Origin of the sequence: Stenotrophomonas sp. FR024 (assembly GCF_047500745.2) — a bacterium.
GTDB lineage: Bacteria > Pseudomonadota > Gammaproteobacteria > Xanthomonadales > Xanthomonadaceae > Stenotrophomonas > Stenotrophomonas maltophilia_A.
In genome coordinates this window covers 45,049-153,623 of sequence record NZ_JAXAXM020000002.1, presented here as the reverse complement: position 1 = coordinate 153,623, position 108,575 = coordinate 45,049, and the positions used below count along the sequence as shown (strand labels likewise).

Below are 108,575 nucleotides of genomic sequence, written 5' to 3'. Positions count from 1 at the left end.
CGGCCGAACGCGCAGCGTTCCAGAAGAAATAGATGATTCCGCCGGCAATCAGCAACAGCAGCAGGGTGGGCATGGCGTCAGCCGTCAGAGGTCGATTCCGCAAAGATGGCGGCGAACGAGCGCTGGATCAAGCGCTGGATTCACCGCCGCGGCTGCGGTTCGCCGGATACCGGTTGCGCGGGCACGATGACCGGTTGCGGTGTCGGGGCGGGCTGCATCGGCGTCGCAGTGGGCGAGGGCATCACCAGCGGTGATGTGGCGGTCAACTGCAGCAGCGCCGCCCAGTCCTGCCGGTTGAAGCTGCATTCGTCCTCGCGGCCCGGCGTGCAGCTGGGGTCGATGCCGGTGCTGTTGCGTTCGCGCGCGGGCGGCAGCTTGATCAGTCCGGTGCGGTCCAGAGGCAGCAACCGCATCGCCACGGTGTTCATCACGTTGCCGCCGACCAGGTACAGGGTCTGGTCGCCGCCAAGATTGGCCGCTACCACCACTTCGCAATGTGATTTCCAGTGGCCCACCGAGCCATTGCCCAGTGCCTGCACCAGCCCGCTGTAGCTGAGCGTGGTGCTGCGGTCGCGCAGGAAGCACAGCAGGTCGCCCGGTGCGGGCTTTGCGGTCGCGGGATCGACCAACCGGTACGGCACGCCCGAGGGGCCGGCCTGGTACGCGGCACGGATGTAGTCGATGTGGCGTGGCGAGGTGTTGAAGCCGGGAACGCCGGACTGCACCATCACCCAGGAAATGAACGCGGCCGACCAAGGGTTGTCGACCAGGAAGGCGCGGCAGTCGCTGTCGGTGTAGCGCGTGCCCAGCGGTGCCAGGCAGCTGCTGGCGCCGGCGATGCTGCCCATTGCGTTGAGCGTGCCGCTGTTGCGCCAGTAGCCGGCCACGCGCTGCCAGGCGATCAGGCCGTTGTCGGCCAAGTGATCGCTTTCGGCCTCGGTGACACTGAGGCTGGCGGCGCGGCCATCGCGATCAATGAAGGGCCGGAACCACAGCCGGTGCTCGTTGCAGGCGGTATTGCGGATGGCCACCGCCAACGGGCTCAGGCCGAAGCGGGGCGGCACATCGCAGGCTTCGGCGGCCGCTGCGGACAAGGGGGCTGCGGCCAGCAGCAGGCAGGCAGGCAAGAGCATCCGGCGCATGCGCGGCTCCTGTGGGGGATGACCGCAGCGTCGCAGCGCTGTCGTGAACGCCGGGTGTGAGAACCGGGTCAGGCCTCAGCCCGGCGGCGGGCCCAGCTTCAGCGACAGATCAATCGCCTGCACGTGCTTGGTCAGGCCGCCAATGGAAATGCAGTCCACGCCGTCCTCGGCGATCGAACGCAGGCCACCCAGTCCGACGCTGCCGGAGACTTCCAGCGGGATGCGGCCCGCCGTGATGCGCACCGCCTCGCGGCGCAGGTCGGGGCTGAAGTCATCCAGCAGGATGCGTTCGCAACCAGCCTCCAGCGCCTGGCGCAGCTGCGCAAGATCCTCGACCTCGACCACCAGCGGCAACCCAGGCCATTGCCGGCGTGCGGCAGCCACGGCTGCGGCCAGTGAACCGGCAGCGCGGATGTGGTTTTCCTTCAGCATCACCGTGTCGTACAGGCCGAAACGATGGTTCTCTCCACCGCCGCAGCGCACCGCGTACTTCTGTGCCAGGCGCAGGCCGGGCAGGGTCTTGCGGGTGTCGAGGATGCGCGTGCCGGTGCCGGCCACGGCCGCCACGTAGCGCGCGGTGGTCGTGGCGGTGCCGGACAGCGTCTGCAGGAAGTTCAGCGAAGTGCGCTCGGCGCTCACCAGGCTGCGGCTGCGCCCGTGCAGCAGCGCCAGTACGGTGCCGGCGGTGACCGTGTCGCCCTCGGAGACATGCCATTCGATGCGCACGTCCGGATCGAGTGCGCGGTGGGTGGCGTCGAACCAGGGGCGGCCGGCGATCACCCCGTCCTGCTTGCACAGCAGGTAGGCGCTGTCGGCCTGGTCGGGCAGCAGGGCGGCGGTGACGTCGCCGCTGCCCAGGTCCTCGGCCAGCGCACGCGCGACATCGGCGGCGACAACGGCCGCATCCGGCGTCGGCAGCGCGCTCATGCGGCCGGGAAGTCGGCGATCTGGGCGGTCGGGATGGCTTCCTCGGCCAGCAGCACCGGGATGCCGTCGTCAACGCGGAACACCTGCTTGCGGTCGCGGGTGACCAGCGCTTCGCGCAGCGGCTGCGCCAGCGGGTTGCCATCGGCCTTGTTCACCGCGCCGGCGGAAATGGCCTTGTTGAGGGCTTCCAGGCCCTTGCCATCCAGCAGGGACAGGGGCTGGCGGGTGTCCGGTGACACCAGCAGGTCGAGCAGCTTGCGATCCATGGTTCTTCGTCTTGCGTGGAAGATGGCTAGAATACGTCTTTAAGGCAGGTGACGGCCAATGACCCCCAACCCGATCGCGCCGCTTGTCGGCATCGTCATGGGTTCCCGTTCCGACTGGGAAACCATGCAGCACGCCGCCCAGAAGCTTGAAGCTCTGGGTGTTCCGTTCGAAGTGAAGGTAGTGTCCGCGCATCGGACGCCGGATGTGTTGTTCAGTTACGCCGAGCAGGCGGGCCCGCGTGGCCTGCGCGCGATCATCGCCGGTGCCGGCGGGGCCGCGCACCTGCCGGGCATGATCGCCGCCAAGACCGCCGTTCCCGTGCTGGGCGTGCCGGTGCAGTCCAAGGCCCTCAACGGCATGGATTCGCTGCTGTCGATCGTGCAGATGCCAGCCGGCATCCCGGTCGCCACCTTCGCCATCGGCAATGCCGGCGCCTCCAACGCCGCGCTGTTCGCCGCCGCAATGCTGGCCAGTGACCAGCCGGCGATCGGCCAGGCGCTCGACGCGTTCCGCGCACGCCAGACCGAAGACGTGATGGCCCACGACGATCCGCGCCAATGAGCCTGACCGTAGGCATCCTGGGTGGCGGCCAGCTCGCCCGCATGATGGTACTGGCCGGTGCGCCGCTGGGATTGCGCTTCGAACTGTACGACCCCGCAGCCGACGCCTGCAGCGGCCCGCTGGCGCCGCTCACCGTCGGTGCCTTCGATGACCGCCAGGCGCTGGCGGATTTCGCGGCCAAGGTCGACGTGGTCACGTTCGATTTCGAGAACGTGCCGGCCGACAGCGCGCAGTTCCTGGCCGACCGCGTGCCGGTCTACCCGCCGCCGGCCGCACTGGCCGTGGCCCAGGACCGGTTGAGCGAGAAGACCCTGTTCCAGCAGCTGGGCATTCCGCTGCCGGCCTTCGCTGACATCCGCAGCCGTGACGAGTTGGCCGCGAAGGCTGCCGAGTTCGGTCTGCCGTGCATCCTCAAGACCCGCCGCCTCGGTTACGACGGCAAGGGGCAGTTCCGCCTGCGCAGCGAGGCCGACATCGATGCCGCATGGGATGCGCTGGGTGCGCAGGTCGAGCGTACTGGTCTGATCCTGGAAGGCTTCGTGGCCTTCCAGCGGGAGGTCAGCGTGGTTGCCGTGCGTGGCCGCGATGGCAGCTTCGAGGCCTGGCCGGTCACCGGCAACTGGCACGTCGACGGCGTGCTGTCGGCCAGCGTGGCGCCGGCCGTGTTGTCGGCCGCCGAGCACGAGGCAGCGATCGGCTATGCCCGTCGCGTCGCCGAGCACCTGCAGTATGTCGGCGTGTTCGCGCTGGAGCTGTTCTGCCGCGATGGCGAGCTGTTGGCCAACGAGATGGCGCCGCGCGTGCACAACTCCGGCCACTGGACCATCGAAGGCAGCGAGACCTCGCAGTTCGAGAATCACCTGCGCGCTGTGCTGGGCCTGCCGCTGGGCAGCACCCGCATGCTCGGCCATGCCTGCATGCTGAACTGGCTGGGCGCGATGCCGGACCCGGCGCCGGTGCTGGCCCAGGCCAGCGGCCACTGGCACGACTACGGCAAGGAGCCGCGTGAGGGCCGCAAGGTCGGTCATGCCACGCTGCGCGATGATGCTGCTGATGCACTGGCCGATGCACTGGACCAGGTGGGTCTGGAGCTGGGTCGCCAGGCCCAGGTGGCGCCGGCGGTACACGCGCTGCGCAACCGCTGAACCCGGTAGCGCCGGCCGCTGGCCGGCAATGCAACGATGTGGCGCGCCGGTGCAGGCATCGGCGCAACATTCCCGGTGGTAGCGTGGAGCTCCTTTCACAGGAGTCACGACCATGCTCGACTGGAATGCCTACCGCAAGGAACTGAAGGGCCGCATCGGCGAGATCGGCAAGCTCTCGCCGGATACGGTCAAGGGCTATGCCACCCTGGCCAATGCCGGCGCGCAGACCAACCACCTGGATGCCAAGACCCGCGAGCTGATCGCGCTGGCCGTGGCAGTGACCACCCGCTGCGACGGCTGCATCACCGTGCATGTGGATGCAGCGCTGAAGCACGGCGCCAGCCGCGAGGAAATCGCCGAGGCGCTGGGCGTGGCAGTGTCGCTCAATGCAGGCGCCGCGCTGGTGTACTCGGCACGGGTGATGGACGCGGTGGCCGCGCACGAGAGCGCGTGAAGCTCCGTACTGTTTCCCGGTAGTGTCGGCCGCTGGCCGGCAGATCGGGTATGTTCGTGCGCGTATGGGGATGCCGGCCAGCGGCCGGCACTACCCCGTGGCGGAGCCGCTGCCTCAGCGCAGCTGGCTTTCGGCGAATTCCCAGTTGACCATCTGCCAGAACGCGTCCAGATAGCGCGCGCGATCATTCTGGTAGTCGGTGTAGTAAGCGTGCTCCCAGACGTCGCAGCACAGGAGCGGGGTGCTTTCGCCGGTCAATGGCGTGCCGGCGTTGCGGGTGGCCTGCAGGCCCAGCTGCCCGCCCGGATGCTGCACCAGCCACACCCAGCCCGAGCCGAACAGGCCCAGTGCGGTGCGGTTGAATTCCTCGCGCAGGCGCTGCACGTCGCCGAACTGGCGCTTGACCAGCTCGCCCAGCCGCCCCTGCGGCTCACCGCCGCCGCGCGGGCGCAGGCACTGCCAGTAGAAGCCATGGTTCCAGGCCTGTGCGGCGGCATCGAACAGCGTGCCCTGGGCGTGGCGGACGATCTCTTCCAGTGACGCTTCCTCCCACTCGGTGCCGAGGATGCCGGCGTTGACGGCATCCACGTAGGCGCGATGGTGGCGGCCGTGATGCAGTTCCACGGTCTGTGCGGACAGATGCGGCTGCAGGGAGCCGGAAAGGTAGGGCAGGGCAGGCAATTCGACAGGCATGGACAGGTTCGTGGCCAGGGGGCGGCGGCAGCCGGTTCCATCCGCTTACAATTGCGGCTACCGTGGGCAGTCTAGCCGACCATCACGGTCGGTTTGTCCGGCGAAGCAAGGAGTGTGGTTGTGGCGGTAATGCAGCAAATCCAGGCCGAGGTCGATCGTTACCCGCTCGTGCTGTTCATGAAGGGCACCCCGCAATACCCGATGTGCGGCTTCTCCAGCCGCGCCATACAGGCATTGATGGCGGCCGGCGCGGTCACCCTGCGCACCGTCAACGTGCTGGAAGAGCCCGAGATCCGCGCCAACCTGCCGCGCTTTTCCAACCTGCCGACCTTCCCGCAGCTGTTCATCAACGGTGAGTTGATCGGTGGCTGCGACATCGTGCTGGAGCTGTTCGAAGCCGGCGAGCTCAAGCGCATCGTCGAAGAGGCGACCCAGGGATGAGTGCCTGGCCATCGACGTCACCGACCGACGGGGCGCTCGATGGCCGCCCGTTGCAGGATCGTGTGGTGCTGGTTGCAGGCGCCGGCGGTGGCTTGGGCAGTGCGGCGGCCGTTGCGGCCGCAGCGGCCGGTGCCACCGTGGTCCTGTTGGGCCGCAAGCCGCGCCGCCTGGACCGTGTCTATGCCCAGGTCCAGGCGGTCGGCCCGGAACCCCTGCTGTACCCGCTGGACCTGGAAGGCGCCGGCCCCGATGACTATGCCGAGCTGGCCCAGGCCCTGCAGCGCGAGCTGGGGCGGCTGGACGGCCTGCTGGTCTGTGCCGCCCACTTCCCGGGCCTGACCCCGTTCGAGCTGGCCGACCCGGCCAGTTTCGCCCGCGCGGTGCACGTTACCCTGACCGCGCCGGCCTGGCTGGCCCAGGCCTGCCTGCCACTGCTGCGGCAGCGCGAAGATGCGGCGCTGGTGTTTGCGGTCGATGCCCCTGACCGGGTCGGGCAGGCTTACTGGGGCGGTTACGGTGTGGCCCAGCATGGCCTGCGTGGCCTGATCGCCAGCCTGCACGACGAACTCGGCCGCAGCCCGGTACGGGTCAGTGGCCTGTACCCCGGCCCACTGCGCACAGCCCTGCGGGCCCGGGCGTATTCCGTCGACCAGGACCCGGCCGCCCAAGGCCCGGAGGCCGCCGCCGCTGCGGCCGTGACCCTGTTGTCCGGTGCTGGCGCCACCTGGCGCGGCCGGATTCTCGATGCCAGCGGGGCGTCCCCGGCCGAGTGAGCGCCGGGGAAAGGCGGAGTGAAGAACCCGTCACGATTGCGTTGCGATCGGGTGCCGTTTGTCGCACAACCGTCACATTGATGGCGTAGCGTGTTAATCTAGTGTTAACCGTTGTGGCTTCCTTCAGCCAAGCGGTAGGGAACCCCAGATAAATGTCCGACCAGCCACCCGCAGGGCTGTTTGGATGCGCTTTTTTTTCCGCCATCGCCAACTCGCATCGAGGCTACCGAAAAATGACCCACCCACTCCGGATGTCCAAGCTCACCCTTGGTCTCGTGGCTGCGCTCGCCGCCGCTCCCGCCTTCGCCCAGAGCACCTCTGCCGGTGTCGGCGGCCAGGTGATGTCCTCTGCAGGCCAGCCTGTCGCTGGCGCTGAAGTCACCATCACCCACACCGAGTCGGGCACCGTTTCGCGTGCCACCACCGACGCGTCGGGTCGTTACAACGCGCGCGGCCTGCGCGTGGGTGGCCCGTACACCATCACCATCACCAAGTCCGGTGAAGGCACCAAGACCGAAGAAGGTGTCTACCTGAACCTGAACCAGGTCAACACGGTCAACGCCAGTCTCGGCGGCGACCTGGCCGCCACCAACCTGGACGCCGTGAACGTTGTCGCCACCGCCGGCGGCCTGGACCTGTTCAGCGCCACCAAGATGGGCAGCGGCACCAACGTGACGCGCGAAACGATGGACGCGCTGCCGTCGGCCAACCGCAACATCCAGGACTACATCCGCCTGGATCCGCGTATCTCGCAGGTCAGCAAGGCTGACGGCGCGATCTCGGCCGGTGGCCAGAACACCCGTTACAACGCCATCCGCATCGACGGCATCAGCGCCTCCGATCCGTTCGGCCTGGGCTCCAACAACCTGCCGACCGAGCGTCAGCCGGTGTCGATGGACGCCATCCAGGAAATCAACATCGACCTGGCCAACTACGACACCACCATCGCTGGTGGTACCGGTGCGGTGATCAACGCCGTGACCAAGTCGGGTACCAATGAATTCCACGGCACCGTGTACGGTTCGTACCGCGACAAGGACATGGTCCGTTCGCGCCTGGAAGGTGACAAGCAGGACTTTAACGGCTTCAAGGACGAGAAGACCTACGGCATGACCTTCGGCGGCCCGATCGTCAAGGACAAGCTGTTCTTCTTCACCAACTACGAAAAGTACGAGCGTAGCGGTGGCGGCGTCAGCCTTGGCGAAAGCCCCTACAACAAGGCTGGCGGCATCAGCGATGCTGATATCGCCCGCGTCCAGAAGCGCATGTCCGATCTTGGCTATCAGGTCGGCGGCGTCGGTGCGCTGAACAACAAGACCGAGATCGAAGAGTACGCGGTCAAGCTGGACTGGAACATCAACGAGAACCACCGTGCGGCCTTGCGCTACAACAAGATGAAGCAGGACGTGGTGCGTTTCCCGAAGGTCAGCAACAGCGAAATTTCGCTGAGTGACTTCTGGTACACCCAGCCGACCGAGTATGAGACCTGGATGGGTGAACTGTTCAGTGACTGGTCCGAGAACTTCTCGACCGAGTTCAAGGTCTCGCACAAGGACTACTCGTCCAACCGCGTTGCCGCTTCGCACCTGCCGCAGATCCGCGTCCGCTTCGACAACAACAATTCGCTGTACCTGGGTACCGAGCAGAACACCCACACCAACCTGGTCGAGTCGAAGGAACTGAGCGCCTTCGGTGCCGGTACCTGGTATGTCGGTGACCACACCGTCAAGTTCGGCTTTGACTACACCGACAACGACCTGATGAACTTCTACGGTCGCAACCTGTACGGCGCGTATGAGTTCGCCAACCTGGCTGCGTTTGAAGCCGGCACCCCGTCCGCGTACCAGGTGCGCGTGCCGCGTGCTGGTGGCAGCCTGGATGACATTCCGGCGAAGTTCCACCTGAAGAACACGGGTCTGTTCATCCAGGATACCTGGGCGATCAACTACAACCTGAGCCTGATGTTCGGTGTCCGCGTTGACATGCCGGACTTCAGCACCCAGCGCCTGTACAACCCGCGCATCGAGCAGCTGTACGGCTTCAACAACACCAAGCTGGTCGACAAGAAGCTGTTCCAGCCGCGCGTCGGCTTCAACTACACCTTCGATAGCGACCGCCCGACCCAGCTGCGCGGTGGCGTGGGCCTGTTCGGCGGTGCTGCCCCGAACGTGTGGCTGGCGGGTGCCTACCAGAACACCGGCCTGAACTACGCCGAGTACAACCTGACCCGCAATCCGGGTGGTTTCAGCTTCGATGCTGACAATCCGTTCATCCCGGACCCGTCGCTTGCTTCGGCACGTCAGAACGTCGACCTGATCGCTCCCGGTACCCGCCTGCCGTCGGTCTGGAAGGCCAATCTGGCCTTCGATCACGAACTGCCGTGGTACGGCATCGTGGCGTCGGCCGAGCTGCTGGTCACCAAGGTCAAGGATGGTCTGTACTTCGATCGTCTGGACGTCATGACCCCGAATGCCAACCGCTCGGTTGGTCAGGACGGTCGTGCGCTGTACTGGAACGACTACGGTATGAACGGTGCCAATGCTGGCTCGAACGGCATGCAGGCTGGCCAGAAGAACGGTCGTGCCTGCTCGGCCACCGATCAGACCTGCCCGAGTGACCGTGTCAACCGTCCGAGCGATATCGGCGACGTGATCCTGCTGCGCAACACCGACAAGGGTCGTGGTTCCCAGGCTACGTTCTCGCTGGCCAAGCCGCTGACCGAGAACTGGGGCTGGTCGCTGGGTTATACCTACACTCAGGCGAAGGAAGTGAGCCCGCTGTCCAGCTCGCAGAACACCTCGAACTGGAACAATACGCTGAGCCTGAACGCCAACGACAACGTTGCGTACAACTCGCGCTATGCGATCAAGGACCGCATCACCGGTACCCTGGAGTGGAAGCACAACTTCTTCGGTGACAATGCCACCCGCGTCGGCCTGTTCTATGAAGGCCGTTCGGGTCGTCCGTACAGCTACGTGTTCTATAACGACGTGAACGGCGACGGCGCAGGCACCAACGATCTGTTCTACGTGCCGAAGGGCCCGGGTGACGTGATCTTCACCGGCGGCGCCGACATGGAGAAGAAGTTCTTCGAATGGCTGGCGCAGAATCCGGAGCTTGATGCCTACCGTGGCAGCGTGGTCCCGGCCAACGCGCACCGCGCCAAGTGGGTCAACAGCTTCGATGTCCGCATCAGCCAGGAGTTCCCGGGCTTTGCGAAGACCCACAAGGGCGAGATCGCGCTGGACATCATGAATGTCGGCAATCTGCTCAACAAGAAGTGGGGTCTGATCGACGATTACGGCTTCTACGCCACCCGTCGCGTTGCCAACTACTCGGGTATCGACCCGGCTACCGGCAAGTACCTGTACAACTTCACCGGCCGTACCGACAACTCGTCGATCCAGGAAAACAACAACGACAAGGGCAACACCGCCGTGTCGCGCTGGTCGATGCAGCTGACCGTGAAGTACAAGTTCTGATCCGTCAGAGCCTGAAGCAGTAAGTGAAAACGGCCGGGGAAACCCGGCCGTTTTCCGTTCATGCGAAAGTCCTTGCAGGTCACCTGGCATCGGCGTAGCATCCGGAAATGTGCGCGGTGCCAACGCCGCCGATGCGGTCCCGGAAAGGCGAACGCGGGAAGCACACATCCAACGGTCGGGCTTCCCGGCCGTTTTGCTTTTTAAGGGGGCGGCAGTACAGTCGGAAACCTTGAAGGAAGCGAAAAATTGGACATGACCACGAACGAAAAATCAGCCCGTGCATTGCCGGTGCAGGACGCGCGGATCTACCCGCGCGGTGGGCTGGATGTGCTGTCGCGGGCCGAAGTGGCCCGCCTGCGCGATGCATCTGCGGGCGGCATGCACGAGCTGCTGCGCCGATGCGCGCTGGCCGTGCTGACCAGCGGCAGTGCCTCTGACGATCCGCGCGCGGCGCGCGATCTGTATCCCGATTTCGACATCCAGGTGGCGCAGCAGGATCGCGGCGTGCGCATCGATCTGGTCAATGCGCCGGCAATGGCCTTTGTCGACGGCGAGATCATCCGCGGTGTCGCCGAACTGCTGTTCGCCGTGGTGCGTGACCTGGCCTACATGGCCATCGAGATGGGCCCGGCCTACGCGGCCGAGCTGGAGTCGTCCGAGGGCATCACCAACGCGGTGTTCGGCCTGCTGCGCAATGCGCGCATCCTCAACCCGGGCGACCCGAACCTGGTCGTGTGCTGGGGTGGCCATTCGATCTCGCGCGACGAATACCTGTATACCAAGCAGGTGGGCTACGAGCTGGGCCTGCGCGGCCTGGACATCTGCACCGGCTGCGGTCCAGGCGCGATGAAGGGCCCGATGAAGGGCGCCACCATTGCCCACGCCAAGCAGCGCCGTACCGTGACGCGTTACATCGGCCTGACCGAGCCGGGCATCATCGCCGCCGAGTCGCCGAACCCGATCGTCAACCACCTGGTGATCATGCCGGACATCGAGAAGCGCCTTGAGGCCTTCGTCCGCATTGGCCACGGCATCATCGTGTTCGCCGGTGGCGTCGGCACTGCCGAGGAAATCCTGTACCTGCTCGGCATCCTGCTGCGCGAGGAAAACAAGGACCTGCCGTTCCCGCTGATCCTGACCGGCCCGACGGTGGCGGCGCCGTACTTCGAGCAGATCGACCGCTTCATCCGCCTGACCCTGGGCGATGCGGCCGCCGAGCGCTACGAGATCGTCATCGGCGACCCGGTGGCGGTGGCAAAGAAGATGGCCAACGGCATCAAGCGCGTGCGTGAGCACCGCCTGGCACAGAAGGACTCGTTCTTCTTCAACTGGTCGATCGAGATTCCGTGGGAGTACCAGCAGCCGTTCGTGCCGACCCACGAGGCAATGGCCGCGCTGGACCTGCACCACGGACGTGCCCCGCACGCCTTGGCGGCCGACCTGCGCCGCGCGTTCTCGGGCATCGTCGCCGGCAACGTGAAGGAAGACGGCATGCGTCGCATCGAACAGTTCGGACCGTTCCAGATCCATGGCGACCCGGACATGATGCAGGCGCTGGACGCGTTGCTGCGCGCTTTCGTCGAGCAGCGCCGGATGAAGATCTCCGGCGAATACCAGCCCTGCTACCAAGTGCTGGCCTGAGCCCGGGCCGGTGCGATGGGGATCGCGCCGGCCGGTGTGGGAAGGTGCGGGTCGTCAAGGCTTTGACGCCCGTCGCCCCGGAATGACCGTTCATCCTGCCGCCGCTTGCCGGTGGCAGGGCGATGGCCCATGGTGGCCATCAACACGCTGGGGAGCGTCCAATGTCTTTGCGCCGGCAAAACGGCTTCACGCTGGTTGAGTTGATGGTCACGGTTGCCGTGCTGGCGATCCTGAGCACCATCGCCTATCCCAGCTTCCAGAGCACGATCCGCTCAAATCGTGTGGCCACGACGACCAACGAACTGATCGCGTCGCTGGCACTTGCCCGTTCCGAGGCAATAAAGAACACGCATGGTGGGGCTGTATGCGCATCCACAGCGGGCAAAGAATGTGATGGCAGCAGCTGGACCGACGGCTGGATGGTCTGGGAGGATCGCAACGGTAACGGGTCGCTTGATTCCGGTGAGAACGTGCTGCGCTACAGCGAAGGTCGCCCGACCATGAAGTCCGCAACTGAAACGTTGACCATCGGCTTCGATGGACGTGGCCGCAATCGCGCCAACGCGGAAGTGGATGTGACACTTCGCCCTGAGAAGTGTGGCGACCAGCCCCTGCAGCGGACGCTACGCATATCGCCTACGGGACAGGTCCGGCTGTTGAAGGAGAGTTGCTCATGAGAAGGATCGGCTTCCAGCCTCACCGTACCGCGCAGGGGGGCTTTACCCTGATCGAGGTCATGATCGCGATCCTGGTGATGGGTATCGGCCTGCTGGGCTTCGCGCTGCTGCAGACGATGAATGTACGGTTCGTGCAGAGCGCGAACTACCGCACCCAGGCCACCAACCTGGGGTACGAGCTGCTTGATCAGATCCGGGCCAACCGGATCAACGCGCTCAGCTATGCCGGTACCTATGCTGCTACCACTGGCAAGGGGGACTGCGCGCCGTCCATTGGCAAGGATATCGGCAAGGATGACTTCACCCGCGACTGGCGCTGTCGCCTGGGCCGCGCACTGGGTGACTCGGCATCCGGAACGGTAACCGTCAATGACGGTCGGGTACGGGTGTCGGTCAGTTGGGGCGATGAGCGTTGGAATCCCGATTCGAAGGCTGACACCACCTTTGCTGCCGAGAGCCTGCTGTGATGACCAGAATGCGCTCCCGCCAAACGATGAGTGGCCTGTCGTTGATCGAGTTGATGATCGCCCTGACCATCGGCCTGATCATCATGCTGGGCGTGGTCCAGGTGTTCGCCGCTTCACGCACGGCCTACCAGCTGTCTGAAGGGCTGGCGCGGGTCCAGGAGAACAGCCGTTTCGCGATGGATTCCCTGCAACGCGAACTGCGCATGGCCGGACACTTCGGCTGCGTGAATGATCAGGCGCATGATCCGCAGGGCACCTTGGCAACCACCTTCGCTGGGGGAGGCCACCCCGCGCTGGACTTCGCGCGGTCGATCCAGGGCTACGAAGCAACGGATACCAAGCCGGGCGACACAGTGACGTTGGCGGCAACGCCGTCAACGGGGGGCAACAAGTACTCCCCGGCGTTGCCGAGTGAGTTCGCCGCGGCCATCAAGAACCGGGTCGACGGCAGCGATATCGTCGCTCTGCGCTATCTGGTGCCGACCGGTGTGCCGGTCACGGCGGTAGCCGGAACGGTTGCCCAGCCGGTTTTCAGTTTTGATCCCAAACGTCTTGCCGTGCTTGATAGCGGAGTTACCGAACCGGGGCTGTTCGGTGTGGCTGACTGCATTTCCGCCACGGTCTTCCAGGCTCGTGCGATCGATGCAAAGGCCGGCACCGTGACGGTGGGCACTGCACCCAACAACGACGTGGCCATCGCCCGCAACTACGAGCCCGGCCAGGCGGTGCTGTATCGCGCCGAGACGTCGATCCTGTACGTGGGCTACGACGCTACGACCAAGCAATCGTCGTTGTATCGCCTTCGTTTCACCGCCAAGCCCGGTGCTGCCCTGGTGGCGGGACCGGCAGAGGCGCTGGTCGAAGGCGTGGAGAACATGCAATTGCTGTATGGCCAGGATCACGGTCTGAGCACGGTGTCGCCCACCGGCTACATTGATCGCCAGGGTACCGCGACCGATGTTCAGGCCTCCATCGTGCCGGCCTCGCGTGGCTGGCAACGTGTGGGCACGGTGCAGCTGGGGCTGGTGGTATCCAGTCCAGATCCGGCCGCATCTGTCCAGGCCAGTTCGAGTGCGCCGCTGACCGCGCTCGGCGTGACCTATACCGCGCCCTCTGACGGCCGCATGCGCGCCGCCTACCAGAGCACGATCGCTCTGCGCAATCGCCTGTATGGCAACTGAGGCCACCATGCGTACCCATCCCGCCCGCCGCCGCTCTCTGCATTCACCGCGTTCCCAGCGGGGCGCGGTGCTGTATGTCGTGCTGATCATGCTTGTACTGATGGCCCTGCTGGGTATCGCCGGCATGCAGGTCACGAGCATGCAGGAACGGATGGCCGCCAACTATCTGCGCAGCAACGTTGCCTTCCAGAACGCTGAGGCCGACGCCCGGCAGACCGAGAAATCCATCGAGAAGGCACTGGCTGACGGGGGCATCTTCAAGGCCAACCAGGAGGAATGCAGTCCCTCCTACGATCCGCAGACGTGGGCCGATGGTCTCAGTGAAACCAAGTCCACCTACACGCGTCGCATCGACAAGTGCTTTGCGGCGTCCAGCCGGCGCACCGGCGGCCGACAGAACGAAGAAACCGGGAACATCTACCAGGTCACGGCGCTTGCCAGTGACGATCCCTCCAATGCGTCCGCCAGTGCGGTCATCGACACGATCTTCATCCCATGAACAGCGAGCGCCGTTTCCTTCGACTTCGTTCCTCCACCTGGCTGCGGGCCGGTGTGGGTGTTGTTGCGCTTGCGGGCCTTGCCGCGTTGATCATTCCACTGCAGGCCGCGCTTGGTGACTACGACATCGCGCAGGAGCCGCTGTACAGCAAGCAGAGCCAGCCGCCATTGATGATGATGGTGATGTCGCGCGACGAGCAGCTGTTCAACAAGGCCTACAGCGACTACAGCGACCTGGATGGGGACGGGGTGCTGGATATCACCTACCAAGACAAGTTCGATTACTCAGGCTACTTCGACTACAACCTCTGTTACTCGTACAACAGTGGTGTCTTCAAGGCCAATGCAGAGGCAAAGGGCGCCAACAAGCACAGTTGCAGCGGCGCGTGGTCGGGCAACTTCCTCAACTGGGTGACGATGAGTCGTCTGGATGTGATGCGCTACGTTCTGTACGGCGGTCAACGCTTCACCGATACGAAGGAAAAGACGGTGTTGGAGCGGGCACCGATCCCCAGCGATCTGCATGCGTGGGTCAAGGTCTACAGTGGGTCGAATCTTCGCGAGTTCGCCAACCTTCCTGGAAGCGGGACAGCTTTCAGCTTCTGCAGCGTAACGCGTTCGGACAAGGGGGCGCCCTTGATGCGTGTGGCAGAAGGTTCATTTACCGAATGGGCTTCGACTGCCAGCAATCAGTGCGATACCGGACGAGCCAGCAACGCCGATGGCTACGCCGACATTCCCCGCTCGACCTCGGTCCCAGACTACACGGTACGTGTCGAGGTGTGTGATGCCAACTCCACAGTGCGCGAGAGTTTCTGCCGCAAATACAACGATGGCATCACCGACCGCTTCAAGCCGGCTGGGCTGCTGCAGACCTACGGTGAGAGCGGGCGACTGCGCTTTGGACTCGTGACGGGAACCTACGCCAATCCGCGGGATGGTGGTGTCCTGCGGCGGAACATCGGCAAGATCGCGGGCAACGGTACGAAATTCTGCGGCACGGGTGATGAAATCGACCTGTCTACGGGGCAGTTCTGCTACCTGAACCTGACGGGAAGTGCCAAGGCCGACGACGAGGGGGTGATCAACGCGATTTCCAGCTTCCGTTTGGACAACTGGAACTGGTCCAACAATTGGAATGACTGCAACACCTACGGCATCCTCAATCGTCAGGACCAGAAGGGAAATGGCAACCTGGCCGACCCGGGAACCGGTGGCCAGAAGTGCAGCGCCTGGGGCAACCCGTTGGCGGAAATGTATGCTGAAGCACTGCGCTACATCACGGCGGGCTCCAAGATCTACAGCGACAGCGGAGATCTCAGCGGCCTGCCGACCAATATCGGCTGGAAGGATCCCTATCGCTTGCCCGCAGATGGAGGCAACTCCTATTGTGCGACCTGCAACATTCTGGTGCTGTCTTCGGGTCTGCCGTCCTTCGACAGTGATAACGTCGGTTCCGTGACCGGCCTCGCGTCTGCGGAGTCCGCGACCGATGCAGTCGGCACGGCCGAAGGAATCGCCGGCAAGAGCTACATGATCGGTCGCGTGGGTGATACACCGCGCGGTGCTTCGCTTGATACCCACAGTGATATCTGCCAGGGGCAGACAATCGGCAGCCTCAGCAAGGCGCGCGGTATCTGCCCGGACATTCCCTCCATGGAAGGCAGCTTCCTGATGGCGGGGCTGGCCAAAGCGGCCGCGGTGACCGATCTGCGCCCCAACGTGCAGAACAAGCCAGGTACGTACAAGGTCACTGCCACCACCTACGCCGTTGCCATGGCCGAGAATCTCCCGCAGTTCGAGATCGCGGTGGGCAACAGCAAGATCGGATTGGCTCCGCTCTGCCAGGCCAACAACACCGGTGGCGCAACGGCAGCGAGCGCTGGCTGGCGCAGCTGCTTCCTGGGCTCGGTCGGCATTGGCACCAAGCAGGCCAACGACACCGGCGGAAAGCTGGTCTATGGCCGTCCTTACCGTACAGATGCGAAGTCCGGCAGCTTCTCGCTGGTGTGGGAAGACTCCCTGTGGGGCAATGACCATGACAACGACGTCGTTGCCATGCTGAGCTACTGCGTGGGTGCGGCGTGCAACGACACCGGGGATTTCAACGACATCTGCTGGCGTGCTGATGCGAAAGTGAGCAACAGTGCTGCCGGCAATACACGACTGTGCAACTACACAACCGTGGTAAAGAATAGAGTGGAGAGCTGGATCGGTACGACCCTGGCTGGCAAGGTTGAAGAGGATGAGGTACTCGTCCGCATTGAGAACCTGTCGGCCTACGCGGGCAACGCAATGTTGACCGGCTACACGATCACAGGCTCGAATGCCTCCAGCACAGTGCAGCGTCTGGCGCTGCGCCCGGGCAACAGCAATGGCTCTGTGCTGACCAGCACAAATAACTTCCGCGATGATTGGCAAAAGCCGGTAGTCATCAAGTACAAAGCCTCTACCACTGCCGCTGGCCAGCTTGAAAGCCCGCTCTGGTATGCCGCCAAGTACGGTGTCCCGGCCGGTAAGAAGTGGGACAGCAAGAAGCCAGGCGTGCCGGATAACTACTTCCTGGCACGCAATCCGACCAAACTGAAGGAGGCGTTGGAGGCGATCTTCAACAGTGCAGCGGAAGGTGATGCGCCGGTCGGTGGCAGCGGCAGTGGCGCGCGTATTTCGACCAACTCGTTCACCGTATCGTCCCACTACAGCGTGCCCTCGGGCACTGTGGACTGGACCGGTGATGTCATTGCCACCCAGGTCGACGGCCAGGGTGCGGATGGTGCCGTGCTGTGGAAGGCGTCCAGCAGCATCGGCAGTGCCACGCGCCGCATCTACATGGCGACGTCCCCCACCAGGACTGCGTCCGATGGCACGGTGACCCCGGTCAATGCGACCGAGTTCCTGGCCACCAATCTGCCGGGCATCGATGAGCGGGCGAAGCTGTCTGCGTTGGGATTCAGCGACTCGATTCCTGCCTGGTTCGGCAAGATGACCTCGACCAATCTGGTCAACTATCTGCGGGGGGCAGCGGTGAGTGGCCTGCGTTCGCGCACGTCGCCGCTGGGTGACATCGTCAATTCCACCACCGAGATCGTCTCCAAAACGGATGACTTCGGCTATGCAAGCTGGGCGAGGCAGTCGACAGTCAAGTGGAAGGCGACGCTGGGCACGTCTTATGACAGCTTCCTGAAAGCGAAGCGTGCGACATCAGGGCCGCCGACGATGATCTATGTTGGCGCCAATGACGGCATGGTGCATGGTTTCAACGGTTCGAATGGGGCGTCCGGCGGCACGGAAGAGCTGGCCTTCATTCCCTCAGCTGCGATGCAGCACATCGCTGAGCTGGCCAATCCCAAGTATGGGCATCGCTACTATGTGGATGGCCCACTAACGTCGTCCGACGTCTACTACGGGGATGCCTGGAACACGGTGCTGGTGGGCACTACGGGTGGTGGTGGGTCCAGCAAGGCGCCCAATGCGGCGAGCGTAGGCAATGGCTCTGTGTTCGCGCTGAATGTCAGCGATCCGACCGCGTTCGGTGCATCGAGTGTGTTGTGGGAAGTCTCGGGCAAGACGGAGTCGGATCTTGGGTTCGTGCTGGGCAAGCCGGCTGTGGTGGCGGTGAAGGGCGCCGATGCCAATGCTGCGCCGCGTTTCGTCGCGATCTTCGGCAATGGCGTCAACTCCACCAGCGGCAAGGCAGCGCTGTTCGTGGTCGATATCCAGACCGGCAAGGTGCTCAAGCGGCTTTCGCCGGTAGGTGCCAAGTACGCGGCACGCAACGGCCTGATCAACATCGCCACGGTGGCGTTGAAGAACAATGACGGCATCACCGACACTGTGTATGGCGGTGACATGCAGGGCAATATCTGGAAGTTTGATCTTTCCAGCACCGATCCGGCCGATTGGAACATCGCCCTGTCTGGAACTCCGCTGTTCACCGCAACGCGCAACAACAGCCCGCAGCCGATCATGAGCGGCATCGAGATCAGCACGGGCCCAGGCGGTGGCATCAGTCTATTCTTCGGTACCGGTCAGTATTTCGCCGCCGATGACAATGCGGTCAGCAGCACTTCGCCAGTGCAGTCGCTGTATGGCATATGGGACAACCTCGCCAGTGCGGTTGGCACGCGCGACAACCTGGTACAGCAGGTGATCACTACTGGTACATCGGCCAGCGGCTATCAATTGCGTGATGTCACCCGCAATGCGGTGAACTACGGTTCGGCCCGCGGTTGGTACGTGGACCTGCAGGCCGGATCGGCAGTCGAGGGCGAGCGCTTCGTCGGCAACCCCCGTGTGCAGAACGGCATCGTGTTCTTCACGTCCTATGTGCCGGGTACCGCCATCTGCGGCAGCGGCGGTGGCGTGAACTGGCTGTACGGTCTCAACCTGCTGACCGGTGGTGGCCAGATGTCCGGCCTGAGCCCAACGATCGGCGGAGAAGCGCTGTGCACCGGCAACTGCGGTGGTGTCGCCCTGACCAAGAAGGGTGACCTCAGCCAAGGGCCGCCAGTGAAGGACACCAACATCTTTGTGCCCAAGCTTACGCCCTGCAAACCAGGCGACACGGGATGCACGGTCGACAAGATGCTGCAGGCCAGCCAGTGTACGTTCGTGCTGCGTGCGGCCGGCGCCGATCCGCTTTACATGCCTCGGCCCTGTGGACGACAGTCGTGGCGGCAGATCCGTTGATGAATCCGATATCGAGGTTGCCCATGCATGTGTACAGCAGGCGTCGAACCGCCACCGGCTTCACCCTGATCGAGCTGATGATCACCGTGGCCGTGGTTGCCATTCTTGCTGCCATCGCGTTGCCTTCGTACCAGGCCTATGTGCGCAAGGCCAATCGTGCCCAGGCCAAGGCCGATCTGGTCGAGCTGGCGCAGATGCTGGAGCGGCGGCATACCGTGGAGAACACCTATGCGGGCATGACGCTGCCGTTCTCCCAATCGCCACGAGACGGTACCGCCAGATACACGCTTTCCTATGTGGGAACTCCGAACGGCACCTCCTTTACCCTCCAGGCTGCACCGACCGAGATCCAGAAGAAGGACGACTGCGGCACACTGAGCCTGGACCAGGCCGGACGAAAGACGCCGAATGCCAGCAAGGGGCCGGGATGCTGGTAAAGCGCAGGGCTTTGGGCAGCATCGCAGAAAAGGCTTGCACTCCCCTGCAAACGCTGGCTAAAATGCGCACCCCGCCCGAATAGCTCAGCCGGTTAGAGCACTTGACTGTTAATCAGGGGGTCGTTGGTTCGAGTCCAACTTCGGGCGCCAGATTCGAGAAAGCCGCGAGAAATCGCGGCTTTTTTCGTTTCCACGATGGCATTGCTGGTTTCAGCAGGGGGTGGACCTGCGCGGGCGCTGGCTCCTGACCCGTCCGGGGACGCTGATGATGACGCGGCTGTGCTCCTGTCCATCCACGCATAACACGATGGACTGGTTGGTACCGGCATTGCGGCCGTCGGGCCGGAACCGCACGTCGGGCCGATGATCGCTGGTGCGCAGGTCGACATGACGCTGGCGTGTCCTGTGCACGCGCAGTTCCCTTGCGGTGGCGGTCGCGCTGTTGGCCGGTTCGACCTGCACCCGCCAGCCCTGGCTCCATGCCTGGTCACACATCATGCCGTCCGACGATCCGCAGACCGTCACGCGGCGGCGTTCGGTGATGGCGGCGCTGCGCGCCATCGACAGGCTGGCGACCAGTTCGGCGCGCAGCGCTTCCGCCTGGAAGTGCCGCAGCGTGCGTTGCCAAGGGCCCCAGGCCAACGCCAGCAGGACCGACAGCACCATGACGGCGACCAGCAGCTCGATCAGATGGAGCCCGCGGTGGAGCCGGGCAGGGCGAAGACGATGAGGCATGCCTCCAGCCTCGACGTACGCCGGGGCATTCACCATCAGGCACCGCCGCGCTCACCTGCCCGGAAACCCCTCAGCGGGCCGTCACTCCATGCCCCGTATACTCACTACTCCCGGGAACTGGCACCATCATGAGCGACCGTTTTGAACTCGTCTCGCCGTATTCGCCGGCGGGCGACCAGCCTGATGCCATCGCGAAGCTGACCAGCAACTTCGAAGCGGGCATCGCCAAGCAGACGCTGCTGGGCGTGACCGGCTCGGGCAAGACCTACACCATCGCCAACGTCATCCAAAACGTGCAGAAGCCGACGCTGATCATGGCGCCGAACAAGACGCTGGCGGCGCAGCTGTATGGTGAGTTCAAGGCGTTCTTCCCGCACAACGCGGTGGAGTACTTCGTCAGCTACTACGACTACTACCAGCCGGAAGCCTACGTGCCATCTTCGGACACCTTCATCGAGAAGGACAGTTCGATCAACGAGCACATCGAGCAGATGCGGCTGGCGGCGACCAAGACCCTGCTGTCGCGCCCGGACGCGATCGTGGTGGCGACAGTGTCGGCGATCTACGGCCTGGGCGCGCCGGAAGACTACCTGTCGCTGCGCCTGATCCTGTCCAAGGGCGAGCGCATCGACCAGCGCGACCTGATCAACCACCTCACCCAGCTGCAGTACACGCGCAACGAGTACGAGCTGCAGCGCGGTACGTTCCGCGTGCGTGGTGAAGTCATCGACGTGTTCCCGGCCGAGTCGGACAGCGAGGCGCTGCGCCTGGAGCTGTTTGATGGCGAGGTCGAGAAGATCACGTTGTTCGATCCGCTCACCGGCGAGACGCTGCGCAACATGCAGCGCTTCACGGTCTACCCGAAGACCCATTACGCCACCACGCGCGAGCGTGTGCTGGCGGCGATCGAGACGATCAAGGTCGAGCTGAAGGAGCGCCTGGAGCAGCTGTACGCGCAGAACAAGCTGGTGGAGGCGCAGCGCCTGGCGCAGCGCACCCAGTTCGATCTGGAAATGATGGCCGAGGTCGGCTACTGCAACGGCATCGAGAACTACTCCCGGCACCTGACCGGCAAGAACGCCGGCGAACCGCCACCGACGTTGTTCGACTACCTGCCAGCCGACGCGCTGCTGGTGATCGACGAATCGCACGTGACCATTCCGCAGATCGGTGCCATGTTCAAGGGCGACCGTTCGCGCAAGGAGACGCTGGTCGAGTTCGGGTTCCGGCTGCCCTCGGCGCTGGACAACCGGCCGCTGCGCTTCGAGGAGTGGGAAGAGCGCTGCCCGCGCAGCATCTATGTGTCGGCCACGCCAGGCCCCTATGAGTACCGCGAGGCCGGTGACGAGATCACTGAACTGGTCGTACGCCCCACCGGGCTGATCGACCCGGTGGTGGAGATCCGCCCGGTGGGCACCCAGGTTGACGACCTGATGAGCGAGGCCAACGCGCGCATCAAGGCCGGTGACCGTGTGCTGGTCACGACGCTGACCAAGCGCATGGCCGAAAATCTCACCGAATACCTGACCGAGCACGGCATCCGCGTGCGCTACCTGCACTCGGACGTGGACACGGTCGAGCGCGTGGAGATCATCCGCGACCTGCGCCTGGGCAAGTTCGATGTGCTGGTGGGCATCAACCTGCTGCGCGAGGGCCTGGACATGCCCGAGGTGTCTCTGGTGGCGATCCTGGATGCCGACAAGGAGGGCTTCCTGCGCTCGACCGGCTCGCTGATCCAGACCATCGGCCGTGCCGCCCGCAACGTGCGTGGCAAGGCGATCCTGTATGCGGACAAGATCACCCGTTCGATGCAGGCGGCGATCGACGAGACCGACCGCCGTCGCGCCAAGCAGGTCGAGTACAACGAGCAGCACGGCATCGTGCCGCGCTCGGTGGCGCGTCCGATCACCGACGTGCTGGAAGGCGCGCGCTCCGATGCGGCCGAGAAGGAAGCAAAGAAGGGCAAGGGCAAGGGCAGGCCCGGCGTTGCCGAGGAGGGGAGTGACTATCGATCCCTCAGCCCGGCCCAGCTGGCGTCCCGTCTCAAGGCGCTGGAGCAGCAGATGTACCAGCACGCCAAGAACCTGGAATTCGAGGATGCCGCCCGCGTGCGTGACCAGATCCGGCAGCTGAAGGAAGCGAGTCTGGGCTGAACGTGGCAGTGCAGCATCTTCTTCACAAAAGTGTTGCGCTTCACGGCCGGCATCCGTAATATACGCGGCCTGCACCGACGCAATCGCGGACGTTCAGAAGCAAAATCGGGCGGTTAGCTCAGCGGTAGAGCACTACCTTGACATGGTAGGGGTCACAGGTTCGAACCCTGTACCGCCCACCACGAAGTCCCTGGAAGGGGGCTGTCGTGAACTGCAAAGCCCGGCCCTGGCGCCGGGTTTTTACGTAGCAAGGCCAGCTTTCGGGCGGCAAGAACAAGATGGGCGGTTAGCTCAGCGGTAGAGCACTACCTTGACATGGTAGGGGTCACAGGTTCGAACCCTGTACCGCCCACCACCTGGCTCCCGGCATTGCCGGTGCAGCGGTGGATCACGACGGAAGCCGGCCTTGTGCCGGCTTTTCTCGTTTCAGGCATCGATCACGGTTCCACATGGTCAGCGTTGCACGACCAGGTCTTCGACGCTGATCATCCGCTGCAGCTTCCAGTGACCGTCCACGCGCTCCCAGACCTGGGCGACGCGAACCGTCGCACCACGCGTGGGCTGGGCAACGCCGGGTTCGTGTTGCAGGGGCTGCTTGGCCAGCCTCAGGACCCGGTCCTGGCGCAGCCGGTAAAGCAGCAGGGAGGGCGAACCGCAATCCTGTCGTACGACGTCCGGCTGCTGGGTTTCGGCACGCAGGATCTGGCTGCGAAGGGCCTCTTCAGTGGGCCCGTTGCCAGCGCCGAACAGGCTGGAGAGCAGCAGCATCAGGGCAAGCATCGGCATGGCACGGTGCTCCAGCGGGAAAGTGCACGCAGGCTGGCATGACATGTGGGGTGCTGCAGCCGGCCTGCGACGAAGGCCGGAATTGAACCGCCAAAGACGGCCGGGGGGCGATGAATCCGGGCCGTGCAGGCGTAGACTCCGGTCTACCGCGCAATCGCGCCGTCACTGCAAGGAGCTGCCGCATGAGTGATCACGTTCCGGTTTCCCGGCCCAATCCCATCATCGAACTGCTGTTCGGCGGCAACATGCTGGAGGGTACCTTCAAGGCGGTGATCTGGGTGGCCCTGCTGGCGGCAGTGCTGGCGTGGACCACGTTCCGCTGAGTCTTCCCGCTGCCTGCGGCAGCGGCGGCGTCGCAGGCCTGCGCTCAGGCGCTGAAGGCCTGGCGCAGGCTGCGCAGCGTGGCCTGGCGATGTTCCTTTGCGGTCGCTTCGCCCATCTCCAGTTCCTGCAGGCGCAATCCCACCAGCGTCATCGACAACGCGTAGCCGCGTGCCGCATCGGCAGCACGCGAAAGGCCCAGTGCGCGGCGCGTCAGCGCGTTCACGTGTTCCAGGTCGGGCAGCAGCCCCAGGTAGACGCGCTCGGCGCTGTCCAGGTCGGGGGCACGCAGGATCGCGTGCGCTTCAGCAGCAGGGGAGACGGAGGCCATGGGGGGTCCTTGTCCGTTGCGGGCGCTCGATCAGAACGAGCGCATCAGGGAAACGAAGGCCGACGTCTGCGTACCGCGACGGGCCATCGGGCTGTCCTTTACTGCATCGCCGAACCACTGGTTGGCGACGACGCCGGTCGCGCGCCACTTCGTGCCCAAGGGCGTGCTGACTGCGATCTGCAGGCTCGGTGATGTCGCGCTGCCCGGGTTGTAGGCGGCAAGTCCCGAGCGCAGCGCTTCTTCGTCGGTGATGCCATAGTAGTAGTCGAGCAGGCGCGCACTGGAGTGCACCACGCCGACCTTGGGCACCCAGGTGAAGCGACCGGCCTGGATCGGATAGCTGTAGTGCAGGCGCGACTCCATGCCACCTCCGTGCCCGGTGACCTCGCGCATCACGCTGGCCTCGACGATGCCCCAGTCGGCGCTGTACTCACCGTTGATGCCGGCCATGGCCGACATCTGCCGGCTGTGCAGGCGACGTAGTTGAGGATCGTTCACGTCGTCGGTCTTGAAGCGCAGCGTGTAGGGCGTGACTGCCGCCGACAGGCGCAGGCCCTCGCGCTTGTACAGGTACATGCCCAGCGAGCCCGGGCTGGCGAAGAAGCGCTCGCCCTGCCAGGCAATGGACGGTACGACCAGCGGCTTGACGTCGTAGTGGGCGTACGCCCCCGAGGTCGCGCCGGCACTGATACCGGTCTGCACGCCCGGGTTCCGGTCGGCGGCGTGGGTGATCAACGGCAGGCCGATGGCAGCGGAGAACAGCAACGGGCGCAGCAGGGTCGGGGACAGCGACGGCATCGATCAACCACTTTGCGGGGGATGGCTGTGCATGGTGCGGGCACAACATTGTCAGAACATTGCGCCTTCGCAACTGGCACACGAAGACGCCCAAACCTGGCGCCAGGCACTATGATCGGCACCGTTTCCGGTAGCCGAGCCCCTGATGCGCATTCTCCTGGTCGAAGACGATCCCGATCTGTCCCGAGCCCTGCAGTCGGGCCTGGAGCGGCAGGGCGTGGTCGCCGACGTGGTCGGCAGCCTGGCCGAAGCCGCGGTTGCGCTGCGCGAGCCGGTGCATCAGCTGATGCTGCTGGACCGTCAGCTGCCCGATGGCGATGGCGTGGCTTTCGTCGCCACCGCACGCGCGCTGCGCCCGAACCTGGCGGTGATCATGCTGACGGCCAAGGGCAGGTTGTCGGACAAGGTCGAGGGCCTGGATGTCGGTGCCGACGACTACCTGGTGAAGCCGGTGGCGATCGAGGAGCTGATGGCGCGGATCCGTGCTGTCTCGCGGCGGCCCTCTGCCATGGTGACACCGAGCCTGCATCTGGGCCGGCTGGAATTCGACTTCGAATCGCTGCAGGCACAGGTGGAGGGCCAACCGCTGGCGCTGCCGCGGCGCCAGGTGCTGGTACTGCAGGCACTGGCGATGCGCCAGGGGCGCACGGTCACCCGCACGGCACTGGAGGCCGCGGTGTACGGCTTCGACGATGAGATCCAGTCCAATGCGCTCGATGCGCACATTTCCAAGCTGCGCAAGGCGCTGCAGCAGGCCGGGGCGGGCGTTGAAATCCATGTGATCCGGGGCGTCGGCTACCTGCTGGCGGAGGCCTGAGATGGCGCGTCCGACACGTCCGATCCGTTCCATCACGCTGGGGTTGGCCTGGCGGTTGTTCCTGGCGCAGGCCTTCACCGTGCTGTTCGCCGTTGTTGCGCTGATCCTGACCTGGGGCGACAAGGACACCTGGGGCATGGACATGTTCATGGCCGAAGCCGTGGCCAAGGCCGTGCACAGTGAAGGCGGGCGGTTGGTGCTGGACCAGGCGCGTTGGAACAAGCTCGACGCCGAGGCCGGGGGCAACCTCTGGTTCGCGGCGGTCGACGACAAGGGTGTCTGGCTGGAACGCGGCACGATTCCGGCGATCCACGCCCCGCTGCTCGCGCGCCTGCCGACGCTGGGTGCCACCGAACTCGGCTCGCTGGTGCCGCCGTACCTGGACGTGGCGCGGGTCATGATCCGCAAGGAGGACGGGCGGCGCATCACGGTGATGGTGGGTGGGGCGCCGAAGGGCGGGTTGCTGGACGGTGCGCTGATGGTGCTGCGCCTGATCGGGCTGTGGTTTTTCCTGCCGCTGATCGTGATCACGCTGCTGGTCATGCCGACCGTGATCCACCGCGCGATGCGCGGCGTGCGCCGCTCCGCACAACAGGCCAAGGAGCTGGATATCGGCCAGCCGGGGGCGCGTCTGGATGCGCAGCTGGTGTCGACCGAGGTCGCACCGCTGGTGGAAGCCTTCAACGACGCGATCGACAAGGTGCAGCAGGGGTATGCCGCGCGTGACAAGTTCCTTGCCGATGCCGCGCACGAACTGCGGGTGCCGATTGCAGTGGTGCAGGCGCGCCTGTCGCAGTTGCCGCAGGGCGAGCTGAAGTCGCAGCTGCTGACCGACGTGGCGCGGCTCGGTAACGTTGCCGAGCACCTGCTTGACCTGCAGCGACTTGATCGTAATGTCGGCGCACTGCAGCGGCTGGATCTGGCGTTGCTGGTGCGCGAAGCGGCCGCCGATCTGGCGCCGCTGGTGGTGGGGGCCGGTTACGGCTTCGAAGTGGATGCGCCCGAGATGCCAGTGTGGATCCATGGCGACAGCCTGGCGCTGGGGCGGGTGATCGCCAATCTGGTGCACAACGCCATCGTCCACGGTGGCGGACGCGGCACTATCTGCGTGCGCCTGGATGCACGTGGCCTGCTGGAGGTCAGCGACCAGGGCGCCGGTATTCCGGTGGGCGACCGTGAAGCGATCTTCGAGCCGTTCCATCGTCTGCGCGCAGCGGGTAGCGGCAGTGGCCTGGGCCTGCATCTGGTGAAGGAAATCGTGCAGCATCACGGCGGTTCGGTCAGTGTCGGCGAGGCGTCCGGCGGCGGTGCCAGCTTCCGGGTCAACTTCCATCGCGGTAGCGTCCGGCGCTGACAGCCACGCGGGGAAATCCCCGATAGGCAACCTGCCACGTCCCTCGGCAGGCTGCTGGAATGGTCCCCGAACGTTCCGCTCCGGCACTGTTTGGCCCCGGCTGCGCCGCCGGCCTGGTGCTGGGCGCGCTGGTCTGCGTGCAGATGCCGGCGCTGCTGCCGTTGTCGCTGAGTGCGCCGATGGCCGTTGCCGGCGTCGCGGGCTGGCTGCTGCGCTGGCGCGGCCGCGCGTGGGCTGCAGTCCTGCTCGGCCTGGCATGGGCAACAGTGCACGGGCAGTGGGCCCTGCACGGCCAGCTTCCACCCGGTGCGCCGCCGCAGGATGTGCAGGTGCGGGGGCGGGTGGCCGATCTTCCACAGAGAGGGGCCGGCTACACACGTTTCGTACTGCACGTGGATGAGACCGATGCGCTGCCAGTGCTGCGTGGCAAGCGCCTGCAGGTCACCTGGAACGACCCGTGGCGCGGATCGCCAGCGCATCAGGCGGAGGGCGGGCGCCACGCGGTTCGTGCGGGATCACATTGGCAGTTGTCGTTGCGCGTGCGCGCGCCACGCTCGCGGATCAATCCTGGCGGCTTCGACGGCGAACGCCATGCATTGCTGCGCGGTATTTCCGGCAATGGCACGGTGCGCGACCCCGGCGCTGCGCGTGAGCGCGCGCCTGCGCAGGGCCTGCCGGCCTGGCGCGAGCGCAGCAGTGACGCCATCGCAACGCAGGTGGCACATCCTGCCGCGCGGTTCGTGCAGGCCCTGGCACTGGGCGACACGCGCGGCCTGTCCGATGCCGACTGGGAGCACCTGCGCGCGCTGGGCCTGACCCATCTGGTCGCCATCTCCGGTTTCCACGTGGGCGTGGTGGCTGGCTTTGGCGTACTGCTGTGCCGCGTGTCGTGGTGGCTGTGCCCGGTGCTGGGACGGTTCTGGCCTCGGCCGCAGGCGGCGGCATGGGGCGCGGCGCTGGCCGCAGCCGTCTATGCCGTGGCCGCCGGCGGCGCGCTTCCAACAGTGCGTGCGGCGCTGATGATCGGGCTGGTGGCACTGGCCCGTGCCGGGCGTCGCCCGGTGGGTGCGGGGCAGGGACTGGCCCTGGCCGCGATGGTGATGCTGCTGCCGGCGCCGCTGTCGGTGCTGTCGGCCGGCTTCTGGCTCAGTTTCGGGGGCGTGCTGTGGCTGCTGTGGTGCCTGCCACGAACCGGGCCGGACGGCGTCGGTGGGGGCCTGCGCGGCTTTCTGGCCGCCCAGGGCGTGGCCAGCCTCGGCCTGTTGCCGCTGTGCGTGGCCCTGTTCGGCGGCACCGCGCGCTTGGGGCCGCTGGTCAATCTGCCGATCATTCCGTGGTGGACCCTGCTGGTGGTGCCGTTGTCGCTGCTGGGTACCGGCCTGCACGCGTTGCATGATGGCGCCGGGCGCTGGGCATGGCGCGCCGCCGCCTGGCTGTTCGAGCTCAGCTGGCAGGCCCTGCAGCCGTTGGCGCTGCACCCGCAGGCGATGTGGTGGTTGGCTGAGGCGCCGCGCTGGGCGGTGCCGGCGGCAGTGGCGGGGGTGTTCTGGTGGCTGCTGCCACGCGGCGCTGGCGGTACCTTGGCAGGCCTGCTGCTGTGCCTGCCGCTTCTGTGGCCCGCCCGGCATGCACCGGCTGAAGGCGAACTGGAGCTGCTGGTGCACGACGTAGGGCAGGGCACCGCGGTGCTGGTGCGTACGGCGCGGCACGCGCTCTGGTACGACGTGGGGCCGCCGACAGGCGGCGACGGCAACGAACGCATTCTGGTCCCGGCCCTGCGCGCGCTCGGACAGGGGCCGCCCCAGCAGGCGATGCTCAGCCATGACCATCTTGATCACACCGGCAGCCTGCCGAGCCTGCGAAGGCAGCTGCCCGGGCTGCAGCTGCTGGCGCCACCGGGCAGTACCATCGCCGGCGCTGCGCCCTGCCAGCAAGGGATGCAGTGGCAGTGGGACGGAGTTGATTTCCAGGTCCTGCACCCGGCACCGGGCAGCCGCCAGGCCGAGAACGAGGACAGCTGCGTGCTGCGCGTCGCCAGCCGTCACGGCGTGGTCCTGCTGCCTGGCGATATCGGCCGCCCGGCCGAGCAGGCGCTGCTGAAGGCATACCCGGCAGCGCTGAAGGCGGATGTGGTGCTGGTGCCGCACCATGGCAGCGGTGGCAGTTCCAGCGCGCCGTGGGTCGAGGCCGTGGCGCCACGGCTGGCGGTGGTCTCGGCCGGGCACCGCAACCGCTTCGGGCACCCCCGCCAGGACGTGGTCCAGCGCTGGCAGGCGCAAGGGGCCGAGGTGCTGGCCACGGCCGATTCCGGGGCGATCCGCATATGGCTTGGCGCACAAGGGCTGCAGCTGCGTGAACAGCGCATCCACGCATCCCGGTGGTGGGATGCCGCTGGGCGGGCGCGGTCGGCTGCTATCCTATCGCCGATCGAACAAGCGGCCGTTGGGCCGGAGGGTTGAAACGTGTGGGAACTGGTCAAGGCCGGTGGCTGGCCGATGGTGCCGCTGCTGCTGTTGGGCGTACTGGCTTTGGCGATCATCCTGGAGCGTTTCTGGTCCCTGCGACGTACTGAAGTGCTGCCGCCCGGCCTCGGCCAGGAAGTGCGCAACTGGGCGGCACGCGGCAAGCTCGACCCGGCCCACCTGCAGACCCTGCGGGCGAACTCGCCGCTGGGCGCGCTGCTGGCCGCCGCGCTGGAAGCACGCAACCGCCCGCGCGACCAGATCCGCGAGCGCATCGAAGACACCGGCCGCCACCTGGTGCACCGCATGGAGCGTTTCCTCAACGCGCTGGGCACCATCGCATCGGCCGGGCCGCTGCTGGGCCTGCTGGGCACGGTGATCGGCATGATCCAGATGTTCCTGGGCATCCTCGACCATGGCGTGGGTGATGTGAACCAGCTGGCCGGTGGTATCGGCAAGGCGCTGGTGTGCACCGCCACCGGCATGATCGTCGCCATTCCAGCACTGATGTTCCACCGCTACTTCAAGGGCCGCATCCACGGTTATGTGGTAGAGATGGAGCAGGAAGCCAGCGCGCTGCTGGATACGCTGGATGGCCGCCCCGGCGTGATGAACCCTGCCGTTGCCACGCGCCCGGCCGGCGCGGCCACGGCGAAGGCCTGATCGATGCGTATCGGCAACGACCGATCCCAGGATGAGCCGCATATCGACCTGGTGCCACTGATCGACGTCATCCTGGTGCTGATCATCTTCTTCGTGGTCACCACCACCTTCGATGCGCGCTCGACACTCCAGGTGGAGCTGCCTACGGCCAGCCAGCAGCCCAGCAATGAGCCGCCGCGCTCGTTGAGCGTGCTGATCAACGCCGAGGGCCGCTACTTCATCAATGACCAGGAAGTGCTGCGCAGCGACGTCGAGTCGGTCAAGCAGACCATCGCGGCCGTTGCCGGCAGCGACCGTACCCAGCCGGTGCTGTTGCGTGCCGATGCCCGCACGCCCTATCAGGCCGTGGTGACCGCGCAGGATGCGCTGGGTCAGCTCGGTTTCCGCCGTATTGCCATTGCAACAGCACCCGAGGTGCGTCCATGAGTTCCAAACACGCGCCGGTGTGGCCGATCTACAAACGTCTGCTGGGATACACCCGTGCCTACTGGGGCATGATGGTCGCCGCCGTCATCGCCATGGCGGTGGAGTCGGTAGCCGGCTACCACTTCACCAAGCTGATGGAGCCGCTGGTCAACCGTGGCTTCGTCAATCCCGAACCGAAAATGGCGGTGATCCTGCCGCTGACCATCCTTGGCCTGTTCCTGATGCGCAGCGCCGCCACCTGGGTGAGCGACTACGCGCTGGCCAAGACCGGTCGCAGCGTGGTGCGCGACTTGCGTGAACAGGTGCTGGCCAAGTACCTGCACCTGCCGTCCTCGCATTTCGATACCGAATCGACGCCGGTGATGGTCAGTCGCCTCAACTTCGATACCGAGCAGGTCACCCAGGCCAGCGCCGATGCGCTCAAGACCGTGGTTGCCGACACCCTGACCATCATCGCCATGCTGGCGGTGATGCTGCAGATGAGCGTCAAGGTGACCGTGGCCATGCTGGTGGTGGTGCCGATGATCGGCGTGATCGTGTCTTACGTGGGCAAGCGCTACCGGCGCATCAGCCGCGGTATCCAGGACGGCATGGGCACGATGGCGCAGACCGCCGAGCAGTCACTGGCGGCCCAGCAGGAAGTGAAGGTGCACGGCACCCAGCAGCATGAGATGTCGCGCTACTCGCGCCTGGCCAACCGCATGCTGGCGCTGAACATGAAGGTGGAAATCACCCGTGCCGGTGCCTCCAGCGTGGTCCAGTTCCTGGCCGCGCTGGCGCTGGCGGTGATCGTCTGGGTGTCGACCCGCGAAGCACTGGCAGGGCGCCTCAATGCCGGCCAGTTCATGGGCCTGATGATCTCGATGACGGCGATCATCCCGTCGCTGCGCCGCCTGACCAGCGTGCAGTCCTCGATCTCCCGCGGTGTGTCCGCCGCCGAGCGCCTGTTCGACATCCTCGACATGCCGGTCGAGCGCGACGAAGGCCGCAACACGGTGCAGCGCGTGCGTGGCGAACTGGCCTTCGAGCACGTCATGCTGCGTTACCGCGAAGACAGTGGCATCGCCCTGGACGACATCAGCTTCGTGGCCAAGCCGGGTACGGTCACCGCCATCGTTGGTCGATCCGGCAGCGGCAAGACCAGCCTGATCCGGCTCGTGCCGCGCTTCTACGAACCCAGCGGCGGGCGCATCACCCTCGACGGGGTGGCACTGGACGACTATCCGCTGGCCGACCTGCGTCGCCAGGTGGCGATGGTCGGGCAGAAGGTCATGTTGTTCGACGACACCATCGGCGCCAACATCGCCTATGGCATGGACGCGACGGATGAACAGATCCGAGCGGCAGCTGAAGCCGCGAATGCCTGGGAGTTCATCGCACGCATGCCGCAGCAGCTGCAGACCCCGGTGGGCGAGAACGGCGCGCTGCTGTCCGGTGGCCAGCGCCAGCGCCTGGCGATCGCCCGTGCGATCCTGCGCGACGCGCCGATCCTGATCCTCGATGAAGCCACCGCAGCGCTGGACAACGAATCGGAGCGCCTGGTGCAGGACGCGCTGCAGCGATTGATGCCCGAGCGCACCACGCTGGTCATCGCGCATCGCCTGTCGACCATCGAGCATGCAGACCAGGTGCTGGTGATGGACCACGGTCGCATCGTCGAGCGCGGTACCCACAAAGAGCTGCTCACCATGGGTGGCCTGTACCAGCATCTGCACAGCATGCAGTTCCGCGAAAGGCAGGACTGATGGCCGGCAAGGGTACCCAGACCCCGCCGTACTGGTACGACGGCACCCCGGTTCCGTGGGCGATGCGCCTGCTGGCGCCGCTGTATGCCGGCGTCACCGCGCTGCGCCGGCGCGCCTATCGGCGTGGCTGGCGCAAGCGCTACACGCTGCCGGTGCCGGTCATCGTGGTTGGCAACATCACCGCCGGTGGAACTGGCAAGACGCCGCTGACCATCGCGCTGGTGGAGCGCCTGCGTGCCGCCGGTTGGAAGCCGGGCGTGGCCAGTCGTGGCTACGGCCGCGAAGATGCCGACAAGCCGCTGTGGGTCAAGGCCGATACGCCGACCGCCAAGGGCGGTGACGAGCCGGTGCTGATTGCCTGGAAGACCGGCGTGCCGGTGCGCGTGGACAGTGATCGTGTTGCAGCCGGCAAGGCGCTGATCGAGGCCGGCTGCGATGTGATCGTCTGCGACGACGGCCTGCAGCACTACCGGCTGGCACGCGACATCGAGATCGAGGTGGTCGATGCGCAGCGCCGCTACGGTAATGGCCGGATGATTCCGGCCGGGCCGCTGCGTGAGCCGGTCAGCCGCGCCAGCGAGTGCGATTTCCGCGTGGTCAACCTCGGCCAGGCCGATGAGGAGACTGCAGCACAGGCCTGCGGCTTCGGCCAGTGGCCGATGGCCCTGCACATCGACAGCGCACAACCGCTGGCCGGTGGCCGTGCCCGTCCGCTGTCGTATTTCAAGGGCCAGCGCGTGCACGCCGTGGCTGGCATCGCCCACCCGCAGCGCTTCTTCGACATGCTGCGCGCGCGTGGCATCGGCGTCGTGCCGCACGCCTTCGCTGACCATCAGGCCTATCAGCCGCAGGACCTGTCCTTTGGCAGCCAGCTGCCGGTGCTGATGACCGAGAAGGACGCGGTGAAATGCCGCGCGTTCGGCAATGACTGGCACTACGCGGTCCCGCTGCGCGCCGAGCTGCCTGCCGCATTCTGGGTGGCGCTGACCGACCGCCTGGACAAGCTGCGACCGAACTGAGTGGCGCGGCGGCGCTTGCATTCATGCGCCGCCGGCCGCATTCCCGTTGTAACGAGCCTGCCGAGTACCGCCCCATGACCGAATTCGTCGTCGCCATCCCGGCCCGCTATGCCGCCTCGCGGCTGCCGGGCAAGCCGCTGCGCCCGCTGGGCGGTGAGCCGCTGGTGCTGCACGTGGCGCGTCGCGCGCTGCAGGCCGGTGCCGGCGAGGTCTGGGTCGCTACCGACGATCAACGCATTGCCGACGCACTGTCCGGCCTGGCCGAAGTGAAGGTGGCGATGACCGCCACCTCGCATGCCTCCGGTACCGACCGCCTGGCCGAGTGCGCGCGCATCGCCGGCTGGGCCGATGACACTGTCGTGGTCAACCTGCAGGGCGACGAGCCGTTCGCGCCGGCGGCGGGTATCCGCGCGGTGGCCCAGGCACTGGTTGAAGGCAATGCGCCGATGTCGACCCTCGCCACGACCGTCGAAGACGCGCATACCCTGTTCGACCCGAACGTGGTGAAGCTGGTGCGCAACGTGCGCAACGAGGCGATGTACTTCAGCCGCGCCCCGATCGCCTGGCACCGCGATGGCTTTGCCCGCAGCCGTGACACGCTGCCGGCCGGTCACAACTGGCTGCGCCACATCGGCATCTACGGCTATCGCGCCGGTTTCCTGCAGCAGTTCGCGGCGATGCCGCCGGGCCAGCTGGAGCAGATCGAATCGCTGGAACAGCTGCGCGTGCTGGAAGCGGGTTTCCCGATCAGCGTGGCGATCTCGCCCGAACCGTTCCCGCCGGGCATCGACACGCCCGAGGACCTGGAACGCGCCGAAGCATTGCTGCAGACGCTGGCTGCCCGATGAAGCTGCTGGTCGTCTGCCTCGGCAACATCTGCCGTTCGCCGATGGCCGAAGGAGCGCTGCGCGCGCGCCTGGACGCCTCGCCGCTGGCTGGTCGGGTGCAGGTCGATTCGGCCGGCACCGGCGACTGGCATGTGGGCGAGCCACCGGACCGGCGAGCGATCGGCTGCGCGGCCGGGCATGGCGTGGACATCGGCGGCCTGCGCGCGCGCCAGCTGCAGGTCGCGGATTTCGACCGCTTCGACTGGATCCTGTGCGCCGATGAGGCCAACCTGCGCGATGCGGGTCGGCTGGCCACACCCGCCCAGCGCGAACGCCTGGCGCTGTACCTGCCGTGGTCCGGCGGGCAGGGCAGGGGTGCGATCCCGGACCCGTACACCGGCGGAAGTGAGCATTTCGAACAGGTCTGGACATTGGTCGACGATGCTGCAAAACGTGCCGTGGCACGACTGTTGCATGACGCCGACTCCGGCATAATCGGGCCATGAACGTCCAGCCCGTCCCGGACCTGCCCGAGTTCGCCACCTGGCTCAACGCCACCCCCTGCACCCTGACCGAACTGCGCGGTCGGCCGGTGGCGCTGTTGTTTGTCAACGCCGCCTCCGCCTGGAGCGCGCAACGCCTGGCCGAGTTCGGCCAATGGCTGTCGCGCCACCCCGGCAAGCTGCAGCCGCTGGTGCTGCAGGTGCCGCGCTTCGATTTCGAACGCGAGGCCGGCGCCGCATTGAAGCTGCTGCGTCGCCAGGGCCTGACGATGCCGGTGCTGCTTGATGCCGACTGGGATGGCTGGCGCCGCTTCGGCATCACCGCCTGGCCGACCCTGGTGCTGCTGGATGCGCAGGGCCGCGAACAGCAACGGCTGGTCGGGCAGGGTGCACCCGGTGAGCTGGAGCGTGCCTTGAACGCGCTGTGCGAAGGCGCACCGTCGGCGCCGCCGCGTGGCGGCAGCGAACTGCACCCGGAACCCCGCCAGGCGCTGCGCTTCCCGCTGGGCCTGGCGGTCAGCACCGAACGGCTCTACATCGCCGACAGCGGCCATCACCGCATCCTCGAATGCAGCCATGGTGGCCGCATCCTTCGCCAGTTCGGGCTGGGCACCGCCGATTTCATGGACGGCAACCTCGCCGAAGCCGCGTTCCACCGCCCGCAGGCGCTGGTGCTGGAGCGCGATTCGCTGTACGTCGCCGACACCGGCAACCACGCGGTGCGTCGTATCAACCTGCTGACCGGGATCGTCGATACCCTGTGCGGCAACGGCCGTCCCGGTGCACCGATGGAAGGCCCGGTCGCGCAGGCGCGGCAGGTTGCGCTGGACCATCCGGTCGGCCTGGCCATTGCCGACAACCAGCTGCACATCGCCATGGCTGGCGACAACCGCATCTGGAGCTACCACCTGGGCCAGCGCAGCCTGCAATGGCGCGCGGGCAGTGGTTCCATCGACGAGCGTGATGGTAGCGGGCATCTGGCTGCCTTTGCCCAGCCGACTGCGCTGGCCGTGGTGCAGCAGGTGCTGTACGTGGCCGATGCGCTGGGTTCCTCGATCCGCGCGCTGCAGTTGCGCGGCGATCTGGTGCAGACCTTGGTCGGGCAGGGGCCGTGGCGCTTCGGCTGCGAAGACGGTCCGCGTTCGGACGCCAGCCTGCAGTTCCCACAGGCCATCGCGCTGAGTCCGGATGCGCCGCTGTTGTGGATTGCCGATACCGGCAACGGCCGCCTGCGCACGCTGCGCCTGGGCGGTGGCGAACTGACCACCCAGCCGTTGCCACGACGCCTGCATGGCCCGGCGGGGTTGGCGGTAGGCGCCGGTGCGGTGTGGATCGCCGAGACCGACGCCCATGCCGTGCTGCGATTCGACCCGGACAGCGGCGTGCTCAGCGAAGTCCCGATCAGCGAATGACAGACGTTCCCGCCCCGGCCTTCGACGGCAAGGCCTTCGCGGCCCAGCTCAGTACCGCCCCTGGCGTGTACCGCATGTACGCCGCCGACGACACGTTGCTGTACGTGGGCAAGGCGCGCGCGCTGCGCAACCGTGTCGGCAGCTATTTCAACGGCAGCCCGAAGAACGCGCGGATCATGTCGATGATCTCGCAGATCGCGCGCATGGACGTGACCGTGACGCGCTCGGAAGCCGAGGCGCTGCTGCTGGAAAACCAGCTGATCAAATCACTGTCGCCGCGTTACAACGTCTCGTTGCGCGACGACAAGACCTATCCGCACGTGCTGCTGACCCGAGAGGACTGGCCGCGCATCGCGCTGCATCGCGGTCCGCGCGCCATTCCCGGCCGCTACTTCGGGCCGTATCCCGGCGTTACCGCCGTGCGCGAAACGCTGAACCTGATGCACAAGCTGTTCAAGCTGCGCAGCTGCGAGGACAGCGTGTTCCGCAACCGCTCGCGGCCGTGCCTGCAGTACCAGATCGGTCGCTGCAGCGCGCCCTGCGTGGAGCTGGTGCCGGCGCCGGACTACGCCGAATCGGTGCGTCGCGCCGCACTGTTCCTGGAAGGCAAGAGCGACGAGCTGACCCGCGAACTGGGCGAGCAGATGCAGGCCGCCAGCGAGGCACTGGAGTTCGAGCAGGCCGCGCGCCTGCGCGACCTGATCTCCTCGCTGCGCAGCATGCAGACCCGCCAGTACGTGGATGGCCGTGCCGCCGATCTGGACGTGCTGGCGGTGGCCATGCAGGGTTCGCAGGCCTGCGTGCTGCTGTTGGCTTTCCGCGATGGCCGCAACCTCGGTACCCGCCCGTTCTTCCCACGCACCAACGGTGAAGATAGCCCGGAGGAAGTGCTGGCCGCGTTCGTCTCGCAGTACTACATCGAATTCGAGCCGCCGCGCGAGATCCTGCTGGATCGCGAGATTCCCGATGCCGACCTGCTGGTGGCCGCGCTGTCGGCCTCGGCCGAGCGCAAGGTGCAGCTGAAGTGGAACGTGCGCGGCGAACGCGCCGGCTATGTGGAACTGGCCAGCCGCAACGCGCAGCTGACCCTGGCGACCGAACTCAACAGCCGCAACGCGCAGCACGCGCGCAGCGACGCGCTGCGCGACATGCTGGGCCTGGCCGAGCCGGTCAAGCGTGTTGAATGTTTCGATATCAGCCATACCATGGGTGAGGCCACCGTGGCCTCATGCGTGGTGTTCGACGCCGCCGGTCCGGTGCGCGCGCAGTACCGCCGCTTCAATATCAGCGGCATCGAGCCGGGCGACGACTACGCCGCCATGCGCCAGGCCATCGACCGCCGCTTCCGCCGTGCAGTGGAAGAGCAGGGCGTGCTGCCGGACGTGCTGCTGATCGACGGCGGCGCCGGCCAGTTGGCCCAGGCCCAGGCCGCGCTGGCCGACCTGGGCGTGGAAGGCGTGTTGCTGGTGGGCGTGGCCAAGGGCGTGGAACGCCGCGCCGGCCACGAAGCGCTGGTGATGCCCGATGGCCGCGAGCTGCGCCCGGGCGCGGCCAATCCGGCGCTGCAGTTCATCCAGCAGGTGCGCGATGAGGCGCACCGCTTCGCCATCACCGGCCACCGCGGCCGCCGCCAGAAGGCGCGGATGACCAGCAAGCTGGAGGACATCCCTGGTATCGGGCCGCGCCGCCGCGCCAGCCTGCTCAAGCATTTCGGCGGCCTGGTCGGCCTGAAAGCCGCTGGTGAAGCGGAAATCGCCAGGGTGGAAGGTATCAATGACGCCCTCGCGGCACGTATCTACGCTAACCTGCACGGGTTGGCCACGCCTGATCCGGCCGAGTAGAGAGAGAAGCACGCAAGCATGAAGTTGACCCTGCCCACCTGGCTGACCTTGTTGCGGATCGTGATGATCCCGGTGCTGGTGCTGGTGTTCTACCTGCCCTACACCTGGACCAACTTCGCTTCGGCGGCGATCTTCGGCCTGGCCGCGATCACCGACTGGCTCGATGGCTGGATCGCACGCCGTTACCAGCTGGAATCGGCCTTCGGCGCCTTCCTCGACCCGGTCGCGGACAAGCTGATGGTGGCGGTGGCGCTGTTCCTGATCGTGCAGGGTCACCCGACGCCGTGGATGGCGTTCTGGGCGGCGGTGATCGTTGGTCGTGAAATTGCGGTATCGGCGCTGCGCGAATGGATGGCCGAACTCGGCCAGCGCGCCAAGGTGCGCGTGGCGATGATCGGCAAGGTCAAGACCACCGCGCAGATGGTCGCGCTGCTCTGCCTGCTGTATTCGGTGGCACCGAACGTGCCGGTGGAAGACATCTGGATGGGCTGGCCGGTGTTCCATATCGGCGACTGGACCCTGGCGATCGCCGCGGTGCTGACCCTGTGGTCGGGCCTGCAGTACCTGCACGCCGCCTGGCCGAGCCTGCGCGATGACGAGCGCGCTGCGCGCGAGCGTGCACGGCAGAAGAAGCTGGGCAACTGAGCCCCGGGGTCGGATCCCTTTCCGCAGGAAAGGGCTCTGACCCCATCGATGCGCCTATCCACGCATGGCGTGGATCTACTCGACGCGCTGGACGGATCTACGGTGATGCCCCATACACGCATGGCGTGGATCTACTGGAAATGCCGCATCCACGGATGATGCGGATCCATCGGTTTGCGGGGATGCCATAGTAGATCCACGCCATGCGTGGATACGCAATGCAAGGTGCCTCGCAGACCCTGAAAAAGCGCTTGACGCCATCCTTGGAATAGGTAAAATTTCGCCTCCCAAGCGGGAATAGCTCAGTTGGTAGAGCGCAACCTTGCCAAGGTTGAGGTCGCGAGTTCGAGTCTCGTTTCCCGCTCCAGATTCAAGAAAAACGCTCCCGAAAGGGGGCGTTTTTCGTTTGCGTCCAACGCGCTTCATTGCCACTTCACCGTCGCCCCATCGCCCCACCACATGAAGGTTGGATGCTGCATCCTTCGTTCCAAGGGTGACGCCGCGATGCCTCATCAATCCTCCGCCTACGACCACGACGTGGTCATCGTCGGCGCCAGTTTCGCGGGTACCGCCTGCGCGTTGGCTGCCGCCCAGTATGGCTTGCGCGTCTGCGTGCTCGAACGCAAGGCCGACCCCGGCGAACGCCTGCACACCACCGGCATCGTGGTGAAGGAAGCGATGGAGCAGACCTGGCTGGGGCGCATGCCCGAATGCCTGGTGCAACGCGTTGCCAATGTGCGGCTGTATGCGCCGAACCTGCGCAGCGTGTTGTTGGCCGCGCCGGGCTATTACTTCCTCACCACCGATACGCCGAACCTGATGCGCTGGCTGGCCAGCGAGCTGCGCGCGAATGGTGTCGACCTTCGCCTGCAGCAGTCCTTCACCGGCGCCCATCGCAGTGGTGACGGCTGGCAGGTGGAAGGGGCAGGGCGGTGCGCCTACCTGGTCGGTGCCGATGGTGCACGCTCACGCGTTGCCCAGCGCACCGGGCTCGGCAAGGTGCCTGACAACCTCTACGGCGTGGAACGTGAGTTCGCCGGCCTCCAGTTGCCGCAGGGCGACGCACTCCATTGCTTCGTCAGCAAGCGCTTTGCACCGGGTTACATCGGGTGGGTCGCACAGAACCCGACCGGGCTGCAGGTCGGCTTGGCGCTGCGCCATGACCCGAACCAGGTGCGGCCGCCTGATATCGATGGCTTTCTTGAGCACGTGCGCGATGTGGTCGGCATTCCGCCTTCGGCGCGTCCCTCGGCCACCCGCGCAGGGCTGGTGCCCTGCGGCCGGCCGGATGGGCCGTTCACCGGCCAACGCGTGATCCTGACCGGCGACGCGGCGGGCATCGTCTCACCACTGTCCGCCGGAGGCATCCATTCCTCGTGGCGGCATGGCTGGGCGGTCGGCGAGGCGATTGCCCGCCATCTGCGTGGGCAAGGGCGGGAAGCGGAACGGGTGGCGCGGCAGGTGGCGCCGGCATTCCATGGCAAGCGCCTGCTGCGCTGGGCGATGGATCATCTGCAGGCCGACTGGCCGCTCAACGCACTGCTGCATACGGCGGCCACGCGGCGCATCGCTGAGCAGGTCTACTTCCACCGCCGTGGCCTACGCACGTGATGCGCAATTCGATGGCCATCTAATTCCATGATTCTGTATTTATTTACGTGAATGCACATATAAGCCGCAAAATTAGGGAATTAAATTCATTGAACAGGAGTGGTGTCGATTCTATAATTTGGGTGCCAACTGGCATGGGAAGAGGGTGGTGAGCGCTATGTTGGATTTGGGCTTCAGCAAGCCCGGCGAGGTCGTCAAGCGACTCTGCGAGCGCTTGCGCACAGAGCGCATGGCGTTGGGCATGACACAGTCGGATCTGGCCGGGCGTGCCGGCATTGGGACCAACACCGTGTCCAATCTGGAGGCCGGGCGCAATGTTGGCTTCGAGGCGGTGGTCCGCGTGGCGATGGTCCTTGGTCGGATCAACGAACTCGAAGCCCTGTTCCAGCCAAAGCTGGACAGCATCGAAGACATTCGGCGCTACGAAGAGGCCGCGAATCGCCTGCGGACGAAGAGGAAGCCCCGCAATGCCTGAGCAAGTGAATGTCTTCTACGAGGGGTGGGGAGAGCGATGGCTCTGGGGAACGCTGGTCTCCACCACCGCCCTGACCGGCCGCCCGCTGATCGCCTTCGAGTACAGCAACGAGGCCAGGCAAAGGGGGCTGGAGCTGTCTTCGTACAAGCTGCCGCTGGCCGGCCCTCCGTTGCGGCGGGATTTTCCGGACCATCAACTGCAACTGCCCGGGCCCGTGTATGACGCCTTGCCAGACGGCTGGGGCATGCTGCTGATGGACCGCATGTTCAGACGCCGAAGGATCAGTACAGCACGCATCGGCCCGCTCCAGCGTTTGGCCTGCATCGGTGGCAACGCGATGGGGGCCATGACGTTTGAACCTGTGGCGCCCGAGGGTGAGGCGCCGCAGGTCCACATCCCGCTGGAGCAGCTTGCCGCCGAAGTGCAGGAGGTGCTCCGGGGAGAAGGTGGCGAATTTCTGCAGACCTTGCTGCTGGTGGGCGGCTCACCCCAAGGTGCAAGGCCCAAGGCACTTGTCTATCGCGATCCGCAGTTCGGTGGGTTCACCACGGCCGCCGAGCCAGGGTTCGAAGCCTGGCTGGTCAAGTTCCCGGCCAGAGAAGAGCATGCCGAGGCGTGCGCCATCGAAATGGTCTACGCCGAGTGCTTGCGCAGGTGCGGCATCGAGACCCCGGACACGCAGTACTTCAGCCTGCCCAATGGGCTGGCCGCGTTCGCCAGCAAGCGCTTTGATCGCCACGATGGGTTGCGTGTACCCATGCAGAGTCTTGCCGCATTCACGGGCGCCAACTACCAGACGGCGGGGTCCTTGGACTATGTCAACTTCCTGCGCGCGACCCAGCTGTGTACCAATGACGTGCGGCAAATGGCCGTGGCCTTCGAGCGTGCGGTCTTCAACGTCGCCTTCAACAACCGGGACGATCATCCGAAGAATTTTGCCTACATCATGTCGCCGGATGGGCAATGGCGCCTGGCCCCGGCCTACGACGTGACCTTCTGCGAGGGACCCAACGGATATCACCAGATGGACGTCATGGGGGAGGCACTGGCGATTTCCCGTGCTGACATGCTTCGGCTTGCCGAGGAAGCAGAAGTGCAGCAGGGTGACGCCAGTCTGGCGATTGACAGCATCTGCGAGGTGGCCAGCCAATTCACCGAAATCGCCAACGGCATGTATTCAAGCGTTATTGCTCAAGACACCTTGAGCATGATCCAAGGGCGTATCAACGAGAACGTGGCTCTGCTGCGGCAAGTCCGGCCTGGCCTGCGGACCTGAGGCCCGGGCGCAGGGGCCTGAACGCCCCCCTTCACTTCACCTGAAAATTCCTGTTGACGCCGTGCAGCAATATCGACACAATAGCGCTCCTTCGACGCAGGTCGAACGGAATCTGCGGGAATAGCTCAGTTGGTAGAGCGCAACCTTGCCAAGGTTGAGGTCGCGAGTTCGAGTCTCGTTTCCCGCTCCAGATTCAAGAAGAACGCTCCCGCAAGGGGGCGTTTTTCGTTTGTCACACCGGTTGCACCACCGCCGCGCTAGCGTGCCTTGCCGGGCAGGGCGCTGCACCAGGTCCGGGCATCCTGCCGGTGGAAACCGGGGCAGCGGTTGTCCTGCGGGATGTAGACGTAGGGAGCGTCATCTTCGTAGGTGAAGTGGTAGTAGTAGGTCCGGTCCTTCCCGTACAACCAGTAGTTCGACGAGCCCTGGTTGATGGCATACGGCTCGAACGTGAAGATCGAGGATTCGGCGGGAATGAAGTTGCTGCGCTCCATCAGTAGCAGCGTGGCGTTCGAGACCAGTGGGGTGGTCAGGACGAGCACGATCACGCCGACAGTTGCTGTCGTGATCGAGCCAATCAGCAGCCAGCGGCGGGGGCGTTTCACGGTCGGGCAGCATCGAAGCAAGACAATGCCGCAATGTGCAATACGCTGTGAAAGTCGTCCAGTGTTCCGTGCCGGGAACGCATTGAAAGCGTAGTGAAAGACTGGGTCGGCGTTGCCTGAACCGCACGCGTGCTGTGACCTTTTTCGGACGATTTCTCCATGTTCGCTCCACAATCGCACGGTAGCCTTCATGCTCCTTCTACACGTTGGCGGGCTGGTGGTCAGGCGTATCACTTCAGTGGCAGTGCCCAAGGCCGGGCACCGACTCTCCCTGCATGCAGTGCTGCGCCCTGGAGCGTTGTTGGCAAGCCTGGCCCTGGCCGGTTGCATGTCGGTGCCTGTTCCGGACCTGCCTGACCGCACGCCCAGCACCTGGACCCAGGTGCCGCAGGGCCAGGGCGTGGCAGTGGATGCCAGACAGTGGTGGAAAGTGCTGTCCGACCCGGCACTGGATGGCCTGGTCGACCAGGCCATCGCCGGCAACCTGGACCTGCAGCAGGCTACGCTGCGCCTGCAGGCCGTTCGGATCGTCGCCGGCACTTCCGACTCGCGTTTCCTGCCGGAAATCTCGGCCAGCGCCAAGCAGGTGCAGGACGCCGCCGCCGTCGATACCTACTTCCATGCCGGCATCGAAGCGATCTGGGACCTGGGCCTGTTCGGTGCCGCCGAGAGCGCGCAGTTGAGCGCGCAGGCTTCGGCCGGCAATGCCGAGGCGCTGCGCAATGCCGCGCAGGTGGCGGTGATTGCCGACGTGGTGCGCAGCTATCTGGACCTGACCGTTGCACAGGCCCAGCAGGACCTGCTGGCCCGCCAGCAATCGGTGGATGACCGCGGCGAGCACCTGGCCCTGGTCCGCCAGCGCCTGCGCCTGGATGAGCCCGGCGAACTTGATCGCCTGCGTGCACGCCAGGCCGCCACCCACGCCGCCATCGCACAAGCCCGGGAAAACGCCGACAACGCCGCCCGTGCGCTGGCATTGTTGCTGGGCCGTGATGGCCCGGATCCGGCTTGGCGCGCCTATCGCTCGCCGCCGAAGCTGGGCACGTTCTCCCTGCAGCAGGTACCGGCCGATCTGCTGCGCCACCGCCCGCAGATTCTGCTGGCCGAATCTGAAGTGATGCAGGCCGCGGCGAGCAAGGGCTCCGCACGTGCCGCGATGTATCCGCGGGTCAGTCTTGGTGGCTCGATCCTGTACGCCTACAACCTCACCCAGAACGCCCGCTCCAACTCCGATTCCAGTCCGTCGATCGGCCCGTACGTCGATATCCCGCTGTGGGATTGGGGTCAGCGTCGTGCACGCTTCAATGCCGATGAAAAGCAGCTGGATGCTGCACTGCTCGGTTACCGCAAGGCGGTACTGGAAGGCGTGAGCGAAGTGGAGGGCGCGCTGGGCAGCCTGGCGCGCCAGGACAGCAGCATCCAGTCGCTGCGTGCGGCCAATGATGCCGCCGGCCAGCAGGTCGAGCGCCAAGCGCGGCAGGTGCAGCTGGGCCTGTCCAGCGAGTTCGATGGACTGGATACGCAGCGTGCCGCGCTCGCCTCGCAGGCTGATCTGATCGGTGCGCAGGGCGCACGCGTGCTCGCGTTTGCTTCGCTGTACCGCGCGCTTGGCGGTGCACCGCTGCCGGCTGAGGGTGAGGGCGAACAGCAATGATCGCGCTGGCCCGCAAGACTCTGGCCTATGAGTGGCGCCGGTTTCTGCCGGTAGTGCTGGCGATGTGCTTCGCTGGCGTGCTGCTGATCGTGCAGGCGGCGCTGGTGCTGGGTATCTTCGGTACCGCCGCGATCTACGTGAAGGCATCGTCGGCTGATATCTGGGCCGGTTTCCCCGGCACCCAGAGCGTGAACTACGGCCATGCAATCAGTGCGGATGTGGAAAGCCACCTGCGCATGGATCCGGATGTCACCCGCGTCGAACCCTACGAGTGGGTCGATGGCGAATGGCGCTCCAGCGCGCAGGGTACCGGTAACGTGTCTGTGTATCTGTCCGGCATCTCCACCCAAGGCGACGCGATGATGTTCGCGCGCATCCTGCCCGCCGACCTGCGCGCGCAGCTGCGCGAACCCGGTGCGGTGATCGTCGATAGCGCCGATCTGGATACGCTGGGCGTGGACCTGCAGAACAACCGTGCGTGGATCAATGGCAAGGCGGTGCGCGTGGTCGCGGCACAACCGGGCCTGCGTGGCCTCGGTGGCGTCAACGTGCTGGCCTCGCTGGATACCGCGCGCGCCATCGCGGGTACCGATCCGCACGAGGGCAGTACCTATTTCGTGGCGGGCCTGCGTTCGCCGGACCTGGCCGACCGTGTGCGCGACCGCCTGGCCACGTCGATGGGGCAGGCCACGCCGGTCGAGTTCTGGACGGCACCGGAGTTCGCCAGCCGCTCGCAGCAATACTGGCTGTTCGATACCGGTGCCGGCATCGCAGTGTTGTTCATGGCCGTCATCGTCTGCTTCGTCGGCGCGGTGATCACCAACCAGTCGTTTGCTTCGGTGGTGGCCGGTTCGGTACGCGAGTACGCCACGCTCAATGCACTCGGTGCCGGTCGCTATGCGCTGGCGCGGGTGGTGTTCGAGCAGGCACTGTTGATCGGCGGCGTGGGCATGTTGCTGGCGGCGGCGTTCAGTACCGTCGTGCTGTTGATCGCACAGACCCAGCGCGTGCCGGTGCAGCTGACACCGATGGTGATCATCGGTTGCGTGGCGCTGGTCGCGGTGATGGCCATGCTGTCGAGCATCATGGCGGTACGCAGTGTCGTCCGCTCCGATCCATCGTTGCTGCTGCGTTGAGGACCGGCCGATGACTTCCGAACGCGCCGTCGCCCCGACCCTGCAGGCCGACGCACTGGAAAAGGGTTTCATGTCCGGCGACGTGCAGGTGCCGGTGCTGCGTGGCCTGTCACTGGACATCTATCCCGGTGAACTGACCCTGGTATCGGGCCCATCCGGTTGCGGCAAGAGCACGCTGCTGTCGTTGCTGTCTGGGTTGTCTGCGCCCGATGGCGGCCGCGTGCACGCGCTCGGGCAGGATGTGGGCCACATGACGCGCAGCGAAGTGGAGCGCTTCCGCCTGCACCATGTCGGCTTCGTGTTCCAAGGCTTCAATCTGTTCCCCGCACTGACCGCACTGGAACAGGTGCAGCTGCCGCTGGGCTATCGCGGCATGAGCAATCGCGAAAGCGAACCGCTGGCCCGCAAGGCATTGGACGAGGTGGGCCTCAGCCACCGCAGCCACATGCGACCGGCGCAGCTGTCCGGTGGTGAGAAGCAGCGCGTGGCCGTTGCGCGCGCCTTCGCCAAGTCGCCGACGCTGATCTTCGCCGACGAACCCACCAGCGCGCTGGACGCCGAGAACGGCCAGCGCGTGATCGACATCCTGCATCGCTACGCACGTGCGCATGGCGCCACCGTGCTGTGCGTGAGCCACGATCCGCGCCTGATCCGGCATGCCGATCGGGTGATCGCCATGGAAGACGGCATGGTCCGTGATGACCGCCGCCAGAACGAAACTGTAGAGTCCGCCCCATGACCAAGACGTTGCACCTGCTTCCCTTCAGCCTGGTACTGTCCGCGGCGCTGCTGCTCGGCGCCTGTTCCAAGGACGCGCCTGCCCAAGCACCTGCAGGTAGAGCCGGCACTGCCACCGCCGGCAAGGTCGCGGTGGCGCGCGGCATCATCGACGTCGAGGGTGGCCTGATCGCGCTGGCGCCGCCAGTGGATGGCTCGATCACCGCCGCGTCGGTGAAGGAGGGTGCCACGGTGAAGAAGGGACAGTTGCTGCTGTCGCTGGATGGCGCCCTGCTGCAGCAGGAAGTGGCGATGGCCACCGCCGATCTGGCCCTGGCCAACGACCGCCTGAAGGGCAGCCAGGCGCAGTTGCGCGAACTGGAGCGCAACGCCACCCGGCTGTCCACCGGCGCCAGCGAAGGCGTGTCGTCCAACCAGCAGGCCGATGCGGCCAAGCAGCAGCTGGCCGGCGTACGGGCCGATGTCGATGTGGCCGGTGCGCAGGTCGACATGGCCCAGCACAAGCTGGAGCACGCCAGACTGAAACTGCAGCAGATGTCGCTGAGCGCGCCGGAAGCCGGCACCGTGGTCGGCCAGGTGCCGGGCCTCGGCGCCTTCGTGCAGGCTGGCAAGCCGGCGATCTCGCTGCTGCCGGCACGCCCGCTGCAGGTGCGTGCAGAACTGAGCGCCGCCTATGCCGATGCTGTGCAGGTGGGCATGAAGGCCACCGTCGTGCCGGACAGCGATGGCGCCGAGAACACCGGCTCACTGCCACTCGCGCGCGTGGTGCGCATCAGTCCGGTGTTCGCGCAGGCGCGCTTGCCCGAAGACGCGGGGCGCGGCGTGGCCAAGGTGGTGGAGTGTGTGCTGGAGTTCGACGGCGAGGCCAAGGCGCGCTTCGGCCAGCATGTGCGGGTGGAGTTCCGGAAGTAGGGCGCGGGCCTCAGTTCCCGAGCCAACGTCGCAGGCTAGGCCAAAGTGAGGCCGGCACAACCACGAGCAGTGCCAGCAGCAAGATGGTGCTCATGCCGAGCAGCCAGTTCGAGTGGACGTCGCGCACGGGGGATTGATGCATGGCAGCCAAGCCCCATAGGACGTTCCACCCCAGCCATGGAATGAGGCTGATCAGGATCCGCAGCCACAGGCGGCGGAACCGCCATGGCTGCACAGCCAGGCCCAGCGCTGTCATTTCCACGAGGACGATCAGCGCGAACGTGATCACCGAGCCGATGGGATAGGGCAGTGTCCCGGACTCGGTGTGACGCAGTTGCCAGTAGTCTGGCTTGAAGCCGGCATGGATGAGTGCGGCAACCAGCAGCAGCCAGATGAGTGATGCCAGGAGCCAGAAGGAAGGGGGAGCACGGAATGCGATGGGCAGGGGCACGATGCAGGCGTTCGTCGCTGGCGGATCCTCAACCTTCCTGCATCGGCCTGCCGCAATCCATGCAAGAGATCCGAAAATGAAGCGGTGAAGCCCTCGGATCCAGCGCCTTAAGGAACCGCAGTCGGGGTCTTCTTCCTGCCGGAAATGCGTCCCAGGACGCTGACCAGCGACACCACGCACAGCGCCAGCAGCAGTCCCACGTCCAGCAGCAGCAACCACAGCAGATGCATGCCGTGCACCGGCGGCTGATGCATGGCCGACAGCATCCACGGTACCGACCACGCCAACAGCAGAACGAAGGCAATCAACAGGCGCAGCCACAGCCGCTTCAATTTCCACGGTCGCACGATCAAGGCGGCCACGACCAGTTCAACCGTGCCCAGCAACGCGAACATGATGACGGTGCTGGTCGGGTAGGACAGTTCGGCGCCTTCCAGGCGGTGCAGCAACCAGTAGTCCGGGGTGAAGCCGGCATTGACCAGCGCAGCGATCAGCGCCAGCCAGGTCAGCGCGACCAGCAGCCAGAACAGGCGGATGTAACGTCTAGGCATCGGCGGTGTCCATGGTAGCGGGCAGGCGGCTGCGTGATGCATAGCACACCGATGTGGCGATCGCGGCCAGCGCCAGCAGGCCAGGCCCGACGGTGAAGTACAGCAGGCGCAGCGGGTGGTTGTGCATCAGCGTCCAGGTCGCGAACGTCAGCGGAACCACCAGCACCAACAGCTTGGCGAACAGCGGCCGCAGCACCGCAATCAGTGGCTGGGCGCCGAGGAACATATGGAACAGATAGAACTGGGCGATGCCAAGGCCGATGTCGCGATGCGAGGTGAAGCCGAAATTGTCGCGATACCAGTTCATTCCCAGCGGAATCAGTGCCCAGTACAGCAGCGCTACTACCAGATGCAGCAGCAGGGCGATCAACAGGGGCTTGCCGCGAAGGAACATGGGCGCACGGGGCTGGGCGGGGCAGCGTACCCCAGTGCGGACGCCCATGACCGCATCGTGTGAAGACTGTTGACGGCGTGAAGGAATTTGGACACAATAGCGCTCCTTCGACGCAGGTCGAACGGAATCTGCGGGAATAGCTCAGTTGGTAGAGCGCAACCTTGCCAAGGTTGAGGTCGCGAGTTCGAGTCTCGTTTCCCGCTCCAGATTCTACAGGGCCCCGGTCGGGGCCTTGTTTTTCTCCCGCCACGGCAAGGCGGGGCACGTTGGGCCACAAGGCTTTACGCGCAGTCAGAAAAGTGAAATCGCTGGTGTGTGTTCCGGATTTCCGGTACCATGGCGGCTTACGCGGGAATAGCTCAGTTGGTAGAGCGCAACCTTGCCAAGGTTGAGGTCGCGAGTTCGAGTCTCGTTTCCCGCTCCATGCTCCGACAGGCCCCATCATGGGGTTTTGTCTTGTCAGGGCTCCGTTCCTGGCGCGCAGTACGTTGGCCTCATGGCAGAGTGGCTATGCACCGGATTGCAAATCCGTTTACAGCGGTTCGATTCCGCTTGAGGCCTCCAATTGAAAAGCCCTGACTCCGGTCAGGGCTTTTTTGTTTGTCTGGATGCCAGCTAACCTGCGTCCGGATCGATATCCGCTACAGCCTGGCCAGCGCCTGCACCGTGGCCTGGGTCAGTGGCTGGGGCAGCGCATCCAGCGCGAACCAGCCCAGCCCTGTCTGCACACCCGGCTCCTGGATGGAGGCCTCGGCACCGGCAGGTGCGCGAGCCTCGAAGATCGGCGCGACCCAGTGCTGCGCAAGTGTCGGCTCGAAATGATCGGCCACGCACAGCAGGCGCAGCAGCGTCACTTCCAATGCCGTCTCCTCGCGAGTTTCGCGGACCACGGCAGCCTCCACCGTTTCCATCCAGTCGACTTTGCCGCCGGGCAGGCCCCAGTGCCCGCGCTCCGGATCGCGTCCGCGCTGGATCAGCAGGATGCGGCCGTCGGCATCACGGACGACGGCGCCGCATCCAACGCGGGGAATCTGAAGTTCAGTCATGGCGGAGAGTGAAGAAGGAGCTGTCTTCATTCTTGCATGCACGCCGTATCAGGCGAACCCGCGCTAGGCTGGGCACCTGTGCATCAGCAACCTCACAGGTGTGTCGCATGCTTCTCCGGCAACTCGGCCCTGACGACGCCGATATTCTCTGGCAAGCACGGTTGCAGGCCCTTCGCGAGTCGCCTGCGGCGTTCCTGTCCACGCTGGCCGAGGCGCAGAATGACTCGGCGGACGTGATGCGCGCCCAGCTTGGCGATCCTGGTACGCGCTACTTCGGCACGTTCGTTGACGGCATGCTGGTGGGCTTCCTGCGTTACGTACGCCCGGTGCGGATGGCGCGACGGCATACGGCGGAAGTGCACAGTGTCCATGTGGGTGCTGGCCATCGAGGCCAGGGTGTCGCCCGTCAGCTTCTTCTTGCCGCGTTCGCGGCTGCGCGCGCGGAAGGCATCGAATCGCTAACTCTCACGGTACTGGCGGACAACGCCGCCGCGCGCGCGCTGTATGAATCGCTGGGTTTCACCGAATCCGGCGTCGAGCCGCGCGCGGTGAAGCGCGACGGCCGCTATGTGAACATGGTGTCGTACTGGATTTCAGTGACCAGTCACCGACCATCGCCGGCACCTTGAATCACCCGCTCTACGCCGGATCGTAGACCGGCGTCTGCGCGCGGAAGTTGCGCCCGACTGGTTCACCCACGCTCAGGTAGTGGCGGAACAGATAGATCAACGGTTTCCAGTGGGCGACATCGATGTGCTGGGTGCCAGCCACGGTGATCGCTTCGTGCGCATGCACGCAACGGATCCGTCCTTCGACGATCACGAAGCCCTGACCGTCATCCTCGCCGGGCGGGTGCATCGCCATCACGCTGACTTCCACCTGCAGCGGGCACTCGGCAATCGCCTCTGGTGCGACGTGCGTCGAGGCGACCGCACTGAAGCCCCCCAGCGCGAACTTGTCGCGGACGTGCACGTAGCCCATCGCCTGTTTGGCAGTGGGTACCGGGTGGCAGCCTGTCGCGCGCGCGATGGCCTCGACCTGTGCGGCCTGCGCGGAGGATGGGAAGTTCAGTACGCACTCGTTGCGCAGCTGCAGGTTGCGATAGCCCTGACCCTGCACGCCGAGGCCCAGCACTACCCGGTTGCCCAGGGCCCAGAACGAAGACAACGGACTGATGTTGCTGCTGCCGTCGTCGTTCAGCGTGGTCATCAGCAACACAGGCGTGCCCGGGTACAGGACCGAAGGGGTGATGCAGCGGCGGGGAATCGGAGCGGAATTCATGGCAGGCCTTGCACTATCGGGGGGACCACTGTGCCGTGGCAGCGGGTGCCGACGCTTCGGCCTGCATCGAACTGTCGGCCTGCAACGGCGTGCCACAATGCGGGCATGGTCCACACCTCCGGTTCCCTTGTCAGCGTCGGTGCCCTGGTTGGTGACCAGGCGCGCGCATCCATGCTGCTGCAGTTGATGGATGGGCGTGCGTATACCGCGACGGAGCTGGCACGCGTGGCTGGGGTAACACCGCAGACGGCGAGCACGCATCTGCGCAGGCTGGTCGAGGGCGACCTGCTGGTCGCTGTCGCGCAGGGGCGCCATCGCTATCACCGGCTGGCCTCGCACGAAGTCGCCGACATGCTGGAGGGCATCCTGCGCGTTGCGGACCGCACGCCGTCCTGCACCGCTGAGGCATCACGCAGCATGCCGGCGTTGCGCCAGGCGCGTTCCTGCTACCGGCATCTGGCCGGTGTGCATGCGGTGGCGATCACCGACCGCTTGTTGCAGGCAGGGCACCTGGTCCCGCACCAGGCGCATTGGCAGGTGAGTGTGGAGGGCGCAGCGTTCCTGCAGGAGCTCGGCCAGCCGCTGGCAGAGCTGCTGCGGCTTCCCGTGACGGTCAAGCCTGCGCGCTACTGCCGAGGATGCCTGGACTGCACCGAGCGGCGCCCGCATCTGGCCGGGCTGGTCGGCGAGGCGATGCTGGACAGCTTCGTGAAGAACGATTGGCTTCGGCGGGTTGAGGGTCGACGCGAACTGCGCCTGACGCAGCCGGGGCGCGAAGCGCTGTGGACGCGGTTCGGCCTGGCGACATAGGGCCCCTCCCGTCTCATTCGCCCACGACATGGCAAGGCGCTATGGTCGAGTTCCAAGTCTTAGGGAGCTGCAATGGCGAGCAAGGACATGAACGATCGCGGCACGCTGGCGGTATGCCGGCAATGAGCAAATCTTCTGTGGAAGTACGTTGGCTGACGTTCCGGCTGATGAACGGCCAGTCGATCGGACCGGATCGGCTGAAGGATGGATGGGTGATTGCTTCGGAGACTCGCCACTGTGGCGTGCGGCGTGAAGCCATCGAAGGCGCGGGCGTGGTCTACGCGCTGTATGCACCGGCCAACCTGGCCTCACCGCGGCGCGCGGAGATGCGCATGCGCGAATTCCTGATGAGCTCCGGCTACACCTTCACCATGGGTACGCTGGGCGGCTGACGCCGCCCTTTTGGGGATTACGGGCGTACGGTCAGTGCCTGGCCGAGCATGCCGATCGGACCGCGCGCATCGTGCAGCACGGTGCTGGTCAAGCCGAGACCCTGGTGGCCAAACGACACCGACGTGTCGAAGCCCAGCCACTCGCCTTCGGGCATGCCGAACAGGTGCGCGGTCAGATCGAGGTTGGGGAAGGCGACCTCCTTCGGATCGGCGCGCACGGCCATGCCATTGGACAGATCGAACAGGGTGGCGGCACGGGCCAGCGGACTGACCGGCTCGCCGTCCAGCAGCCCGTGCTTCGCGCGCGCCCAGTAGGTGGCACGGCCGGTCCCCTGATCATGTCGGCGGATCTCCACGCTCTTGATGAAACCACCTGGCCAGACCGTACCTGGGTCCCACGCGGGCATTGATTCCGGCGGAGCAATGCCGGTGATCGGCGTGCCGGCGATGGCCTGCGTATCGTTCGGGCGCATCAGCCATGCACGCACGCGCAGCGCCGGGCGATCGTCATGGCGCAGCGTGGCTTCGACCAGTTCGATGGTGCGACCACCGCGCAGCACCTGTACGTGGGCCTCCATCGCTTCGATCGGAATGGTGCCGAGGATGTCGTAGGACAGGCGCGCGATCAGAAAACCGTGCCCACGCGCTGCGGCGTCACGTTCCAGGTGGTGCGCCAGCAGCCCGATCGCAGGTGCGATGTGTTGTTCGCGGATGTTCCAGGCGCCGCCCGTGTGTTCGGTCGGCAGGTAGCGGGTGTCGCTCAGTCGTTCGAAGAAGGCCATCGTATGCGTTGTGTCAGCAAGGAGGGGAGGCGGCAGATGCTGCGCGGGTCCCTGCATCGTAAGCGTTTGGCAGCGTGGCCGGCTGAGCCGGCTCCCGCAGGAGCCGGCCGGATGCCGGTCAGGAGGACTGGCAATCCATTTCGCGGCACATCTTGTACTGGGCCAGGCATTCTGCGGGTGTCTTGGCCAGTGGGCCTGAGGTTGCGCGCAGACAATATTCGTACTGCTGGCTGCAGAATTCACAGGGGCCCGCGGCGAAGGCCAGCCCGGTCACGACCATGCCAAGGAACATCACGGTCTTCAAGGTCGTCTTGATCATCACGTCAGTCCTTTGTGTGCCCGTCAATGGGCCCGGCCACCATAGCAGTCCTTATGGTGCGCCCCTGATGCGCTGCGACACGTTGAGCTCAACGCTGGATTGCCTTCAAGGCGTCGACAACCTGTGCTTCAGAGAAGCCACAATGCCCTTCGCCCACCGGCGGGAGCACGCGCGGGTGTGGTCGCGCGCCGCCCTGTGCGGCCATCTGCGGATACATCGCCTGCATGTGCGGCACGATGGTGGGATCGTTGTTGTTGAACTGGACCACCAGCGGTCGCTTCAACGCGCCGCTCAGTGCCAGCTTCGCGCGGACATCGGCCTGTGCCGCAGGCACGGGAGCGATGCGCTGCACGCCGGCATTGAACGCTGCGTCGTCACCGAATCCGCTGTACACCACACCAAGGTTGCCGGCCGGCATGCCGCCGCTGCGCGTGGCCAGTTCATGCAGGACCAGCGTGTGCAGGCTGATTGTCCCGGCCAGTGCATCCGGAGCGACCTGCAGTCGCTTGGCGAGCACGTCGGCATGCTGGGGATTCCGTTGCAGCGCGTCGGCGATGCCCTGATAGAGCACTCCCTGCGGCAGCACGGCCGCTTCATCCGAAGCCAGTCCGGTGGCCGGCAGGCCTGCAGCGTTGGGGAAAAAGTAATCGAAGGCGACCAGCGTGGTCAGCAGATCTGCGGCGATCTGTTCGCCACTGAGATTGGCACCGCACAGCGAGACGCCGCCGGTGTAGTGCTGCGGGAAGCGCTCGAGGCTGGCGAGTGTCACCGCGCCGCCCATCGAGAATCCGAGCAGCCAGGTGTGGCGCACGCGCTTGAGTTCGCCCAGCGCGTGCTGGCGCAGGCGCTCCATGTCGGTGATCGCATCGGCCACTGCCCAGCCCTGGCTGGCGTAGGCACTCTGCGCGACGGCGTAGCCTGCGGACAGCAGCGTTGCGGTGCTGTCATTGGCGGTCATCGGCGTAGTGCGTGGCACGCCCACCGGCTCGTAGCCGTGCGCCAGCATCACCAGGTCGCCGTTCCAGTCAGCCGGCACGTCCAGGCGCCAGGGTGCGCCCTGCAGCTCACCGCTGAGCATGCGTGGTGCCGTGGGGGGCGCAGCCAGCAGCGATGCCGCAGGCAGCAGAAGGCCGAGGGCGAGGGCGCATCGAAGCAAGGGTCGCATCGTGGTCATTCCATGCGGGAATCGCGCCGAGCATAGATCCCCGCAAAACCTTGCGCGCGCTGCACTGCCGCAGGGGATTGCCCGCCGGCCAGGCTGCGCTCTACGCTGGCGGCATGGTCCTGCACAGCATCGCGTCGATTATCCGCATTCCCCACGGGAAGGCGGGATAGCGCGCGGTCGCCACGGCCATGCAACCCGCCCGGGAAGGCGGGTTGCATGCGGCGCTCTCCCGGGTACTGGAATCCATCAAGGAGAACGCAGATGCATCATCTTTCATCGACCGACAATGCGCCGACCCTGCACCTGGTGTGCGGCAAGATCGGTGCCGGCAAATCCACCCTGTCGCAGCAGCTGGCGGCGCAGCCACGTCATGTGCTGATCAGCGAGGACGCCTGGCTGGCCGCGCTGTATCCCGACCAGATCCACTCCGTTGCCGATTACCTGCAGCGCGCGGCCGCGCTGCGCGGAGCGCTGACGCAGCATGTATGCGCGATCCTGCAGGCCGGCGTTTCGGTCGTGCTCGACGTTCCGTTCAATACGCGGGCCGCCCGTGCATGGGGCCGCGAACTGTTCGAGTCGGCCGGTGTTGCCCACCAGCTGCATTTTCTCGATGTTGCCGACGCCATCTGCAAGGCGCGGCTGCATGCCCGCAACGCGCGCGGCGAGCACCCGTTCCAGCCCAGCGACGAAGCCTTCGAGCAGATCACCCGTCACTTCGTGGCACCTGCACAGGAAGAGGGCTTCGTGGTGATCCGTCATTCACAGGAGGCTTGAGGGCGCGGAGAGGGCGGCGTTCAGTCGACCATCTCGGTGGCGATTCCGATACGATCTGTCGCATTGAGCTCGCCTCGCTTGACCCGGAGTCCCGTCATGGTCGACCGTCTCGCCATACTGCTTGAACGTTTTGCGGTGACCGCCTCGATATTCCATGCCGGTGCGCTGTGCGGCATCAACACGCTGGAGGGAGAAGACGAGGCGGGTCAGCTGCACCTGGTGCGGCGCGGGCCGGTGCAGGTCAGCCACGGGCAGCAGACCGTGCAGGTCGAAGTGCCGAGCCTGCTGCTGTATCCGCGGCCGATGCCGCATCGCTTCAGCACCGACCCGCAGCAGGGCGCCGACATGGCCTGCGCCAACCTGCATTTCGAGGGCGGTCGGCTCAATCCGATCAGCGCCGCGCTGCCTGATTTCATCTGCCTGCCGCTGGCCGATCTGTATGGCGGCAACGCGGCGCTGGAACTGCTGTTCGAAGAAGCGTTCGAGCAGCGTTGCGGGCGGGCGGCGATGGTCAACCGGCTGTTCGAGGTGGTGATGATCCAGGTGCTGCGTCAGCTGATGGAAGGCGGCGAGATGCGTGGCGGCCTGTTCGCCGGGCTGGGTCATCCGCGGCTGCGGTTGGCGCTGGTGGCGATGCATGAAGCGCCGGCGCAGGCGTGGACGCTGGAAGACCTGGCCGAAGTGGCCGGCATGTCACGCAGCGTGTTCGCCGCCAGCTTCCGCGAGGCGATGGGCACCACGCCGGGCCAGTACCTGCAGGGCTGGCGGGTGGGGCTGGCGCAGCAGGCACTGCGCCAAGGCAGACCGCTGAAGCGGATTGCCGACGATGTGGGGTACGGCAGCGAAGCGGCGCTGTCGCGCGCGTTCAAGGCGCACACCGGGCAGTCGCCGCGGGAATGGCGGGGACAGGCCCGTGCCAGTGCGGCCTGAGCGTCAGCCGAGCACCAGCCGGGCCAGCTTCATCCCACCGAACAGGCCGGCCAGGCCCAGTGCCACCGAGCCGCCGGCATACAGTGCCGCCAGCCCATGCTGGCCACGCTGCAGCAGCAGGCCGATCTCCAGCGCATAGGTGGAAAACGTGGTGTAGCCGCCGAGGATGCCGGTGGCCAGCAGCAGGCGCAGCTGCGGCGAGGCGCCATTGCGCATCGCGAAGACCTCGACCACCACGCCCATCAGCAGGGCGCCGCTGACGTTGATCAGGAAGGTCGACCAGGGCCAGGGACTGCCGACGGCCACCCGCGCGCCGATCAGGTTGCAGGCATGGCGCAGGCAGGCACCGATGCCGCCTCCGACGAAGACCAGGAAATAATTGTTCAGTGTTTGCATGGCGTGCCTCGAATGCGGGTTCGCAGGGTCAATGGCGAACGCCGAGGGCAGGCACGACCTGCCGTCGACGAACACCGGGTTCGTCCTGGCAGGAGCCATCAGCCTTCTCAGGCGGTTATCGGGGGAGCCCCATCCCCATCGCGGTCCATGCTACCAGCGGCGGTGCATTCACGTCATCGAGGTCGTCAGAACGCGGGCGACCTTGCTGCGGCTGAAGCCATCCATCAGCAGTTCGAACGCGAGCAGATCCAACGCTGCATGGCGGCGATGGTCGATCTCCAGCCCGTTCTCGGCCACCAGGTGACTGACCAGCTCGTAGGCGTCCTGCCAGACATCCAGATGGGCCTGGCTGGGGATGTAGGCACTGCCAGGCTCACCGACGCCGAGCCCGCTGACCCCGTACAGGAGCTCGCGTGCGTCCAGCTTGGCCGCATCGGCGATGCGGAACAGCTGTTCGGCTTTCACGTGCGAGGCGCTCACGTGGTCGTTGAGCCAGTTGCTGATGGTTGCTGTCGTTGATTTGGCGGCGCGTGCCAGATCGGCCGGGCGTGGGTGCCCGGCTTTCTTCATGGCTGCCGCGAGTCGTTGGCCGAGAGTATTCATCTATGCAAGCCAGCTTAACGCGTGGATTGCGAAGAAGCCTTGTCGCAAGAATCAGTCTGGTTAACAGAAGGACCGACCGTGACCGAATTCTGGAGCAAGCGGCAGGTGCGCACCCGGCTGGGATTCCAGACCGATGCCGAACTGGCCCGCTTCTTTGGCATCAGCCGTTCCGCAGTGTCGCAATGGCCGAAGGATTTCCCGATTCCGGCCCTGCGGCAGTACATCCTGCATCAGCGCTATCCGAACCTGTTCCCCACGACAGAAGCGTCGGCGGGCGAATCCATCTGACTTGCGCCGCCTTTTGTCGCATTTAGCACGCTAAGCGCAATTTGCTAAGTATGCTTAGCAAAATAGGCAAGATCGATCGATCTGAGGGTCACAATCGGCGCCATCTACTGGAGTCATCGGTCCATGGTTCCCGCGGCCTGTCGGCTTCACCCCATCCGGGGTCCCCGGGGTCCCGTATGTAGTTTCGTGAACGATTAATAATTTCAATCACGAAAGTCGCCGCATGTAATTGACCTGTCGTGAAATCTATGACTAATTGGAGTCAACCAAGCGTGAAGCCTGGGAGTCTTTCAGTAGCACGCAAGTGAGTCGGTAGACCGTCAACAATGCAGAACAAGTCCAACGGAGGTCGTATGGAATACGGCATGCATGGCTTGGCTGAACGGGTACGCCGCGAACTGGAAGCCAGTTACCACAAACACGGATGCGGTCCGGCGTTCTGGGATACCTACCAGCAGGTGCTGGACCGTCTGGTCCCGCAGGGGACCGAGCGTACCGAAGTCACCAACGAAATGGCGCTGATCATCGAACAGCTGGGCATCGTCCGGCGTGCGCAGCTTGTGCCGCCGCACGCCAGCGGGTCGCGTTGATTCAGAGCAGGCGCCAGGCGCCGCAGGCAAGCAGCGCCAGCAACAAGGACAGCAGCGCCAACGTCCGGGGTCGCCACAGGCGCTTCGGTTGTCCGGCCATTGTCTGCGGACTGCAGTAGCGCACCAGCGCCGGACCGAAACCGGCCCGGTGCTGCTGTTGTGCGCAGGCCTCCAGGCAGGCACCGCAGGCCAGGCAATCGGCTTGCGGTCCCTGTCGGATGTCCAGTTGCATCGGGCAGGCAATGACGCAGGCCGCGCAATCGGTGCAATCACCCAGACGGTCGGCGCTGAAGGTCGGCATCGGTCCAGCCAGCAGCGGATGCGCGGCGCGGAATACGTAGTCCTGCGCAGTGGTCGGGTCGAGCAGGCCGCGGCCACGGCCCAGCACCCCGCCAAGCCCGGATGGACGTGGCCCGCGCGGCTCACCGCGACGGGCGTCGTACAGCATGCGCGGCGTATGCGGATCGGTCAGCAGTGGTTGCATGCGTGCGAACGGGCACAGCGAACGGCAGACCTGCTCGCGCAGGAAACCGGCGTTTCCCCAAGTGGCAGCGGCATAGAACAGTACCCAGAACGTTTCCCAGCCGCTCCAGCCAGCGTTTGGCGCGGCGGCCAGCAAGCCGGTGATCGGGCTGAACAGGCCGACGAAGGTAATGCCGGTCCACACTGACAGCAGTCCCCAGGCCAGCTGGGTGACCGGGCGTACAGCAGGTGCCGGCAGCATGCGGGCCGCGCTGCGGGCGATCCAGTCGAAGGCGCGCCGCCACAGCGTCTGCGGGCAGGCATGGCCGCACCAGATGCGTCCGGCGAGGTGGGTAAGCAGCGCCAGGCCGACGGCCAGTACCGCCAGCAGGCCGATCAGTACGCCGACGTCGCCGGGCCACAGGGTCCAGCCGAACAGGTCGAATCGCCGCGCGTTGATGTCCAGCAGCAGCGCCTGGCGGCCCTCCCAGCGCAGCCACGGCAGTGCGTAGAACAGCGCCAGCAGGGCGGCGCTGAGCGTGCCGCGCCAGTGCCAGGGACGGGGAGTCCGGGTACATGACGTGCTCATCCCAGCGGCAGCTCGTCGTCGTCATCGCTCGGCATGGGCCGCTGCAGGTACCAGGTGACCGCGCTGGACAGTGCCGTCACCGACCAGAACATGAAGAATCCCGCCGTGTAACCCAGTTCGCGGCTGATTGCGGTGCCCGGGAAACTGATGGCCTGCAGGCGCAATGGATCGACGAAGGCGAAGAACACCACGCTGGCCACGCCGGCGGCGATGAAGCTGGGCCAGAGGATGGCGCCCCACTGCTGGATCAGCCGCTGGCGGCGGTTGGGAGAAGGTCTGTTCATGCTGTCCCGGATCGAAAAGTGGGCGGCGCGTATACTTCGCCAGGGTCGGCGCCGCATCCGCAGGGCATGCTTCCTGCAAGCGTGCCAGCCTAGGCGCAGCGGACTGCGCCGACATTGATCTGGATCAACGGTGGTGATGGCCGGCTGCGGCACACTGCCGGCACGCTTTGGGTACCCCGATGAACGCAACACCGCCGCCTGTCCTCCCCGTCGCCTCGCCCGAGTTGTGCACCGAGCAGGAAGTGACCCGCCTGGTTCACGACTTCTATGCGCGCGTGCGCGAGGAAGAGCGGCTGGGGCCGGTGTTCGGCGCGCACGTCCACGATTGGCCCGAGCACCTGGCGCAGCTGGTCGACTTCTGGTCGGCGATGCTGCGCGGCACCCGCCGGTTCAAGGGCTCGCCGATGTCCAAGCACATGGCCATCGAGCTGGACAAGGACCTGTTCGACCGCTGGCTGGTGCTGTTCCGGATCACCACCGCCGAATGCAACAACCCGCCGATGCAGGAGCTGGCCAACGACGTGGCCGCGCGCATCGGTGACACCTTCTGGAAGCGCTACCAGATGCTGCGCTGGCCGCAGGTCGGCCTGCCGGTGCTGGGGATCCCCGGCAAGGATTGATCTGGGTCAAGGCGGCGCGGGCCGCCCGGCGCGATGCTGGCGGCATGGACACGTTCTCTCCCGCCGCCGGTGGCCTGGCCTGGACCTTCGACCCCGATCTTCTGCGCCGGCACGACCGGCCGGGCCCGCGCTACACCTCGTACCCGACCGCGCCGCATTTCCATGATGGCTTCGACGCGCCGGCGCTGCGCCAGGCGATCGCCGACAGCAACCAGCTGGCCCGCGCGCTGTCGTTGTACGTGCATGTGCCGTTCTGTTCCAGCCCCTGCTTCTACTGCGGCTGCAACCGGGTGATCACCCGTGATCGCGGTCGTGGCCACAGCTACGTCTCACGCGTGCTGGCCGAGGCCGACCTGCTGGCGCCGCAGTTCGATGACGGCCGTGAAGTGATCCAGCTGCACCTGGGCGGTGGTACGCCGAACTTCCTCGATGCCGAAGCGATGACCACGCTGGTGGAAGGATTGCGCCGGCGCTTCGATTTCAGTGATTCGCCGCAGCGCGATTTCTCGATCGAACTCGATCCGCGCTTCATCGACACCCGCGACGTCGCCATGCTGGCGCGGCTGGGGTTCAACCGGGCCAGCCTGGGCGTGCAGGATTTCGATCCGCAGGTGCAGGAATCGATCAACCGCGTGCAGGGCGTGCAGCAGACGCTGGACATCCTGCGCGCCTGCCGCGACAGCGGCATGCGTTCGGTCAACGTCGATCTGATCTATGGGTTGCCGGGACAGAGCCTGGAAGGCTTCGGTCGCACCCTCGAGCTGGTGCTGGCGCTGCGCCCGGACCGCCTGGCGGTCTACGGCTACGCGCACCTGCCGCATCTGTTCCGCGCGCAGAAGCAGATCGACGAAAGCCGCTTGCCGTCACCGGAAGACAAGCTGGCGCTGCTGGGCCTGGCGGTGGAGAGGCTCTCGTCGGCCGGCTACCAGTACATCGGCATGGATCACTTTGCGTTGCCGGAAGAGGATCTGTCGCGCGCACAACGCGCCGGCCAGCTGCATCGCAACTTCATGGGCTATACCACCCACGCCGATACCGATCTGCTCGGCCTGGGCGTGAGTGCGATCAGCCACATCGGTGCCACCTACAGCCAGAATCCGCGCGACCTGCCGTCGTGGGAGGATGCGGTGGACCAGGGCCAGCTGCCGGTCTGGCGCGGCGTGGCGTTGAGTGCCGACGACCAGTTGCGCGCGGAACTGATCCAGCAGCTGATGTGCCAGGGCGAAGTGGATGGCACGGTGCTGGGCCAGCGTCACGGCGTGGATTTCGAGCAGTACTTTGCCGAGGACCTGCGTTCGGTACAGCGGCTGCAGGAAGACGGCCTGGCCGAATACCGCGATGGCGTGGTGCGTGCCAGTGAACCCGGGCGACCGCTGCTGCGGTTGCTGGCGATGTGCTTTGACCCGTATCTGCGTGCAGCACATGAGCAACCGCGTTACTCGCGGGCGATCTGATTCAGGGGGCAACGTGCTGGCGACGCCAGTCTAGCCGCCACTCCTCTTCTCGTCATCGGCCCAACGTAGGACCTCGGACCTCTTCCACTTTTCTCGTTTCCGATCTGGAGTGGGGCAGGGAAGCTGGGGCGGCAAGCCAACCTTTCGAGGAAGCCCCGCCCATTGGGCCTTGCCTCCGGCGTCGTCAGGCCCAATAGGACTGCACAGGAATCTGCACTGAGCCAGCGCTCGCCCTCGATCATCGCGGCCAGGACTGTAATTGACGGGCCCGGAACAGTAGGTTCGATCATGGCGCCTCCTCAGCCGAGCTCAAGATGCTGGAAGCTGCGCCGGGCTTGCGCGGGTGCGACGGGTACTCAAGCCACTGCAGTACCTCGGCCATTTCCTGGATGGTCTGTTCGAACGAGTCTCCAGGCGCCACGGAATGTGCGACCTCTGGCCATTCCTGCGCCATCATCTGTGCCGATGCACGGGCTTGGTTGATCTTGGCTCCGTCGGCAGCGGCGAAGATCCCAAACCTGATTGCGCGCCGGATAGGCAACCATATCCTCTACAGCGAGAACCTGGAGACGGAGATAGTCACGCTCGAGGTCGGGCTGGATGCCCTGAACTGCATGCCGGGCGACGTGATCCAGGTGGCCGACGCCAACCGCGCCGGCCGCCGGAACTCCGGCCGGATCAGTGTCGCCAGTGGGAATAGCCTTACGCTGGACGTGGTGCCGCCCACGATGGAGGTCGGAGACCTGCTGCGCGCCACGCCGCCGAACGAGCGGCGAGCGGGAGACTTCCACATGACGAGCGACAACCGGATCTTCATTTCCCGGCTGCAGACGGTTCAGCAGACCATGATCTCCAACATGTTCCCGGTGGTCGGCGCGACAAATGGGGCAGCAGAATGCCACGATCTTCATCGTGGACCTGACCGAGGTGCCGCTGGGGTTCGGGTGAGGGTAGCCCCTCACTCCGCCGCAACGGACGCTGCGGCCAGATGGCATCCATACGCTATCCCGCCCAGATCACCGCTGCCTACCTACATGGCCAATGGATCACGCTTCGAAGTCAGGGAGCCTAACCGCCAACTTTTCCTACCACCGAGTAAAGTGGCTCTAGGACCCATTCGTACAGTCGCCTGCGCTCTCCCATAATGTCCGCCTCCAAGCGCATTCCCGGACGCAGCGCTTCTGGTGTCCCATACGCCAGAACACTTTGCTTATCCAAGGAAACAAGCACCCGGTAGACGGGTTCTCCCCCTTCCCCTTTGGAACTGGCAGCTGCAATTGCACTTCGAGAAACACGAATGACCGTACCTTCGTGACTACCAAATTTCTGATATGGATAGGCCAAGTAACGCAAGAGCACGCGATCGCCGGGCTTGACGAATCCAATTGCGGCGCTCGGGACCAACAATTGTGCGCGCAACTGTGATCCTTCAGGCAGCAGACTAAGAATCGGCTGGCCGACTTGCACCGCCTGTCCCGCTTCTACCAACCTACTGGCAACGAGACCAGAGACCGGAGCACGCAGCAGCAACTCGCCGCTGGCCTCGGCCTGAACGGACTCCTGGTTGAGCGTCGCCAAGTCACGTTCGCTTGTAGCCCGGGCAGCACGCCGCTGCTCGGGGAGTTCCGCAAGCGACTGGTCCAGTTGAGCTAGCGTCCGGCGCATCGACGTTGCTTGACGCTGTAGAGACTGCTGTGCATTGAGCATGTCCAGCATCGATTGCTCCTGCTGACCAAGTTGTATCAGGCTGACATAACGTTGATCGACGACTTGGCGGAAGCGCTGAACGGTTTCCTGGCCAATGCGCACCTGCTCCCCACGAGTGTGGATTTCGCCTTCGATTTGCTTTAACTCGCTACGCAATGCGTCGCGTTGCTGCTCAATACCACGCTGCTGAACCTGCAATTGTCTATCCTGCGCGTCCTGAAGCGTGCCCAGGCTCACGGCCCGAGTTTCTTGCCCATCACGCATGACCTTAAGTGCATCGTCGCCAGCTGCAGTGACTCGCGGCACGTTGATCAAGAGCAGTGCGGCCTGCTGTTGGACGTGGTCGCCTTCTTCTGCATGCAGAGTGGCGACAACACCTGCAGAAGGTGCTACCACGGTGGATAAGCCGAGATCCGGAATCAGCTCACCTTCCACCCTGGAACGTCGGGTGTACTCTCCAAAGGTGAAGAAGCCCAGCACGACGGCAGCAGAGGTGGCCGCCAAGGCTGCGAGCACCCACAACCTTATGGGCTGAGCAAGTGAGATGCTTCCAAGCCAATTTCCTCGCTTCGCTTCAAGGACTTCCCGGCGAAACAGCCCGTTCATGCAAGCACTTCAGTGGTCACTGACTGTTCGCACTCTCGGCTTGTCGAAGAGCACAGTTCGCGAACAATAGCGCCGGCATGCATGACCAGCACTCGATCGGCGCTGGCAATCGTCTCCGGACGATGCGCGATGATGACGCGCGTCAGGTCGAGCTGACGCACCGCATCGTTGACCAGGCGTTCGCGCTCCACGTCAAGGTGGCTGGTGGCCTCGTCCAAGAACAATAGCTGGGGTTTCCGGTACAAGGCTCGCGCCAGGATCACCCGTTGCTTCTGTCCACCAGACAAGGAGGTGCCCATATCAGCAATCAAGCTGTTGTATCCCATAGGCATTGCTGCTATGTCGTCATGAACCGCTGCGAGTCTGGCAGCTTCCATGATGCGATCTTCGTCTACGTTTTCGTTCTCAAAGCTGATGTTATCGCTGATGCTTCCTGCAAAGAGTTGATCGTCCTGCATTACGGCCCCAATGACGCGACGATAGTGCTCCATTCCTATTTTATGCATGGGAATACCTCCTATCCGGATCTGCCCTTCGGTTGGCGTTAGCAGCCCAAGCAACAGCTTCAGTAGTGTGGTCTTCCCGCACCCAGATGCTCCAATAATCGCCACCGACTCTCCGGGGCCGATCGTCAGGTTGCAATTGCGGAGTACCCAGGGCTCTCCCGATGCGTATCGAAAGCCCAGGCCTTCCACCTCTATGCGTAGCTCCGCAGGCAAGTCCTGTCCGCAAGACCGCTCTCCGGTAGCTTCAGGCTCGGTCAGTACAATGTCAGACAAGCGCTCTCCATGCAGTCGCAGCATTCGGAATTCCATCCATTTGTCGATCAGACCGCCAATCCTTTGAGCAAACTGGTCCTTATAGGCAAGGTAGGCGATGAGCATGCCAACAGAGAAAATGTTCTGCATCGCCAAGACTGCGCCGATCCAGACGACCGCGATACGCTCCATGCCAAAAATGAGCTGACTGGTGCTGTTGAACGCCAGCCCAAATCGCGCGAGCCAAACATCGCGATTGATCGTTTCATTCATCAGGTTGTAGTAGCCCGAGCTACGTAGCGTTTCTCTGCCTGCAATCTTGATGGACTGCACACCGCGAATTGACTCCATTAGATGACTTTGCTGATGGGCCGATGCGATCAGTTGCCGCTCAGTACCGTTGCGAAACGCGCGAAATGCCAAGGCGCGTGCAGACAGGTAGAGGCCGACGGCGAGCAGCGTCACCAAGGCAAGCTTCCAGCTGTAAAGTAGCATCATGCCAAGCGTAACGATTGCCATGACGCCATCAATCAATGCTTCCACAAAGCTTGTCGTAAGGGTTCGTTGGATGGCCTGCACGCTGCCCATGCGTGAGGTGATATCACCCAGGTGACGCTTCTCGTAAAAATCAACTGGGAGCCGAATCAGATGGCTAAACACGTTTCCTGTCCATTGCAGGCCGAGCCGATTGGAGAGATGGATGACAGCCCACCCCCGCACCACTCCAATACCGATCTGCAGTAGCAGTGCAAACCCAAACCCGATGCCGAGGACCGTCAGCAGATCACGATCGGCCGCGATCAACACCTGATCGACGACCCACTGCATGAAGAATGGGGCCAGCAGCACAAAGACCTGCAACGCCAGCGATAGAAGAAGAATGAGTCCAAGTGCACGCCATAGACCACTGACTCTGCCGGTCAATTGTGAGATTGCGATCGCGGGTGGCGGCGCAGATGGACGCATATCAGCACCAGGGCTGAGCTCCAAAGCAATTCCCGTGAAGTGCTGCGAAAAATCAGCCAAGGCCAGAACGCGTTTTCCAAGTGCCGGATCAAGGACCGTAACGTGGCGCTTGTGGACGCGCGTGAGCACAACGAAGTGATTGAGGTCCCAATGCAGAATGCACGGGAGCTTCAGTTCTGCCAAATGCTCCAAATCCAATCGCAGTGGACGGCACATGAAACCCATCTTCGCGGCGATGTCCATCAGCTGCGAAAGCGTTGCGCCTTTGAGAGATAGCGAATGCTGCCGGCGAAGCTCACGTAGACCTATGCGATTGCCATGGTGGGAGGCGACCATGGCCAAGCAAGCAAGGCCGCACTCCGCAGCTTCGGATTGCACAATGGCGTCCATGCGTGCTCCGTCTTTATTTCGGTTTTGCGAGTGAGGCGTGACTGCCGCAGGCGTCACCGTTATAACTCGGAATGAACGATGCCTCGCACCTGATCATCTATCCATCGCGGCGCGTGTGATCGCTACTCCCTTGTGCTGGAGGGTCCTGCAATTTATATCAGGATGATTGCGCTTTTGCAGGACACATTTCCGATGATGAGGTTGCTGCATCTCTCTTCGCCATATCTTTCCCGACATGGTACGCGCCGACCAGTGCCAAAAATCCCAAGCAAAGTGCCGCATAAATGGTGATAGCTTTGCGATCCTTTAGGCCAATGAAAGCTACGCAAAGGAAAGCACCGATAAAGAAAGTGGCGCTGACGGATAAGCCCAAAATGATCAGCGCAAAAACACTCAATATCGCTATCTCGCGATGCGCACTTGATCCTGCAGAGAGAGGGGCCTCTTTCATGGTGTCTCCAGTGGTGTGCTTACGCCTCATAGCGTCAGCGCCCTCGAAAAGGCGCTGACGTTTTTTTTGCAAAGTACTACTGGTTAAGCCAAATTAGCGAGCAGGGCACTGGAGAGCGTCACGCGCCGCCATATCTTTCCCTACCTGATAGGCAAAGGCCAATACTGCGCCAACGGTGCCGGCTACTACCAGCGGGTTGCCGCCGGAAACTTGCTCGACTTCATTCATGTCGAGTTCGATAACTTCATTGTTCATGGGCACGTCCTTTTGATGTGGGGTCACTGGATGATTAGCATTGATTGTTTGCGTAGTAACCGAGCAGAAGCATTGCGCCTACTACCGGGGACGCCACGAACGTCCCTGCGATAATCGTCTTTGTCGTACTTCCCATTCCGCCGGAAACGCTTAGAACCTGTTCATTCGTCAACGTATGCATTGCTTCACTCTCCTGTGTTGGCGCAATTCCCTGCGCCTGGGTGTCGGGGCTTCCGACGACTCCTTGCTCCGTCTCATTCTTGCGCAATGCTACCCAAGGGCTGATTTATCAATCTAGCGAAGGGTTGGCTTGGATTGGAGGTAAACATGGGGGGGGGCTTGGAGTCAAGTGTTTTCTTAGGTGTTCCGGGTTTCGATCTGGAGATGGAGATGGAGATGGAGATGGAGATGGAGATGGGGATGGAGAGGAAGGGGCTGTGCTTGGCAAGAATTTTTTGTGCCTCGCCCTTTGTGCGATGCAACGCTGGTCTTGGCAGTCCTCGCTTTGTATCCGCAATGGGGAGTGGAAGTTGTGGGCATCGTTTTTTTTGCAATTTGTTGCAGTTGTTGGCTCAAGTGACATCTACAACTGGTGTTTGCCCGGTTTGCCGTTGGGGGCCTAACTCCCGGGATCGGCGTTATCGGCTTGTCGTTCCCTTGGTGGTCCTGTCAGAGGTGAGCGGCAATCTCCCTGCATTGGTTAGGAACCCAATCGAGCTAGACAGATTTTCCCTGGTGACACCGTCTTGCCACCTCCATTTCCGCGCACCCGTAACGGTCTAGCTGCGTGTCTGGTTGTTTGCCTGCACCTGGGAGGCCGGATGGGATGTGGTCATCCCCCCAACTGCGGGCGATCTCAGAAGCTGGCTCGTGGTAGTAGAGCATCAAAGACTTGAGGTCTCGATGTTCGGTGATTCTGGCCAGCTGCAGGATGTCGAGCTTCTTCGATAGCCTCCAGATAGCCTCTGCACGGCTGTCGTGGAAATGCACTTCCCGATCGCCCGCTGAGTCGCGGACCTTCCGCCAGAGCGCATCACGAACGCCTGACGTGATCTGGAGATGGGCCCGAAGCCGAGGGGTAGTGTCTTCAGAGCCTCGCAGGCCCGCCGACTAAGCGGTACGTCTCTCGCGTCGCCGTTCTTGCTAAGCTGGAGATACGCGTCGTGACCGGCCTTTCTGCTGCTGTGGCCAGCGAACGTCCGACATGGCGCTTTACTTGATCCACTTCCATTCCCGGGGCGTAGTCTCGAACACAGGCCGCATCAGGTTCATTTCACGAGCAACCGTCCCCGGCTTGACCTGCCTAAGCCTGGTATCTCGCCAAGCGATGATGTCCGAACTGTCGACTACCGCGATGCGCCGGTCCAAGAGCGGCAGAGATCTCCCAAGTCGCGATGCGGACCGACTCCCATCGCTCGCCAGTTCTCTTGGGCGCTTTCTCCTTGACTTAGTGGCGCATGGCTTCGCGCAGAGATTTGTCCGGAAGCTTCCCACCTCGCAGCTCGGCCTCTCGTTCTAAAGCCCACTTGGCAGCTTCCTGCTTCGTGTGCTTTGTAGTGGAGTCACGAACGCCGACGATACACACCAGCACGTGCCACTTGTTCCCTGATCGTTGGATGCTGGCCATGGCTGCATCATATGGGGAAAATTTGGGGAGAGTGGCCGGGCAAGTCCGGGCGAATCGTGGTGATCGCGAAGAACTCGATCAACCTAAGTGCCTGATTGCGTGCCGATTCGGGGTGAATCGTAGCGAACACGTAGGCTCCCCAAAACATGCGCTGGTGCCCGGAGCCGGAATCGAACCGGCATGGGGTTGCCCCCGGCGGATTTTAAGTCCGATGCGTCTACCAGTTTCGCCATCCGGGCCTGCAGCGCGGCGCCGATTGTAGCCCACCTGCGGTTCCGCAACCGGATTGCATCATGGCCGCGGCGTGCTTAACTGTCGATCGCATTCATGTCATAGTCCCTGCCATCGTTCCCAGGGGGGGGAGCCACCTGATGTCGCTGCACGCGATTGCCTATGCCAGTGAGGCCCGCGCCGATCTGCAGACAACCGATCTTGACCGCCTGCTGGCCGACGCCACGGCATTCAATCGTGTGGCCGGTGTCACCGGTGTGCTGATGTTCGACGGAGCGCGCTTCCTGCAGTATCTCGAGGGCCCGGAGGACGGCATCGATTCGGTGTTCCAGCGCATCCTCAATGCGCGCAGCCACGGGCAGCTGAAAGTGTTGTGCCGTGCCCCCGTGGTGCAGCGCGCATTTCCGCGCTGGTCGATGGGCACGCGGCGGATCGAACCGGAGCTGCTGGCACAGATCGTCGACGCCGCGTGGCCCGGCTTCCTGCTTGGCAGCGGTGGATTCGAGCGCCTGCTGCAGGCCTGGACCGGCGCCGACGGCGAACTGGAACCGGCCGCGGTGGCGTTGGGGTCCTGAGCCCGCCTTGGCGGCAGGGCGCCGGGGCCGGTAGGCTGTAGCCTTTCTGGCGCAGGTTTTCCGGAGTGGTGCAGCAGATGAGTGTGTTGGCCGAGGCCATGGCAGCGTATGTGCGATCGCATCCGTTGCGCGGGATGTGCCGATGAGTGCGCCGGTAGCGGCGGCCAGCGCACCCCGGTTTGCGGTGATCGGCCTGGGCTACGTCGGCCTGCCGTTGGCGGTGGCGTTTGGCCGGCAGTGGCCGACGTTGGGTTTCGATATCGATGCCGGTCGCATCGCCGAGCTGCGCAACGGCCAGGACCACACGCTGGAAATGGAATCCGACGAGCTGGCCAGTGCGCAGCTGCTGCAGTACGGCAGCGATCCGGCACTGCTCGATGCCTGCAACGTCTACATCGTCACCGTGCCGACCCCGATCGATGCTTACGAGCAGCCCGACCTGGAGCCCCTGCGTTCGGCGACACGGCTGATTGCCAGTCATCTTCGCGCCGGCGACCTGGTGATCTACGAGTCCACGGTCTACCCCGGTACCACCGAGGAAGTGTGCGTGCCGCTGCTGGAGCAGGGTTCGGGCCTGCGCTTCAACGAAGACTTCTATTGCGGCTACAGCCCGGAACGGGTCAGCCCCGGCGACCGCCAGCGGCGCCTGGCCGACATCCGCAAGATCACTTCCGGCTCGACACCGGAAGTTGCTGCGGTGATTGATGGTCTGTACCAGCGCATCATCGCCGCCGGTACCTTCCCGGCACCGTCGATGCGGGTGGCCGAAGCGGCCAAGGTGGTCGAGAACATCCAGCGCGACGTCAACATTGCGCTGGTCAACGAGCTGGCCCTGATCTTCGACAGGCTGGGCATCGATACCCAGGACGTACTGGACGCCGCCGGCAGCAAGTGGAATTTCCTGCCGTTCCGGCCGGGGCTGGTCGGCGGCCATTGCATCGGCGTGGACCCGTACTATCTGCTGCACAAGTCCGAGAGCGTGGGCTATCACCCGGACCTGATCCACACCGCACGACAGGTCAACAACCGCGTCGGCGAGCACGTGGCGGCGCGGGTGCTGGCGATGCTGGCCGAGCGTGGCTGTGCGCCGGCGGACGCACGCATCCTGGTGCTGGGCGTGACCTTCAAGGAGGATTGCCCGGACCTGCGCAACAGCCGCGCGCTGGAACTGGCGCAACGCCTGCGTGATGCCGGTGCGCAGGTGGAGGTCAGCGACCCCTGGGTCGGCCCGGCGGCGCTGACCGGCGAGGGCCTGGATTGGCTGGCCGATCCCGGGGCGGGGTGCTATGACGCGGTGGTGCTGGCAGTGGCCCACGCCCGTTTCAAGGCGATGGATGAATCCGCAATCCGGGGGCTGCTGGCGCCGGGAGGCCTGGTCTACGACGTGAAATCGGCCTGGCCGCGCAACGTGGTTGACGATCGCTTGTAAGCCTTGGCAGCGGGCGGCGCGGTAGACTCGGGGGCAGTTGCAACCGAGGAAAGCCATGCACCGGTATATCGTCTACCTGCTCGCCATCCTGATGTTCCCGATATGCCTGTGGCTGGCCACGATCTGGCCGGCCTGGTATTGGGGCGTCGGCCTGACTGCCGCGATGGTGGCGCTGGGGACCTGGGACCTGCTGCAGAAGCGCAGCACGCTGCGCCGCAACTATCCGGTGATGGCGCACTTCCGCTACGGGCTGGAATCGATCGGCCCGGAGATCCGCCAGTACTTCGTGCAGAGCGACCTGGAAGACGTGCCGTTCTCGCGCCAGCAGCGTGCACTGATCTACCAGCGCGCCAAGAACGAGATGGACACGGTGCCGTTCGGCACCCTGCGCAGCACCTATGCGGTGGATTACGAGTGGATCAACCATTCGCTGGCACCGACTGCCATCGCCAAGCATGACTTCCGTGTGTTGATCGGCCCGAACTGTGCCAAGCCTTATTCGGCCAGCGTGTTCAACATCTCGGCGATGAGCTTCGGTTCGCTGTCGGCCAATGCCATCCGCGCGCTGAACGAAGGCGCACGCCGCGGTGGCTTCTATCACGACACCGGCGAAGGTTCGATCTCGCCCTACCACCGCGAGATGGGCGGCGACCTGGTGTGGGAGATCGGCTCGGGCTACTTCGGTTGCCGTGACGAGAAGGGCGGTTTCAGCGAGGAACGCTTCGTTGCCAATGCCACCCATGATCAGGTCAAGATGATCGAGATCAAGTTGTCGCAGGGCGCCAAGCCCGGCCACGGTGGTGTGCTGCCGGCGCCAAAGGTGACCGCCGAGATCTCGGTGACGCGTGGCGTGCCGATGGGTGTGGACTGCGTGTCGCCGTCGCGCCACTCAGCGTTCTCGACGCCGGTCGAGCTGTTGCAGTTCGTTGCGCGCCTGCGCGAACTGTCCGGTGGCAAGCCGGTCGGTTTCAAGCTGGCCATCGGCCACCCGTGGGAGTGGTTCGGCATTGCCAAGGCGATGCAGGAAACCGGGCTGCTGCCGGACTTCATCGTGGTCGACGGCGCCGAGGGTGGCACGGGTGCGGCACCGGCGGAGTTCGTCGACCATGTCGGCGTGCCGATGCACGAAGCGCTGCTGTTGGTGCACAACACCCTGGTCGGCCTGGATCTGCGCGATCGCATCCGCATCGGTGCGGCCGGCAAGATCACCAGCGCGTTCGACATCGCGCGGACCATCGCGCTGGGGGCTGACTGGTGCAATGCCGGCCGAGGCTTCATGTTCGCGCTGGGCTGCATCCAATCACTGAGCTGCCATACCGACAAGTGCCCGACCGGCATCGCGACCCAGGACCCGGCACGCTGGAAGCATCTGGATGCACCGGACAAGGCCACCCGTGTGTACAGTTACCACGAGCACACGCTGCACGCCCTGAGGGAGCTGCTGTGTGCGGCGGGCCTGAACGATCCTGCCGAGCTGGGGCCGGAGCACATCCTGCGCCGCGTCTCACCGGTGGAAATCCGTTCGCTGGCCTCGCTGTACCGCTACCTGGAACCAGGCGAACTGCTGCACAAGGTGCCCGACCATGCGGTGTTCCATGCGTTCTGGGCCGATGCACGCAGCGACTCGTTCCAGCCGCCGCCGAAGATCCAGGCGCTGCGCGCCAGCAAGTCGCGGTAACCGTTGCTGTAGCGTCGAGCCATGCTCGATTGCCTTTCGATCAGGCGTCGAGATTAACGATTCTGTAGAGTCGAGTCTTGCTCGACTGCCTTTCAATCAGACATCGCGATGTTGGAACGAAGAACAGCCGAGCATGGGCTCGGCTCTACAAGGAGGCGTCATGCAGTTCAGGACCGGCACCATGGATGATGTGGCCAGGCTGTGGGCCCTGCGTACGCGCTGCGTGCGCGAGACCTGCTGCAGCCACTACCCGCCGGAGGTCATCGCGCCGTGGTCGGCCTCGCCACCGCCGCTGCAGTACGCGAGGCTGCTGGGGCAGGGTGGTTGCGTGGTGGCCGAGGACGGGCAGGGTGTCCTGCTCGGGTTCGGCGTGTTTGATACCGATGCCAACGAGGTTGATGCGTTGTTCGTCGATCCGGATCGCGGCGGCAAGGGCATCGGCCAGGCGCTGATGCAGCGCCTGCTGGCGATGGCCGATCGTGATCGTGAGGTAGTGCTGTCGGCCTCGCTCAACGCCGTGCCGTTCTATCAACGGCAGGGCTTTGTCAGCGTGCGCGAAGAGACCTATCCGCATCCCAGCGGCGTGGCGCTGGCCTCGGTGAGCATGCGCCGGCCGTGGTGATGTAGCGTCGAGCTTGCTCGACTGCTGTTGATTCAAGCCAAGTGTGGCTCGGCTCTACAGCGCGAAGCAGTCGAGCAAGCTCGACTCTACCGGGCCGGTCCTACCGCGCCGCCAGCCACCCGATCACGCCTTCCGCAGCACGCAGGCCACTGGCGTAGCACGCGGTCAGCAGGTAGCCACCTGTCGGCGCCTCCCAGTCCAGCATCTCGCCGGCACAGAACACGCCGGGCACTGCCCGCAGCATCAGGCCATCATCCAGCGCATCCAGGCGCACGCCACCGGCGGTGCTGATCACCTCGGCCATCGGCCGGGGGCGCAGCAGGCGCAGGGGCAGGCGCTTGAGCGTAGCTGCCACGGCAGGCAGGTCGTTGCCCGCTTCCTTGCCCAGCATCTCGAATACCAGTGCGGCTTTCACTGCATCCAGGCCGGCCTGGCGGCGCAGGTGCTCGCCGAAGCTGCGACCCTTGCGCGGGCGTGACAGGTCGGCCAGCAGGCGTGCTTCATCGCGGCCCGGTACCAGGTCCAGCCACAGCATCGCGTGGCCATCGCGGTTGATGGTCTCGCGCAGGTCTGCGGCCAATGCGTAGATCAGGCTGCCTTCGATGCCGTACTCGCTGGCCACGCACTCGCCCTGCAGCGACTGCGGTTGTCCCGCCAGGTCCAGCCAGTGCGCGACCACCGGCTTCAACGGTGCGCCGGCATTGCGCTCGGCGAAGAACGGCGTCCAGTCCACGTCGAAACCGCAGTTGGCCGACTGCAGCGGTGCGATGTCCACGCCACGTGCCTGCAGTGGCGAGACCCAGGCGCCGTCGCTGCCCAGCTGCGGCCAGCTGCCGCCGCCCATGGCCAGCACGGTAGCATCGGCATGCACTTCAACGGCGCCGTCTTCGGTTTCAAATCGCAGGGCGCCGTCGTCGCTCCATCCGATCCAGCGGTGGTTGGCGTGCAGGCGCACACCCTGTTCTTTCAGGCGGCGCACCCAGCCGCGCAGCAGTGGGGCTGCCTTGCGGTCGACCGGGAACACGCGGCCGGAGCTGCCCACATAGGTCTCCACGCCAAAGCCGGCAGCCCAGTCGCGCAGCGCCTGCGCGTCGAAGCCGTCCAGCCAGCGTCCCACGGTAGAGGCCTGCTCGCGGTAGCGGCTGTCGAACAGCGGCCGCGGATCGGAATGGGTGAGGTTGAGCCCGCCCTTGCCGGCGATCAGGAACTTGCGGCCGGGCGAACCCTTGGCCTCGTACAGGTCCACGTCCATCCCAGCGGCGCGCAGGCGCTCGGCGGCAAACAGGCCGGCCGGGCCGCCGCCGATGACGGCGACCCGTGGAGGCGTTGCGGTATTACGGTTTGACATCGAGCAGCTCGACATCGAACACCAGCGACGAGCCGGCCGGGATCGGGCCAACCCGGCGGTCGCCGTAGCCGTAGTCCGGCGGGATCATCAGCGTGCGCTTGCCGCCGACCTTCATGCCGGCCACGCCCTCATCCCAGCCGCGGATGACCTGGCCGGCGCCGAGCGCAAAGGTGAACGGTTCGCCACGGCTGACCGAGCTGTCGAAGGTCTTGCCGTGCTTGGTTTCGGTGCGGTTGTCGTAGATCCAGCCGGTGTAGTGCACGGTGACCTTGTTGCCGGCAACGGCTTCGGCGCCGGTACCCGGGACGGTATCGATGCGCTCGAAGGTGGTCAGGGTGCCACCCGGCGGTGGGCCGGACGGTTCGGTCGAGCAGCCAACGGCGGCGAGGGACAGCAGCAGGGGAAGCAGCAGGCGGCGCATCGGGCGTCTCCGGAAGGGCGCAGGGCGAGGGCGGCAAGGGTAGCGCATCGGCGCCGGGTATCATGGGGGCATGGCAAAACTCCTGCTCAATCTGCGCAATGTCGGCGACGACGAATACGCCGATGTCTGCACGCTGCTCGACCAGCACGGCATCGCCTGGTATCGCACCGAACCCAGCCCCTGGGGCATTTCCAACGGCGGCCTGTGGCTGCGCGAGGACGCCGATCATCCGCGTGCAAAGGCGCTGATGGCCGAGTACCAGGCCGAACGCGGGCCGCGCATCCGTGCCGAGCGCGAGCAGGCGTTGCGCGAGGGGACGGCGGAGACCTTCGGTAGCCTGTTCCGGCGCCGGCCGGTATATGTGGTGCTGGTGCTGCTGGCGATGGCCGGTGCGGCGGCGCTGGTGCTGCTGCCGTTCGTGCTGTTGCGGGGATAAGGGGTTTCGGCCGGGTTGCACCCGGCACCCGCCGATGCCAGGGCAACTACAACAGCAACAGCAACAGCAACAGCAACAGCAACAGCAACAGCAGGCAATCCGTGGTGGGCAGGGCGGTGCGGGCAGGCGGGACACGCCGTAAACCCGTCCATGGGGGCTCGATGGCGCCATCCATGGCGCCATCCATGGCGCCAACGGTCCCGCCTGCCCACACCGCCCCGCCTCTGACAGATTCCGGGTGCCTGCCGGGGTCGGATCCCTCTGCCGCGCAGAGGGCTCTGACCCCTGAAACTGTCCGTGCGGGCGGGAGGCGCTAAAATAGCGGGATGATCGCCAATACCGCTGCCTACCATTTCGCCGTCATCGACGCTCCCCAGGTCTTGTGTGACCAGCTGCTGGCGCGTGCCGAGGCGGCGCAGCTGCGCGGCACGATCCTGGTGGCGGGCGAGGGGCTGAACCTGTTCCTGGCCGGTGCGCCGGAGGCGGTCGAAAGTTTCTATGCGGCGCTGCATGCCGATGCGCGCTTTGCCGATATGCGGGTCAAGACCAGCCTGAGCGAGCATCAGCCGTTCGCGCGGCTGAAGGCCAAGGTGAAGGACGAGATCATCAGCTTCCGCCGTGATGACGGCCAGCCGCTGGAGTATCCGCGTGCACCGGCGGTCGATCCGGCTACCGTGCAGCGCTGGTTGCGGCAGGGGCATGATGACGCCGGCAAGCCGGTGGTCATGCTCGATACGCGCAATCTGCAGGAAGTGGAGTACGGCACCTTCAAGGATGCGCTGGTGCTGCCCATCCACAAGTTCACCGACCTGCCCGAGGCATTGGCGCCGCACCGCGAAGCGCTGAAGGACAGCACCGTGGTCAGTTTCTGCACCGGCGGCATCCGCTGCGAGAAGGCCGCGCTGTGGATGGTCAACGATGGCATGGACAATGTGCTGCAGCTCGACGGCGGCATCCTCGGCTACTTCGAGGAGGTGGGCGGCGAAGGTTACGAAGGCCGCTGCTTCGTGTTCGACGAGCGCGTGGCGCTGGATGCCGAGCTGAAGCCGATGGTCGACCAGCCGCTGCCGGAGCCGCGCCCCAGCGCGTTCTAAGCCGGGACGTCGATTCCCCGGTAGAGCCGGCCGCTGGCCGGCTGCCAGGGCAGGTTGCCTGCCGGCCAGCGGCCGGCACTACCGGATCAGCGCGGTCAGCCCTGAACCCGTCCCACGGGAATCAGCATCCCGCCACCGTCACTGGCCGCCGCGCCCGACCGACCCCATGCATGGGGGATCCTGTGACGGAAAACTGCTGATGATCCCGTTGTCGATCCTTGACCTGGCCCCGGTCTGCGAGGGCAGTGACACCACCGCTGCCTTCGCCAACATGCTGGAACTGGCCCAGCACGCCGATGCGCTGGGCTACCGCCGCTACTGGCTGGCCGAACACCACAACATGCCCGGCATCGCCAGCGCGGCCACCGCCGTGCTGATCGGTCACGTGGCAGGTGGCACAAAGCGCATCCGCGTCGGTGCCGGCGGCATCATGCTGCCCAACCATGCGCCGCTGCAGGTGGCCGAGCAGTTCGGCACGCTGGCCTCGCTGTATCCGGACCGCATCGACCTCGGCCTGGGCCGTGCACCGGGCACCGATCAGCCGACCGCGCGTGCACTGCGCCGCTATTTCGACAGCGCCGACCAGTTCCCGCAGGACGTGCGCGAGCTGCTGCATTACTTCGAACCGGTACAGCCCGGGCAGGCGGTGCAGGCGGTTCCGGGTGGTGGCCTGCGGGTGCCGACCTGGATCCTCGGTTCCAGCCTGTTCGGTGCGCGCATGGCCGCCTCGATGGGCCTGCCATACGCGTTCGCCTCGCACTTCGCACCGGACGTGATGGACGAAGCGCTGGCGGTGTACCGACGCGAGTTCCGCCCCTCGGCCACGCTGAAGCAGCCGCACGCGATGCTGGCCCTGAACGTCGTTGCCAGCGACAGCGAAGCCGAATCGCGGCGCCTGTTCACCAGCCAGCAGCAGAGTTTCGTGAACCTGCGTCGTGGCCGACCGGGCAAGATTCCGGCACCCATCGACGACATCGAGTCCTTCTGGGAGCCGCACGAAAAAGTGGGCGTGGAGCGGGCACTGGCCTGCACCGTGCTGGGGGATCCGCAGCAGGTGGCGGAAGGCATCGCCGCGTTTGTCGAGCGCCACAAGCCGGACGAGCTGATGCTCACCGCCAACCTGTATGACCACCGTGCGCGCCTGCGCTCGTTCGAACTGGCGATGCAGGCCTGGCACGCCCGCCACGCGGGCTGAACAATTGCGTCACGGCCCATTGCGGCCGAACCGCGTCTGATGGGGGCTCATATCGAAGGAGCCCCCACATGGCCGACACCCGCGCCGAACACATTGCCCAGCTGGCAGAACTGATCAAGGACGTGGAGGTGGCGATGTTTACCACCACCGGCGTCGACGGCCGCCTCTACAGCCGGCCGCTGGCCACCCAGCAGGTCACCTTCGACGGTGATCTGTGGTTCGTCATCACTGCCGACAGCCCGAAAGTGGCCGAAATTGCGCTCGACCCGCGCGTCAACGTGGCGTATGCCTCGCCATCGAAGAACACCTATGTGTCGGTGGCCGGGCGCGCGCGCGTGGTTGATGATCGCGCGAAGATCGAGGAACTGTGGTCGCCAGCGATGAAGCTGTTCTTCCCGGGCGGCAAGGACGACCCGAACCTGCGCCTGATCCTGGTGCGCGCCGACTCGGCCGAGTACTGGGATGGACCGGGCACGCTGCTGGGCACAGCGCTGAGTTTCGTGTTGTCGGCAGTGCAGGACGAACCGGCGGCGTTGGCCGACAACGGATTCATCGACCTTCGATGATGGCCGATGTCCGGTATTGGTAGTGCCGGCTGCTGGCCGGCAAACCTGGAAACGTGGCAGCCGGCCAGCGGCCGGCTCTACCGGATTCCGGCTCAGAACCAGCGCTGGAACAGTTCCACCGTATAGCCCACCAGCTGCCCCGAACTGAAACCGAAGAAGGCGATCGCCGCCAGCGCCGCGATCCAGTTGAACAGCATCAGTGCACCATCGCGTTCAAGCAGTGCCAGCGAGAACAGCAGCAGCTGGAAGCCGAACAGGAAGTTGGTGAAGGGAATCGGCAACGACAGCAGCAGGCCCAGCAACACCAGCAGCAGGCCGCTGAAGGCATGCGCCGGCAGCGGTGTCAGCAGCTGCGGCAGGCGCGGTTTCAGCATCTTGTCCAACCGCCGCAGCGGGCGGTCGATGCGGTCCAGGAAGCGGTGCATGGTGCCGCGCTTGGGCCCGCGGCGGGCGATGAAGCCGGGCAGCCACGGCCGGCGCAGGCAGAACAGCATCTGCAGGCCGATCAGGATCACCAGCGGGCCGCTGACCGCGCCGCCCATGCCCGGGATCGGGATGAACGACGGCAGGATCGCCACGAACAGGAACACGCCGAACGCGCTCTGCTGCAGGTTGCACAGGATCTGGCCGAGCGGCATGTGCTCGGCCGGGTCGCCGGAGGCGAACATCTCCAGCAGGGTGCGGATGCCCTCGTTACGGTAGGCCGGGCGCTCAACGCCCGGACCCTGGCCGGCCTCAGGCGGTGAGCTCATCGGCCTGCTCGTCGGACAGCGTGCGCAGCAGCAGCTTGTCCACCCGCGCACCATCCAGGTCGACCACCTCGAAGCGCCAGCCGGCCCAGTCGAAGTACTCGCCCGCGTGCGGGATGCGGCCGAAGTAGTGGATGCACATGCCGGCCAGCGTGTAGTAGTCGCCATCCTCGGCATCGGGCAGGTCGTTGCTGCCGATCAGCTCGCGCAGGTCCTCGATCGGCAGCGAGCCGTCCACCAGCAGCGAGCCGTCCTCGCGGGTCACCACCAGCGCATCTTCGTCGGCATTTTCCACTGCCTGCAGGCGGCCGACCACCGCGCCCATCAGGTCGCTGATGGTCACCAGGCCCTGGATCTCGCCGTACTCGTCCACCACCAGCGCCATCGACTGCTGTTCCTCGCGGAAGATCTCCAGCAGCTTCATCGCGTGGGTCGATTCGGAGACGTACAGCGGTTCGCGCAGGGTCTGGAACAGCGCGTTGTCGCCACGCGCCATGCGTGTGGCCAGCGATTTCAGTTCCAGCACGCCGACCACGTCCATGTCATTGTCGCGCAGCACCGGGTAGCGCGAGAACTCGTGCTCGGCCATGATTTCCAGGTTGCGCTCCAGCCCAGCCTGGGTATCCAGCCAGGCGATGCGGTTGCGCGGGGTCATCAGGCTGTCGGCGGTGCGGTCGCCCAGGCGCATGACGCGGTTCATCATGTCGCGCTCGTGGGCGTCGATCACACCGGCCTCGTGGCTCTCGGCCACCAGCATGCGGATCTCTTCTTCGGTCACCGAGGCAACTTCGTCCTTGCCTAGCCCCATCAGGCGCAGGACCAAGCGGGTCGAATGGGACAGCAGCCACACGGCCGGGAATGCAATTCGGGCCAGCCAGCCCATCGGCAGGGCTACCATGCCAGCGATGTCTTCCGAACGGGTGATGGCCAGGCGCTTGGGCACCAGCTCACCGAAAATCAGCGTCAGGAAGGTGATCAGCGCCACGGCCAGCGTCTTGCCGATCAGGTTCGACAGCGGCTGCGGATTGCCGAACAGGGTGATGGTGTCGGCCAGCGACGGGAACAACACCTGAAGGTGGTGGGCGATGCTGTTACCGATGGCCTCACCGCCGTACACGCCGGTCAGGATGCCGCCCAGGGTGATGCCGATCTGGACGGTGGACAGGAAGTTCTCCGGCTTCTCGGACAGCTCAAGCGCCTTGGCGGCGCGCTTGGAAGTGCTGGCCATCTGCTTCAGGCGGCTCTTGCGCGAGGTCATGACCGACATTTCGGACATGGCGAAGAAGCCGTTGAACACGATCAGGGCCAAAACTATCAGGATCTCAAACACGGGCGTCGTCCCCGGTTGGTGGCAGGGAGGGCGGGTGCTTGCGATGGCGGCTGGCGCTCAGGAACAGGGTCCGGCGCGGCGCAGGGGGGTAAGGGTCGTCGTCCATAAGGTGCGCCCGAAGGCGCGCTGGCATCTTAGCAAAGGGGCGTGGCAGGGTGGCAACCGCCTGTTCAGGTTGGGTCTTCCAGAGCCCCGGAAGGGGGCAGGGATACCCGTGATGGTCATCTAGCCGTCATAATTCCGTCTGGTGCCGTCCTTCCCGCGACGGCTGACAGGTTTCTCAATGTTCTCTCTGCAGACCATTTTCGGTTCCGGCAAACAGTTCTACACCCTGCTCGATGAGGCTGCCGTCGCGGCTTCCGACGCCGCCAAGGCGCTGCATTCCATGCTGCGCGAGGCCGACCGCCAGCCCGCGCTGGACGCGTTCAAGCTGGCCCGCCTGCGCGAACGCGCGGCCTCGGACAAGATCAGCCAGGCGCTGGTGGACAGCTTCATGACCCCGATCGAGCGCGAAGACATCGAAGCGCTGGGCTCGGCGCTGTACAAGATCCCGAAGCAGATCGAGAAGTTCGCCGATCGCTATTCGCTGGCCACGACCCACCTGGAGCACATCGACTTCGCGCCGCGCGCGGCGATGCTGGAACAGGCTGCCGGCGTGGTGGTGGAGATGGTGGCCGACCTGCGCCACATGAACCTGGACCGGATGACCGCTCTCAACGAGAAGCTGCGTTCGCTGGAGAACGAGGCCGACCGCCTGATGCTCGAGCTGTACCGCGACATCTACTCGGGCCGCCTGGACAACCTGCAGATGTTCCTGCTGAAGGAATTCTTCGAGATCCTGGAAAAGGCCATCGACCGCTGCCGCGAGGCCGGCGTGGTGGCGTACCAGATCGTGTTGAAGAACAGCTGACGGACGCCGCCGCATGTTGACCCTTGTCCTGGTGGTGATCCTGGCCGCGCTCGTCTTCGAGTTCATCAACGGCTTCCACGACACCGCCAACTCCATTGCCACCGTGGTGGCGACCAAGGTGCTCTCGCCCGGCTGGGCGGTGATGCTGGCCGCCTTCATGAACCTCATCGGTGCACTGACCGGTACCGCGGTGGCGCTGACCATCGCTTCGGGCCTGCTCAACACCAACGTGGTCGACGTCACCCCGCAGGTGATCCTGTGCGCCCTGCTGGGCGGCATCATCTGGAACCTGATCACCTGGTGGAAGGGCCTGCCGTCCTCGTCCTCGCACGCCCTGATCGGTGGCCTCTGCGGCGCCGGCCTGGCCGCTGCCCACAACAACTGGGACGCGCTGATCTGGTCCGAGCGCCTGGGCAGCTGGGCGCAGAACAAGGGCCTGCTGTGGAAGGTGTTCGTGCCGATGATCACCTCGCCGATCGCCGGCTTCCTGCTCGGCATCGTGGTGATGGTGCTGCTGTGGGGCCTGATCGCCGGGCTGGCCAAGATCGGTGGTGCCATCGGTCGCCTGGCCCGCCCGCGCATCGTCAACGCCTTCTTCGGCAAGGCGCAGATCGCCTCGGCGGCCTACATGGGCTTCGCCCACGGCCACAACGACGCGCAGAAGACCATGGGCATCATCGCCATGACACTGATCGGTGCCGAGGCCACCGGTGCGCTGGATGACCTGCCGTCGTGGCTGGCCTTCATGCACCCGGACGCCAGCGCCGGTGACGGCATCGCGATGTGGATCGTGCTGACCTGTGCGGTGGTGATGGCGGCCGGTACCGCCTCGGGCGGCTGGAAGATCATCAAGACCCTGGGTCACAAGATGGTCAAGCTGCACCCGATCCACGGCTTCGCCGCGGAGACCAGCTCGGCCACCATCCTGACCCTGGCCGCCCACTTCGGCATGCCGGTCTCGACCACGCACAGCATCTCCACCGCGATCATGGGCGTCGGCTTCGCCAAGAACCCGCGCTCGCTGAAGTTCGGCGTGATCGAACGCATTGTCTGGGCCTGGATCCTGACCATCCCGGCCGCAGGTGGTTGTGCGTACCTGATCCTGAAGCTGTTCGAACTGTTCGGCTGGACCTGATCGCCGCGCCAAGGTGCACACGAAAAAGCCCGCCGGATACCGGCGGGCTTTTTTCATGGGCAGAGAATTCTTCCGGACACATCGTGTCGACCAAGGTCGACACCTACCAGAGCAGAAACAGGGATCCGCCCTCGTGCCGACCAACGGTCGGCATCCACCAACAGCGCACGGAAACTGTCGAAGGCGGGGTGGGATGGGCAGGCGGGGGCGCAGAGCGCCATGGATGGCGCTCTACGAGGCACGCAGGAGCAGTTTTTGCCGTCCCCCGCCTGCCTATCCCACCCCGCCAACCCACGGAAACCCTGCTTTTGCCGTTGCCGTTGCCGTTGCCGTTGATCCGGCGGGTGCCGGGCCGCAGGCCCGGCCACCACCACCACCCTCAGTTGCGCTGGAACAACGCCTGCACATCCCTGCGGAACGCCGCCTGGCTGTCCGCCCGGCTGTAGAACATGTGCCCGCCCGGATAACTGCGCACCTGCACCCGGTCCGGATTGCTGCCCATCGCCGGCATCTGGTCCACCGTCAGGATCGAGCCCATGAACGGGCACGACAGATCATTCCAGCCATGCACGATCAGCACCTGCAGATGCGGATCGATCGCCACCGCCTGCCGCAGCTGGGTCACCGCGCCCTGGCGCAGCTCGCCGTTGCGGTCCCACAGCCGGTTCACCTCGTAGTTCAGCGCCTGGTAGCGTGCATCCACCTTCCAGCCAACCACCCGCGTCACGAAGTCGACCATCGCGGTGGTGGTTGGTGCAATGATGCTGTCCAGCAGCGGATCGTTGGCGCGCTGTTCCGGATCATTCGGGAACGGGTCGAATGCGGTTACGTTGGAGTCGTAGCGGCTGCCCAGCGTGCCCTTGTCGCGGAACACCTCACGCAGATAGGCCTGCGTCTCCAGTCGGCCACCGGCGCGGCGCACGAACTGCGGGTCCAGCCCGGTCAGCTCGGTCACTCGGCGCAGCATCGCCTCGGTCGCCTGCGGATCGCTGCGGCCCTTCATCAGCGCAGTGGCGTAGTCGCCGCGGGTGTATTCCACCACGTCGCGCATCGCCGCATCGGTCAGTTTGCCCTGGCGCTCCAGGTGCGCTGCAGCGATCGACGGCAGCGTCTGCATCCACGCCATCGGCGAGACATCGGCGTTGTCTTCCAGGGTCGGGCTCAGGTAGGGCGACACCAGCACCAGGCCGTTCATCGCCACGCCCAGGCGGGTCTGCAGGAAGTGGGTGATGCGCGGGCCGCGGTAGCCGCCGTAGCTCTCGCCGGTCAGGTACTTGCGTGCACCCATGCGCTGGTTGCGCAGCAGCCAGTCGTAGATCGAGCGCGACAGGTATTCGATGTCGGCGCTGGGGTTGTACAGCTGCTTCTTCGCCTCGTCATCGCCGATGCGCGCACGGCTGAAGCCAGTGCCGACCGGGTCGATGAACACCAGGTCGGTGAAGTCCAGCCAGGTGCCGGGGTTGTCGTGCAGGGTGGCCGGCGCCGATGCGCTGTCACCCTCCGAACCAAAGGTGACCACCTTGGGCCCGATCGCGCCCATGTTGAGGTAGACCGAAGATGCACCCGGGCCGCCATTGAGCGCGAAGGTCACCGGCCGGTCCTTGCCCGGCATCGTGTAGGCGGTGAACACCACGTCGGCGATCACCTTGCCCTTGGCATCGCGTACCGGCAGGGTGCCGACGGTGGCGGTGTAGTCCAGGGTGCGGCCGGCCAGGCGCATGCTCTGGCGGGCCGACGCATCGGCGGGCAGCGCGGGCGCTTCGGTCTTGTCGTCTTTCGGATCGGGCTTGGCCTCGGCGTCGGGCGCGGCCAGCACGCTGGCTGGGGCGATGAGCAGGCCGACGCAGAGCGCGGCAGTGTGCAGCAGGGACTTCATGGCACCGGATCGGCAGCGGAAGGGGGTTCCGATGCTAGGCCGGTGGAGGGCATGTCGTATGTGTCCAAAGGCATGGCCGCGCGTCGAGGCCGCCACTGGCCAGATTGGGTCAAGCGGGCAGGGGTGTACGCACGTCGTCGTCAGCCAGCAGGCCGTATACCGCCGAATCGGACAGTTCGCCCTGGATGCGCCAGCGCTGCCGCAGCACGCCCTCCAGGTGGAAGCCCAGCCGTTCAAGCACGTGTGCCGAGGGCCGGTTGCGCGGGTCGACTTCGGCTTCCACGCGATGCAGGCGCAGAGTCTGGAACAGGTAGTCCAGCAGATGCTGCAGCGCTTCGTGCATGTAGCCCTGGCCTTGCCTGTCGGGGGCCAGCAGGTAGCCGATCTCGGCACGAGCGGCATCGCGATCCAGGGCGAACACCACGCAGATGCCCAGCAACGGGCCATCCAGCGTTTCGCGCACGGCCAGCTTGAGCTGGGTGCCGGTGGCCTGTGCCGCCAGGTCATCGTCGATCTGCGCGCGCGCTTCGGCCGGTCGTGTCCACGCCGGGTGGTTCCAGAACCGCATCACGTCCGGATCGGACTGGATCGCGAACAGGGCGGCCGCATCGTCGCGGCGGATCGGGCTCAGGACCAGGCGCGCGCTGTGCAGCGGCAGGCCCGGGAACAGCAGCGAGTGGCTGGCCAATACGATGGTCCACACAGATGGACGCGCATTATGGCGCCGCCGGGTTTGCCGATGGGGGCGTAATGCCAAGGGCACATGAACCGGCATTACCGGGCGATGGGGCCAGAGCCGTTTCCCTGCAGGAAACGGATCCGGCCCCGCGTCGGGTCAGACTTCCAGCGAAGCCAGATCGCCCTTGCTCTCCAGCCAGCCCTTGCGGTCGGAGGCGCGCTTCTTGGCCAGCAGCATGTCCATCAGCGAACGGGTCTGCTCGCCGTCGTCCACGGTCAGCTGCACCAGGCGACGGGTGTCGGGGTGGATGGTGGATTCACGCAGCTGTGGCGGATTCATCTCGCCCAGGCCCTTGAAGCGGGTGACGTTGATCGCGCCCTTGATCTTCTCGCGTTCGATCTTGTCCAGCATCGAGCGCTTCTCTTCTTCGTCCAGGGCATAGAACACCTGCTTGCCCACATCGATGCGGAACAGCGGTGGCATCGCCACGAACACGTGGCCGGCATCGACCAGCGCCGGGAAGTGCTTGAGGAACAGCGCGGTGAGCAGGGTGGCAATGTGCAGGCCGTCCGAGTCCGCGTCGGCCAGGATGATGACCTTGCCGTAGCGCAGGCCAGCAATGTCGTCCTTGCCGGGGTCGCAGCCGATGGCCACGGCCAGGTTGTGCACTTCTTCCGACGCCAGCACGCTGTTGGAGGACACTTCCCAGGTGTTGAGGATCTTGCCGCGCAGCGGCAGGATCGCCTGGAAGTCCTTGTCACGCGCCTGCTTGGCGCTGCCGCCTGCCGAGTCACCCTCCACCAGGAACAGCTCGGTGCGCGACAGGTCCTGGCTGATGCAGTCGGCCAGCTTGCCGGGCAGGGCCGGGCCCTGGGTGACTTTCTTGCGGACGACCAGCTTTTCGGTCTTCAGGCGCGCGCTGGCGCGCTCGATGGCGATCTGCGCGATCTTCTCGCCCAGCTCCACGTTCTGGTTCAGCAGCAGGCTGAACGCATCGTGGGCGGCGCCTTCGATGAAGCCGGCGGCCTGGCGCGAGGACAGGCGTTCCTTGGTCTGGCCGCTGAACTGCGGGTCGGTCATCTTCAGCGACAGCACGAACGACACGCGGTCCCACACGTCTTCCGGGGCCAGCTTGACGCCACGCGGCAGCAGGTTGCGGAAGTCGCAGAACTCGCGCAGCGCCTCGGTCAGGCCGGTGCGCAGGCCGTTGACGTGGGTGCCGTGCTGGGCAGTGGGGATCAGGTTGACGTAGCTTTCCTGCACCAGTTCGCCTTCCGGCAGCCAGGCCACGGCCCAGTCCACGATCTCGGTGTCTTTCTTCAGGTTGCCGACGAACAGTTCGGCCGGCAGCATCTCGCGATCGCCCAGCTCCAGCTTCAGGTAATCGCGCAGGCCGTCTTCGTAGTACCAGGTATCGACTTCACCGGTGGCCTCGTCGGTCAGCTTCACGGTCAGGCCCGGGCAGAGCACGGCCTTGGCGCGCAGCAGGTGCTTGAGCGCGCGCACAGCGAACTTGGGCGTGTCGAAGTACTTCGGGTCCGGCCAGAAGCGCACGCGGGTACCGGTGTTCTTCTTGCCGACGCTGCCAACCACTTCCAGCGGGGTGGCGCGGTCGCCGTTGCGGAAAGTGATGCGGTGCTCGGCACCTTCGCGCTTGATGTGCACCTCGACCAGGGTCGACAGCGCATTGACCACGCTGACGCCGACGCCGTGCAGGCCGCCGGAGAAGGTGTAGTTGTTGTTGCTGAACTTGCCGCCGGCATGCAGGCGGGTGAGGATCAGCTCGACGCCCGGGATCTTCTCTTCCGGGTGGATGTCCACCGGCATGCCGCGGCCGTCATCGCTGACCTCCACGCTGCCGTCCTTGTACAGGGTGATCTCGATCGAGCGGGCGTGGCCAGCGAGGGCCTCGTCCACCGAGTTGTCGATCACTTCCTGCGCCAGGTGGTTCGGGCGCGCGGTGTCGGTATACATGCCGGGACGGCGCTTGACCGGGTCAAGGCCGGACAGGACTTCAATATCGGCGGCGTTATAACGGGCGTTCATCTGTCTTCGAAAGCTTGGAGCGACGGGCAAGTGTGGGGTCTGGCACGGGATTTTGCACGCCTGCGGTTCAGTCTCGGCGACGCAGAGGGGGTAAAATGGCAGCTGCTGGAATCTGAACACCGGCGACCCCCGTTGGGTCGAAACATCCAAGCCATACCGCGAGGAGGACCTCATGAAGAAGTTGCTGACCATTGCGATCCTGGCCGCTGCCGCCGTTGCAGTGCCGCTGGTGGTGGCGCAGAACGCCGGCCAGCCGGCCCCGCAGCAGGGTGACCAGGCCGACAAGGCGCAGGCCGAGGCCGATGCCAAGGCCAAGCGTCGGGCCCAGGCCAATGCCGAAATGAAGGCGCAGGGCCAGCCGGCCCCGCAGCAGGAAGAGGAAGAGGAAGCGCGCAAGAAGCGCTGATCCCGCCCCCTGCCAGGCGCCCTTGCGACAAGGGTTGCGCTCCGGAACGCCCCGCTTTGCGGGGCGTTTCTTTTTAGTGGCGTGCCATCTGCCTCTTGGGTTGGCGGCCATCAATCTGTAAACTATGGCTTTCCGGGAGTAAGTGCGTGTCCACCATTTGCGAATGGGCTGGAGCGGCCAAGCGTGGCTTCCAGCATGGCGGGTCGCAGGTGACGGTCGATTTGACCGGCACGGTCGCCCCGACCTCGCACGGTGGTCCCCGTCCGGCGCCTGCCGTCGCACGGATCCGCACCTCCCTCGCTGCCACAGCGAACCGGAAAACCCCCTCTGAGCACCATGCCTGCCCTCCGGGCGCGCGTGGTGCTGCCGTTTTCCATTTCCAGACAGGATGCTTGCAGCCATGACTCCCTTGATTTTCGTAACCGGCGGCGTGGTGTCCTCGCTCGGCAAAGGCATTGCCGCCGCGTCGCTGGCCGCCATTCTCGAAGCCCGTGGCCTGAAGGTCACGATGATGAAGCTCGACCCGTACATCAACGTCGACCCGGGCACCATGAGTCCGTTCCAGCACGGTGAGGTCTACGTCACCGACGACGGCGCCGAGACCGACCTCGACCTGGGCCACTACGAGCGCTTCGTGCGCACCCGCCTGAGCCGCAAGAACTCGGTCACCACCGGTCGTATCTACGAGAACGTGATCCGCAAGGAACGCCGCGGCGACTACCTGGGCGCGACCGTGCAGGTCATTCCGCACATCACCGACGAGATCCGCCGCTGCATCGACGAGGCCACCGAAGGCTACGACGTGGCGCTGGTCGAGATCGGCGGTACCGTCGGCGACATCGAGTCGCTGCCGTTCCTGGAAGCGATCCGCCAGGTGCGCACCGAGCGTGGTCCGGAGAAGGCGCTGTTCATGCACCTCACCCTGGTGCCGTACATCGGCGCCGCCGGTGAGCTGAAGACCAAGCCGACCCAGCACTCGGTGAAGGAACTGCGCTCGATCGGCATCCAGCCGGACGTGCTGCTGTGCCGTTCGGAACAGGCTGTGCCGGATTCGGAGCGCCGCAAGATCGCCCAGTTCACCAACGTTTCCGAGCGCGCGGTGATCAGCGTGCCGGACGTGGACGTCCTGTACCGCATTCCGTCGGGCCTGCATGCGCAGGGCCTGGACGAGATCGTCGTCAACCAGCTGAAGCTGGCCGACAAGGTCGGTCCGGTCGATCTGTCGATGTGGGAAGACGCGGTCGATGCGACCCTGCATCCGCTGGACGAAGTGACCATCGCCGTGGTCGGCAAGTACGTCGATCACCAGGATGCCTACAAGTCGGTCGGCGAAGCGCTCAAGCACGGCGGCCTGCGCCAGCGCACCAAGGTCAACCTGAAGTGGCTGGAAGCACAGGACCTGGAAGGCACCGACATGGCCGCACTGGCCGATGTCGACGGCATCCTGGTGCCGGGCGGCTTCGGTGACCGTGGTTTCGAAGGCAAGGTGCTGACCTCGAAGTTCGCCCGCGAGCAGCACGTGCCGTACTTCGGCATCTGCTACGGCATGCAGGCGGCCGTCGTCGATTACGCCCGCAACGTGGTCGGCCTGGAAGGTGCCAACAGCACCGAGAACGACCGCCAGTCGCCGAACCCGGTGATCGGCCTGATCACCGAATGGCGCACGGCAACCGGCGACGTCGAAAAGCGTGATGACAAGAGCGACCTCGGTGGCACCATGCGCCTGGGCCTGCAGGAACAGCGCCTGAAGCCGGGCACGCTGGCCCGTGAGCTGTACGGCAAGGACGTGGTTGCCGAGCGCCACCGCCACCGCTACGAGTTCAACAACCGCTACCGCACCCAGCTGGAAGATGCGGGCCTGGTGATCGCCGGCAAGTCGATGGACGACACCCTGGTGGAAGTGGTGGAGCTGCCGCGCGATGCGCACCCGTGGTTCCTGGCCTGCCAGGCGCACCCGGAATTCCTGTCCACGCCGCGTGACGGCCACCCGCTGTTCATCGGTTTCATCCGTGCCGCACGCGAGCGCAAGGCTGGCGGCAAGCTGCTGCAGGAAGCCCGCGCCTGACTTGTGATGGGGGTCGCCGGCCCCCATCTTGCACGCTTCAACCCCCAGCGCACCGGCCCGGCCGGTGCCGCGGACAACAAGGAAACGCCATGAAACTGTGTGGATTCGAGGTCGGGCTGGACCAGCCCCTGTTCCTGATCGCCGGCCCCTGCGTGATCGAGTCGATGCAGCTGCAGCTCGATACCGCCGGCAAGTTGAAGGAAGTCACCGACAAGCTCGGCGTCAACTTCATCTTCAAGTCCAGCTTCGACAAGGCCAACCGCACTTCGGGCACCGCATTCCGCGGCCCGGGCATGGAAGAGGGCCTGAAGGTCCTGGCCGAGGTCAAGAAGCAGATCGGCGTGCCGGTGCTGACCGATGTCCACGAATACACTCCGATGGACGAAGTGGCCTCGGTGGTGGACGTGCTGCAGACCCCGGCGTTCCTGGTCCGCCAGACCGACTTCATCCGCAAGGTGTGCTCGGCCGGCAAGCCGGTCAACATCAAGAAGGGCCAGTTCCTGGCACCGTGGGACATGAAGCCGGTCGTGGAGAAGGCCAAGGCCACCGGCAATGAGCAGATCATGGTCTGCGAACGCGGTGCCAGCTTCGGCTACAACAACCTGGTCAGCGACATGCGTTCGCTGGCGGTGATGCGCGATACCGGTTGCCCGGTGGTGTTCGACGCCACCCATTCGGTGCAGCTGCCGGGTGGGCAGGGCACCAGTTCCGGTGGCCAGCGTGAGCACGTGCCGGTGCTGGCCCGTGCCGCCGTGGCGGTGGGCATCTCCGGCCTGTTCGCCGAGACCCATCCGGACCCGTCCAAGGCGCTGTCCGATGGCCCCAATGCGTGGCCGCTGGACCAGATGGAAGCGCTGCTCGAGACCCTGATGGAACTCGATGCGGTGACCAAGAAGCACGGCTTCTCGCGCTTCGCGTGAGTCGTGACCCGCGGGGGGCGCTGGAAGCCCAGCGTCACCGCCGGCACTGGAAACGGTGGCCCTGGGGCCTGATCGCACTGGGTCTGGCCGTGCTGTTCACCGTGGGCATGTTCGGGCTGGTACTGATCGGCGCTGCGTCGGTGCGGCCCCCCGGTGATGGCAGCAGTGCGCTCGATCTGCGGGCGTACTTCATTGCGCTGCTGGTGGCGGAGCTGCTCGGTGCGGTGGGATGCGTCGCTGCCGCTGTGCTGGCTTGGCGGCTGAATCGCGGCAAGGTCACGGCTGGCCTGGCGATCATCCTGCTCTCGCTGTGGCTGGGCGCCCTGTTCTACGGATTGCTTTGATGAATACGACCACATCGGCGCGTGGCTGGCCCTGGGGCCTGATCGCCCTGGGGCTGTCCGTGTTGACCTGGATCGCCCTGGTGGTGGGCGTGCTGGCCTTCACGTCCGGTTTCCGGCCGCCGGGGGATGGAAACAACGGCGTGCAGGCCACGCAGTGGTGGCTGCTGGGCGCGCTGGTCACGATGGTGCTGTCCTTCCTGGGCAGCCCGGTGGCGATGGTGCTGGCCTGGCGACGGCGGCGTGGCCCCATCCTGGCAGCGATTGCCGGTGCATTGCTGGTGATGCTGGTGTCGATGATCCTGATCGTGATCGGGTCCAGTTGGGGCTGAAGCCGCCCACGCCATTTGGCAAGTGGCGGGCAGCCGGGGATAATCACGCGGCATTCGTTTTGTCGCCCCCTCTCCATACAGGTAACCGGCCCGACCATGAGTACGATCCGCAGCATCCACGCCCGTGAAATCCTCGACAGCCGTGGTAACCCCACGCTGGAAGCCGAAGTCATCCTGGAGGACGGTTCGTTCGGTCGTGCCGCGGTTCCCTCCGGCGCCTCGACCGGCACCAAGGAAGCGGTCGAGCTGCGTGACGGCGACAAGACCCGTTACCTGGGCAAGGGCGTGCGCAAGGCTGTCGACAACGTCAACACCACCATCGCCAATGCGCTGAAGGGCTTCGAAGCCACCGACCAGGCCGGCCTCGACCGTCGCCTGATCGACCTCGACGGCACCGAGAACAAAGGCCGCCTGGGTGCCAACGCGCTGCTGGGTGTTTCGATGGCCGCCGCGCACGCCGCCGCTGCATCGAACAAGCAGGCGCTGTGGCAGTACCTTGCCGCCAAGACCGGCGTGACCCCGTCGCTGCCGGTGCCGATGATGAACATCATCAACGGCGGCGCGCACGCCGACAACAACGTCGACTTCCAGGAGTTCATGGTGCTGCCGGTCGGCTTCACTTCGTTCTCCGAAGCGCTGCGCGCGGGCACCGAAATCTTCCATTCGCTGAAGTCGGTGCTGAAGGGCCACGGCCTGAGCACGGCGGTCGGCGACGAAGGCGGCTTCGCACCGGACTTCCGCAGCAACGTCGAAGCACTCGACACCATCCTCGAAGCGATCGGCAAGGCTGGCTACACCGCCGGTGAAGACGTGCTGCTGGGCCTGGACGTGGCCTCCAGCGAATTCTTCGAAAACGGCAAGTACAACCTGGTCGGCGAGAACAAGCGCCTGACCTCCGAGCAGTTCGTCGACTTCCTCGCCGACTGGGCCGCGCAGTACCCGATCATCACGATTGAAGATGGCCTGGCCGAGAACGACTGGGCCGGCTGGAAGCTGCTGACCGACCGCATCGGCAAGAAGGTGCAGCTGGTGGGCGACGACCTGTTCGTGACCAACCCGAAGATCTTCCAGGAAGGCATCGACTCTGGCACCGCCAACGCGATCCTGATCAAGGTCAACCAGATCGGCACGCTCAGCGAAACCCTGGAAGCGATCGCGATGGCCGACCGCGCCGGCTATGCCGCCGTCGTCTCGCACCGTTCGGGCGAAACCGAAGACACCACCATTGCCGATATCTCGGTGGCCACCACCGCCACCCAGATCAAGACCGGCTCGCTGTGCCGCAGCGATCGCGTGGCCAAGTACAACCAGCTGCTGCGCATCGAGGAAGCCCTCGGCGCCGGCGCGCGTTACGCCGGTCGTGACGCGTTCGTTTCGCTGAAGCGCTGAGCCGATGCGCGACTGGCGCTGGATGCTGCTGGTGCTGGCCCTGCTGCTGGGCTGGCTGCAGTACCGCTTCTGGTTCGGTCCTGGCAACTCGGGTGAAGTGATGATGCTCGAAGCCCAGGTCGCCAACCAGGAGCGGGACAATGAGGGTCTGCAGCAGCGCAACGACGCGCTCGCTGCCGAAGTGAAGGACCTCAAGGAAGGCCAGTCCGCCATCGAGGAACGCGCGCGCAGCGAGCTGGGCATGATCAAGCCCGGCGAGAAGTTCTACCGCGTGGTCGAGGATGCGCCGGTCCACCCGGCGCAGCCTGCTGCCGGCGTCACTGCCCAGGCGGGCGAACACCCGGCAGACGTGCCATGAGCGCGGCGATCTGGGTCGTTGTTCCGGCCGCCGGCCGTGGCACCCGCTTCGGTGCGCCGCTGCCCAAGCAGTACCTGCAGGCGGGCGGGCAGATCCTGCTCGCCCACACGCTGGACGCGCTGCTGGCGCACCCCGCCGTGGCCGGAGCGATGGTGGTGATCGGCCAGGACGACGCCGACTGGCCGGGCTGGAATGAGTGGTCGGGCAAGCCGGTGCTGACCTGCATCGGCGGCGCGACCCGTGCCGCCTCGGTGCTGGCCGGGCTGCAGGCGCTGCCGGACTCGGTGCGCGCCGACGAATTCGTGCTGGTCCACGATGCCGCGCGACCGAACCTGTCGCTGGCCGATCTCGGTCGTCTGCTTGAAGTCGGTCGTGCCGACCCGGTCGGGGCGATCCTGGCTGCGCCGGTGCGCGACACCCTCAAGCGCGCTGGCGACGACGGCGGCATCGATGGCACCGAGCCACGCGAGCGCCTGTGGCGCGCACTGACGCCGCAGCTGTTCCGCCGCCACCAGCTCAGCCGCGCGCTGTCTGACGCTGCGGCCGCCGGTGTTGACGTCACCGACGAGGCCATGGCCATGGAACGTCAGGGTCAGCGCCCGCTGCTGGTGGAAGGCAGCGAGGACAACTTCAAGGTCACCACCCCGGCCGATCTGGACCGGTTCGAATTCGTACTTTCCCGCCGCGCCGGCTGACCGTCCGCGCGGCCCTGTTGCAAGGGTTGCATCCATGAGCACCGCACCGTTCCCGCCCGTCCGTATCGGCCAGGGCTACGACGTCCATGCCTTCGGTGAAGGCGACCACATCATGCTTGGCGGCGTGAACGTGCCGCACAGCTGCGGCGTGCTCGCGCACAGCGATGGCGACGTGATCCTCCACGCCCTGTGTGATGCGATGCTCGGCGCGTTGGCGCTGGGCGATATCGGCCAGCATTTCCCGCCGAGCGACGACCGCTGGAAGGGCGCCGACAGCAGTGATTTCGTTCGCCATTGCGACAGCCTGCTGCGCGAGCGTGGCTGGCGCGTCGGCAACACCGACATCACCGTGATCTGCGAGCGGCCGAAGGTCGGTCCGCATGCGCTGGCCATGCGTGAGCGCATCGGTGGGTTGCTGCAGTTGCCGCTGGATGCGGTCAGCGTCAAGGCCACAACGTCTGAGAAGCTGGGCTTCACCGGCCGTGGCGAAGGCATCGCCGCACAGGCGGTGGTACTGCTGGTGGCGGCATGATTCCGCTGCCGTTGGCGTTTGGTGCACCGTTGCTGACGGCGCGCATCCGCACCACGCCGGACGATTTCCAGGTTGACGAACTGCCGGCCTTCGAGGCGACCGGTGAAGGCCAACACCTGCTGCTGCACATCCGCAAGCGCGGTGCCAACACCGTGCATGTGGCCAAGCTGCTGGCCAAGTGGGCAGGCCTGCCGGAAATGGCGGTGAGCTACGCCGGCATGAAGGATCGCCATGCGGTCACCACCCAGCGTTTCAGCGTGCACCTGCCCAAGCGCATCGCGCCGGACTTGGCCGAGCTGGCCAGTGACGAGATCGAAGTGCTCGAAGCCACTTGGCACAACCGCAAGCTGCAGCGTGGCGCACTGGCCGGCAACCGCTTCAAGCTGGTGCTGCGCGAGGTGCAGGGTGATGCCACGGCGATCAGCGAGCGTCTGCAGCAGATTGCCGAGCGCGGCCTGCCGAACTGGTTCGGCGAACAGCGCTTTGGCCGCGACGGCGGCAACGTGCCGGCGGCACTGGCGATGTTCGGTGGCCGCCGCATGCGCAAGGACCAGCGTTCGCTGCTGCTCTCTGCAGCCCGCTCGGCGCTGTTCAACCGCGTGCTGGCCGCGCGCGTGGAGCAGGGCAACTGGGATCAGCCGCTCGATGGCGAAGTGTGGATGCTCGATGGCAGCCGCAGCGTGTTCGGCCCCGAGCCGTACACCGACGTGCTGGCCGAGCGACTGGCGCGTTTCGACATCCATCCCAGCGCACCGCTGTGGGGCGAGGGTGAACTGCGCAGCACCGAAACGGCACATGCGCTGGAGCTGGCCGCGCTGGACGACGAGGAGTCAAAGGCACTGCGGGCCGGCCTGGAAGACGCACGGCTGAAGCAGGAGCGCCGCGCATTGCGCCTGCGCCCGGCGCTGCTGCAGCACCAGTGGCTGGCCGACGACGTGCTGGAGCTGTCATTCGCGCTGCCGCCAGGCTGCTACGCCACCGCCGTACTGCACGAACTCGGCCCCGTCGAAGACGCCTCGCAGGCCTGACAGAAAATGGGGACGGAGGGAATTAAGTCGTTTGTGGCACAAACGACTTAATTCCCTCCGTCCCCTTTTTCATCTGCGCGCCAGCAGCACCAGCATCGCGCCGGTACCGCCTTGTCCGGTCGGTGCCGAGTGAAATGCCAGCACGTCGTTGCGCAGCCGCAGCAGGCGATCGACCAGGTTCTTCAGCACCGGCGCACCGCCATCGGACTGCAATCCCTTGCCATGGATGATGCGCACGCAGCCATAGTCGTGTGCATGTGCCTCCAGCAGGAACTGGCGCAACAGCGTCTCGGCCTGCGCAGCGGTGGCGCCGTGCAGGTCCAGCTCGTCCTGCACCGAGTACTGGCCACGCTTGAGGCGCTGGAACAAGCGTGGTGGCAGGTTGTCGCGGCGATAGCTGGCCACGTCGCCGGCTTCCAGCGGCGTGCTGTCGCGCAGCAGCCGGGCGAATTCGCCGGCGGCTTCGGCCTCGTCACGTTCGGCCATGCGCGCGCGCGGCTTCGGCCGGGGCGCGGCAGGCGCCGGCTCGGCATCCTTGCGCAGCGGCGTCACTTCGCCGATGGCCGCACGGAACAATGCGGCCGGATCTTCGTCTTCAGGGTGCGACATGCGCACAGGGTAAACCGCCGGCGCAGCTCTGCCTATGACGGTTCGATGTCGGTCATGACCGCCGACAGGGTAGGACCGGCGGCTCGCATGCGGCACAATAGACGATGCCCTTGCAGGGTCGACGGCTTCCGCAGGGGAGTACGGCGGTCCCGCCCACACTGCACGGTGACGGAATCGAATTCTTGGAAAATCAAGCGGTTAAATCGAAGATGCGAATCCTGGTCAGTAACGACGATGGCGTCGACGCCGCAGGCATCCGGATGCTTGCCTCGGTGCTGCGCGAGGCCGGCCACGAAGTGACGGTGGTCGCCCCCGACCGTGACCGCTCCGGTGCCAGCAACTCTCTGACCCTGGACCTGCCGATCCGCCTCAAGCGCATCGACCATTACACCGTTTCGGTGGCCGGTACCCCGACCGACTGCGTGCACCTGGCGCTGACCGGGCTGCTCGAGTTCGAGCCTGACATTGTCGTGTCCGGCATCAACAATGCCGCCAATCTCGGTGATGACGTGATCTACTCCGGCACCGTTTCGGCGGCGATGGAAGGCCGCTTCCTTGGCCTGCCGGCGGTGGCGGTTTCGCTGGTCAGCCGCAACCACGATCCGAAGCACTTCGAAACCGCCGCGCGCGCCGCAGTCGAGATCGTCGCCCGGCTCAAGGCCGACCCGCTGCCGGCCGACACCATCCTCAACGTCAACGTGCCTGATCTGCCGTGGAGCGAGGTCAAGGGCTTCGAGGTCACCCGCCTCGGCAACCGCCACCGCGCCGAAGGCTGCATCGCGCAGAAAGACCCGCGCGGCAACGAGGTGTACTGGATCGGCCCGGCCGGCCGTGAGCAGGATTCCGGCCCCGGTACCGACTTCCATGCGGTGCGCACCGGGCATATCTCGATCACCCCGATCCAGGTGGACCTGACCCGCTACCAGGCACTGGAGAAAGTGGCCAGCTGGGTCGGCGGCCTCAGTGCCGCGCTGGACCAGCCGGCATGAGTCCACGCCTGCGCCTGCAACCGGAAGCCGTCGGTATCGGCATGACCTCGCAGCGTGTGCGTGACCGCCTGGTCGACCGCCTGCGCGAAGCCGGCATCGTCGACGAGCCGACCTTGAATGCGATCCGGGTGGTGCCGCGCCATCTGTTCATCGACGAGGCACTGGCCTCGCGCGCGTATGAAGACACTGCGCTGCCGATCGGCCACGGCCAGACCATCTCGCAGCCCTGGGTGGTCGCGCGGATGACCGAGGCGGTCCTCCAGGTCGCACCGAAACGGGTGCTGGAAGTCGGCACCGGTTCCGGTTACCAGGCCGCCATCCTCGGTGCGCTGGGCCTGGAGGTCTACACCGTGGAGCGCATCGGCGATCTGCTGCGACAGGCCCGCAAGCGCTTCCGTGCGCTGGGAATGAACATCCGCACCAAGCATGACGACGGTCGCGTCGGCTGGGCCGAGCACGGTCCGTTCGATGCCATCGTGGTCACTGCGGCGGCGCCGGCACTGGTCGACGCCCTGATCGAGCAACTGGCCGAGGGCGGCCGCCTGGTGGCGCCGGTCGGTGGCCCCGGGGCGCAGTCGCTGGTACAGCTGGACCGCAAGGCCGACGGCAGCATCGAACAACACGTGCTGGCGCCGGTCACGTTCGTGCCGCTGCTGTCTGGCATGCTCGACTAATCCACGGAGCAGGGTTGCATGAAGATTTTCGGGCCGCTGTACGAGCGGGCGATGAAGTGGGCGGCGCACGAACGCGCGCCGACCTACCTGACGGTGTTGAGCTTCTTCGAGGCGATCATCTTCCCGGTGATGCCGGAGGTGATGCTGGCGCCGATGTGCGTGGCCCAGCCCAAGCGCGGTTGGTGGTTCGCCACCCTGAGCCTGGCCGGCTCGATGGTCGGCGCACTGGTTGGCTACGCGCTGGGTCATTACGCCTTCGAGGCGATCAAGCCGCTGTTCGAGGCGCTGGGTATGCTGCCGGCCATCGAGCAGGGCATCACCACCGTGCAGGCGAAGATGGCCGAGTCGCCGTGGGCAGTGTTCACCTTCCTGGTGCTGGGCGGATTCATGCCCATCCCGATGAAGGTCTTCACGTGGGCATCGGGTATCGTCGGTGTACCGATGCCGCAGTACCTGTTGAGCATGCTGATCGGTCGTGGCAAGCGCGTGTTCGTGCTGGCTGCGGTCATCCGTATCGGTGGTGCGCGTGCTGAAGCGGCACTGCGTCGCTGGATTGAACCGCTGGGCTGGATCGCCACCGCGCTGGTGGTGGTGCTGATCGCCTGGCTTGTATGGAGGTCGAAGTTCGCATGAGTCCTGATCGTCTGAGCAAGGGAGTGCGCATCGGCGCGCTGGCGTTGCTGGTTTCCACCCTGGCCGCCTGCGGCACCGCCACCGTGGTTCGTCCTGGTGGTGGCAGCGCCGGTGGCGGTGTGACCACGCCGAAGACCTCGGTACCCAAGCCGGGGCAGACCGTGGTGGTGCGCAAGGGCGACACCATCTATGCGCTGGCCCGCATCCATGACATCACCCCGGCCGACCTGATTGCCTGGAACAGCCTGGACAACCCCTCGACGATCTATCCGGGGCAGGTGATCCGGCTGTATCCCGCCGGTGCCAGCGGCGGCCGCGCGCCCACCACGGTGGTCACCCCGCCGCGTTCCGGTGGCAGCAGTGGCGGCAGCACCACGCCGGCCCCGGCGCCGGTCGGTCCGGTGAAGAGCAACATCGCCTGGCGCTGGCCGGCTGATGGCGCCATCGTTGGCCGTTACGTGGCTGGTGATGCGACCAAGCAGGGCGTCGACATCGCCGGCACCAGCGGCCAGGCGGTCAAGGCCACCGCCAACGGCGTGGTGGTGTATTCCGGCGCCGGCCTGGTGGGCTACGGCGAGCTGATCATCATCAAGCACAGCGACCAGTGGCTGTCGGCCTATGGCCACAACCGCAAGCGCCTGGTGAATGAAGGGCAGAGCGTGAAGGCCGGTGAGCAGATCGCCGAAATGGGCCGTACCGGTGCGAACCGCGACATGGTCCACTTCGAGATTCGCTACAACGGCAAGCCGGTCGACCCGCAGCAGTACCTGCCGGCACGCTGATCGTCAGATGCGATAGCGCCGGGCCATGCCCGGCGTTCCTGACCTGTAGAGTCGAGCCATGCTCGACCCGGGTACCGCAGAGTGGTCATTTGCGATCTTGTGTGTCGCAGGCTCACCTTCACGGCGGACGGGATACCCGGCATTCTTGATCGGTCCCAGTCGATCCGGTGCCCCATGCTCCGTCCTGCTTCCACTCTCGCGTTGCTCATCGTCGCGCCGCTGGCCTCCGCAGCCAGCGATCCGCGCGACGTGGTCACCCGTCTTTACGCGGCCGTCCAGGCGCCGGCTTCGGACGAAGCGACCATTCCGCCGTTGCTGGGCGATGCGCTGCGCTCAGCCATCGATGCGCAGCGCGCTTACGAGCGGACCTGTGCGGTGCTGGCCGCGCATGACGAGAAGCCGCACATGCTGGACCAGAGCCCGTATCTCATGGCGCCGGATCGGCCGGAAACGGTAAAGGTGGGGCTGCCCGCGACGAGCGGCGATGGCAGTTGGGTACCCGTCGAAATGGCGGTGGGCGACTATCGCTGGACCGACCGTGTCCTGCTGCAAAGGCAGGGCCAGGACTGGAAGGTCATGGACATCCGCTGGGGCCAGAGCGGCAACCTGATCGGGCGGCTGAAGCAGTTCTCGGCCTTCCGTTGCACCGCTTCTGGCGGCTAGCGCCGGGGCGCGCCCGACGCCTCGACTCAGCCTTCCAGAATGAAAGCGGCCGCGACCTTGCGGCCTTCGCCCGCCAGGATGTTGAAGGTGCGCGCGGCGGCCGGATTGTTCATCACTTCCAGGCCGATGCCGCGTGACAGGCAGGCAGCCATCACCACTGCCGGCGGGAATACCTGGCGGTCACCCGTGCCGAGCACGATCAGCGCCGGGTTCAGCGCCAGGATCGGCTCCAGGTCAGCCAGCTGCAGTGCGGTGGCGCTCACTACCGGCCATTGCGTGACCAGCTGGTCCGGGGTCAGGAAGAAACTGCTGCCCAGCACCTGGTCATTCACCTTGGCCGAGCGGCCATCGGCGGCGCGCAGGCTGTAGGCGTAATCGGGCGGTTCGTGGTTCAGCTGCATGGCAGTAAGGCGATCAGCCGCGCGGCAGCACGATCTGGCGCTGTTCCTTGCTCGGGCGGTACAGCACGGCGACGTGGCCGATGCGCTGTACCAACGCGCTCTCGGTGGCTTCGACGATCTCGCCGATCATCACGTCACGGGCGTCGCGGTCTTCGGCAGCGACCTTCACCTTGACCAGCTCGTGGCGCTCCAGCACTTCGTTCAGCTCAGCGATGAAGGCCGGGGTCACGCCCTTGCCGCCGGTCTGCAGCAGGGCCTTCAGGTCGTGGGCTTGGCCGCGCAGGAAACGGGTCTGGGAAGCGGTCAGGGCGATGGACATGCAGGAAAACACGGTTGAATGGGGCGATCAGGGTATCATGAGGACCCCATCAGCCCCTATTTTCAATGGCTACCCGCAGCAAAAGCAGCCAGCGCTGGCTCAAGGAACACTTCTCCGACCCCTTCGTGAAGAAGGCCCAGGCCGAAGGCATGCGCTCGCGCGCGGCCTACAAGCTCGAAGAGCTGCTGGAACGTGACCGGTTGCTGAAGCCGCACATGGTGGTGGTCGACCTCGGCGCGGCTCCGGGCGGCTGGTCTCAGCAGGTTAGGAGACAGATCGGCGATACCGGCCGCGTGCTGGCACTGGATATCCTGGACATGCCGCCGCTGGCCGGCGTGGAGTTCCTTCATGGTGACTTCAGGGAAGAAGCCGTTCTATCGCAGTTTGAAGCCATGCTCGGGGATCAGCCGGTAGACCTTGTGCTGTCGGACATGGCCCCCAATAAGAGTGGTGTAGGCGCGGTCGACCAGCCGCGGATGATGCACCTGGCGGAGCTGGCCCTGGATTTTGCCGACAACCACCTGAAGACCGGTGGGGCATTCCTGATCAAGCTGTTCCAGGGCGAGGGCTTTGACGACTACGTGCGCGACATGCGCCGCCGGTACGACAAGGTCTCCATCCGCAAGCCGGAAGCCTCGCGCAAGCGCTCTCCCGAGGTGTATGCCTTGGGTCAGGGAAAACGCGCCCACATGAAGTAAGCTCGCAACGTACGCAAGTTCGACCCCAACGCAACGCCAGCACTGAGAGGAACACCGGAGCCAATGAGGATGAACGACTTGACCAAGAACCTCCTGCTATGGGTGGTCGTCGCCGTCGTGCTGATGGTGGTCTTCCAGAGCTTCTCGCCGAAGTCCTCCGGGGCCGGCGCGCAGGGCGCGTCGTACTCGCAGTTCCTGGACCAGGTGGACAGCGGCAACGTGCAGAAGGTCGCCTTTGGCGGCGACATGCGCGGCGGCACCAGCCAGCTGACCTACACCACCCGCGGTGGGCAGTCGTCCACCATCACCGCACCGTTCGATCGTGACCTGATCAACGTGCTGCGTACCAAGAACGTGGAGATCGTGCAGGAGGAGCCGTCCAGCGGCATTTCCCTCGGCGCGATCCTGATGAATTTCCTGCCGGTCATCCTGATCATCGGCTTCTGGTTGTTCATCATGCGCCAGATGCAGGGCGGTGGCGGCGGTGCCAAGGGCGCGATGTCCTTCGGCAAGTCGCGCGCCAAGCTGCAGGGCGAAGACCAGATCAAGGTCACCTTCGCCGACGTCGCTGGCTGCGACGAGGCCAAGGAAGAAGTGGGCGAGCTGGTCGACTTCCTGCGCGACCCGTCCAAGTTCACCAAGCTGGGCGGCAAGATTCCGCGCGGCGTGCTGATGGTCGGCCCGCCGGGTACCGGCAAGACGCTGCTGGCCAAGGCCATCGCGGGCGAAGCCAAGGTGCCGTTCTTCTCGATCTCCGGTTCGGACTTCGTGGAAATGTTCGTCGGCGTCGGCGCCAGCCGCGTGCGCGACATGTTCGAGCAGGCCAAGAAGCACGCCCCCTGCATCATCTTCATCGACGAAATCGACGCCGTCGGTCGTCACCGTGGCGCCGGCCTGGGCGGCGGTCATGACGAGCGCGAGCAGACCCTGAACCAGCTGCTGGTCGAAATGGACGGTTTTGAAGGTGGCGAAGGCGTGATCGTGATCGCTGCGACCAACCGTCCGGACGTGCTGGATCCGGCGCTGCTGCGCCCGGGCCGTTTTGATCGCCAGGTCGTGGTCGGCCTGCCGGACGTGAAGGGTCGCGAGCACATCCTGAAGGTGCACATGCGCAAGCTGCCGCTGGCCGACGACGTCGAGCCGATGGTGATCGCGCGTGGTACCCCGGGCTTCTCCGGCGCCGACCTGGCCAACCTCTGCAACGAGGCTGCCCTGTTCGCCGCGCGTGGCAACGAGAAGGAGGTCCGCATGGACCACTTCGACCGTGCCCGCGACAAGATCCTGATGGGTGCCGAGCGCCGCTCGATGGCCATGAGCGAGGAGGAGAAGACCCTCACCGCCTACCACGAAGCCGGCCACGCCATCGTCGGCCGCCTGGTGCCCGAGCATGACCCGGTCTACAAGGTCACCATCATTCCGCGCGGCCGTGCGCTGGGTGTGACCATGTACCTGCCGGAAGGCGACAAGTACTCGATGAACCGAGTGGCGATCAAGTCGCAGCTGTGCTCGCTGTACGGTGGCCGCGTGGCCGAAGAGCTGATCTTCGGTGCCGACAAGGTCACCACCGGCGCCTCCAACGACATCGAGCGCGCCACCAAGATGGCCCGCAACATGGTCACCAAGTGGGGCCTGTCCGACCAGCTCGGCCCGATCGCCTATGGCGAAGAGGACGACGAGGTGTTCCTGGGCCGTTCGGTCACCCAGCACAAGAGCGTGTCCAACGACACCGCGCGCCGCATCGACGAGGAAGTGCGCAACATCCTCGACGAGGCTTACGCACGCACCACCGAGCTGATGACGGCCAACCTGGACAAGCTGCACGCGATGTCCCAGTTGCTGCTGCAGTACGAGACCATCGACGCGCCGCAGATCGACGCCATCATGGAAGGCCGCGATCCGCCGCCGCCGGCCGGTTGGAACAAGTCGAACAAGGATGGTGGCAACGACAAGGGCGGCGACGCCCGTCCGCTGCCGCCGATCGCAGGCCCGGCAGAATCGCACTGACGGCCCGCTGCACGTGACACCAGACGAGGCCGGGGCAACCCGGCTTCGTCGTTTCCGGGCCACTGGCCCATCCCGAAGAACTGATCTGACGCTGGAGCCCGCATGTCCGCCCCGAAGCCCGAACCGATTTCCCACACCGCCGAAATGGTGATCGCCACCGTGGTCGGCGTGGGTGTGGGCCTGGGGGCCGACAACCTGCTGCTGGGCTGCGTGGTGGGTATCGGGGTCGGCATCGTGCTGAGCATCGCCAAGACCCTGTACGTGGACCGCAAGCGCCGCCGCCGTTGAGGGGGTGTCGGCAGGGCTGCGCCCTGCACCCGTGGTAGTGCCGGCCGCTGGCCGGCAACCTCAACAGCAACAGCGAGTTTCTGGGGATGGCGGGGCGGTGTGGGTTGGCAGGACACGCCGTAAACCCGTCCTTGGGGGCTCGATGGCGCCATCCATGGCGCCAACGGTCCTGCCAACCTACACCGCCCCACCCCTGACAATTTCCTGCTGCTGTTGGTAGGTGTCGACCTTGGTCGACACGATAGATCCACGTCATGCGTGGATGAATCTTCATCGAAATTGAATATCTCGATATCTGTGAGATCTGAGCCGAGCATGGCTCGGCTCTACAGAAATGCCGACAGATCGCAGAAATCTGTCGAAGGCGGGGTGGGTCCGGTTGCGGGGGCGTGAGCCGCATGGATGCGGCGACCGAGCTTACATGGACGTACTTGCAGCGTCTCCCGCAACCGGACCCACCCCGCCATCCCTCAGTAAACCCGCTGTTGCTCCGGCTCTTGCTGTAGCTCTGGCCTCTGCGGGTGCAGGGCGCCGCCCTGCCGAACTAAACTACCCGCCGTTGTCCCTGCAGGATTGCCCATGTTCGATACCTCGCCCCAGCTCGATTGCGCCGGCCGCATCCTGCGCCTCGACCGTGCCCGGGTCATGGGCATCGTCAACGTCACCCCGGATTCGTTCTCCGATGGCGGCGCGCACGACACCACCGAGGCCGCGGTCGCACATGGCCTGAAGCTGGTCGAGGAGGGCGCGGACCTGCTCGATATCGGCGGCGAATCCACCCGTCCGGGCGCCGCCCCGGTATCGGTCGATGACGAGCTGCGCCGGGTGATTCCGGTGATCGAGCAGCTGGCCGCCCGTACCCAGGTGCCGATCAGCATCGATACCTTCAAGCCGGAGGTGATGCGTGCGGCGGTGGCCGCTGGCGCCGGCATGATCAACGACATCTACGGCCTGCGCCAGGAGGGGGCGCTGGACGCCGCCGCTGTAGCCGGCGTGCCGGTGGTGCTGATGCACATGCGGGGTGAGCCGGGCCACATGCAGGCCGATCCACACTACGACGATGTGGTCGCCGAGGTGCATGGCTTCCTGGTGCAGCGCCTGTTCGCTGCCGAGATGGCCGGCATTGCGAAGAAGAACCTGCTGGTCGATCTCGGTTTCGGCTTCGGCAAGACCACCGCCCACAACATGACCCTGCTGGCGCGCTCCGAGCGCTTCCTGGAACTGGGCGTGCCGATGCTGGCCGGCTTGTCGCGCAAGCGCAGCCTGGGGGAACTGACCGGCCGCGACACGCCGTCCGAACGCGTGGCCGCATCGGTGGCCGCGCACCTGATTGCGGTGCAGCGTGGTGCGCGCATCGTGCGCGTGCATGACGTAGCCGCCACTGTGGATGCGCTGAAGATCTGGCAGGCGGTCGAGGCGGTGCCGACGCCACGCGCTGACGCCACGCCGACGATCCGCTGGCCGGACGAAGACTGATGGGCATCGACCGGCGGCCGCTGGCGATCGCCGTGATGGGGCCGACCGCCAGTGGCAAGACCGCCACCGCGATCGCCCTGGCGAAGCAGCTGGATGGCGAGATCGTCAGCGTCGATTCGGCGCTGGTGTACCGCCACCTGGACATCGGCTCGGCCAAGCCGGATGCGGCCGAGCGCGCGCAGGCCCCCCACCATCTGCTGGACCTGCGCGATCCCTGGCAGACCTACTCGGCAGCCGAATTCGCCGCCGATGCCGGCCGGGTCGTGGCCGACATCGTGGCACGCGGCAAGATGCCGATCCTGGCCGGTGGCACTGGCCTGTACTTCCGCGCCCTGTTGCAGGGCCTGTCGCCGATGCCGGAGGCCGATCCGGCGACGCGCGAAGCACTCAGCGCCGAGGCGGCCGAGCGTGGCTGGGCGGCACTGCACGCAGAGCTGGCCCAGGTCGATCCGGCGGCGGCCGCACGCATCCATGCTACCGACCCGCAGCGCATCCAGCGGGCGCTGGAGGTCTATCGCCTGACCGGCACACCCATCACTGAATGGCAGCGCCGGCCGGGCGTCGCGCCATTGCCGGTGCGCACCCTCAAGCTGATCCTCGCCCCGCGTGACCGCGCGGTACTGCACCAGCGCATCGAGGCGCGCTTCGACGCCATGCTGGCGCAGGGCTTCCTGGACGAGGTGCGGGCACTGCGTGCAATGCCGGAAATGGCCGCCGTGACGGCGCCGCTGGACCTGCCGGCGGTGCGCGCGGTTGGCTATCGCCAGGCCTGGGAATACCTGGACGGGGAGGGTGATGCCGCCCGTTTCCGTGACAAGGCAATCTTCGCCACCCGGCAGCTGGCCAAGCGCCAGCTGACCTGGCTGCGCGGCGAGCTTGATGCGCGCTGGTTCGACCCCCATGTCGATGGGGAGCGCCTGGCCGGCGCGGTGTCGACCTTCGTCGCACGCTGAACCCCCGCCAGCCGTGTAACATCATCGGTCGGCGGGCGGCTCGGGGGCCGTGGCAACCGTCGGCAACCCAATAAGAACAATAATCAGGAGTGTGCAATGTCCAAGGGGCAATCGCTGCAGGATCCTTTCTTGAACGCACTGCGGCGCGAACGCGTGCCGGTTTCGGTGTACCTGGTCAACGGCATCAAGCTGCAGGGCACGATCGAGTCGTTCGACCAGTTCGTGGTCCTGCTGCGCAACACGGTCAGTCAGATGGTCTACAAGCACGCCATTTCCACGGTCGTTCCGGCACGCAACGTGAAGGTCGGTCCGGGTGGCGGTTACGTGCAGTCGGGTGAAGGTGGTCAGGCAGGTGATGAAGCAGACGAGTAATACCGGAGCGGTGAATGTTTGACCGCTCGAAAAAGGGTGAACACGCCCTGTTGATCCAGCCCCATTTCGGCAAGCTGGAAGACGATGTGCTGGAAGAATTCGGTGATCTGGCCCGCTCGGCTGGGGCCAGCATCGCCGCGACGATCACCGCGCGCCTGGATCGTCCGAATCCTTCGACCCTGATCGGCAGCGGCAAGCTGGACGAGATCAAGGCCGCGGCCGACGCCAGCGGTGCCGACCTGATCCTGGTCAACCATGCGTTGAGCCCGGGCCAGGAGCGCAACCTGGAACGCTTCCTCGAGCGCCGGGTGATCGACCGAACCGGCCTGATCCTGGACATCTTCGCCCAGCGTGCGCACAGCCACGAGGGCAAGCTGCAGGTTGAGCTGGCACAGCTGCGTCACCTGGCCACGCGGCTGGTGCGCGGCTGGACCCACCTGGAGCGCCAGCGCGGTGGTTCGATCGGCCTGCGTGGCCCGGGTGAAACCCAGCTGGAAACCGACCGCCGCCTGTTGCAGAAGCGGGTCGAGCAGCTGCAGAAGCGGCTGGAAAAGGTCGAGGTGCAGCGCACCCAGATGCGCCGTGCGCGCGTGCGCAGCGAGCTGCCGCGTGTCGCCCTGGTGGGCTACACCAACGCCGGCAAGTCGACCCTGTTCAACGCCATGACCGGCGCCGAGGCTTATGCCGCCGACCAGCTGTTTGCCACGCTGGACCCGACCGTGCGCCGCATCGCGGTGCCGGGCGGCAACGTGGTGCTGGCCGACACCGTCGGCTTCGTCCGCGATCTGCCGCATGACCTGGTCGCTGCCTTCCGCTCGACCCTGTCCGAGGCGCGCGAGGCCGATTTCCTGCTGCACGTGGTCGACGCCGCCGATCCGCACCGCGAGGAGCGCATCGCCCAGGTGGACGAGGTGCTGACCGCGGTCGGTGCCGGTGATCTGCCGCAGTTGCTGGTGTTCAACAAGATCGACCGCATCGAAGGTGCCGACGTCCGCCACGATGGCCAGGACGGTATCCCGGATGAGTCGCGCCGGGAGCGGGTGTGGATTTCCGCGCGTGACGGGCAGGGCCTGGAGCTGCTGCAGGCGGTGCTGGGCAAGCGCCTGGGCCTGCAGCATGTCACCGGCGAACTGCGCCTGCCGCCGGATGCCGGCCGCCTGCGTGCGCGCCTGCACCAGCTGGAAGTGATCCGCAGCGAGCAGGCCGACGAAGACGGCTGGCTGCTGCAGGTCGACCTGCCGATTGCCGAAGCCGAAAAACTGGCTGCCAGTGCCGACGGCGCGCCGATCCGGGCGCTGCTGCCGGAGAAACTGCCGGAGTGGTGAGGTAGCGGCCCATGCCCGGTAGTGCCGGCCGCTGGCCGGCAGCGCAACCATGCGAAGGGGCGCGACATCCGGCTGTCATCTGCGGTACAACGTGCAGGTTCTTCACCCCACCGTCATGCCGATGTCCATTCCCACCGATGCTGAACTCAACGCCCAGTCCGCCGCGCTCGGGCAGCGCCTGCAGCAGGCTTCGCTGCAGCTGGTGACCGCTGAAAGCTGCAGTGGTGGGTGGATCGCCAAGTGCATGACCGACATCGCCGGTTCCTCGGCGTTCTTCGACTGCGGCATGGTGGTCTACAGCTACGAGGCCAAGCAGCGCCTGCTGGGCGTGCGTGCGCAGACGCTGGAGCAGTTCGGCGCGGTCAGCCGCGAAACCGTGCTGGAAATGGTGTCCGGTGCGCTGGTCAATTCCGGCGCCGGTATCGCCGTGGCGGTGACCGGCATCGCCGGTCCTGGTGGCGGCAGCCCGGACAAGCCTGTCGGCAGCGTCTGGATTGGCTGGAAGCGCCGCGGTGGCTACGCCCGTGCCGAGCTGTTCCAGTTCGACGGCGACCGCGAAGCCATCCGCCGGCAAACCGTGGCGGCGGCATTGCGCGGTATCGACGCCCAGCTGTGACATGCTGCTCCGGTAATCGTCCGGAGCACGCATGATGTGGGAAACGCTGGGCACGGTCCGTGACCTGGGCCGACTGCAGGAAATCGCCGTTGTCCTGATCCGCTATGGCTTCGGCGACGTGGTGCGGCGCATCGGCCTGGCCAGCACGCTGGAGCGGGCAGGGCGCCTGCTGCACTGGAACGAGGAGCGGCAGGAACTGTTGCGGATGACCGCGCCGGTGCGCGTGCGCAGCGCGATGCAGGATCTCGGCCCGACCTTCGTCAAGCTCGGCCAGGTACTGGCGACGCGCGTCGACCTGCTGCCGCCGGAATGGATCGCCGAGCTTTCTGAACTGCAGAACGCAGTGCCGGCGCTGCCGTACGCGGATATCCGCGAGCAGCTCGAGGCCGACCTTGGCGCATCGCCTTCAGAAGTGTTCGCCTTCCTTGATGAAACCCCGATGGCCGCCGCCTCGTTGGCGCAGGCCCACCGCGCGCGCCTGCATGACGGTCGCGAGGTGGTGCTGAAGGTGCGTCGCCCCGGCATCCGCGATGTGGTCGAGGCCGACCTGCGGCTGCTGGCCCGCTTGGCGGAGATCGTCGAGGCGCGCCTGCCGGACCTGCGCCGCTATCGCCCGGCCGAGGTGGTGCAGCAGTTCACCGTGTCGCTGCGTCGCGAGCTGGATTTCGCCGCCGAATGCCGCAATGCCGAGCGCATCGCGCGCAACTTCAAAGGCCGCGACGACATCCTGATTCCCGACGTGCACTGGCAGTGGACCTGCGAAAGCCTCAACGTGCAGGACTTCGTCGACGGCATTCCAGGGCGTGATCTGGCTGGCGTTGATGCGGCAGGACTGGACCGGCGCGAACTGGCGCGACGCGGTGCGGACATCGTGCTGAAGATGGTGCTGGAGGACGGCAGCTTCCACGCTGATCCGCACCCGGGCAACATCATCTACCTGCGTGACGGCCGCATCGGTGTGATCGATTTCGGCATGGTCGGTGCGCTGTCCGAAGTGCGTCGTTTTCAGGTCGCGCAGCTGCTGCACGGGCTGGTCGAGCAGGACCCGCAGGGTGTGGCCGACGTGCTGCTGGACTGGGCCGGCGGCGTGGAAGTGGACGAGAACCGGCTGCAGCACGACATCAGCCAGTTCGTCGACCAGTACCGTGGCGTGCCGCTGAAGGACCTGCGCATCGGTCTGATGCTGGGCGACATCACCCAGCTGCTGCGCAGCTACAGCCTGACCCTGCCGGCCGACCTGGCGCTGATGATCAAGGCGTTCCTGACCCTGGAAGGCATGGGGCGGCAGCTGGACCCTGATTTCGACATGGCCAGTGCCGCGCGCCCGTTCCTGGAACGGGTGGTGCTGCAGCGCTATGCGCCCAGGGCCCTGCTCAAGCGCGGCCGCCGCAGCTTGCTGGGCCTGGTCGACTTCGCCGGTGAACTGCCCCGCGACCTGCGCAAGCTGGTCCAGGCCGCCCGCCGTGGGCGTCTGCAGCTGAAGGTGGAAACCACGGCGCTGCAGGGCTTCGGCGAGCAGGTCAACCGTGCGGCGAACCGGCTGGTGATGGGCATCGTCACTGCCGCCCTGATCATCGGCTCGTCGATCGTGATGCACAGCGTTGGCGGCGTCTCCAGCCGTTGGCTGCTGGCACTGGGCGTGTGCGGCTTCATCGGCGCCGGCTTCTGCGGCGTCTGGATCCTGTTTTCGATCTGGAGAAGCGGCAAGCACACATAGTGTGCTTGC

115 protein-coding genes, 9 tRNA genes and 1 riboswitch (1 of these 125 running past the window's edge) are annotated in these 108,575 nt (G+C 65.5%); of the genes, 86 read left to right on the top strand and 38 right to left on the bottom strand.

The features are described from left to right. From ACMZ91_RS02765 to ACMZ91_RS02750, 4 genes are all read right to left on the bottom strand, one after another. On the bottom strand, positions 1–73 hold the start of the coding sequence (locus ACMZ91_RS02765; protein WP_049423257.1) for a DUF3301 domain-containing protein. Its footprint begins 278 nt before the window's first position; the window shows 73 of its 351 coding nt (coding positions 1–73); it begins with the start codon at positions 71–73; its stop codon lies off the left edge, out of view. A 67-nt stretch (positions 74–140) separates the two neighbouring features. Next, positions 141–1,142 (bottom strand): DUF2272 domain-containing protein, encoded by a 1,002-nt coding sequence (locus ACMZ91_RS02760; RefSeq protein WP_414578372.1) that lies wholly within the window; start codon positions 1,140–1,142, stop codon positions 141–143. 75 nt (positions 1,143–1,217) lie between these two features. Then, a complete protein-coding gene (gene nadC / locus ACMZ91_RS02755; protein WP_049463565.1) occupies positions 1,218–2,069 on the bottom strand; it encodes a carboxylating nicotinate-nucleotide diphosphorylase in 852 nt (283 codons plus the stop codon). Further along, positions 2,066–2,335 carry a Trm112 family protein gene (locus ACMZ91_RS02750; RefSeq protein WP_005408847.1) on the bottom strand — a complete coding sequence of 90 codons (270 nt, stop codon included), beginning with the start codon at positions 2,333–2,335 and terminating at the stop codon, positions 2,066–2,068. Before ACMZ91_RS02750 ends, nadC begins: the two co-directional genes overlap by 4 nt. 58 nt (positions 2,336–2,393) lie before the next feature. Here ACMZ91_RS02750 and purE point away from each other — a divergent pair, with 58 nt between their 5' ends. The 3 genes from purE to ACMZ91_RS02735 all read left to right on the top strand — a co-directional run bounded on the left by purE (position 2,394) and on the right by ACMZ91_RS02735 (position 4,496). Beyond that, complete coding sequence (gene purE, locus ACMZ91_RS02745; RefSeq protein ID WP_005412808.1) at positions 2,394–2,897, top strand: 5-(carboxyamino)imidazole ribonucleotide mutase; 504 nt, start codon at positions 2,394–2,396, stop codon at positions 2,895–2,897. Continuing rightward, positions 2,894–4,042 (top strand): 5-(carboxyamino)imidazole ribonucleotide synthase, encoded by a 1,149-nt coding sequence (locus tag ACMZ91_RS02740; RefSeq protein ID WP_032128885.1) that lies wholly within the window; start codon positions 2,894–2,896, stop codon positions 4,040–4,042. The genes purE and ACMZ91_RS02740 overlap by 4 nt, the downstream gene beginning before the upstream one ends. Positions 4,043–4,154: 112 nt before the next feature. Then, positions 4,155–4,496: a carboxymuconolactone decarboxylase family protein gene (locus ACMZ91_RS02735; RefSeq protein WP_004152082.1), complete on the top strand. Its 342-nt coding sequence runs from the start codon at positions 4,155–4,157 to the stop codon at positions 4,494–4,496. A gap of 114 nt (positions 4,497–4,610) precedes the next feature. Here the strand turns inward: ACMZ91_RS02735 and ACMZ91_RS02730 are convergent, their stop codons facing one another. Then, positions 4,611–5,189, bottom strand: coding sequence for a superoxide dismutase (locus ACMZ91_RS02730; protein WP_032128886.1), 579 nt, complete (start codon positions 5,187–5,189; stop codon positions 4,611–4,613). A 120-nt stretch (positions 5,190–5,309) separates the two neighbouring features. Here ACMZ91_RS02730 and grxD point away from each other — a divergent pair, with 120 nt between their 5' ends. The 11 genes from grxD to ACMZ91_RS02675 all read left to right on the top strand — a co-directional run bounded on the left by grxD (position 5,310) and on the right by ACMZ91_RS02675 (position 19,625). Beyond that, positions 5,310–5,630: a Grx4 family monothiol glutaredoxin gene (grxD, locus tag ACMZ91_RS02725; RefSeq protein WP_049463564.1), complete on the top strand. Its 321-nt coding sequence runs from the start codon at positions 5,310–5,312 to the stop codon at positions 5,628–5,630. Then, positions 5,627–6,403: an SDR family NAD(P)-dependent oxidoreductase gene (locus ACMZ91_RS02720; RefSeq protein ID WP_049399918.1), complete on the top strand. Its 777-nt coding sequence runs from the start codon at positions 5,627–5,629 to the stop codon at positions 6,401–6,403. Before grxD ends, ACMZ91_RS02720 begins: the two co-directional genes overlap by 4 nt. Before the next feature lie 233 nt (positions 6,404–6,636). Next, the gene (locus ACMZ91_RS02715) at positions 6,637–9,885 is read left to right on the top strand and encodes a TonB-dependent receptor (RefSeq protein WP_080355163.1); all 3,249 of its coding nucleotides are present in this window, start codon (positions 6,637–6,639) and stop codon (positions 9,883–9,885) included. Between the two features lie 252 nt (positions 9,886–10,137). Beyond that, a complete protein-coding gene (gene ppnN / locus ACMZ91_RS02710) occupies positions 10,138–11,526 on the top strand; it encodes a nucleotide 5'-monophosphate nucleosidase PpnN (protein WP_010486098.1) in 1,389 nt (462 codons plus the stop codon). A 161-nt stretch (positions 11,527–11,687) separates the two neighbouring features. Further along, positions 11,688–12,203, top strand: coding sequence for a GspH/FimT family pseudopilin (locus ACMZ91_RS02705; RefSeq protein ID WP_049399921.1), 516 nt, complete (start codon positions 11,688–11,690; stop codon positions 12,201–12,203). Further along, on the top strand, positions 12,200–12,670 hold the full coding sequence (gene pilV / locus ACMZ91_RS02700) for a type IV pilus modification protein PilV (protein WP_049399922.1): 471 nt from the start codon (positions 12,200–12,202) through the stop codon (positions 12,668–12,670). Before ACMZ91_RS02705 ends, pilV begins: the two co-directional genes overlap by 4 nt. Then, positions 12,670–13,851, top strand: a complete 1,182-nt coding sequence (locus tag ACMZ91_RS02695; protein ID WP_049399923.1) for a PilW family protein — start codon at positions 12,670–12,672, stop codon at positions 13,849–13,851. Before pilV ends, ACMZ91_RS02695 begins: the two co-directional genes overlap by 1 nt. Beyond that, entirely contained in the window at positions 13,841–14,350 is a 510-nt protein-coding gene (locus ACMZ91_RS02690) for a pilus assembly PilX family protein (protein ID WP_414578515.1), read from the top strand. Before ACMZ91_RS02695 ends, ACMZ91_RS02690 begins: the two co-directional genes overlap by 11 nt. Then, complete coding sequence (locus ACMZ91_RS02685) at positions 14,347–19,038, top strand: pilus assembly protein (RefSeq protein WP_414578514.1); 4,692 nt, start codon at positions 14,347–14,349, stop codon at positions 19,036–19,038. The genes ACMZ91_RS02690 and ACMZ91_RS02685 overlap by 4 nt, the downstream gene beginning before the upstream one ends. A 23-nt stretch (positions 19,039–19,061) precedes the next feature. Beyond that, complete coding sequence (locus ACMZ91_RS02680) at positions 19,062–19,475, top strand: type IV pilin protein (RefSeq protein ID WP_049399924.1); 414 nt, start codon at positions 19,062–19,064, stop codon at positions 19,473–19,475. 73 nt (positions 19,476–19,548) lie between these two features. Beyond that, a tRNA-Asn gene (locus tag ACMZ91_RS02675) sits at positions 19,549–19,625 on the top strand. Between the two features lie 60 nt (positions 19,626–19,685). Here ACMZ91_RS02675 and ACMZ91_RS02670 read toward each other — a convergent pair. Next, a complete protein-coding gene (locus ACMZ91_RS02670; RefSeq protein WP_495497654.1) occupies positions 19,686–20,210 on the bottom strand; it encodes a GspH/FimT family pseudopilin in 525 nt (174 codons plus the stop codon). Between the two features lie 128 nt (positions 20,211–20,338). On the opposite strand from ACMZ91_RS02670, the gene uvrB reads away from it, so the two are divergent. From uvrB to ACMZ91_RS02655, 3 genes are all read left to right on the top strand, one after another. Then, a complete protein-coding gene (gene uvrB / locus ACMZ91_RS02665; protein WP_121503792.1) occupies positions 20,339–22,363 on the top strand; it encodes an excinuclease ABC subunit UvrB in 2,025 nt (674 codons plus the stop codon). 107 nt (positions 22,364–22,470) lie between these two features. Further along, positions 22,471–22,545 (top strand) — tRNA-Val (locus tag ACMZ91_RS02660). 98 nt (positions 22,546–22,643) lie between these two features. After that, positions 22,644–22,718, top strand: a tRNA-Val gene (locus ACMZ91_RS02655). A gap of 98 nt (positions 22,719–22,816) precedes the next feature. Here ACMZ91_RS02655 and ACMZ91_RS02650 read toward each other — a convergent pair. Beyond that, complete coding sequence (locus ACMZ91_RS02650; protein WP_134951440.1) at positions 22,817–23,149, bottom strand: hypothetical protein; 333 nt, start codon at positions 23,147–23,149, stop codon at positions 22,817–22,819. Between the two features lie 182 nt (positions 23,150–23,331). On the opposite strand from ACMZ91_RS02650, the gene ACMZ91_RS02645 reads away from it, so the two are divergent. Next, a complete protein-coding gene (locus tag ACMZ91_RS02645; protein WP_165929929.1) occupies positions 23,332–23,472 on the top strand; it encodes a hypothetical protein in 141 nt (46 codons plus the stop codon). A 44-nt stretch (positions 23,473–23,516) separates the two neighbouring features. Here ACMZ91_RS02645 and ACMZ91_RS02640 read toward each other — a convergent pair whose 3' ends face one another. Together ACMZ91_RS02640 and ACMZ91_RS02635 are read right to left on the bottom strand one after the other, a co-directional pair. Further along, a complete protein-coding gene (locus ACMZ91_RS02640) occupies positions 23,517–23,801 on the bottom strand; it encodes a hypothetical protein (RefSeq protein ID WP_032128898.1) in 285 nt (94 codons plus the stop codon). 30 nt (positions 23,802–23,831) lie between these two features. Further along, a complete protein-coding gene (locus ACMZ91_RS02635) occupies positions 23,832–24,599 on the bottom strand; it encodes a MipA/OmpV family protein (RefSeq protein ID WP_049399926.1) in 768 nt (255 codons plus the stop codon). 145 nt (positions 24,600–24,744) lie between these two features. On the opposite strand from ACMZ91_RS02635, the gene ACMZ91_RS02630 reads away from it, so the two are divergent. The 17 genes from ACMZ91_RS02630 to ACMZ91_RS02550 all read left to right on the top strand — a co-directional run bounded on the left by ACMZ91_RS02630 (position 24,745) and on the right by ACMZ91_RS02550 (position 41,865). After that, positions 24,745–25,416, top strand: a complete 672-nt coding sequence (locus ACMZ91_RS02630; RefSeq protein WP_032128900.1) for a response regulator transcription factor — start codon at positions 24,745–24,747, stop codon at positions 25,414–25,416. A 1-nt stretch (position 25,417) separates the two neighbouring features. Then, the gene (locus tag ACMZ91_RS02625) at positions 25,418–26,770 is read left to right on the top strand and encodes a sensor histidine kinase (RefSeq protein ID WP_414578352.1); all 1,353 of its coding nucleotides are present in this window, start codon (positions 25,418–25,420) and stop codon (positions 26,768–26,770) included. A 59-nt stretch (positions 26,771–26,829) separates the two neighbouring features. Further along, entirely contained in the window at positions 26,830–29,229 is a 2,400-nt protein-coding gene (locus ACMZ91_RS02620; RefSeq protein WP_414578350.1) for a DNA internalization-related competence protein ComEC/Rec2, read from the top strand. Positions 29,230–29,232: 3 nt separating this feature from the next. Further along, entirely contained in the window at positions 29,233–29,895 is a 663-nt protein-coding gene (locus ACMZ91_RS02615) for a MotA/TolQ/ExbB proton channel family protein (protein ID WP_277779025.1), read from the top strand. Between the two features lie 3 nt (positions 29,896–29,898). After that, on the top strand, positions 29,899–30,321 hold the full coding sequence (locus ACMZ91_RS02610; protein ID WP_032128903.1) for an ExbD/TolR family protein: 423 nt from the start codon (positions 29,899–29,901) through the stop codon (positions 30,319–30,321). After that, positions 30,318–32,066 carry a lipid A export permease/ATP-binding protein MsbA gene (gene msbA, locus ACMZ91_RS02605; RefSeq protein WP_032128904.1) on the top strand — a complete coding sequence of 583 codons (1,749 nt, stop codon included), beginning with the start codon at positions 30,318–30,320 and terminating at the stop codon, positions 32,064–32,066. The genes ACMZ91_RS02610 and msbA overlap by 4 nt, the downstream gene beginning before the upstream one ends. Next, a complete protein-coding gene (gene lpxK, locus ACMZ91_RS02600) occupies positions 32,066–33,085 on the top strand; it encodes a tetraacyldisaccharide 4'-kinase (protein ID WP_032128905.1) in 1,020 nt (339 codons plus the stop codon). The genes msbA and lpxK overlap by 1 nt, the downstream gene beginning before the upstream one ends. A gap of 74 nt (positions 33,086–33,159) precedes the next feature. Continuing rightward, entirely contained in the window at positions 33,160–33,933 is a 774-nt protein-coding gene (kdsB, locus tag ACMZ91_RS02595) for a 3-deoxy-manno-octulosonate cytidylyltransferase (protein WP_032128906.1), read from the top strand. Then, positions 33,930–34,418, top strand: a complete 489-nt coding sequence (locus tag ACMZ91_RS02590) for a low molecular weight protein-tyrosine-phosphatase (RefSeq protein WP_197655533.1) — start codon at positions 33,930–33,932, stop codon at positions 34,416–34,418. Before kdsB ends, ACMZ91_RS02590 begins: the two co-directional genes overlap by 4 nt. Next, positions 34,415–35,827 (top strand): hypothetical protein, encoded by a 1,413-nt coding sequence (locus ACMZ91_RS02585; protein ID WP_197655532.1) that lies wholly within the window; start codon positions 34,415–34,417, stop codon positions 35,825–35,827. The genes ACMZ91_RS02590 and ACMZ91_RS02585 overlap by 4 nt, the downstream gene beginning before the upstream one ends. Continuing rightward, positions 35,824–37,668, top strand: a complete 1,845-nt coding sequence (gene uvrC / locus ACMZ91_RS02580; RefSeq protein WP_197655531.1) for an excinuclease ABC subunit UvrC — start codon at positions 35,824–35,826, stop codon at positions 37,666–37,668. Before ACMZ91_RS02585 ends, uvrC begins: the two co-directional genes overlap by 4 nt. Positions 37,669–37,686: 18 nt before the next feature. Then, a complete protein-coding gene (gene pgsA / locus ACMZ91_RS02575; protein ID WP_012510614.1) occupies positions 37,687–38,313 on the top strand; it encodes a CDP-diacylglycerol--glycerol-3-phosphate 3-phosphatidyltransferase in 627 nt (208 codons plus the stop codon). 291 nt (positions 38,314–38,604) lie between these two features. After that, positions 38,605–38,680 (top strand) — tRNA-Gly (locus ACMZ91_RS02570). Between the two features lie 137 nt (positions 38,681–38,817). After that, positions 38,818–39,924: an FAD-dependent oxidoreductase gene (locus tag ACMZ91_RS02565; protein WP_279912297.1), complete on the top strand. Its 1,107-nt coding sequence runs from the start codon at positions 38,818–38,820 to the stop codon at positions 39,922–39,924. A 157-nt stretch (positions 39,925–40,081) separates the two neighbouring features. Continuing rightward, the gene (locus ACMZ91_RS02560; protein WP_180844468.1) at positions 40,082–40,399 is read left to right on the top strand and encodes a helix-turn-helix domain-containing protein; all 318 of its coding nucleotides are present in this window, start codon (positions 40,082–40,084) and stop codon (positions 40,397–40,399) included. Further along, positions 40,392–41,675: a type II toxin-antitoxin system HipA family toxin gene (locus ACMZ91_RS02555; RefSeq protein WP_107433533.1), complete on the top strand. Its 1,284-nt coding sequence runs from the start codon at positions 40,392–40,394 to the stop codon at positions 41,673–41,675. The genes ACMZ91_RS02560 and ACMZ91_RS02555 overlap by 8 nt, the downstream gene beginning before the upstream one ends. Before the next feature lie 114 nt (positions 41,676–41,789). Next, positions 41,790–41,865 (top strand) — tRNA-Gly (locus ACMZ91_RS02550). Between the two features lie 67 nt (positions 41,866–41,932). Here ACMZ91_RS02550 and ACMZ91_RS02545 read toward each other — a convergent pair. After that, positions 41,933–42,280, bottom strand: coding sequence for a hypothetical protein (locus ACMZ91_RS02545; RefSeq protein ID WP_050509834.1), 348 nt, complete (start codon positions 42,278–42,280; stop codon positions 41,933–41,935). A 190-nt stretch (positions 42,281–42,470) separates the two neighbouring features. On the opposite strand from ACMZ91_RS02545, the gene ACMZ91_RS02540 reads away from it, so the two are divergent. Genes ACMZ91_RS02540 through ACMZ91_RS02525 form a run of 4 tightly spaced genes read left to right on the top strand, consistent with a single transcriptional unit; the run spans position 42,471 to position 46,720 of the window. Continuing rightward, complete coding sequence (locus tag ACMZ91_RS02540) at positions 42,471–43,934, top strand: efflux transporter outer membrane subunit (RefSeq protein WP_495497650.1); 1,464 nt, start codon at positions 42,471–42,473, stop codon at positions 43,932–43,934. Then, positions 43,931–45,070, top strand: coding sequence for an ABC transporter permease (locus ACMZ91_RS02535; RefSeq protein WP_414578612.1), 1,140 nt, complete (start codon positions 43,931–43,933; stop codon positions 45,068–45,070). The genes ACMZ91_RS02540 and ACMZ91_RS02535 overlap by 4 nt, the downstream gene beginning before the upstream one ends. Before the next feature lie 10 nt (positions 45,071–45,080). Further along, the gene (locus ACMZ91_RS02530) at positions 45,081–45,809 is read left to right on the top strand and encodes an ABC transporter ATP-binding protein (protein WP_201118674.1); all 729 of its coding nucleotides are present in this window, start codon (positions 45,081–45,083) and stop codon (positions 45,807–45,809) included. Next, positions 45,806–46,720, top strand: a complete 915-nt coding sequence (locus ACMZ91_RS02525; RefSeq protein ID WP_414578610.1) for an HlyD family secretion protein — start codon at positions 45,806–45,808, stop codon at positions 46,718–46,720. Before ACMZ91_RS02530 ends, ACMZ91_RS02525 begins: the two co-directional genes overlap by 4 nt. Before the next feature lie 10 nt (positions 46,721–46,730). Here ACMZ91_RS02525 and ACMZ91_RS02520 read toward each other — a convergent pair whose 3' ends face one another. From ACMZ91_RS02520 to ACMZ91_RS02510, 3 genes are all read right to left on the bottom strand, one after another. Continuing rightward, positions 46,731–47,171, bottom strand: a complete 441-nt coding sequence (locus ACMZ91_RS02520; RefSeq protein ID WP_414578608.1) for a hypothetical protein — start codon at positions 47,169–47,171, stop codon at positions 46,731–46,733. Positions 47,172–47,278: 107 nt separating this feature from the next. Next, positions 47,279–47,722, bottom strand: a complete 444-nt coding sequence (locus ACMZ91_RS02515; RefSeq protein WP_107433537.1) for a hypothetical protein — start codon at positions 47,720–47,722, stop codon at positions 47,279–47,281. Next, positions 47,715–48,116: a hypothetical protein gene (locus tag ACMZ91_RS02510; RefSeq protein ID WP_414578606.1), complete on the bottom strand. Its 402-nt coding sequence runs from the start codon at positions 48,114–48,116 to the stop codon at positions 47,715–47,717. Before ACMZ91_RS02510 ends, ACMZ91_RS02515 begins: the two co-directional genes overlap by 8 nt. A 130-nt stretch (positions 48,117–48,246) precedes the next feature. On the opposite strand from ACMZ91_RS02510, the gene ACMZ91_RS02505 reads away from it, so the two are divergent. From ACMZ91_RS02505 to ACMZ91_RS02495, 3 genes are all read left to right on the top strand, one after another. Beyond that, positions 48,247–48,322: transfer RNA gene (locus ACMZ91_RS02505), tRNA-Gly, on the top strand. 142 nt (positions 48,323–48,464) lie between these two features. Beyond that, positions 48,465–48,540, top strand: a tRNA-Gly gene (locus tag ACMZ91_RS02500). Between the two features lie 66 nt (positions 48,541–48,606). Next, positions 48,607–48,680: transfer RNA gene (locus ACMZ91_RS02495), tRNA-Cys, on the top strand. 77 nt (positions 48,681–48,757) lie between these two features. Here ACMZ91_RS02495 and ACMZ91_RS02490 read toward each other — a convergent pair. Then, positions 48,758–49,162, bottom strand: a complete 405-nt coding sequence (locus ACMZ91_RS02490; protein WP_032128919.1) for an NUDIX hydrolase — start codon at positions 49,160–49,162, stop codon at positions 48,758–48,760. Positions 49,163–49,269: 107 nt separating this feature from the next. Here ACMZ91_RS02490 and ACMZ91_RS02485 point away from each other — a divergent pair, with 107 nt between their 5' ends. Further along, positions 49,270–49,791, top strand: a complete 522-nt coding sequence (locus ACMZ91_RS02485) for a GNAT family N-acetyltransferase (protein ID WP_414578075.1) — start codon at positions 49,270–49,272, stop codon at positions 49,789–49,791. Between the two features lie 10 nt (positions 49,792–49,801). On the opposite strand, the gene ACMZ91_RS02480 is transcribed toward ACMZ91_RS02485, so the two are convergent. Further along, the gene (locus ACMZ91_RS02480; RefSeq protein WP_134950609.1) at positions 49,802–50,443 is read right to left on the bottom strand and encodes a flavin reductase family protein; all 642 of its coding nucleotides are present in this window, start codon (positions 50,441–50,443) and stop codon (positions 49,802–49,804) included. Between the two features lie 105 nt (positions 50,444–50,548). On the opposite strand from ACMZ91_RS02480, the gene ACMZ91_RS02475 reads away from it, so the two are divergent. Together ACMZ91_RS02475 and ACMZ91_RS02470 are read left to right on the top strand one after the other, a co-directional pair. Next, the gene (locus ACMZ91_RS02475; protein WP_049399948.1) at positions 50,549–51,253 is read left to right on the top strand and encodes an ArsR/SmtB family transcription factor; all 705 of its coding nucleotides are present in this window, start codon (positions 50,549–50,551) and stop codon (positions 51,251–51,253) included. A 122-nt stretch (positions 51,254–51,375) separates the two neighbouring features. Then, a complete protein-coding gene (locus tag ACMZ91_RS02470) occupies positions 51,376–51,645 on the top strand; it encodes a hypothetical protein (RefSeq protein WP_032128923.1) in 270 nt (89 codons plus the stop codon). Positions 51,646–51,662: 17 nt separating this feature from the next. Here ACMZ91_RS02470 and ACMZ91_RS02465 read toward each other — a convergent pair whose 3' ends face one another. From ACMZ91_RS02465 to ACMZ91_RS02455, 3 genes are all read right to left on the bottom strand, one after another. After that, a complete protein-coding gene (locus ACMZ91_RS02465; RefSeq protein ID WP_134950610.1) occupies positions 51,663–52,427 on the bottom strand; it encodes a thioesterase family protein in 765 nt (254 codons plus the stop codon). A 118-nt stretch (positions 52,428–52,545) separates the two neighbouring features. Beyond that, positions 52,546–52,746 carry a hypothetical protein gene (locus tag ACMZ91_RS02460; RefSeq protein ID WP_197655526.1) on the bottom strand — a complete coding sequence of 67 codons (201 nt, stop codon included), beginning with the start codon at positions 52,744–52,746 and terminating at the stop codon, positions 52,546–52,548. Between the two features lie 88 nt (positions 52,747–52,834). Then, entirely contained in the window at positions 52,835–53,911 is a 1,077-nt protein-coding gene (locus ACMZ91_RS02455) for an alpha/beta hydrolase family protein (protein ID WP_197655525.1), read from the bottom strand. A 261-nt stretch (positions 53,912–54,172) separates the two neighbouring features. On the opposite strand from ACMZ91_RS02455, the gene ACMZ91_RS02450 reads away from it, so the two are divergent. Next, entirely contained in the window at positions 54,173–54,685 is a 513-nt protein-coding gene (locus tag ACMZ91_RS02450) for a P-loop nucleotide/nucleoside kinase family protein (RefSeq protein ID WP_107432313.1), read from the top strand. 96 nt (positions 54,686–54,781) lie between these two features. Further along, positions 54,782–55,615 (top strand): AraC family transcriptional regulator, encoded by an 834-nt coding sequence (locus ACMZ91_RS02445; RefSeq protein ID WP_134950611.1) that lies wholly within the window; start codon positions 54,782–54,784, stop codon positions 55,613–55,615. Between the two features lie 3 nt (positions 55,616–55,618). On the opposite strand, the gene crcB is transcribed toward ACMZ91_RS02445, so the two are convergent. Then, complete coding sequence (crcB, locus tag ACMZ91_RS02440; RefSeq protein ID WP_032128929.1) at positions 55,619–56,011, bottom strand: fluoride efflux transporter CrcB; 393 nt, start codon at positions 56,009–56,011, stop codon at positions 55,619–55,621. A gap of 82 nt (positions 56,012–56,093) precedes the next feature. Further along, positions 56,094–56,157: riboswitch (Fluoride riboswitch) on the bottom strand. Positions 56,158–56,179: 22 nt separating this feature from the next. Beyond that, entirely contained in the window at positions 56,180–56,581 is a 402-nt protein-coding gene (locus tag ACMZ91_RS02435) for a transcriptional regulator (protein WP_010486043.1), read from the bottom strand. A gap of 111 nt (positions 56,582–56,692) precedes the next feature. Here ACMZ91_RS02435 and ACMZ91_RS02430 point away from each other — a divergent pair, with 111 nt between their 5' ends. Both ACMZ91_RS02430 and ACMZ91_RS02425 read left to right on the top strand, forming a co-directional pair. Continuing rightward, on the top strand, positions 56,693–56,902 hold the full coding sequence (locus ACMZ91_RS02430; RefSeq protein WP_032128930.1) for a helix-turn-helix domain-containing protein: 210 nt from the start codon (positions 56,693–56,695) through the stop codon (positions 56,900–56,902). 353 nt (positions 56,903–57,255) lie between these two features. Beyond that, positions 57,256–57,492 carry a hypothetical protein gene (locus ACMZ91_RS02425; RefSeq protein ID WP_032128931.1) on the top strand — a complete coding sequence of 79 codons (237 nt, stop codon included), beginning with the start codon at positions 57,256–57,258 and terminating at the stop codon, positions 57,490–57,492. Between the two features lies 1 nt (position 57,493). Here ACMZ91_RS02425 and ACMZ91_RS02420 read toward each other — a convergent pair whose 3' ends face one another. Together ACMZ91_RS02420 and ACMZ91_RS02415 are read right to left on the bottom strand one after the other, a co-directional pair. Further along, complete coding sequence (locus ACMZ91_RS02420; RefSeq protein ID WP_049461942.1) at positions 57,494–58,543, bottom strand: 4Fe-4S dicluster domain-containing protein; 1,050 nt, start codon at positions 58,541–58,543, stop codon at positions 57,494–57,496. Beyond that, positions 58,540–58,827, bottom strand: coding sequence for a hypothetical protein (locus ACMZ91_RS02415; protein WP_010486039.1), 288 nt, complete (start codon positions 58,825–58,827; stop codon positions 58,540–58,542). Before ACMZ91_RS02415 ends, ACMZ91_RS02420 begins: the two co-directional genes overlap by 4 nt. A gap of 179 nt (positions 58,828–59,006) precedes the next feature. On the opposite strand from ACMZ91_RS02415, the gene ACMZ91_RS02410 reads away from it, so the two are divergent. The 3 genes from ACMZ91_RS02410 (at position 59,007) to ACMZ91_RS02400 (ending at position 62,046) form a co-directional block, all read left to right on the top strand. Beyond that, a complete protein-coding gene (locus tag ACMZ91_RS02410; protein ID WP_049399954.1) occupies positions 59,007–59,447 on the top strand; it encodes a group III truncated hemoglobin in 441 nt (146 codons plus the stop codon). 44 nt (positions 59,448–59,491) lie between these two features. Then, on the top strand, positions 59,492–60,901 hold the full coding sequence (hemN, locus tag ACMZ91_RS02405; RefSeq protein WP_032128948.1) for an oxygen-independent coproporphyrinogen III oxidase: 1,410 nt from the start codon (positions 59,492–59,494) through the stop codon (positions 60,899–60,901). A gap of 314 nt (positions 60,902–61,215) precedes the next feature. Next, entirely contained in the window at positions 61,216–62,046 is an 831-nt protein-coding gene (locus ACMZ91_RS02400; RefSeq protein ID WP_414578073.1) for a phage tail protein, read from the top strand. On the opposite strand, the gene ACMZ91_RS02395 is transcribed toward ACMZ91_RS02400, so the two are convergent. From ACMZ91_RS02395 to ACMZ91_RS02375, 5 genes are all read right to left on the bottom strand, one after another. After that, positions 61,970–63,214 carry an HlyD family secretion protein gene (locus ACMZ91_RS02395; protein WP_049461940.1) on the bottom strand — a complete coding sequence of 415 codons (1,245 nt, stop codon included), beginning with the start codon at positions 63,212–63,214 and terminating at the stop codon, positions 61,970–61,972. The genes ACMZ91_RS02400 and ACMZ91_RS02395 overlap by 77 nt on opposite strands. Then, a complete protein-coding gene (locus ACMZ91_RS02390) occupies positions 63,211–65,328 on the bottom strand; it encodes a peptidase domain-containing ABC transporter (RefSeq protein ID WP_149908622.1) in 2,118 nt (705 codons plus the stop codon). The genes ACMZ91_RS02395 and ACMZ91_RS02390 overlap by 4 nt, the downstream gene beginning before the upstream one ends. A 157-nt stretch (positions 65,329–65,485) precedes the next feature. Then, positions 65,486–65,779 (bottom strand): hypothetical protein, encoded by a 294-nt coding sequence (locus ACMZ91_RS02385; protein ID WP_134950612.1) that lies wholly within the window; start codon positions 65,777–65,779, stop codon positions 65,486–65,488. Positions 65,780–65,872: 93 nt separating this feature from the next. Continuing rightward, the gene (locus ACMZ91_RS02380) at positions 65,873–66,034 is read right to left on the bottom strand and encodes a hypothetical protein (RefSeq protein WP_157805894.1); all 162 of its coding nucleotides are present in this window, start codon (positions 66,032–66,034) and stop codon (positions 65,873–65,875) included. 1,779 nt (positions 66,035–67,813) lie between these two features. Continuing rightward, a tRNA-Leu gene (locus tag ACMZ91_RS02375) sits at positions 67,814–67,900 on the bottom strand. A gap of 132 nt (positions 67,901–68,032) precedes the next feature. Between ACMZ91_RS02375 and ACMZ91_RS02370 the strand changes: the two genes are divergently transcribed. From ACMZ91_RS02370 to ACMZ91_RS02355, 4 genes are all read left to right on the top strand, one after another. Continuing rightward, positions 68,033–68,467 (top strand): BLUF domain-containing protein, encoded by a 435-nt coding sequence (locus tag ACMZ91_RS02370; protein ID WP_032128935.1) that lies wholly within the window; start codon positions 68,033–68,035, stop codon positions 68,465–68,467. A 142-nt stretch (positions 68,468–68,609) separates the two neighbouring features. Next, the gene (locus ACMZ91_RS02365; RefSeq protein WP_049461936.1) at positions 68,610–69,896 is read left to right on the top strand and encodes a nucleotide sugar dehydrogenase; all 1,287 of its coding nucleotides are present in this window, start codon (positions 68,610–68,612) and stop codon (positions 69,894–69,896) included. A 55-nt stretch (positions 69,897–69,951) separates the two neighbouring features. Then, on the top strand, positions 69,952–71,574 hold the full coding sequence (locus tag ACMZ91_RS02360; protein ID WP_414578070.1) for an FMN-binding glutamate synthase family protein: 1,623 nt from the start codon (positions 69,952–69,954) through the stop codon (positions 71,572–71,574). Positions 71,575–71,734: 160 nt separating this feature from the next. Then, positions 71,735–72,196, top strand: a complete 462-nt coding sequence (locus ACMZ91_RS02355; protein ID WP_049461935.1) for a GNAT family N-acetyltransferase — start codon at positions 71,735–71,737, stop codon at positions 72,194–72,196. Between the two features lie 100 nt (positions 72,197–72,296). Here the strand turns inward: ACMZ91_RS02355 and ACMZ91_RS02350 are convergent, their stop codons facing one another. Both ACMZ91_RS02350 and ACMZ91_RS02345 read right to left on the bottom strand, forming a co-directional pair. Further along, on the bottom strand, positions 72,297–73,544 hold the full coding sequence (locus ACMZ91_RS02350) for a TIGR03862 family flavoprotein (RefSeq protein ID WP_049461934.1): 1,248 nt from the start codon (positions 73,542–73,544) through the stop codon (positions 72,297–72,299). After that, a complete protein-coding gene (locus tag ACMZ91_RS02345; RefSeq protein WP_049421508.1) occupies positions 73,531–73,965 on the bottom strand; it encodes an FKBP-type peptidyl-prolyl cis-trans isomerase in 435 nt (144 codons plus the stop codon). The genes ACMZ91_RS02350 and ACMZ91_RS02345 overlap by 14 nt, the downstream gene beginning before the upstream one ends. A 70-nt stretch (positions 73,966–74,035) precedes the next feature. On the opposite strand from ACMZ91_RS02345, the gene ACMZ91_RS02340 reads away from it, so the two are divergent. Next, entirely contained in the window at positions 74,036–74,401 is a 366-nt protein-coding gene (locus ACMZ91_RS02340) for a DUF6164 family protein (protein WP_032128940.1), read from the top strand. A 46-nt stretch (positions 74,402–74,447) separates the two neighbouring features. Here the strand turns inward: ACMZ91_RS02340 and ACMZ91_RS02335 are convergent, their stop codons facing one another. Beyond that, a complete protein-coding gene (locus ACMZ91_RS02335; protein ID WP_414578068.1) occupies positions 74,448–74,576 on the bottom strand; it encodes a hypothetical protein in 129 nt (42 codons plus the stop codon). A gap of 151 nt (positions 74,577–74,727) precedes the next feature. Here ACMZ91_RS02335 and ACMZ91_RS02330 point away from each other — a divergent pair, with 151 nt between their 5' ends. From ACMZ91_RS02330 to ACMZ91_RS02320, 3 genes are all read left to right on the top strand, one after another. After that, positions 74,728–75,495 (top strand): sulfurtransferase, encoded by a 768-nt coding sequence (locus ACMZ91_RS02330; RefSeq protein WP_134950614.1) that lies wholly within the window; start codon positions 74,728–74,730, stop codon positions 75,493–75,495. A 199-nt stretch (positions 75,496–75,694) separates the two neighbouring features. Continuing rightward, on the top strand, positions 75,695–76,690 hold the full coding sequence (locus ACMZ91_RS02325; RefSeq protein WP_049400370.1) for an LLM class flavin-dependent oxidoreductase: 996 nt from the start codon (positions 75,695–75,697) through the stop codon (positions 76,688–76,690). A gap of 68 nt (positions 76,691–76,758) precedes the next feature. Continuing rightward, positions 76,759–77,256, top strand: coding sequence for a pyridoxamine 5'-phosphate oxidase family protein (locus tag ACMZ91_RS02320; protein ID WP_121503766.1), 498 nt, complete (start codon positions 76,759–76,761; stop codon positions 77,254–77,256). Between the two features lie 92 nt (positions 77,257–77,348). Here the strand turns inward: ACMZ91_RS02320 and ACMZ91_RS02315 are convergent, their stop codons facing one another. Both ACMZ91_RS02315 and ACMZ91_RS02310 read right to left on the bottom strand, forming a co-directional pair. After that, the gene (locus tag ACMZ91_RS02315; RefSeq protein WP_032128944.1) at positions 77,349–78,008 is read right to left on the bottom strand and encodes an exopolysaccharide biosynthesis protein; all 660 of its coding nucleotides are present in this window, start codon (positions 78,006–78,008) and stop codon (positions 77,349–77,351) included. Next, positions 77,992–79,335: a hemolysin family protein gene (locus ACMZ91_RS02310; RefSeq protein ID WP_134950615.1), complete on the bottom strand. Its 1,344-nt coding sequence runs from the start codon at positions 79,333–79,335 to the stop codon at positions 77,992–77,994. The genes ACMZ91_RS02315 and ACMZ91_RS02310 overlap by 17 nt, the downstream gene beginning before the upstream one ends. 283 nt (positions 79,336–79,618) lie before the next feature. On the opposite strand from ACMZ91_RS02310, the gene ACMZ91_RS02305 reads away from it, so the two are divergent. Both ACMZ91_RS02305 and ACMZ91_RS02300 read left to right on the top strand, forming a co-directional pair. Further along, positions 79,619–80,245: a DUF47 domain-containing protein gene (locus ACMZ91_RS02305; RefSeq protein ID WP_004152833.1), complete on the top strand. Its 627-nt coding sequence runs from the start codon at positions 79,619–79,621 to the stop codon at positions 80,243–80,245. A gap of 13 nt (positions 80,246–80,258) precedes the next feature. Then, positions 80,259–81,380 (top strand): inorganic phosphate transporter, encoded by a 1,122-nt coding sequence (locus tag ACMZ91_RS02300; protein ID WP_032128946.1) that lies wholly within the window; start codon positions 80,259–80,261, stop codon positions 81,378–81,380. 379 nt (positions 81,381–81,759) lie between these two features. Here ACMZ91_RS02300 and ACMZ91_RS02295 read toward each other — a convergent pair whose 3' ends face one another. The 3 genes from ACMZ91_RS02295 to parE form a co-directional block, all read right to left on the bottom strand. Continuing rightward, positions 81,760–83,256 (bottom strand): S10 family peptidase, encoded by a 1,497-nt coding sequence (locus tag ACMZ91_RS02295; RefSeq protein ID WP_049462711.1) that lies wholly within the window; start codon positions 83,254–83,256, stop codon positions 81,760–81,762. 109 nt (positions 83,257–83,365) lie between these two features. Beyond that, positions 83,366–83,944 carry a GNAT family N-acetyltransferase gene (locus ACMZ91_RS02290; protein ID WP_049421510.1) on the bottom strand — a complete coding sequence of 193 codons (579 nt, stop codon included), beginning with the start codon at positions 83,942–83,944 and terminating at the stop codon, positions 83,366–83,368. Between the two features lie 147 nt (positions 83,945–84,091). Beyond that, on the bottom strand, positions 84,092–85,981 hold the full coding sequence (gene parE / locus ACMZ91_RS02285) for a DNA topoisomerase IV subunit B (protein WP_019338185.1): 1,890 nt from the start codon (positions 85,979–85,981) through the stop codon (positions 84,092–84,094). A 172-nt stretch (positions 85,982–86,153) separates the two neighbouring features. Here parE and ACMZ91_RS02280 point away from each other — a divergent pair, with 172 nt between their 5' ends. From ACMZ91_RS02280 to truD, 10 genes are all read left to right on the top strand, one after another. Beyond that, positions 86,154–86,387 carry a hypothetical protein gene (locus ACMZ91_RS02280; protein WP_005416022.1) on the top strand — a complete coding sequence of 78 codons (234 nt, stop codon included), beginning with the start codon at positions 86,154–86,156 and terminating at the stop codon, positions 86,385–86,387. A 400-nt stretch (positions 86,388–86,787) separates the two neighbouring features. Further along, on the top strand, positions 86,788–88,452 hold the full coding sequence (gene pyrG / locus ACMZ91_RS02275) for a CTP synthase (protein WP_032130113.1): 1,665 nt from the start codon (positions 86,788–86,790) through the stop codon (positions 88,450–88,452). Between the two features lie 89 nt (positions 88,453–88,541). Continuing rightward, positions 88,542–89,372: a 3-deoxy-8-phosphooctulonate synthase gene (gene kdsA / locus ACMZ91_RS02270; protein ID WP_014036736.1), complete on the top strand. Its 831-nt coding sequence runs from the start codon at positions 88,542–88,544 to the stop codon at positions 89,370–89,372. Continuing rightward, a complete protein-coding gene (locus ACMZ91_RS02265; protein WP_049462712.1) occupies positions 89,369–89,716 on the top strand; it encodes a hypothetical protein in 348 nt (115 codons plus the stop codon). The genes kdsA and ACMZ91_RS02265 overlap by 4 nt, the downstream gene beginning before the upstream one ends. After that, the gene (locus ACMZ91_RS02260) at positions 89,716–90,045 is read left to right on the top strand and encodes a hypothetical protein (RefSeq protein ID WP_049400376.1); all 330 of its coding nucleotides are present in this window, start codon (positions 89,716–89,718) and stop codon (positions 90,043–90,045) included. Before ACMZ91_RS02265 ends, ACMZ91_RS02260 begins: the two co-directional genes overlap by 1 nt. 96 nt (positions 90,046–90,141) lie before the next feature. Then, entirely contained in the window at positions 90,142–91,434 is a 1,293-nt protein-coding gene (eno, locus tag ACMZ91_RS02255) for a phosphopyruvate hydratase (protein ID WP_032130116.1), read from the top strand. A gap of 4 nt (positions 91,435–91,438) precedes the next feature. After that, positions 91,439–91,792, top strand: coding sequence for a cell division protein FtsB (gene ftsB / locus ACMZ91_RS02250; RefSeq protein ID WP_032130117.1), 354 nt, complete (start codon positions 91,439–91,441; stop codon positions 91,790–91,792). Then, the gene (gene ispD, locus ACMZ91_RS02245; RefSeq protein WP_049462713.1) at positions 91,789–92,487 is read left to right on the top strand and encodes a 2-C-methyl-D-erythritol 4-phosphate cytidylyltransferase; all 699 of its coding nucleotides are present in this window, start codon (positions 91,789–91,791) and stop codon (positions 92,485–92,487) included. The genes ftsB and ispD overlap by 4 nt, the downstream gene beginning before the upstream one ends. Before the next feature lie 34 nt (positions 92,488–92,521). Continuing rightward, a complete protein-coding gene (ispF, locus tag ACMZ91_RS02240) occupies positions 92,522–93,019 on the top strand; it encodes a 2-C-methyl-D-erythritol 2,4-cyclodiphosphate synthase (RefSeq protein ID WP_005409005.1) in 498 nt (165 codons plus the stop codon). After that, a complete protein-coding gene (truD, locus tag ACMZ91_RS02235) occupies positions 93,016–94,047 on the top strand; it encodes a tRNA pseudouridine(13) synthase TruD (protein WP_414578086.1) in 1,032 nt (343 codons plus the stop codon). Before ispF ends, truD begins: the two co-directional genes overlap by 4 nt. Positions 94,048–94,116: 69 nt before the next feature. Here truD and ACMZ91_RS02230 read toward each other — a convergent pair whose 3' ends face one another. After that, on the bottom strand, positions 94,117–94,656 hold the full coding sequence (locus ACMZ91_RS02230; protein WP_049462714.1) for a Smr/MutS family protein: 540 nt from the start codon (positions 94,654–94,656) through the stop codon (positions 94,117–94,119). Between the two features lie 209 nt (positions 94,657–94,865). On the opposite strand from ACMZ91_RS02230, the gene surE reads away from it, so the two are divergent. The 5 genes from surE (at position 94,866) to ACMZ91_RS02205 (ending at position 98,397) form a co-directional block, all read left to right on the top strand. After that, entirely contained in the window at positions 94,866–95,645 is a 780-nt protein-coding gene (gene surE / locus ACMZ91_RS02225) for a 5'/3'-nucleotidase SurE (protein WP_049462715.1), read from the top strand. Then, complete coding sequence (locus tag ACMZ91_RS02220) at positions 95,642–96,319, top strand: protein-L-isoaspartate(D-aspartate) O-methyltransferase (RefSeq protein WP_010485977.1); 678 nt, start codon at positions 95,642–95,644, stop codon at positions 96,317–96,319. The genes surE and ACMZ91_RS02220 overlap by 4 nt, the downstream gene beginning before the upstream one ends. 18 nt (positions 96,320–96,337) lie before the next feature. Next, on the top strand, positions 96,338–96,952 hold the full coding sequence (locus ACMZ91_RS02215) for a YqaA family protein (RefSeq protein ID WP_014036746.1): 615 nt from the start codon (positions 96,338–96,340) through the stop codon (positions 96,950–96,952). Beyond that, positions 96,949–97,734 (top strand): peptidoglycan DD-metalloendopeptidase family protein, encoded by a 786-nt coding sequence (locus ACMZ91_RS02210; RefSeq protein ID WP_049462716.1) that lies wholly within the window; start codon positions 96,949–96,951, stop codon positions 97,732–97,734. Before ACMZ91_RS02215 ends, ACMZ91_RS02210 begins: the two co-directional genes overlap by 4 nt. Positions 97,735–97,908: 174 nt before the next feature. Continuing rightward, positions 97,909–98,397, top strand: a complete 489-nt coding sequence (locus ACMZ91_RS02205) for a YqhG/Tai3 family protein (protein ID WP_049462717.1) — start codon at positions 97,909–97,911, stop codon at positions 98,395–98,397. 26 nt (positions 98,398–98,423) lie between these two features. Here ACMZ91_RS02205 and ACMZ91_RS02200 read toward each other — a convergent pair whose 3' ends face one another. Together ACMZ91_RS02200 and yhbY are read right to left on the bottom strand one after the other, a co-directional pair. Further along, positions 98,424–98,798, bottom strand: a complete 375-nt coding sequence (locus tag ACMZ91_RS02200; protein WP_012510659.1) for an Mth938-like domain-containing protein — start codon at positions 98,796–98,798, stop codon at positions 98,424–98,426. A 13-nt stretch (positions 98,799–98,811) separates the two neighbouring features. Further along, on the bottom strand, positions 98,812–99,117 hold the full coding sequence (yhbY, locus tag ACMZ91_RS02195) for a ribosome assembly RNA-binding protein YhbY (protein ID WP_004152868.1): 306 nt from the start codon (positions 99,115–99,117) through the stop codon (positions 98,812–98,814). Between the two features lie 65 nt (positions 99,118–99,182). Between yhbY and rlmE the strand changes: the two genes are divergently transcribed. The 9 genes from rlmE to ubiB all read left to right on the top strand — a co-directional run bounded on the left by rlmE (position 99,183) and on the right by ubiB (position 108,566). After that, positions 99,183–99,815 carry a 23S rRNA (uridine(2552)-2'-O)-methyltransferase RlmE gene (gene rlmE, locus ACMZ91_RS02190; RefSeq protein WP_005409014.1) on the top strand — a complete coding sequence of 211 codons (633 nt, stop codon included), beginning with the start codon at positions 99,183–99,185 and terminating at the stop codon, positions 99,813–99,815. 69 nt (positions 99,816–99,884) lie between these two features. Next, on the top strand, positions 99,885–101,819 hold the full coding sequence (gene ftsH / locus ACMZ91_RS02185; protein WP_010485966.1) for an ATP-dependent zinc metalloprotease FtsH: 1,935 nt from the start codon (positions 99,885–99,887) through the stop codon (positions 101,817–101,819). A 102-nt stretch (positions 101,820–101,921) separates the two neighbouring features. After that, positions 101,922–102,107 (top strand): hypothetical protein, encoded by a 186-nt coding sequence (locus ACMZ91_RS02180; protein WP_005409016.1) that lies wholly within the window; start codon positions 101,922–101,924, stop codon positions 102,105–102,107. Positions 102,108–102,686: 579 nt separating this feature from the next. After that, positions 102,687–103,583 (top strand): dihydropteroate synthase, encoded by an 897-nt coding sequence (gene folP, locus ACMZ91_RS02175; protein ID WP_049461273.1) that lies wholly within the window; start codon positions 102,687–102,689, stop codon positions 103,581–103,583. Next, entirely contained in the window at positions 103,583–104,536 is a 954-nt protein-coding gene (gene miaA / locus ACMZ91_RS02170; RefSeq protein WP_049461275.1) for a tRNA (adenosine(37)-N6)-dimethylallyltransferase MiaA, read from the top strand. The genes folP and miaA overlap by 1 nt, the downstream gene beginning before the upstream one ends. 96 nt (positions 104,537–104,632) lie before the next feature. Then, entirely contained in the window at positions 104,633–104,908 is a 276-nt protein-coding gene (gene hfq / locus ACMZ91_RS02165) for an RNA chaperone Hfq (RefSeq protein ID WP_004152891.1), read from the top strand. A gap of 14 nt (positions 104,909–104,922) precedes the next feature. Further along, positions 104,923–106,233 carry a ribosome rescue GTPase HflX gene (hflX, locus tag ACMZ91_RS02160; RefSeq protein WP_032128411.1) on the top strand — a complete coding sequence of 437 codons (1,311 nt, stop codon included), beginning with the start codon at positions 104,923–104,925 and terminating at the stop codon, positions 106,231–106,233. Between the two features lie 121 nt (positions 106,234–106,354). After that, positions 106,355–106,849 (top strand): CinA family protein, encoded by a 495-nt coding sequence (locus ACMZ91_RS02155; RefSeq protein WP_010484249.1) that lies wholly within the window; start codon positions 106,355–106,357, stop codon positions 106,847–106,849. A gap of 34 nt (positions 106,850–106,883) precedes the next feature. Continuing rightward, complete coding sequence (gene ubiB / locus ACMZ91_RS02150; protein ID WP_049461320.1) at positions 106,884–108,566, top strand: 2-polyprenylphenol 6-hydroxylase; 1,683 nt, start codon at positions 106,884–106,886, stop codon at positions 108,564–108,566. Positions 108,567–108,575: the final 9 nt, after the last annotated feature.

Bases quoted from the DNA above. Each gene is read 5' to 3' on its own strand.
- ACMZ91_RS02760 (WP_414578372.1), bottom strand. From the start codon at position 1,142: ATGCGCCGGATGCTCTTGCCTGCCTGCCTGCTGCTGGCCGCAGCCCCC.
- nadC (WP_049463565.1), bottom strand. From the start codon at position 2,069: ATGAGCGCGCTGCCGACGCCGGATGCGGCCGTTGTCGCCGCCGATGTC.
- ACMZ91_RS02750 (WP_005408847.1), bottom strand. From the start codon at position 2,335: ATGGATCGCAAGCTGCTCGACCTGCTGGTGTCACCGGACACCCGCCAG.
- purE (WP_005412808.1), top strand. From the start codon at position 2,394: ATGACCCCCAACCCGATCGCGCCGCTTGTCGGCATCGTCATGGGTTCC.
- ACMZ91_RS02740 (WP_032128885.1), top strand. From the start codon at position 2,894: ATGAGCCTGACCGTAGGCATCCTGGGTGGCGGCCAGCTCGCCCGCATG.
- ACMZ91_RS02735 (WP_004152082.1), top strand. From the start codon at position 4,155: ATGCTCGACTGGAATGCCTACCGCAAGGAACTGAAGGGCCGCATCGGC.
- ACMZ91_RS02730 (WP_032128886.1), bottom strand. From the start codon at position 5,189: ATGCCTGTCGAATTGCCTGCCCTGCCCTACCTTTCCGGCTCCCTGCAG.
- ACMZ91_RS02720 (WP_049399918.1), top strand. From the start codon at position 5,627: ATGAGTGCCTGGCCATCGACGTCACCGACCGACGGGGCGCTCGATGGC.
- ACMZ91_RS02715 (WP_080355163.1), top strand. From the start codon at position 6,637: ATGACCCACCCACTCCGGATGTCCAAGCTCACCCTTGGTCTCGTGGCT.
- ppnN (WP_010486098.1), top strand. From the start codon at position 10,138: ATGACCACGAACGAAAAATCAGCCCGTGCATTGCCGGTGCAGGACGCG.
- ACMZ91_RS02705 (WP_049399921.1), top strand. From the start codon at position 11,688: ATGTCTTTGCGCCGGCAAAACGGCTTCACGCTGGTTGAGTTGATGGTC.
- pilV (WP_049399922.1), top strand. From the start codon at position 12,200: ATGAGAAGGATCGGCTTCCAGCCTCACCGTACCGCGCAGGGGGGCTTT.
- ACMZ91_RS02695 (WP_049399923.1), top strand. From the start codon at position 12,670: ATGACCAGAATGCGCTCCCGCCAAACGATGAGTGGCCTGTCGTTGATC.
- ACMZ91_RS02690 (WP_414578515.1), top strand. From the start codon at position 13,841: ATGGCAACTGAGGCCACCATGCGTACCCATCCCGCCCGCCGCCGCTCT.
- ACMZ91_RS02685 (WP_414578514.1), top strand. From the start codon at position 14,347: ATGAACAGCGAGCGCCGTTTCCTTCGACTTCGTTCCTCCACCTGGCTG.
- ACMZ91_RS02680 (WP_049399924.1), top strand. From the start codon at position 19,062: ATGCATGTGTACAGCAGGCGTCGAACCGCCACCGGCTTCACCCTGATC.
- ACMZ91_RS02670 (WP_495497654.1), bottom strand. From the start codon at position 20,210: ATGCCTCATCGTCTTCGCCCTGCCCGGCTCCACCGCGGGCTCCATCTG.
- uvrB (WP_121503792.1), top strand. From the start codon at position 20,339: ATGAGCGACCGTTTTGAACTCGTCTCGCCGTATTCGCCGGCGGGCGAC.
- ACMZ91_RS02650 (WP_134951440.1), bottom strand. From the start codon at position 23,149: ATGCCGATGCTTGCCCTGATGCTGCTGCTCTCCAGCCTGTTCGGCGCT.
- ACMZ91_RS02645 (WP_165929929.1), top strand. From the start codon at position 23,332: ATGAGTGATCACGTTCCGGTTTCCCGGCCCAATCCCATCATCGAACTG.
- ACMZ91_RS02640 (WP_032128898.1), bottom strand. From the start codon at position 23,801: ATGGCCTCCGTCTCCCCTGCTGCTGAAGCGCACGCGATCCTGCGTGCC.
- ACMZ91_RS02635 (WP_049399926.1), bottom strand. From the start codon at position 24,599: ATGCCGTCGCTGTCCCCGACCCTGCTGCGCCCGTTGCTGTTCTCCGCT.
- ACMZ91_RS02630 (WP_032128900.1), top strand. From the start codon at position 24,745: ATGCGCATTCTCCTGGTCGAAGACGATCCCGATCTGTCCCGAGCCCTG.
- ACMZ91_RS02625 (WP_414578352.1), top strand. From the start codon at position 25,418: ATGGCGCGTCCGACACGTCCGATCCGTTCCATCACGCTGGGGTTGGCC.
- ACMZ91_RS02620 (WP_414578350.1), top strand. From the start codon at position 26,830: ATGGTCCCCGAACGTTCCGCTCCGGCACTGTTTGGCCCCGGCTGCGCC.
- ACMZ91_RS02610 (WP_032128903.1), top strand. From the start codon at position 29,899: ATGCGTATCGGCAACGACCGATCCCAGGATGAGCCGCATATCGACCTG.
- msbA (WP_032128904.1), top strand. From the start codon at position 30,318: ATGAGTTCCAAACACGCGCCGGTGTGGCCGATCTACAAACGTCTGCTG.
- lpxK (WP_032128905.1), top strand. From the start codon at position 32,066: ATGGCCGGCAAGGGTACCCAGACCCCGCCGTACTGGTACGACGGCACC.
- kdsB (WP_032128906.1), top strand. From the start codon at position 33,160: ATGACCGAATTCGTCGTCGCCATCCCGGCCCGCTATGCCGCCTCGCGG.
- ACMZ91_RS02590 (WP_197655533.1), top strand. From the start codon at position 33,930: ATGAAGCTGCTGGTCGTCTGCCTCGGCAACATCTGCCGTTCGCCGATG.
- ACMZ91_RS02585 (WP_197655532.1), top strand. From the start codon at position 34,415: ATGAACGTCCAGCCCGTCCCGGACCTGCCCGAGTTCGCCACCTGGCTC.
- uvrC (WP_197655531.1), top strand. From the start codon at position 35,824: ATGACAGACGTTCCCGCCCCGGCCTTCGACGGCAAGGCCTTCGCGGCC.
- pgsA (WP_012510614.1), top strand. From the start codon at position 37,687: ATGAAGTTGACCCTGCCCACCTGGCTGACCTTGTTGCGGATCGTGATG.
- ACMZ91_RS02565 (WP_279912297.1), top strand. From the start codon at position 38,818: ATGCCTCATCAATCCTCCGCCTACGACCACGACGTGGTCATCGTCGGC.
- ACMZ91_RS02560 (WP_180844468.1), top strand. From the start codon at position 40,082: ATGTTGGATTTGGGCTTCAGCAAGCCCGGCGAGGTCGTCAAGCGACTC.
- ACMZ91_RS02555 (WP_107433533.1), top strand. From the start codon at position 40,392: ATGCCTGAGCAAGTGAATGTCTTCTACGAGGGGTGGGGAGAGCGATGG.
- ACMZ91_RS02540 (WP_495497650.1), top strand. From the start codon at position 42,471: ATGCTCCTTCTACACGTTGGCGGGCTGGTGGTCAGGCGTATCACTTCA.
- ACMZ91_RS02535 (WP_414578612.1), top strand. From the start codon at position 43,931: ATGATCGCGCTGGCCCGCAAGACTCTGGCCTATGAGTGGCGCCGGTTT.
- ACMZ91_RS02530 (WP_201118674.1), top strand. From the start codon at position 45,081: ATGACTTCCGAACGCGCCGTCGCCCCGACCCTGCAGGCCGACGCACTG.
- ACMZ91_RS02525 (WP_414578610.1), top strand. From the start codon at position 45,806: ATGACCAAGACGTTGCACCTGCTTCCCTTCAGCCTGGTACTGTCCGCG.
- ACMZ91_RS02515 (WP_107433537.1), bottom strand. From the start codon at position 47,722: ATGCCTAGACGTTACATCCGCCTGTTCTGGCTGCTGGTCGCGCTGACC.
- ACMZ91_RS02510 (WP_414578606.1), bottom strand. From the start codon at position 48,116: ATGTTCCTTCGCGGCAAGCCCCTGTTGATCGCCCTGCTGCTGCATCTG.
- ACMZ91_RS02490 (WP_032128919.1), bottom strand. From the start codon at position 49,162: ATGACTGAACTTCAGATTCCCCGCGTTGGATGCGGCGCCGTCGTCCGT.
- ACMZ91_RS02485 (WP_414578075.1), top strand. From the start codon at position 49,270: ATGCTTCTCCGGCAACTCGGCCCTGACGACGCCGATATTCTCTGGCAA.
- ACMZ91_RS02480 (WP_134950609.1), bottom strand. From the start codon at position 50,443: ATGAATTCCGCTCCGATTCCCCGCCGCTGCATCACCCCTTCGGTCCTG.
- ACMZ91_RS02475 (WP_049399948.1), top strand. From the start codon at position 50,549: ATGGTCCACACCTCCGGTTCCCTTGTCAGCGTCGGTGCCCTGGTTGGT.
- ACMZ91_RS02470 (WP_032128923.1), top strand. From the start codon at position 51,376: ATGAGCAAATCTTCTGTGGAAGTACGTTGGCTGACGTTCCGGCTGATG.
- ACMZ91_RS02465 (WP_134950610.1), bottom strand. From the start codon at position 52,427: ATGGCCTTCTTCGAACGACTGAGCGACACCCGCTACCTGCCGACCGAA.
- ACMZ91_RS02460 (WP_197655526.1), bottom strand. From the start codon at position 52,746: ATGATCAAGACGACCTTGAAGACCGTGATGTTCCTTGGCATGGTCGTG.
- ACMZ91_RS02455 (WP_197655525.1), bottom strand. From the start codon at position 53,911: ATGCGACCCTTGCTTCGATGCGCCCTCGCCCTCGGCCTTCTGCTGCCT.
- ACMZ91_RS02450 (WP_107432313.1), top strand. From the start codon at position 54,173: ATGCATCATCTTTCATCGACCGACAATGCGCCGACCCTGCACCTGGTG.
- ACMZ91_RS02445 (WP_134950611.1), top strand. From the start codon at position 54,782: ATGGTCGACCGTCTCGCCATACTGCTTGAACGTTTTGCGGTGACCGCC.
- crcB (WP_032128929.1), bottom strand. From the start codon at position 56,011: ATGCAAACACTGAACAATTATTTCCTGGTCTTCGTCGGAGGCGGCATC.
- ACMZ91_RS02435 (WP_010486043.1), bottom strand. From the start codon at position 56,581: ATGAAGAAAGCCGGGCACCCACGCCCGGCCGATCTGGCACGCGCCGCC.
- ACMZ91_RS02425 (WP_032128931.1), top strand. From the start codon at position 57,256: ATGGAATACGGCATGCATGGCTTGGCTGAACGGGTACGCCGCGAACTG.
- ACMZ91_RS02420 (WP_049461942.1), bottom strand. From the start codon at position 58,543: ATGAGCACGTCATGTACCCGGACTCCCCGTCCCTGGCACTGGCGCGGC.
- ACMZ91_RS02415 (WP_010486039.1), bottom strand. From the start codon at position 58,827: ATGAACAGACCTTCTCCCAACCGCCGCCAGCGGCTGATCCAGCAGTGG.
- ACMZ91_RS02410 (WP_049399954.1), top strand. From the start codon at position 59,007: ATGAACGCAACACCGCCGCCTGTCCTCCCCGTCGCCTCGCCCGAGTTG.
- hemN (WP_032128948.1), top strand. From the start codon at position 59,492: ATGGACACGTTCTCTCCCGCCGCCGGTGGCCTGGCCTGGACCTTCGAC.
- ACMZ91_RS02400 (WP_414578073.1), top strand. From the start codon at position 61,216: ATGCTGGAAGCTGCGCCGGGCTTGCGCGGGTGCGACGGGTACTCAAGC.
- ACMZ91_RS02395 (WP_049461940.1), bottom strand. From the start codon at position 63,214: ATGAACGGGCTGTTTCGCCGGGAAGTCCTTGAAGCGAAGCGAGGAAAT.
- ACMZ91_RS02390 (WP_149908622.1), bottom strand. From the start codon at position 65,328: ATGGACGCCATTGTGCAATCCGAAGCTGCGGAGTGCGGCCTTGCTTGC.
- ACMZ91_RS02385 (WP_134950612.1), bottom strand. From the start codon at position 65,779: ATGAAAGAGGCCCCTCTCTCTGCAGGATCAAGTGCGCATCGCGAGATA.
- ACMZ91_RS02380 (WP_157805894.1), bottom strand. From the start codon at position 66,034: ATGAACAATGAAGTTATCGAACTCGACATGAATGAAGTCGAGCAAGTT.
- ACMZ91_RS02370 (WP_032128935.1), top strand. From the start codon at position 68,033: ATGTCGCTGCACGCGATTGCCTATGCCAGTGAGGCCCGCGCCGATCTG.
- ACMZ91_RS02365 (WP_049461936.1), top strand. From the start codon at position 68,610: ATGAGTGCGCCGGTAGCGGCGGCCAGCGCACCCCGGTTTGCGGTGATC.
- ACMZ91_RS02360 (WP_414578070.1), top strand. From the start codon at position 69,952: ATGCACCGGTATATCGTCTACCTGCTCGCCATCCTGATGTTCCCGATA.
- ACMZ91_RS02355 (WP_049461935.1), top strand. From the start codon at position 71,735: ATGCAGTTCAGGACCGGCACCATGGATGATGTGGCCAGGCTGTGGGCC.
- ACMZ91_RS02350 (WP_049461934.1), bottom strand. From the start codon at position 73,544: ATGTCAAACCGTAATACCGCAACGCCTCCACGGGTCGCCGTCATCGGC.
- ACMZ91_RS02345 (WP_049421508.1), bottom strand. From the start codon at position 73,965: ATGCGCCGCCTGCTGCTTCCCCTGCTGCTGTCCCTCGCCGCCGTTGGC.
- ACMZ91_RS02340 (WP_032128940.1), top strand. From the start codon at position 74,036: ATGGCAAAACTCCTGCTCAATCTGCGCAATGTCGGCGACGACGAATAC.
- ACMZ91_RS02335 (WP_414578068.1), bottom strand. From the start codon at position 74,576: ATGGATGGCGCCATCGAGCCCCCATGGACGGGTTTACGGCGTGTCCCG.
- ACMZ91_RS02330 (WP_134950614.1), top strand. From the start codon at position 74,728: ATGATCGCCAATACCGCTGCCTACCATTTCGCCGTCATCGACGCTCCC.
- ACMZ91_RS02325 (WP_049400370.1), top strand. From the start codon at position 75,695: ATGATCCCGTTGTCGATCCTTGACCTGGCCCCGGTCTGCGAGGGCAGT.
- ACMZ91_RS02320 (WP_121503766.1), top strand. From the start codon at position 76,759: ATGGCCGACACCCGCGCCGAACACATTGCCCAGCTGGCAGAACTGATC.
- ACMZ91_RS02315 (WP_032128944.1), bottom strand. From the start codon at position 78,008: ATGAGCTCACCGCCTGAGGCCGGCCAGGGTCCGGGCGTTGAGCGCCCG.
- ACMZ91_RS02305 (WP_004152833.1), top strand. From the start codon at position 79,619: ATGTTCTCTCTGCAGACCATTTTCGGTTCCGGCAAACAGTTCTACACC.
- ACMZ91_RS02300 (WP_032128946.1), top strand. From the start codon at position 80,259: ATGTTGACCCTTGTCCTGGTGGTGATCCTGGCCGCGCTCGTCTTCGAG.
- ACMZ91_RS02295 (WP_049462711.1), bottom strand. From the start codon at position 83,256: ATGAAGTCCCTGCTGCACACTGCCGCGCTCTGCGTCGGCCTGCTCATC.
- parE (WP_019338185.1), bottom strand. From the start codon at position 85,981: ATGAACGCCCGTTATAACGCCGCCGATATTGAAGTCCTGTCCGGCCTT.
- ACMZ91_RS02280 (WP_005416022.1), top strand. From the start codon at position 86,154: ATGAAGAAGTTGCTGACCATTGCGATCCTGGCCGCTGCCGCCGTTGCA.
- pyrG (WP_032130113.1), top strand. From the start codon at position 86,788: ATGACTCCCTTGATTTTCGTAACCGGCGGCGTGGTGTCCTCGCTCGGC.
- kdsA (WP_014036736.1), top strand. From the start codon at position 88,542: ATGAAACTGTGTGGATTCGAGGTCGGGCTGGACCAGCCCCTGTTCCTG.
- ACMZ91_RS02260 (WP_049400376.1), top strand. From the start codon at position 89,716: ATGAATACGACCACATCGGCGCGTGGCTGGCCCTGGGGCCTGATCGCC.
- eno (WP_032130116.1), top strand. From the start codon at position 90,142: ATGAGTACGATCCGCAGCATCCACGCCCGTGAAATCCTCGACAGCCGT.
- ftsB (WP_032130117.1), top strand. From the start codon at position 91,439: ATGCGCGACTGGCGCTGGATGCTGCTGGTGCTGGCCCTGCTGCTGGGC.
- ispD (WP_049462713.1), top strand. From the start codon at position 91,789: ATGAGCGCGGCGATCTGGGTCGTTGTTCCGGCCGCCGGCCGTGGCACC.
- ispF (WP_005409005.1), top strand. From the start codon at position 92,522: ATGAGCACCGCACCGTTCCCGCCCGTCCGTATCGGCCAGGGCTACGAC.
- truD (WP_414578086.1), top strand. From the start codon at position 93,016: ATGATTCCGCTGCCGTTGGCGTTTGGTGCACCGTTGCTGACGGCGCGC.
- ACMZ91_RS02230 (WP_049462714.1), bottom strand. From the start codon at position 94,656: ATGTCGCACCCTGAAGACGAAGATCCGGCCGCATTGTTCCGTGCGGCC.
- surE (WP_049462715.1), top strand. From the start codon at position 94,866: ATGCGAATCCTGGTCAGTAACGACGATGGCGTCGACGCCGCAGGCATC.
- ACMZ91_RS02220 (WP_010485977.1), top strand. From the start codon at position 95,642: ATGAGTCCACGCCTGCGCCTGCAACCGGAAGCCGTCGGTATCGGCATG.
- ACMZ91_RS02215 (WP_014036746.1), top strand. From the start codon at position 96,338: ATGAAGATTTTCGGGCCGCTGTACGAGCGGGCGATGAAGTGGGCGGCG.
- ACMZ91_RS02210 (WP_049462716.1), top strand. From the start codon at position 96,949: ATGAGTCCTGATCGTCTGAGCAAGGGAGTGCGCATCGGCGCGCTGGCG.
- ACMZ91_RS02205 (WP_049462717.1), top strand. From the start codon at position 97,909: ATGCTCCGTCCTGCTTCCACTCTCGCGTTGCTCATCGTCGCGCCGCTG.
- ACMZ91_RS02200 (WP_012510659.1), bottom strand. From the start codon at position 98,798: ATGCAGCTGAACCACGAACCGCCCGATTACGCCTACAGCCTGCGCGCC.
- yhbY (WP_004152868.1), bottom strand. From the start codon at position 99,117: ATGTCCATCGCCCTGACCGCTTCCCAGACCCGTTTCCTGCGCGGCCAA.
- rlmE (WP_005409014.1), top strand. From the start codon at position 99,183: ATGGCTACCCGCAGCAAAAGCAGCCAGCGCTGGCTCAAGGAACACTTC.
- ftsH (WP_010485966.1), top strand. From the start codon at position 99,885: ATGAACGACTTGACCAAGAACCTCCTGCTATGGGTGGTCGTCGCCGTC.
- ACMZ91_RS02180 (WP_005409016.1), top strand. From the start codon at position 101,922: ATGTCCGCCCCGAAGCCCGAACCGATTTCCCACACCGCCGAAATGGTG.
- folP (WP_049461273.1), top strand. From the start codon at position 102,687: ATGTTCGATACCTCGCCCCAGCTCGATTGCGCCGGCCGCATCCTGCGC.
- miaA (WP_049461275.1), top strand. From the start codon at position 103,583: ATGGGCATCGACCGGCGGCCGCTGGCGATCGCCGTGATGGGGCCGACC.
- hfq (WP_004152891.1), top strand. From the start codon at position 104,633: ATGTCCAAGGGGCAATCGCTGCAGGATCCTTTCTTGAACGCACTGCGG.
- hflX (WP_032128411.1), top strand. From the start codon at position 104,923: ATGTTTGACCGCTCGAAAAAGGGTGAACACGCCCTGTTGATCCAGCCC.
- ACMZ91_RS02155 (WP_010484249.1), top strand. From the start codon at position 106,355: ATGTCCATTCCCACCGATGCTGAACTCAACGCCCAGTCCGCCGCGCTC.
- ubiB (WP_049461320.1), top strand. From the start codon at position 106,884: ATGTGGGAAACGCTGGGCACGGTCCGTGACCTGGGCCGACTGCAGGAA.